A 115,343-nucleotide genomic window follows, 5' to 3' on the forward strand; every position below is an offset into this window, starting at 1 on the left:
AGCCCCAGGCACAGGGCCCGTGCTTCGACATCCAGCGCATCCGCCTGCAGGGCGTGCACCTGATCAGCGAGGTGCGCCAGCGCGAACTGCTCAAGCCCTTCGAACACCAGTGCCTGGACAGCGGGCGCCTCAACGACCTGCTCAAGGCCATCACCCAGCACTACATCGACCGCGGCTACGTCACCTCCCGCGCCTACCTGCCGCAGCAGGACCTGGCCGACGGCGAACTGGACGTCATCGTCGTCGAAGGCCGCCTGGAGGGCGTGGAAGGCTCGGCGATCGCCAGCGACCGCGAACTGGCCCTGGCCTCCCCGGCGCAGACCGGCGAGCCGCTGAACCTGCGGGAACTGGAGCAACTGGTGGAGCAGATCAACCGCCTGCCCTCGCGCCCCGCCGAACTGGAACTGGTGCCCGGCAGCGAAGTGGGCGGCAGCCGCGTCCAGCTCAAGGGCGAGCCCGGCAAGCCCTGGCGGGTCGGCTTCAACCGCCACAACGACGGCCAGCGCAGCACCGGCGAACAGCAGTGGGGCGCCAGCCTGGAATGGGACAGCCCCCTGGGCCTGGCCGACCAGCTCAGCCTGCGCGCCGGCGGCGACGCCGTCAGCGACCGCTGGCGCCACTCCGCCAACCAGAGCTTCGCCTACAGCCTGCCGTATGGCTGGTGGAGCTTCAGCTACGCCTACAGCCAGAGCTACTACCGCACGCGCACCCCGGGCCAGGGATTCGCCTTCGTCTCCGATGGCGAAAGCAAGACCCACCAGCTGCGCGCCGACCGCGTCCTGCACCGCGACAGCGTCAGCAAGACCGGCCTCAGCCTTGGCCTTGCCCACCTGGAAACCCGCAACTACATCGAGAACGCCCTGCTGGACAGCTCCAGCCCGCGCATCACCGAAACCCAGCTGGGCTTCAACCACGGCCGCCGGCTCGGCAGCGCCTTCGTCAACCTCGACCTCGGCTGGCAACAGGGCATCGGCGCCCTGGACGCCAAGAACAGCCGCATCGACGGCAAGAGTGGCACCAACGCCCGCTACGACAAATACAGCCTCACCGCCAGCTACCTGCAGCCCTTCCAGCTGCTCGGGGAAAACCTCAGTTTCGACAGCCTCATCAACTACCAGCGCAGCGAAGACGAACTCAACAGCCCCCAGCGCATCAGCATCGGCGGCCTCAGCTCGGTGCGCGGCTTCAAGGACCAATCCCTGTCCGGCAACAGCGGCGGCTACTGGCGCAACCAACTGCGCTGGACCCGCCCCGTGGGCTGGGCACCCTTGCAGCCCTTCGTGCGCCAGTACGGCCTCGCCTTCGCCTACGACCTGGGCCAGATCCAGGGCGACCGCAACAACGCCCGCAGCCATGGCCGCCTGAGCGGCAACGCCCTCGAATTCAGCGCCCGCGGCCCGAACCTGGCCGTCTCGCTCACCTTCGCGCGGTCCCTCGAACGCCCTGACGTCATCGAACGCCAGGAGCACCCGATCTACGCCCGCATCGACCTGTTCTACTGATTTCGCGTCACCCGGAGCCCCACCTCATGGACGTTCGCAGCCCCTTCTTCCAGAACATCGCCACCGTGCTCATCGGCGTCATGTTCCTCAACCCCATCGTCAGCACCGCCGCCGACCTCGCCGTGGACGCCGCCGCCGGCGGCAACACCAGTATTGGCGCCGCCGCCAACGGCGTACCCGTGGTCAACATCGCCACGCCCAACGGCAACGGCCTGTCGCACAACAAATTCAGCGACTACAACGTCGGCGAACAGGGGCTCATCCTCAACAACGCCACCAACAAACTGCAAAGCACCCAGCTGGGCGGCTACATCCTCGGCAACCCCAACCTCAACGGGCGCGCCGCCGGCGTCATCCTCAACGAAGTCACCGGCACCAACCCCAGCCAGCTCAAGGGCTACACCGAAGTGGCCGGGCAGGGCGCCCACGTCATCGTCGCCAACCCCCACGGCATCACCTGCGACGGCTGCGGCTTCATCAACACCCCCCGCGCCACCCTCAGCACCGGCGCCCCCGTGGTCGAGAACGGCGCCCTCAAGCGCTACGACGTCGACGGCGGACAGATCCGCATCGAAGGGCAGGGGCTCAACGCCAGCAACGTCGACCAGTTCGAACTGATCACCCGCAGCGCCCAGATCAACGCCGAACTGCACGCCCGGCAACTGGCCATGGTCACCGGCCGCAACGACGTCGACGCCGCCACCCTCGCCGCCACCGCCAAGGCCGACGACGGCACCGACAAACCCCAGCTGGCCATCGACAGCAGCGCCCTGGGCGGCATGTACGCCGGCGCCATCCGCCTCGTCGGCACCGAACAGGGCGTCGGCGTCAAACTGGCCGGCGACATGGCCGCCAGCGGCGGCGACATCCAGATCGACGCCAACGGCAAGCTCACCCTCGCGCGCACCGCCGCCAGCGGCAACCTCACCGCCAACGCCACCGACATCGAACTCACCCGCAGCACCTACGCCAGCGGCAACGCCCGCCTCACCACCGGCACCCTCGACAACCAGGAACGCCTCGCCGCCGGCGGCGACCTGCGCCTCAACGCCACCCACATCGACAACCCCGGCCGCCTCGAAGCCGGCGTACGCAGCGACGGCAGCGCCAACACCGCCCACCCCGACAGCGTCCTCGACATCCAAGGCGGCACCCTGCGCAACCGTGGCACCGTAAACGCCCAGGGCAGCCTCACCACCAACCTCGCCACCCTCGACAACCAGAGCGCCGAACTGGTCGCCAGCGGCAGCGCCCGGATCAAGGCCAGCACCCTCGACAACCGCCAGGGCGGCCAACTCATCGGCCGGCAGGACCTGACCCTCGACGGCCAGACGCTGGACAACCGCGGTGGCACCGTCGCGTCCAACAAAGCCCTCACCGTCACCGCCCGCGACCGCCTCGACAACAGCCAGGACGGCCTCATCCTCTCCAAGGCCGACGGCCTCACCCTCGACACCGCCGTCCTGGACAACCAGAGCGGCACCGTCCAGGCCGACAGCGGCGAACTCAAGGCCACCGCCAGCACCCTCGACAACCGCAACGGCAAACTCCTCACCGGCCAGGGCGCCCTGACCGTCGACGCCCAGGACCTGCGCAACCAGCAAGGGCGCCTCATCGCCCAGAACGGCACCCTCACCGCCCGCAGCGACACCCTCGACAACACAGCCGGCCGCCTCCAGGGCGACAGCCTCGACCTCACCACCCGCACCCGCCTCGACAACAGCCAAGGCCACATCACCGCCACCCAGGGCAACCTCAGCCTCACCCACGGCGAACTGCTCAACGACAACGGCCAGATCCAGGCCAAGCACAGCCTCACGGTTAACGCCGACAGCCTGCGCAACCACAGCGGCAGCCTCGGCGCCGACACCATCGACCTCACCCTCGGCGGCCTGCTCGACAACAGCGGCGGCCTGGTGGAAGCCGCGCAGACCCTCAGCCTCGACCTCAACGACGCCCGCAACGCCAACGGCAAACTGCGCGCCCTGGGCAGCAGCGGCGAAAGCGTCTTCCGCCTCGGCGGCCGCTTCGACAACGACAACGGCCTGGTGGAGATCGGCAACGCCGCCTTCCGCCTCAGCAGCACCCAGCTCAGCAACCAGGGCGGCACCCTGCGCCACGTCGGCAACCAGGGCTTCGGCCTCAACCTGGCCGACGTCGGCCAGGCCGGCGGCCGCTTCCTCACCAACGGCACCCTCAGCCTCGACGTAGCCGACTGGACCAACAGCAGCCTGCTGCAGGCCCAGCGCATCGACCTCAAGGTTGGCCGCTTCACCCAGACGGCCACCGGGCAACTGGTGTCCATCGACGACATCACCGCCAGCGGCACCGACTGGACCAACGACGGCCTGATCGAAACCCAGGGCAAGCTCCAACTCGCCCTCAGCGGCCGCTACCAGGGCAACGGCAGCCTCAAGAGCCAGAGCGACATGACCGTCAGCGCCGCCAGCGCCGAACTGGGCAGCGGCGCCCAACTGCGCAGCGGCGGCAACGGCGACTTCCGCCTGGGCGGCGCACTCACCAGCGCCGGCCAGCTCAGCGCCGCCGGGGACCTGCTGCTCAAGGCCGGCAGCGTGGACAACCGCGGCACCCTCGGCGCGGCCAAGGCCCTGCGCATCGAGAGCGACAGCCTGCGCAACGAGCGCGGCCTGGTGTTCAGCGGCGCGGACATGGTGCTGCGCACCGGCAGCCTGACCAACCTGCTGGGGGACCTCTACAGCCTGGGGAGCCTGAGTGTTGCGAGGGATGATGCCGGGGCCCAGCTGACCCGCCTGGAGAACGTCTCCGGCTCCCTGGAAAGCTCGGGCGACATGAGCCTGCGGGCCGCCGTGCTGAGCAACCGCAAAGAGACCTTCGTCGAGGGACGTGAGCTCACCTACGGCTACATCAGCGTGGTCTGCTACGACTGCGGCGGTGACCACCACAACGTCGACTACGTGGCCACCGAACGCTTCAAGACCATCGTCGCCAGCGATTCCGCCGCCGGCCGGATCAACTCGGGCGGCAATCTGGACATCCAGGGCGGTGCGGTCAGCAACCTGTACAGCAGCCTCAGCGCCACCGGCAACGTCGCCATCGTGGCCACCAGCCTGGACAACACCGGCGCGGCCAGCGGCACCATCGAGCGCACGCGCCGCTTCAACACCGGGCGCGTCACGGACGGTACCGACGAGCGTTTCCGCGGGAACTACATCGACCCCTACAACGCCCGTCCGATGCCCAAGGAGATGCCCGGCGCGCTGTATGCCTGGAACCTGGTGAGCGATATCGAAACCCGCACGCCGACCGGCTCCGCTGCGCCGGCCATCATCCAGGCGGGCGGCAACGTGAGCATCCAGGCGACCCAGCCGCTCACCAACGATGCCGTCATCACCGGCCAGGCCCCCCAGGCCGGCGCGAGCCGCAGCCTGGACAGCCAGGTTTCCGATTCCAGCCAGCCGTTGGTGGTCCGGCTGAATGCCCAACTGGCACCCGACGCCCAGCAGCAGGCCATCAACCCCGTCGCCTTGCCCGGGTTCAGCCTGCCCCAGGGGCAGAACGGGTTGTTCCGGGTCAACACCGACCCCGGCCACCCCTACCTGATCGAAACCAACCCGGTATTCGCCAGCCTGTCGGGCTTCATCAATTCCAGCTACCTGCTGGACCGCCTGGGCTTCAAGCCGGACGAGACCCAGCGTCGTCTGGGGGACGGCCTGTATGAGCAGCGCCTGCTCCGGGAGGCAGTCATCGCCCGTACCGGCAAGCGCTTCCTGGATGGGCTGGCCTCCGACGAGGCCCAGTTCAAGTATCTGATGGACAACGCCCTCGCCAGCAAGGAGCGCCTCAACCTCGCCCCGGGCATCGCCCTGAGCGCGGAGCAGGTCGCCGCGCTGACCCACGACATCGTGTGGATGGAGGAGCAGGAGGTCAGTGGGCAGAAGGTGCTGGTACCGGTGCTCTACCTGGCCCAGGCCAAGGACCGCCTGGCCCCGAGCGGGGCGCTGATCCAGGGCCGCGACGTGGCGCTGATCAGCGGGACCACCCTCACCAACAGCGGTACCCTGCGGGCCAGCAACAACCTCCAGGCCTCGGCCCTCAACGTCAGCAACAGCGGCCTGATGCAGGCCGGCGAGCGCCTGTCCCTGCTCGCCACCGACAGCATCCGCAATGCCCGTGGCGGCCTCATCAACGGCAAGGACGTCAGCGCCATCGCCCTCACCGGCGACATCACCAACGAGCGCACCATCAGCCAGGAGTCCCGCAGCGGCAGGAACTTCAGCCAGCTCACCAGCGTGGTGGACAAGGCGGCCGGCTTCGAGGCCGGCAACAGCCTGAGCCTCACCGCCGGGAAGGACATCCAGAACATCGGCGGCAGCCTCAAGGCCGGCGGCAACGCCACCCTGAAGGCCGGCAACGACCTGGTCATCGCCTCTGCTGCCGAGGAAAACGGCAGCATGCGCCAGGACAAGCGCCATTTCTGGAGCACCACCAGCACCACCCAGCATGGGAGTGATGTGCAGGTGGGGGGGGATCTGAAGGCCAGCGCCGGGCAGGACCTTGCGGTGATTGCCAGCACCGTCAAGGCGGGGGGCGATGTCAGCCTGGAGGCCGAGCGCGACATCACCATCGCCGCGGCAGCCGACGAGACCAGCAGCGAGTACCGCTACAAGCGCAGTGGCAAGAAGGTCAACAAGCAGGACAGCACCGTCCGCCAGCAGGCGGCGGTGATCGAGGCGGGTGGCGACCTCGATATCGAGGCGGGCGGCAACCTGCTGCTCAGCGCCAGCAAACTCAAGGCCGGTGAAGAGGCTTACCTGTATGCCGGCGAACAGTTGGCCCTGACTGCCGGACAGGACAGCGACTACCACCTGTACGACATGAAGAAGAAGGGAGCCTTCGGCGCCAAGAAGAGCCAGCGCGACGAAGTGACCAATGTCCGTAATGTCGGCACCACCATCACAACAGGGGGTGACCTCTCTCTGGTCAGTGAGGGCGACCAGCTCTATCAGCGTGCTCGCCTCGAAAGTGGCGGCAACCTGACCCTGGACAGCGGTGGCGCCATCACCTTCGAAGCGGTGAAGGATCTTCACCAGGAGAGTCACGAGAAGAGCAAGAGCAGCTTCGTCTGGAACTCCATGAGCGGCAAAGGCAACACCGATGAAACGGTGCTGCAGAGCCAGCTCATTGCCCAGGGTGAGATCGCCATCAAGGCTGTCGATGGACTGAAGATCGATATCAAGGAGATCAATCAGCAGAGCGTCAGCCAGACCGTCGATGCAATGGTGGCTGCCGATCCACAGCTGGCCTGGCTGAAAGACGTTGAACAGCGGGGTGATGTTGACTGGCGTCGTGTGAAAGAGATTCACGACTCATTCAAATACAGCCATTCGGGGCTGGGTGGTGGTGCGGCGATCATCATCGCGATCATCGTTGCCTACTTCACGGCTGGGGCAGCAAGCGGCTTGGTCGCCAGTGGTGCATCGACTGTCGGTGCATCCACAGCCGCTACTACCGCCGGAAGTGGCATATGGGCCGCCGGGACAGGGGCATCACTGTCTGGCATAGGCTGGGCCAATGCCGCTGTAACTGCCGGGTTGACCGGGATGGCGAGCAATGCGGCCGTCAGCACTATCAACAACAGGGGTAATCTCGGTGCGGTGTTCAAGGACGTTACCTCCAATGACGCCATGCGCGGGTATGTGGTTGCCGGCGTCACCGCCGGGCTGACCACGGGAGTTTTCGACGGCTGGACCAACACCGAAACAGGTACCTCCACTGCATTGCCGAACTCGGGCGCGGTTACAACTGCAGGTGGCCTTAATACTTGGGGCGGAGTGGGACGTTTCACCGGCAACCAACTCCTGCAGAACGGGACCTCCACACTGGTTGACCGCGCCCTGGGAGGGGATTCGAAGTTCAGTGATGCCCTGCGTACCAGCCTGGCCAATGCTTTTGCTGCCGCAGGCTTCAACTGGGTGGGGGACAAGACCAACGTTTACGAGTGGGACTGGAAAAACGGCAGCCTGCCCAAGATAGGCCTGCACGCTCTCATGGGGGGGCTCGCAGCCGAAGCTGCAGGTGGAGACTTCAAGACCGGTGCCTTGGCGGCCGGCTTGAACGAAGCCATCGTAGACAAGCTCGCCGACGTCTATGGCCATATGGACTTGGAAGAGAAAAGGCGCTTGCTTGTTATGAACTCGCAAGTACTGGGTGTATTGACCGCAGCCGCGCAGGGGGGGGATGAAAAGAGCCTGCAGACTGGGGCCTGGGTGGCAGGGAATGCGACTCAGTACAACTATCTAACTGATCACGAGATGCAGTCTCTGGCCAAAGAGCTGAGGGAGTGCGAGCCGCAGGGTACATGCAGAAAGATCGTTGAAGACTATTTCTCCCGGCATGAAATCAATGAGGCGGCATTGAGCGAGGCTTGTAGCGGTACTACAACTTCTGCTTGTCAGCAAAAAGCACGGGAGATAACTGATGCAATATTCAAGTGGCAAGAGTTAGGCTATTACTCTGATTTATCCGGGCAGCAGCTAGATATTCTGGCCGCATTTCATCAGCTTAATTTGGCTGCTGGGCCTACAGCTAGGCAGGGTATAGCTCTTCCTTCAGTCAAAGCTTTTGTAGATGCGCTTGGCTTGGATATTAATAGTCCAGTTGGTGAGGCTGTAGTTGAGACGTTCTCAAGTATGGTTGCTGGGGATATTAGTTTAGGTCGAGCGCCTAAAACTAGTATTGATAGGGGGGTGGTTGGTGAAAAAGCAACTACATCTAAGACGTGGACTGTTGACCCGGCAATGCAAGCGGCAGATAAAGCATCTGGAGTTTTGGTTAATGGGCAATACATTAAAAATCCAAGTGCCAAGAATATTGGCGATTTACTGACCGACTCAGGGCGAGTGGGGGGTAAAACTACAAATGGTCAATTCATGTATGTGATCGATCAGAAAGGTAATCTAATATTGGGTACGCGCTCTGGTCAGAAGATGCCTCATCCAACACTTGTCGGAGGGGAGAATCCTCAGGTCTTGGGGGCTGGCATTGTTGAGATAAGGGCCGGTAAGATCTACTCAGTTGATAACGCGTCAGGCCACTTTAAGCCAGGAGCCGGGTCGCTGGAGGCCGCAAAGAAAATCTTTGGAAATATTCCGGAAAAATACTTCAGTAAAGATTTTCAGGGGTACAAACCTTATGCGGAATGATCTGATTGGTTCTTGGGGGATTTATTCGTGGTTTCCCGAGCTGGGCGATGATTTTGTGGCCCCTGACTCTCTGGGTGTGGCTAAGTCCATTAAGCTGTATGGGAAACTGTTTAATTGCTTAGGTGTTTGTAATGGGTATTTAATATTGGGATATAGGGATTGTGAGATTTCTGTAAGGCCTGATCTCTATGTTGCTGTACAGTCTCCCTGCTTTGAGTTTTTAGATGAGGTGAAGGTTGTGGCGACTGGGAAGAGCGGTGTGGTTATTGATATTGAGTGGCACCATAAAAAGGGTGAGCCAATCTTCTATCTCGAATTTTGTGGTAGAAAATCATCTAGACAGTATTTCACGCCTGAACTTGTTTTCGCTAAATAAGGGGTGGGTGTGGTTTGAGCAATTAATTCAATTCTCTGCTTGCAAGGATTTTAGGCTGCATTCGCAGTGTTTCAATTTTTAGAAGTAGGGGTGGACTACGTTTTCTCTCTTCTTAAGTCGTGTCCTTTTATCTATTACTTCTATTGCTCCGAATCGGTTTATTTTTGAGTACTTCGGCTTCCAGGTTCGGTTGAAGCTCTTTATAGCGCTACAAAGTCAGATGCACCGCCCGTGAAGTTGTAGCCATTCTTTCTTGGCGCTCCTGTTGGGCAGCGTGCACGCGTGCAGACCAGATGCGACATGTCATGCATACGGAGGTTTTCCAAAAATAATTAATGGAAAAATCAACGAGTTTTTATGCGTGTCATAGCTGCCTGATGGCGTCTAAAGATCCAGTGATATGCACAAGCTGTGGAGTTTTAGTCAAGAAGTTGGATCTTTCAGGAGCGATGGTGATCCCGCCTGTTTGGGGAGTTGTGGTAATCAATGGCATTAATCAGGAAGAGCTGGATGCTGTGAACCGTGTGATAGACGAGGTGACGAATCGCTTCTATCAGAATTTCTCTACTTTTGAAGTGGATGGCGCTCTAGTAATAGAGTGCAACGAGATTGCTGCCGCTAAGCTGATACCTAGATTGGAAGATGAACTGCGTGGGTGTAGGCCAGATATCGTAATTTGTTTTGAGGGTAAGCCGGAGTAGGTGGTCAATTTTAGTGCCTGCCGTTTTTTAAAATAGGGTCAAGATTTTTTCTTGTCTACGAGGTGTTAGGTTAAATTCTGCTCAAGTAGATTTCTATGCCTAAGTTGGTTGTGGGGATTGGAAGTATTCGTATGGTGGCCGGATCATTTAGAGTCTTCTGTTAAAGTATGGGGTTGGAGGCTTGTTTTTCACTGGTAGACTATTAAGGGATAAATATGGCGGCAGGCGGTTCTGTTGTGGTAACTGGGTGGCTGATAATAATTGATTTTAAGCTGTATCTTGTTCAGGTTGATCAGGCCGAGCAGGTTGAAAATTGCGAGAGCTCTCAGAGAATAGAAGTGTCTGAGCCAGAAATAATTTTTTCGGTATTGGAGCGGATTTTGCCATTGGGAGGAGGTAATAGCTTTATATTTCACCGAGCTAGAGTTTGTGGCGTTATGACAAGTGGCGTGCAGAGAGTAGTCAAAGTGATTTCAATGTCGGTGGAAGAGAGAGGGGGTGGCTTTGTTTCAATCGCTATTGGGGGCAGCGCAGAGCGGCATAGGGCCAAGTATCAGGAATTTATTAGTAAGAGAGGGATAAAATCTAGCGATTGGCTCGATTACTATTAGGATTCAGCAGTGGTTTACTGAGTTAATGGTCTAGTCATTTTTATTCTTCTTGTTTTGAGTTTTTCCTGCTCTTCTGCTAGCTATGTGGTAACGCGGTTGCATGCTGTGTGAGGCTTTTTGTTTTTTGGATTGCAAGGGCTTTGGCAGGCTGTAGATTATATTTTTCTGGTTGGCTTGTTGTTGTGTTGGCTTAAGGGGTTGTGTGTCTGTTTTTATCTATTCGAGGTTGAGAAGAAGTGAAAAGGTCTCCGAATTTGTATGACTGTCACAGTTGTCTTATGGAGTCTACGGACCCAGTAAGATGTACCCATTGTGGGGTTTTGATACAGGAGATTGATATTTCAAAAGCGATGTTCATACCGCCCGTTTGGGGGTATTTAGTGGTGGAGGGCTGTGATCAGGAGGATCGTGAGGTTGTTAGGAAAGTAACCGATGAGGTGGCAAGTGCCTTTTTTCAGAGTTTCTATATTTGTGAAGTGGCGGATGGCTTGCGAATAAAATGTGATAATTTTTCTGCTTCTCTACTAATTTCTAAGCTTGAGGAAGAGTTGCCTAGTCGTAAGCCAAGTCTCTTGATTTATTTTGAGGGCAAGTCTGAGTAGATGGTTTTGTGGTAGGGGCTTAAGGCTGAATTCAATGGGTATAAAGAATATGAAGCGTACTTTTCTTATCGCAGCCGTCGCTCTGATGGCTGCCTGTTCCAATCAAGGCCCGATGACTGCTCCGGTTGCTTCCAATGACACACCCTCTGCCGCTATTCAGGCGTTCCGTGAAATCTGTCTGAAGACTGCGCCCGACTTTTCCCGGGCAGCGGTGGCCGCCAAGGCGGTGGGCGTTGAGGTGGGCGATATGGGCTTCATGATGGCGGGCTTCAATGCGGACAAGAGCCTGGGCGTTCAGATCCAGGCAGGGAAAGAATGTGTCGTGACCACGCCTTCGCAGCGGGACGAGAGCCTTACCCGGCAATTGCTGGACGCGGCTCGTGATTTGTCCAGTACGCCGGTTGCGCAAACCTCGCCTGCGAAGATCACGCTGGATGGCCAGGTTTTCATCCTTGCCCATGACCGGGCGGGCGGTGAGGCGTATGTGCTGTTGAAGGCTGAAGACTGACCGCGAGCCATAAAAAAGCCCCGCATGTGCGCGGGGCGTGAAAGGTCCGGTTGGACTCAGAACCAGTCGGCTTGCATGCCCAGGCAGGTGTCGTCGCGGGCTTCGAGGATGGCCAGGGCGTGGTGGACGCCGGGCACTTCCCAGGTGAGGAAGAAGCGGGCGGCCTGCAGTTTGCCTTTGTAGAACTCGGTGTCGGCGGGGTTGCCGTTGGCCAGGCCTTGCTGCGCGCGGATGGCCTGTTCCAGCCAGCGCCAGCCGATGACGGCGTGGCCGAAGCTGTTGAGGTAGAGCGCGGAGTTGGCCAGGGCCTGGGCGACCTTGCCCTGCATCAGGTCGCCGAGCAGGGCGAGGGTGACGCTGGAGAGGCGGGCGAGCAGTTGCTCCAGCGGCTGGCGCAGGGCGTCCAGTTCGCTGTGGGCGGCGGCGCGCTGGCAGGTCTCGTTCATCAGGCGGTTGAGCTGCTTGAGGCCGGCGCCGTTGTTCTGCGCCAGCTTGCGCCCCAGCAGGTCGAGGGACTGGATGCCGTGGGTGCCTTCGTGGATGGGGTTGAGGCGGTTGTCGCGGTAGTACTGCTCCACCGGGTATTCGCGGGTGTAGCCGTGGCCGCCGAGGACCTGGATGGCCAGTTCGTTGGCCTTGAGGCAGAACTCGGAGGGCCAGGACTTGACGATGGGGGTGAGCAGGTCGAGCAGTTCGTGGGCCTGCTGGCGGGCGCTGTCGTCGGTGAGGGTCTGGGTGTCATCGAACAGGCGCGCGGCATACAGGCCGAGGTCGAAGGCGCCTTCGACGTAGGCTTTCTGGGTGAGCAGCAGGCGGCGCACGTCGGTGTGCTGGATGATCGGGATCTGCGGGCTGCTCGGGTCCTTGCCGTCGGCATGGCGGCCCTGGGGCCGGTTGCGGGCGTAGTCCAGTGAGTACAGGTAGCCGGCGTAGCCGAGCATGATGGCGCCCATGCCGACGCCGATGCGGGCCTCGTTCATCATCTGGAACATGTAGGACAGGCCGTGGTGGGGCTTGCCCACCAGGTAGCCGACGCATTCGCCGTTGTCGCCGAAGTTGAGCGCGGTGGAGGTGGTGCCGCGCCAGCCCATCTTGTGGAACAGGCCGGCGAGGATGACGTCGTTGCGCTTGCCGAGGCTGCCGTCGTCGTTGACCAGGAACTTGGGAACGATGAACAGGCTGATGCCTTTCACGCCGGGCGGGGCGTCCGGCAGCTTGGCCAGGACCATGTGCACGATGTTCTCGGAGATCGGCTGGTCGCCGCCGGAGATGAAGATCTTGTTGCCCTTGAGGCGGTAGGTGCCGTCGGCCTGGGGTTCGGCGCGGGTGCGGATGTCTGACAGGGAGGAGCCGGCGTGGGGCTCGGTGAGCGCCATGGTGCCGAAGTAGCGGCCTTCGATCATGGGGGCGAGGAAGCGGGCCTTCTGCTCTTCGCTGCCGAAGCTTTCGATCAGGTTGCTGGCGCCCATGGTGAGCATGGCGTAGGACGCGGTGCCGGCGTTGGCGGACTGGAAGTGGGCGAAGCAGGCCTGGGACAGAAGGTTGGGCAGCTGCATGCCGCCCACCTCGAAGTCGCGGGTGGCGTTGAGGAAGCCGGCTTCGATGAAGGCTTCCAGCGCGGGCTTGACCTCGGGGATCAACTGGGCGGCACCGTCGACGTACTGCGGTTCGTGCTCGTCGTTCTTGCGGTTGTGCGGGGCGAAGAGCTCTTCGGCGATGCCGCGCGCGGTGGCGAGGGCGGCGTCGAAGGTCTCGCGGTTGTGATCGGCGAAGCGCGGGCGCTGGGTCAGGGCTTCGGCATCGAGCACTTCATAGAGTTCGAAGGCCAGGTTGCGGGAGCTGAGCAGGGTCTCGGACATGGTCGGTCTCCGGTGGAATGCCCGGAGTCTAGATTGGTGAATGAAGGCCGCCTAGCAACATCCATGAGGGTGATGCAGCGGCCAAACCCGGCCTGGGTCGCGGCTGGTAAACTGCGCGCCTCGCGAGGAAACCATGCCATGAACTACCGTCACGCCTTCCACGCCGGCAACCACGCCGATGTGCTCAAACACCTGGCCCTGGCCCGGATGATCGCCCTGCTGTCGCGCAAGGACGCTCCCTTCGCCTACCTGGACAGCCATGCCGGGGTCGGCCTCTATGACCTGGCCGGCGACCAGGCCAGCCGCACTGGCGAATGGGAGGAGGGCATCGGCCGGCTGTGGGGCCGCGACGATCTGCCGGCTCCGCTGGCGGACTACCTGGGCACCGTGGCCGCGCTGAACCCGTCGGGTACGCTGCGCTACTACCCGGGCTCGCCGGAGGTGGCGCGCCGGCTGATGCGCCCCCACGACCGCCTGGTGCTGAACGAGATGCACCCGGAAGACGGGCAGGCGCTGAAGGAGAACATGGCCGGTGATCGCCGGGTGACGGTGCGCCTCGGTGATGGCTGGCACCTGCCGCGGGCGCTGCTGCCGGCGGCGGAGAAGCGCGCGCTGATGCTGATCGATCCGCCGTTCGAACAGGCCGATGACCTGGAGCGCTGCGTGACGGCGCTGAAGGAGGCGATTGGCCGGATGCGCCAGACGGTGGTGGCGATCTGGTACCCGATCAAGGACGAACGCCAGCTGAAGCGCTTCTACCAGGGGCTGTCGGCGTCCGGCGCGCCCAAGCTGCTGCGGGCGGAACTGATGGTGCACCCGACGGACAACAGCATCGGCCTGAACGGTTCGGGGCTGGCCATCGCCAACCCGCCGTGGGGCCTGGAGGAGGAGCTGCGCGAGGTGCTGCCCTGGCTGGCCGATGAACTGGTCCAGAGCCAGGGCGACTGGCGGTTGGACTGGCTGATCGCCGAGGGCTAGCAGACTTCCGCAGCGCCGATGGCGTTGCCGCTGCGGCGCTCAGGGGGCGATCAGCACTCGGGGTCAGGCCGGCAGGCAGACGCCGGTGCCGCCCAGCCCGCAGTAGCCGTTGGGGTTCTTGGCCAGGTACTGCTGGTGGTAGGCCTCGGCGTAGTAGAAGGCCGGTGCTTCGGCGATCTCGGTGGTGATGGCGCCGAAGCCGGCCTTGTCCAGTTCGGCCTGGAAGCGCGCTTCGCTGGCACGGGCGGCCTGGAGTTGGGCGTCGCTGGTGCAGTAGATCGCGGAGCGGTACTGGGTGCCGATGTCGTTGCCCTGGCGCATGCCCTGGGTGGGGTTGTGGGCTTCCCAGAACACGGCGAGCAGCCGTTCGTAGCTGATCACGCGCGGGTCGAACACCACCAGTACCACTTCGGTGTGCCCGGTGAGGCCGGAGCAGACTTCGTCATAGGTGGGGTTGGGGGTATGGCCTCCGGCGTAGCCGACGGCGGTGCTCCAGACCCCTTCCTGTTGCCAGAAGCGCCGCTCGGCGCCCCAGAAGCAGCCGAGGCCGAACACGGCCTGTTCCAGCCCGGCGGGGAAGGGCGCTTGCAGCGGGTGGCCGTTGACGTAATGAGCTTCGGGCACCGGCATCGGGGTCTCACGGCCGGGCAGCGCCTGGGTGGCGGTGGGCAGTTCGATCTTGTGGGCGAGGATCTGTGAGCGCAGGACCATGGCGTTCTCCTGAGGATGGGGCTGGTCGATAGACCCGCTTCGGGGCCTGATGTTACAGCGGCGTCAGTGAGCCGTGCGGCAGGGGTAGCGGTGCAGGCTCTCGATGAGCTGGGCGCCGGGAATGGGCTTGTCGAACAGGTAGCCCTGGCCGACATCGCAGCGCTGGCGGCGCAGGAAGCCCAGCTGCGCGGCGGTTTCGATGCCTTCAGCGACGACCTTGAGCTTGAGCTTGTGGGCCATGGCGATCACGGCGGCGGTGATTTCCATGTCGTCGGAGTTGTCGGGGATGTCGTTGATGAAGCTGCGATCGATCTTGATGACGTCGATGGGGAACTTCTTCAGGTAGCTCAGGGAGGAGTAACCGGTGCCGAAGTCGTCCATCGCCAGGGTGAGCCCGAGTGCCTTGAGGCGGTTGAGCTGCAGGCGGGTGTCGTCGGTGGCCTCCAGCAGCAGGCCTTCGGTCAGCTCCAGTTCCAGCAGCGCGGGGGGCAGTTCCTCTTCCTGGAGGATGGCGGCGATGGAGCCCACCAGGTCGGGGTCGCTGAACTGCTTGGGCGAGAGGTTGATGGCGACCTGCACCTGGCCGAGGCCGGCGGCGCTGAGGCGGCGGCTCATGCGGCAGGCTTCGCGGATCACCCATTTGCCGATGGGGATGATCATCCCGGTCTCTTCGGCGACGCTGATGAACTGGTCCGGGCGGATCATGCCGCGCTCGGGATGCTGCCAGCGCAGCAGCGCTTCCATGCCGAGCAATTGGCCGCTGCGCAGGCACAACTTGGGCTGGTAGAAGACTTCCAGCTCGTTCTGCGCCAGGGCGCGGCGCAGGTTGTTCTCGACGAAGAGCTTGTAGCTGGCCTCGGCGTTGAGGGTCTCGGTGAACAGCTGCAGCTGGTGCTTGCCGTTGGCCTTGGCCTTGTGCAGGGCAAGGCCGGCGTGCTTCATCAGGGTCTGCGGGTCACGCCCGTGCTGGGGGGCGCAGGCGAGGCCAAGGGAGCCGGTGACGCTGATCAGCTGGTTGTCGACGAACAGGGGTTTGTCCAGGGTGCGGAGGATCTGGCCGGCGGTCTTCTGGCCGGTCTCCAGGTCGGCACCGTCGAGCAGCACGGCGAATTCGTTGCTGGCGAAGCGGGCGAGGATGTCGCCGGGGCTCAGGGTGTTGCGCAGGCGCCGGGCGAGGCTGACCAGGAGCTTGTCGCCGGTCTGGTGGCCGAGGCTGTCGTTGATCCGCTTGAAGTTGTCGATGTCCACCAGCAGCAGGCAGAGGGGCGATTCCTGTTCGTGGCGGAAGCGCTCTTCGAGGCTGCGGATGAAGTAGGGGCGGTTGCCGAGGCCGGTGAGGTTGTCGGTGTAGGCCAGCTTCTCGATGCGCTGCTGGGCCAGCTTGTTGTGGGTGATGTCTTCGTAGATGCCGATGTAGTGCGTCAGCTCGCCGTTCTCGCCGAACACCTTGGAGATGGACAACTGGCCCCAGTAGGGCTCGAGGTTCTTGCGGCGGCTGCGGAACTCGCCCTGCCAGCTGTTGCAGGTGCTGAGGCTGGAACGGGCGTCGAACAGCAGGTCGCTGAGGTTCTCCAGGGCGGGCAGGTCGGAGAGGCGGCGGCCATGGACTTCGTCAGCGCTGTACTGGGTGATGGCGGTGAAGCTGGGGTTGACGTATTCCACCAGACCGTCGCGGTCCACCAGCAGGAAGGCGCTGGCGCTCTGTTCGACCGCGCGCTGGAACAGGTGCAGGGCGGTGGTGGCGTCGAGGCGCTGCTGGTTGACCAGGACCTGGGCGAACTGGTCGGCCAGTTCGCCGGCGAAGGCGATCTCGTCGCTCTGCCAGACGCGGGGTGCGCCGGTGTGTTCCAGGCACAGGACGCCGACCACTTCACCGCCGATGCGCACGCTGGCATCGAGCAGGGCGACGACGCCGGAGGGCTTGAGGTATTCCTCCTGCAGCTCGCTGGTACGGGGGTCGCGCTGCGCGCTGTGGGCGTCGATGGCGCGGCCGCTGTGCAGGGCCTCCAGGTAGCGCGGGAAACGGCTGACGTCGATCACCGGCGGCAGTTCGTGGTGCCCCTGGTCGCGCAGGTAGCGGCTGACCGGGCGCAGGGTGGTGTCTTCGAGCATCCACAGGGAGGCGCGGGCGACTTCGTAGGCTTCGCAGGCGGCCTGGGTGATCAGCCGCGCGGCTTCCTGCGCCGGGTCACCCGCGCTGTAGCGGTGGCGGGCCAGGCGGACGATGAGGCTTTGCTGGGCGCGGGAGCGGATGAGGTGTTGCAGGTGGTCTTCCTGGGAGCGCTGGTACAGCTCCAGGGAGCTCTTGAGGCGGGCGTTCTGGGCTTCCAGCTCCTGGATCTGCTGGGCGTGGTCGGATTCCTCGACCGGGGTGTCCACCAGCAGCAGGTAGCCCCGCAGCAGCTGCCGGCCGTGCTGCTGGAAGGCTTCGCCGATCTCCAGCAGCTGGAGCACGCCATCGGGGCCGTGAAGCGGGTAGTGCACCTGGTAGTTGGCGCCGGAGACCAGTTGCTGCTGGATGTCGTCGTGTAGCCGGTAGCGCGACTCGGGGCTCATCAGGCTGGCGTAGGGCGAGCCCACCAGGGCGCAGAGCTCGGTGGCGGGCAGGCCGATGTGGCGTTCGCAACTGGCATCGAGGAAGAGCATCGCCCAACTGGCTTCGTTCAGCCGCTCGAAACGCATGAGGCCAAGCCGCGAAGGGACTGGCAACTGCGTCACAACCTCGGCCACCGTACGGCTGGCGGCATCGGGATGGCTTTTCATCGGGCGGGTGGGTTCCAGTATGCTGGCCGAGTTCGGGCCTCGGCCCACTTCTAAAATTTGGCGTCGGGCAAGGGTGCATCATGCTGATGGGGCTGACAAGACAACTGGGTGGGGCTTTGTTGCTGTGTGGGCTGCTTTTTTCCATTGGGGCGCGCGCGGCGGAGACGCAACCGGCCCTGAGCAGTGAGGAACAGGCGCGCTACCTGTCCGAACTGAAGCGCCTGTACATGACCTCCGATGAGCGCAAGGCGTTGTTCGCACACGCCAATTCGCTGCTCAGCACCTATGCCTTGAGCGCCGGCTACCAGGTTGGCCAGGTGGATCGCCGTGACCTGCGCTATCAGCTCAGCCTGGCGCGCCCGGGGGAGCTGATGCTGCGCGAGGAAACCCGCGCCGCCAATGGCACCGGGGTGGCGGTGCACAACCGCTTGCTGCCGGTGTTCGGCGTCGATCCGAGCATCAGCTACGAGTGCCCGCGTGGCGGCATCAGCTGCACCTTCAATGCCCCGGGCAGCAACGCGCCGCTGCTGACCATCGTGCGGGACGTGAAGGGCGCCGGCGAGCTGGCCAAGGCGCTGAGCTTCCTGATCCGCAACGTCCAGAAGGGTTGAGTTCCGGGGCCTTCCTCGGCCCTTGGCAACCGTTCTTTTCTTCTTCCTTGCCTTGCATCCTGCCGCGCATTTGCGCGGCGGGTCGTTGTTGTCTGCCCCTCTGTTTCGCACTCAAAAAAAACCCCGCCAATCGGCGGGGTTGAGGTACGAGCCTGACGTGCTCGCAATGAAGCAAAGGGTGTTACAGCAGCATGGTGCGGATGTCCGCCAGCACGTCGCCGAGGCGCTTGGTGAAGCGCGCGGCGGCGGCGCCGTTGATCACGCGGTGATCGTAGGACAGCGACAGCGGCAGCATCAGGCGAGGCTGGAAGGCCTTGCCGTCCCACACCGGCTGCATGGTGGCCTTGGAGACGCCGAGGATCGCCACTTCGGGCGCGTTGACGATCGGCGTGAAGCCGGTGCCGCCAATGTGGCCGAGGCTGGAGATGGTGAAGCAGGCGCCTTGCATGTCGTCGGCTGAGAGCTTCTTGGTGCGCGCTTTCTCGGCCAGGGCGGCGGCTTCGGCAGCGAGCTGTAGGAGGCTCTTCTGGTCGACATTGCGGATCACCGGGACCAGCAGGCCGTCCGGGGTGTCCACGGCAAAGCCGATGTGCACGTACTTCTTGCGGATCAGCGCCTTGCCGCTGGGGGCGAGGGAACTGTTGAAGTCCGGCAGTTCCTTGAGCAGGTAGGCGCAGGCCTTGAGCAGCAGCGGCAGGACGGTGAGCTTGACGCCCGCCTTCTCGGCCACGGCTTTCTGGGCGACGCGGAAAGCTTCCAGCTCGGTGATGTCGGCGGAGTCGAACTGGGTGACGTGGGGCACGTTGAGCCAGCTGCGGTGCAGGTTGGCGGCACCGACCTGCATCAGGCGGGTCATGGCCACTTCTTCGATTTCACCGAACTTGCTGAAGTCCACGGTGGGAATCGGCGGGATGCCGGCACCACCGGTGGGCGCGGCGGCAGCAGCTGCCGGGGCGTCCTTGGCCTTCTGCATGACCGACTTCACGTAGGCCTGCACGTCTTCCTTCAGCACGCGGCCGTGGGGGCCGGTGGCCGGAACGGCCGCCAGGTCGACGCCGAACTCGCGGGCCAGCTGGCGAACCGCCGGGCCGGCGTGGACCTTGGCACCGCTGGAGCGGGCCGGTACGCCGGTGGTGTTGGCGGCAGCGGCGGACAGCGAGGCAATCGCCGAGACCTCGGCGGCGGCCACCGGGTGGGCGCCTTCCGGTACGCGGTGCAGCGGTTGCTGCTGGGCGGCCGGCTCGGCAGCCGCGGCGGCGCCTGCGGTTTTGAGCTTGAGGATCAGGTCGCCGGTGCCGACTTCGTCGTCCAGCTTGACGATGACGCTTTCCACAACGCCGGCGGCGGGGGAGGGAATCTCCATGGAGGCCTTGTCGGACTCCAGGGTGATCAGCGACTGGTCGGCCTCGACGGTGTCGCCGGCCTTGACCATGACTTCGATGACCTTGACCTTGCCGCTGGTGCCGATGTCCGGCACGTGGACGTCCTGCACGCTGGCGGCCGAGGCAGCCGGCGCTGCTGCGGGGGCGGCAGCCGGTGCCGGCGCGGCGGCAGGTGCAGCGGCCCAGGCCGGTGCCGGGGCAGCAGCGCCACCCGCGACCTTTAGCTTGATGATCAGGTCGCCGGTGCCGACTTCGTCGTCCAGCTTGACGATGACGCTCTCCACCACGCCGGCGGCGGGGGAGGGGATCTCCATGGAGGCCTTGTCGGACTCCAGGGTGATCAGCGACTGGTCGGCCTCGACGGTGTCACCGGCCTTGACCATGACTTCGATGACCTTGACCTTGCCGCTGGTGCCGATGTCCGGCACGTGGACGTCCTGCACGCTGGAGCCCGAAGCAGCAGGGGTTGCTGCCGGGGCCGGTGCGGCGGCGGGCTTTTCCTCGGCCTTGGCGGCCGTGGCCGCAGCCGGAGCAGGGGCTGCGGCGGCACCTTCGACTTCCAGTTCCAGCAGTTCGTCGCCTTCCTTGAGGCGGTCGCCGAGCTTGACCTTGAGGCTCTTGATCACCCCGGCCTTGGGCGCGGGGATCTCCATGGAGGCCTTGTCGGACTCCAGGGTCAGCAGGCTCTGGTCGGCTTCGATGCGGTCGCCGACCTTGACGAACAGTTCGATCACTTCACCTTCGCCGCTGCCGATGTCGGGTACGCGAATCAACTCACTCATCGCTACGCTCCTTAGCAGTCCAGCGGGTTACGTTTTTCGGGGTCGATGCCGAACTTGGCGATGGCCTCGGCCACTACGCGCGGTTCGATCTCGCCACGGTCTGCCAGGGCTTCCAGGGCGGCCAGCACAACCCAATAGCGGTCCACTTCGAAGAAGTGGCGCAGCTTCTTGCGGCTGTCGCTGCGGCCGAAGCCGTCGGTGCCGAGCACCTTGTATTCCTTGCTCGGGACCCACTGGCGGATCTGGTCGGCGAACAGCTTCATGTAGTCGGTGGAGGCGACGACCGGGCCTTTGCGGCCGGTCAGGCACTGCTCGACGTAGGTCTGCTGCGGCTTCTGCTCCGGGTGCAGGCGGTTGCGACGCTCCACGGCCAGGCCGTCGCGACGCAGTTCGTTGAAGCTGGTGACGCTCCAGACGTCAGCGGCGACGTTGTACTCGTCACGCAGGATCTTCGCGGCTTCGCGGACTTCGCGCAGGATGGTGCCGGAGCCCAGCAGCTGCACGTGGTGCGCGGCTTCCTTCTTGTCCTCTTCGAGGAGGTACATGCCCTTGATGATGCCTTCCTCGGTGCCTTCGGGCAGCGCGGGCTGCTGGTAGGCCTCGTTCATCACGGTGATGTAGTAGAAGACGTTCTGCTGTTCTTCGGTCATCTGGCGGATGCCTTCACGCACGATCACCGCCAGCTCGTAGCCGTAGGTGGGGTCGTAGGTGCGGCAGTTGGGGATGGTGGCCGCCATGATGTGGCTGTGACCGTCCTCGTGCTGCAGGCCTTCGCCGTTGAGGGTGGTCCGGCCGGAGGTGCCGCCGATCAGGAAGCCACGGGCACGGCTGTCGCCGGCCGCCCAGGCCAGGTCGCCGATGCGCTGGAAGCCGAACATCGAATAGAAGATGTAGAACGGCAGCATCGGCTGGTTGTGGTTGCTGTAGGAGGTACCGGCCGCGATGAACGAGGACATGGCGCCCGCCTCGTTGATGCCCTCTTCGAGGATCTGGCCCTTCTTGTCCTCCTTGTAGAACATCACCTGGTCCTTATCGACGGGCTCGTAGAGCTGGCCGACGGAGGAGTAGATGCCCAGCTGGCGGAACATGCCTTCCATACCGAAGGTACGGGCTTCGTCCGGGATGATGGGGACGATGCGCTGGCCGAGTTCCTTGTCCTTGACCAGCTGCGCGAGGATGCGCACGAAGGCCATGGTGGTGGAGATCTCACGGTCGCCGGTGCCGTCGAGGATGGCCTTGAGGGTATCCAGCGGCGGGGTCGGGATGCTGAAGCTGTTGGCGCGGCGCTGGGGCACGTAGCCACCCAGTGCGGCACGGCGCTCATGCAGGTACTTGTGCTCGGCGCTGCCCGGCTCGGGGCGTACGAAGGGCAGTTTTTCCAGGTCTTCGTCGCGGACCGGGATGTCGAAGCGGTCGCGGAACTGGCGCAGGCTGTCCACGTCCACCTTCTTGGTGTTGTGGGCGGTGTTCTGCGCTTCGCCGGCACCGGTGCCATAGCCCTTGATGGTCTTGGCAAGGATGACGGTGGGCTGGCCGGTGTGGTTCACGGCCTGGTGGTAGGCCGCGTAGACCTTGTACGGGTCGTGGCCGCCACGGTTCAGCTTCCAGATCTCGTCGTCGGAAAGGTCCTGGACCATTTCCTTGAGTTCGGGGCTGTTAAAGAAATTCTCGCGGACGTACGCACCGTCCTTCGCCTTGTAGTTCTGGTATTCGCCGTCGACCACTTCGTCCATGCGGCGCTGCAGGGAGCCGTCCTTGTCCTTGGCGAACAGCGGGTCCCAGAAGCGACCCCAGACAACCTTGTTGACGTTCCACTGGGCGCCACGGAACACGCCTTCGAGTTCCTGGATGATCTTGCCGTTGCCGCGAACCGGGCCGTCGAGGCGCTGCAGGTTGCAGTTGATGACGAAGATCAGGTTGTCCAGCTTCTCGCGGCCGGCCAGGGAGATGGCGCCGAGGGATTCGGGCTCGTCGCACTCGCCGTCGCCCATGAAGCACCAGACCTTCTGCTTGCCAGCGGGGATGAAGCCGCGGGCTTCCAGGTACTTCATGAAGCGGGCCTGGTAGATCGCCTGGATGGGGCCGAGGCCCATGGACACGGTGGGGAACTGCCAGAAGTCCGGCATCAGCCACGGGTGCGGGTAGGAGGAGAGGCCCTTGCCGTCGACTTCGCGACGGAAGTTCTGCATCTGTTCTTCGCTCAGGCGGCCTTCCATGAAGGCGCGGGCGTAGATGCCGGGGCTGGCGTGGCCCTGGTAGAAGATCAGGTCGCCGCCGTGCTCCTCGGTGGGAGCCTGGAAGAAGTAGTTGAAGCCGATATCGTAGAGGGTCGCCGAGGAGGCGAAGCTGGAGATGTGGCCGCCCAGGTCCGGGTCTTCGAGGTTGGTACGCATCACCATCGCCAGTGCGTTCCAGCGCACCAGGGAGCGAATGCGGCGCTCCATGAACAGGTCACCCGGCATGCGTGCTTCGTGGGAGACCGGGATGGTGTTGCGGTACGGCGTAGTCGTGGAGTAGGGCAGCTTGGTGCCGCTGCGGGCGGCCAGCTCACCCATGCGGGTCAGCAGGTAGTGCGCGCGGTCTTCACCTTCTTTGTCGAGTACGGACTCCAGGGCGTCCAGCCATTCCTGGGTTTCGACGGTATCGAGGTCTTGCATGGCTTGCTCCAGGGCGGAAAGGCTTCCAGAATCGGATGCCTATGTTCACTGCCGGCCTTTTGGGCAGGCAGAAGCTAATTCTTGGATTAACCGGGGGGTCGAACCGGCCTTGTGTAGTTTTACTACAAATCGACGGCGGATTCAGCTCTCTGGGCACAATCTTTCGTAGTAAAACTACAGATCCACGATGCGAGGCCTCTGGAACCGAGGCCCGGCGCGCGCCGATCACAGGATAGACCATGAGCCTGCCCCCGCTTGTCGCCCTGCCCCACCTGCTGCAACCCCTTGCCGAGCGCGCCCGCACCAGCTTTCTTGCCGGGCTCGAGCACCTCCCCGAGTCACTGCGCGCGACCTTCGAGCGGTGGCCCGAGGCACGCTGGGAGGCGTTTCGCCGGGTCTGTGCAGCCAGTGACTTCGTGGCTGAACAGGTGCGTCGCGATCCGGCCCTGCTGGTGCAGTTGGTGGAGTCGGGCGGGCTTGAATGTACACTCGAATCAGGCGAATTGTGTACAAAAATCGATGCGCTCCTTGTCGATTGCGCAGACGATGAGGCGCTAGGCCGCTGCCTGCGGCGTTTTCGCAACCAGCAGCAGGTGCGCATCATCTGGCGCGACCTGACTCGCCAGGCCGATCTCGCCGAAACCTGCCGCGACCTCTCCGACCTCGCCGACGCCTGTATCGATCGCGCCTACCACTGGCTCTACCCGCGCCACTGCGCCCAGTTCGGTACGCCCATGGGCCGACGGTCGGGGCAGCCGCAGCACATGGTCATCCTGGGCATGGGCAAGCTGGGGGCGCATGAGCTGAACCTGTCCTCCGACATCGACCTGATCTTCGGCTACCCGGAGGGCGGCGAGACGGAAGGCGCGCGCCGTGCGCTGGACAACCAGGAGTTCTTCATCCGCCTCGGGCAGCGCCTGATCAAGGCGTTGGACGCCATCACCGTCGATGGGTTCGTGTTCCGTGTCGACATGCGCCTGCGCCCCTACGGTTCCTCCGGCGCGCTGGTGCTCAGCTTCAATGCGCTGGAGCAGTACTACCAGGACCAGGGGCGGGACTGGGAGCGCTACGCGATGATCAAGGCCCGTGTGGTGGGGGGCGACCCTGTTGCGGGGGCGCAACTGCTGGAAATGCTGCGGCCGTTCGTCTACCGCCGCTACCTGGACTTCTCCGCCATCGAGGCGCTGCGCTCGATGAAGCAGCTGATCCAGCAGGAAGTCCGCCGCAAGGGCATGACCGAGAACGTCAAGCTCGGCTCGGGTGGCATCCGCGAGGTGGAGTTCATCGCCCAGGCTTTCCAGCTCATCCATGGCGGGCGCGACCTCAGCCTGCAGCAGCGTCCGCTGCTGAAGGTCCTGGCCACACTCGCGGGCCAGGGCTACCTGCCCGGCAAGGTGGTCGATGAGTTGCGCGAAGGCTATGCCTTCCTGCGCTACACCGAGCACGCCCTGCAGGCCATCGCTGACCGCCAGACCCAGATGCTGCCGGACGACGAGCTGGACCGCGCACGCGTTGCCTTCATCATGGGCTTCGACGACTGGGCGGCATTCCATGAGCGCCTGATGTACTGGCGGGGCCGGGTGGAGTGGCATTTCCAGCAGGTGATTGCCGATCCCGATGAGGACGAGGCTGGCGGTGTCGGTGAAGCCTGCATCGGTGCCGAATGGCTGCCGCTCTGGGAAGAGGCTCTGGACCCTGAAAGCGCCGAGCGCCAACTGGAGGAGGCGGGCTTTCGCGATGCCCCGGCTGCCTTCAAGCGCCTCACCGACCTGCGCAACGGCCCCCAACTGCGTGCCATGCAGCGCCTGGGGCGCGAGCGGATGGATGCCTTCATTCCCCGGCTGCTGGCAATGACCGTCGAGCATGCCACCCCCGACCTGGTGCTGGAGCGAGTACTGCCGCTGGTGGAAAAGGTCGCGCGCCGCTCTGCCTACCTGGTCCTCTTGACCGAGAACCCGGGCGCCCTGGAACGCCTGATCACCCTCTGCGCCGCCAGCCCCTGGATCGCCGAGCAGATCGCCCGCTACCCGCTGCTGCTGGACGAACTGCTGAACGAAGGGCGTCTCTATCACCCGCCGCTGGCACCCGAACTGGCGGCCGAGCTGCGTGAGCGCCTGACGCGGATTCCGGAAGACGACCTGGAGCAGCAGATGGAAGCGCTGCGGCACTTCAAGCTGGCCCACAGCCTGCGGGTCGCAGCTTCGGAAATCGCCGGCACGTTGCCCTTGATGAAGGTGAGCGACTACCTGACCTGGCTGGCTGAGGCGATCCTCGACCAGGTGCTGGCCCTGGCCTGGCGCCACACCGTGGCGCGCCACGGCACGGCGCGCCGGGCCGATGGCTCGGCCTGCGACCCGGACTTCATCATCGTTGGCTACGGCAAGGTCGGCGGGCTCGAGTTCGGTCACGGCTCCGACCTGGACCTGGTGTTCATCCACGACGGCGATCCCCAGGCCGAGACCGACGGTGCCAAGCCCATCGACGGCGCGCAGTTCTTCACCCGCCTGGGGCAGCGCATCATCCACCTGCTGACCACCCAGACCACCTCCGGCGACCTGTACGAAGTGGACATGCGCCTGCGTCCCTCCGGCGCGGCAGGGCTGCTGGTGAGTTCACTGGGCGCCTTCCAGCGCTACCAGGAGAGCGAGGCCTGGACCTGGGAGCACCAGGCCCTGGTTCGGGCGCGGGTGCTGGTGGGCTGCCCGCGCGTGGCGTCGGCCTTCGAAGCGGTCCGCCTGGCGGTGCTCGGGCGCGAGCGCGACATCGACACCCTGCGCCGCGAAGTGAGCGAGATGCGCGCCAAGATGCGCGACAGCCTGGGCAGTCGCTCGACCGCTGCCGGCACCGGCGAGAACGCCTTCGAAGCCGCATCGCCGTTCGATCTGAAGCAGGACGCCGGCGGTATCGTCGATATCGAATTTATGGTGCAATATGCGGCCCTCGCCTGGTCGCGACGGCATCCAGAGCTGGTTCGCTACACCGACAACATCCGCATTCTGGATGGTCTCGGCGCGGTGGGACTGCTGACCGCCGAGACCGTCAGCCTGCTGCAGGAGGCCTACAAGGCCTATCGTTCCGCAGCGCATCGCCTGGCCCTGCAGAAGCAGCCCGGCGTGGTGAGTGGGGACCAGTTCCAGGCGGAACGCCACGGCGTGATGCGGATCTGGCGCGAGTTGGGCTTGAGCTAACTGCCTGCCCACTCGCCGTGCTGAATCAATCGAACTCTTGAGGAGCTGGCAATATGTCGATGGCCGACCGTGATGGCGTGATCTGGTATGACGGTGAACTGGTGCCGTGGCGCGATGCGACCACCCACGTCCTGACCCACACCCTGCACTACGGCATGGGCGTGTTCGAAGGCGTACGCGCCTACAACACCCCGGACGGCACCGCCATCTTCCGCCTGCAGGCCCACACCGACCGCCTGTTCGACTCCGCCCACATCTTCAACATGCAGATCCCCTTCACCAAGGAGGAGATCAATGAAGCCCAGCGCGCCGCCGTCCGCGAGAACGGCCTGGAAAGCGCCTACCTGCGCCCCATGGTGTTCTTCGGCAGCGAAGGCATGGGCCTGCGCGCCTCTGGCCTGAAGGTGCACGTCATCGTCGCCGCCTGGCACTGGGGCGCCTACATGGGCGAAGCCGCGCTGGAAGCGGGTATCAAGGTGCGCACCAGCTCCTACACCCGTCACCACGTCAACATCGCAATGACCCGCGCCAAGGCCAACGGCAACTACATCAACTCCATGCTGGCCCTGCAGGAAGCCATCTCCGGTGGCGCCGACGAGGCCATGCTGCTGGACCCGGAAGGCTACGTGGCCGAGGGCTCGGGCGAGAACATCTTCCTGGTCAAGGACGGCGTGGTGTACACCCCGGAAGTGACCTCCTGCCTCAACGGCATCACCCGCAACACCGTCCTGACCCTGGCCGGCGAGCTGGGCATCAAGGTGGTCGAGAAGCGCATCACCCGCGACGAGGTGTATATCGCCGACGAGGCCTTCTTCACCGGTACCGCCGCCGAAGTGACCCCGATCCGTGAAGTCGATGGCCGCCAGATCGGTGCCGGCCGTCGCGGCCCGGTGACCGAGAAACTGCAGAAGGCCTACTTCGACCTGGTGACCGGCAAGACTGCCGCCCACGGTGAATGGCGCACCCTGGTCAAGTAATCCGACTGAGCTGCATACCGCAAGCCGCAGGCTGCAAGTGGGCGACCGCTTGGAGCTTGCGGCTTGTCGCTTGAGGCGTGAAGCTGCCCGCTTATGAAAATTCTGATCGTAGGCCCCTCGTGGGTCGGTGACATGGTGATGGCCCAGACGCTCTTCCAGTGTCTGAAGGCGCGCCCTGTTGACTGCGAGATCGACGTTCTGGCCCCCGAGTGGAGCCGCCCCATCCTCGAGCGCATGCCGGAAGTCCGCCAGGCGCTGAGCTTCCCGCTCGGGCATGGCGTGCTCGAACTCGCCACCCGCCGGCGCATCGGCAAAACCCTGGCTGGCCAGTACGACCAGGCCATCCTGCTGCCCAACTCGCTGAAGTCGGCTTTGGTGCCGTTCTTCGCCGGGATACCCAAGCGCACGGGCTGGAAGGGCGAGATGCGCTACGGCCTGCTCAATGACATCCGTACGCTGGACAAGGCCCGTTACCCGCTGATGATCGAGCGCTTCATGGCGCTGGCATTCGAGCCCGGTGCCGAGCTGCCCCAGCCGTATCCACGCCCGTCCCTGCGCATCGAGGCGCAGAGCCGCGACGCCGCCCTCGGCCGCTTCGGCCTGGGACTGGATCGTCCGGTCCTGGCCCTGTGCCCCGGTGCCGAGTTCGGTGAGGCCAAGCGCTGGCCGGCCGAGCACTATGCCAAGGTGGCGGAAGTGAAGATCCGCGCCGGTTGGCAGGTGTGGCTGTTCGGCTCGAAGAATGACCACCCCGGCGGCGAAGACATCCGCATGCGCCTCATTCCCGGCCTGCGGGAAGAGGTGGTCAACCTGGCCGGGCAGACCAGCCTGGCCGAAGCCATCGACCTGCTTTCCTGTGCCGAGGCGGTGGTCTCCAACGACTCCGGCCTGATGCACGTCGCCGCCGCCCTGAACCGCCCGCTGGTGGCCGTGTACGGCTCCACCTCGCCGCAGTTCACGCCGCCTTTGGCCGAGCACGTCGAAATTGTTCGCCAGGGGCTGGAGTGCAGCCCCTGCTTCGAGCGCACTTGCCGCTTCGGGCACTACAACTGCCTGCGCCAGCTCAAGCCGCGCCCGGTCATCGAAGCCCTCGAGCGCCTGGTGGCGGACCCGATCGAGGTCGCCGGATGAGGGTTCTGCTGGTCAAGACCTCTTCCCTTGGCGATGTGATCCACACGCTGCCGGCCATCACCGATGCGGCACGTGCCATCCCCGGCATCCAGTTCGACTGGGTGGTGGAGGAAGGCTTCGCCGAGATTCCCGCCTGGCACCCGGCGGTGGCCCAGGTCATTCCGGTGGCGATCCGCCGCTGGCGCAAGAACCTGTTCCAGACCCTGCGCAGTGGTGAGTGGGGGCGCTTCAAGCGGCGCCTGCGGGAGACCCGCTACGACCTGGTGATCGACGCCCAGGGGCTGTTCAAGAGCGCCTGGCTGACCCGCTACGCCAAGGCCCCGGTGGCCGGGCTCGATCGCGAGTCCGCCCGTGAGCCCATCGCCGCGCGTTTCTACGACCAGCCCCATGCCGTCGCCTGGGGGCAACACGCCGTCGAGCGGGTGCGCCAGTTGTTCGCCAAGGCACTGGACTACCCGCTGCCACAGAGCACCGGTGACTACGGCCTGAATCGCGCGCAACTGGCCGATGCGCCGGGCGCCACGCCTTACCTGCTGTTCCTCCACGGCACCACCTGGGACACCAAGCACTGGCCCGAAGCCTACTGGCGCGAGCTGGCCGAGCGGGTCTGCGAGCATGGCTGGAACCTGTGCCTGCCGTGGGGCAATGCCGCAGAGAAGGCCAGGGCCGAGCGCCTCGCCGAAGGCCTGGATGGCGCCGCCGTACTGCCGCGCCTGTCCCTGGCCGGCATGGCCAAGGTGCTCGCCGGCGCGCGTGCCTGTGTGGCCGTGGACACCGGGCTGGGGCATCTGGCCGCTGCCCTGGATGTGCCGACCCTGTCGCTCTATGGCCCGACCAACCCGGGCTTCACCGGTGCCTACGGGCGTTCGCAGGTCCACCTGGGCAGCGACTTCCCCTGTGCGCCCTGCCTGAAGAAGCAGTGCGCCTACCAGCCGAGCGAAGAGGAGCGCCGTCGCTTCGACCTCAAGCGCGAGCAGCCTCTGTGCTTCACCCGGCTGAACCCGCAGCGGGTGGCCACCCAGCTGGAGGCCCTGCTGCTGACCGAGGACTCCCACTGATGCAACTGGCCTTCGTGCTCTACAAGTACTTCCCCTTCGGCGGCCTGCAGCGCGACTTCATGCGCATCGCCCAGGAATGCCAGCGCCGTGGCCACGCCATCCGCGTCTACACCATGATCTGGGAAGGCGACGTGCCGGACGGCTTTGACGTGCGGGTCGCGCCGGTGAAGGCGCTGTTCAACCACAAGCGCAACGAGAAATTCACCGCCTGGGTCGAGGCCGACCTGGCGCGCCAGCCGGTGGAGCGGGTGATCGGCTTCAACAAGATGCCCGGGCTGGACGTCTACTACGCCGCCGACCCCTGCTTCGAGGACAAGGCGCAGACCCTGCGCAACGGCCTGTACCGTCGCTGGGGGCGCTACAAGCACTTCTCCGACTACGAGCGCGCCGTGTTCGCCCCCGAGTCGAAGACCGACGTGCTGATGATTTCCGAAGTGCAGCAGCCGCTGTTCGTGAAGCACTACGCCACCCCGGCGTCGCGCTTCCACCTGCTGCCACCGGGCATTGCCAGTGACCGTCGTGCTCCGGCCAACGCGGCGGACATTCGGGCCGAGTTCCGCCGGGAGTTCAAGCTGTCCGACGACGACCGGCTGCTGGTGCAGATCGGCTCCGGGTTCAAGACCAAGGGGCTGGACCGCTCCCTCAAGGCGCTGGCGTCCCTGCCGCGGGAGCTGCGCAAGCGCACCCGGCTGATCGTCATCGGCCAGGACGACCCCAAGCCGTTCCTGCTGCAGGTGAAGGCCCTGGGCATTTCCGACCAGGTGGACATCCTCAAGGGGCGTAGCGACATCCCGCGCTTCCTGCTGGGTGCCGACCTGCTTATCCACCCTGCCTACAACGAGAACACCGGCACGGTGCTGCTGGAGGCGCTGGTGGCCGGCCTGCCGGTACTGGTCACCGACGTCTGTGGCTATGCCCACTACATCGATGAGGCCGAGGCCGGCCGTGTGGTGCCCAGTCCCTTCGAGCAGGACACCCTCAATCGCATGCTCGCCGAGATGCTCACCGACGACGCGGCGCGCCAGCGTTGGTCGGCCAATGGCCTGGCCTTCGCCGATCATGCCGACCTGTACAGCATGCCCCAGCGGGCGGCCGACCTGATTCTCCAGGAGCGTCCATGAAGCTGGAACTGAGGGCGCCTTTCGAACAGCTGTGGCGCGGGCGTGACGCCTTCGAAGCGGTAGAGGCCCTGCAGGGCCAGGTCTATCGCGAGCTGGATGGCCGCCGCACGCTGCGTACCGAGGTCGACGGGCGGGGCTACTTCGTCAAGATCCATCGCGGCATCGGCTGGGGCGAAATCCTCAAGAACCTGGTGACCGCCAAGCTGCCGGTGCTCGGCGCCGGCCAGGAGTGGCGGGCGATCCATCGCCTGCAGGAGGTGGGCGTGCCGACCATGACCGCCGTTGCTTTCGGCGAGCGCGGCGACAACCCGGCCCAGCAGCACTCCTTCATCATCACCGAGGAACTGGCGCCGACCGTCAGCCTTGAGGACTTCTCCCTCGACTGGCCGCGCAACCCGCCGCCCCTGGCGCTCAAGCGCGCGCTGATCGACGAGGTGGCGCGAATGGTGCGTGAGATGCACCGCGCGGGCGTCAACCACCGCGACTGCTACATCTGCCACTTCCTGCTGCACACCGACCGGCCGGTGACCCCGAGCGACTTCCGCCTGTCGGTCATCGACCTGCACCGCGCCCAGGTCCGTCCGAGCCTGCCGCGCCGCTGGCGCGACAAGGACCTGGCTGCGCTCTATTTCTCGGCCCTGGATATCGGGCTGACCCGACATGACTGGCTTCGCTTCCTGCGGGTCTATTTCGACCGGCCATTGAGCGAGGTCTTGCGCCAGGAGCGGCCCCTGCTGGCCCACCTGGCTCGCAAGGCGGCGAAGCTCTATGCGCGCAAGCAGCGCTATGGAGATGCACTCTGATGGCGGCTTGGACACTGGCCCCCGATTACGCCGCGCTGGCGGAGGACTTTGGCAGCCTGGATCGCGTCTTTGCCCTGGAGGCGGAGCGCATCACCAGCGATCCGCTGTCCGAAGTTGTACGCCTGGAGCGTAACGGCATCCGTTATTACGTGAAGCGTTACTGGGGGGCGGGCAAGGGCCTGCGTCGCTACCTCGGGCGGCCCCGGGTCAAGGCGGAGTGGCAGAACCTGCGCTGGTTCGCCAAGTGGGGCATACCCACCGCGCCCATCGTCGCCTACGGCATGGAGCGCCGGGGTGGTGCTTTTCTGCGGGGTGCGCTGATCACTCGGGAGCTGCTGGACACCGAGGACTTGGCGCACTTGGCGCTCACCGATGATCCGCGTCTGCTCGACCGGCGCTGGGTGGATGGCATCAGCCGGCAACTGGCCAAGGCGACCCGGACCCTCCACGATCACGCGTTTGCGCACAACGACCTGAAATGGCGAAACCTGCTGGTGGACCCGGCCGGGAAGCTGTTCTTCATCGATTGCCCCACGGGAGCCTTCTGGTGGGGGCGCTTCCTGGAGCGACGGATCGTCAAGGATCTCGCCTGCCTCGACAAGGTGGCCAAGTACAAGCTGTCCCGCGTTCAGCGGATGCGCTTCTACCTGCAATACCGTGGGCTCGCGCGCCTGGATCACAGCGGCAAGGCTCAGGTCCGCCGTGTGCTGGGTTACTTCGAGGGGCGCGAATGAACGACTTCGTGGCCCCTGACGACCTGGCCTGCCTGCAGGCCCACGGCCTGGCCGACTTCGATGCCTTGTGGGCGCTCAAGCTCGAAGCCGTGGACCTTCCCAATACCGAGCGCGGCGGCTGGAGCAGCGTGTTCCGTCTGGAGCTGGGTGAGCGGGCGTACTACCTCAAGCGCCAATCCAACCACCTGACCCGCAGCCTGATGCACCCCTTCGGCGAGCCGACGTTTGCCCGGGAGTTCCGCAATATCCGCCGTTATACCGAGCTGGGGATTCCGGCTTTGCAAGCGGCGTTCTTTGGCGAGCGCCGTCGTCCGGGCGAGCGCCGCGCCATCCTGGTGACTCGCGCCCTGGATGGTTGGCTGGAACTCAACCACTGGCTCGACCAATGGCCTGCGGTCGAAGCCGGCCAGCGCGAGGCCCTGCTGGATGCCTGCGGCCGCTTGGCGCGCCAGCTGCACGGAGCCGGGCAGATGCACGGCTGCTTCTACCCCAAACACATCTTTCTGCGCCCGGGTGCTGCAGGCTACGAGGCGTGCCTGATCGACCTGGAGAAGACGCGTCCGCTGCTGTTCGGTCGTCGCGATCGGGTCAAGGACCTGGAGCCCCTGTTGCGCCGTGCGCGTATCTGGAGCACCGCTGATATCCGGCACTTCCTGGTTGCCTACCTGGGGCGCAGCGCCGATGTCGAGCATTGGGAACAGCTCCTGATGCGGCGCCAGCGGGACAAGGAGAGCCGCGCATGAGGCTCGTTGAGCTGGCTGGTATGGGGCGTTCCCCTGCCTTGCCCCTGCAGCTTGAGCTGAACGGCGAACGGCTGCAGTTGGAGACTCTGCTGCGTGTGTTGCCGGGCCAGCGCTATGTAGGTGCTGCGATGTGGAAAGGGCGCCGGGTGCTGGCCAAGTTGCTGGTGGGGGGCAAGGCAGCCCGTCACTTCGAGCGCGAGCGCCAGGGCGCCGAGCTGATGGCGCGCCAGGGCCTGCCGACTCCGGCCCTGCTGGAAAGCGGGCTGGTGCCCGGGCAGGGTGGCTGGCTGTTTTTCGAGTTCCTCGAGGGCGCCAGCAGCCTGTGGGACGAGTGGCGCCGGGTCGAAGGCGAGCCGTTGCTCTCCGACGGCCAGCAGCGCGTCGTGGGTGAAGCCCTGGAGCTGGTCGCCCACTTGCATGCTCGCGGCCTGGTGCAAGAGGACCTGCACCTGGACAACATCCTCCGGCATGACGGGCAGCTCAAGCTGATCGATGGCGGCGGCGTGCGTGCCGTCTGCGAGGGCGAACCCTTGCCCCGCGAGCAGGTGCTCGCCAATCTCGGGGTGTTCTTCGCCCAGTTGCCCGCCACCCTTGCGCCTTACCTGGAAGAGCTGCTGGTGCATTACCTGCTGGCCAACGGCGAGCACGCTTTGCCGCTGGAAATGCTGGAGAAGGAGATCGCCCGGGTCCGCCGCTGGCGCCTGCGTGACTTCCTCGAGAAGGTCGGCCGCGAATGCAGCCTGTTCAGCGTCCGGCGCTCGCTGTTCGGCCTGCGTGCCATTCGTCGGGATGCCGAGGCGCGCGTGGCGCCGCTGCTGGCTGCGCCGGATGCCGCCATCGCCGCCGGTCATCGCTTCAAGGACGGCGGCGCGGCAACGGTGGCACGGGTGGAGCAAGGCGGCGAGACGCTGCTGGTCAAGCGCTACAACATCAAGAACCTTCTGCACTGGCTAAAACGCTTCTGGCGGCCGTCCCGTGCCTGGCACAGCTGGCGCGAGGGTCATCGCCTGGCTTTCCTCGGCATCGCCACGCCGCGTCCGCTGGCGGTGGTGGAACACCGTTGGCTGGGCCTGCGCGGACGCGCGTACCTGATTACCGAATATCTGCCGGGTCAAGATATAATCGCCCGTTTTCGAGACGCCCAGGCGGACGGTGCGAACCAGGGGCTGCCGCCGGAAACCGAGCTGGAAGCCCTGGATCGCCTGTTTGCCGCGCTGATCCGCGAGCGCATCAGCCACGGCGACCTGAAGGGGCACAACCTGTTCTGGCAGGACGGGCACTGGTCTTTGATCGACCTGGATGCGGTCCGGCAACATGGCAGCGAGCGCGGCTTCGCCAGGGCCTATGCCCGGGATCGCGAGCGCTTCCTGCGCAACTGGCCGGCGGATTCGGCGCTGTACCGCCACCTGGATGAACGTTTACCCAAGGCCAGCTTGAAGCCCGAGGCTTGAAGCTGGGAATGAGCCCCGAGGGGCTGTGTACTGGACAACTTGCCGGGCGTCACGACGCCCGGCCGCTTTGATAGAGGCTTAACACTGTGGCACTGACGATCCTCGGCCTTTCCGGCGCCCTCAGCCATGATCCTTCCGCCGCGCTCTACATCGACGGCAAGCTGATCGCGGCCGCCGAAGAAGAACGCTTCGTGCGCGACAAGCACGCGAAGAATCGCATGCCCTACGAGTCGGCCAAGTTCTGCCTGGAGCAGGCGGGCATCAAGCCGTCCGAAGTGGATGTGGTGGCCATCCCCTTCGCCCCCATCAGCCTCTTCGGCAAGGCCCGTTGGCAATACGCCAAGCGCTACTGGTACGCACCGGATCGCGCCCTGGACGCGATCCTCATGGGCAACCGCCGCTACAAGCGCTACCGCAACAAGATCGTCTGGTGCCTGGAGCAACTGGGCTTCGACGCCAAGAAAGTGAAGATCGAGCCGGTGGAGCACCACTTGGCCCACGCTTCCAGTGCCTATCATTGCTCCGGCTTCAAGGAGAAGACCGCGATCCTCGGGATCGACGGCAAGGGCGAGTACGCCACCACCTTCTTCGGCTGGGGCGAGAACGGCAAGATCCACAAGATCAAGGAGTTCTTCGACCCGGACTCCCTCGGCGGCCTCTATGGCGCGATCACCGAGTACCTCGGCTTCGAGATGCTCGACGGTGAGTTCAAGGTCATGGGTATGGCGCCCTATGGTGACGCCGCCAAGTACGATTTCTCCCGCCTGGCCAAGTTCGAGAATGGCGAGCTGGTGATCAACACCGACTACGCCAACGTTATCGGCTTCCGCCGCTACAAGGAAAACGGCAAGGGCTACTACTTCTCGCCCAAGCTGATCGAATGGCTTGGACCGAAGCGCCAGGGCGACATCGCCGACGACCCCTACATCCACTACGCCGCCAGCATGCAGGCGCTGTTCGAGAAGCTGGCGCTGGAGATGATGGACTACTACCTGGGCGACATCATCCGTGACACCGGCAAGATCGCTTTCGCCGGCGGCTGCGCGCTCAACGTCAAGCTGAACCAGAAGATCATCGCCCGCCCGGAGGTGAAGGAGCTGTTCGTGCAGCCGGCCTCCGGCGACGCTGGCACCGCCGTGGGCGCTGCGGCCTATGTCTCCCACAAGCGCGGCGTGCCGGTGGAGAAGATGGAGCACGTCTACCTCGGCCCGTCCTACTCCAACGAGGAGGTCATCGCCGCCTGCGCCAAGCACCCGAACAAGCCGGTGTTCAAACGTATCGAGAACACCCCGGAGCGCATCGCCCGCATCATGGTCGACGGCAACCCAGTGGCCTGGTTCCAGGGACGCATGGAGTTCGGCCCGCGTGCCCTGGGCGGTCGTTCCATCATCGGTTGCCCGAGCGTTCCGGGCGTTGCCGATCGCATCAACGAACAGATCAAGTTCCGCGAGCGCTGGAGGCCCTTCTGCCCGTCGATGCTCGATACCGTTGCCCCGAAGATGCTCAAGGTGGACCACCCGAGCCCCTTCATGACCTTCACCTTCGAGGTCAACGAGGAGTGGAAGGAGCGTGTCTCAGAGGTGGTGCACGAGGACGGCACCTCTCGGGCCCAGGTGCTGGAGCGTCGGCATAACCCGCGCTGGTACGACCTGATGCTCGAGCTGGAGAAGCTGACCGGCAACGGCGTGTCGCTGAACACCTCCTTGAACCGTCGCGGCGAGCCGATGATCTGCTCGCCGACCGATGCCTTGAACATGTTCTACGGGTCGGACCTGCAGTACCTGATCATGGAAGACATCCTCGTGGTCAAGGAAGGCGCCGAGTGGTATGAGCAGCTCTGAACCGCGCGTCCTGCAGTTCTGCCACGGCTATGACGGGCCCTTTCTGGATTGCGCCCGTCAGTACGCCGTGCTGTTCGAGGGCACCCCTTACAAGGTGACGACCGTCTACCTCACGGGCGAGCCGAGTGAGGCCGTGGTGCTGGGATCGGCTTCTGATGAAGTGATCTTCCTCGGCCAGAGCAGTCGTGACGTGAGGGGGCTCAAGCTCGGCGCGATCCGTGCGATCCGTAAGATCGTGGCAGCTCGCGATTTCCGTTTCTGCATTGCCCACCGTTTCAAGCCGATCTACATCGCCTTGCTGGGTACATCGCTGCCTGTGATCGGCGTGCACCATGCCTTCGGTGACTACCAGCGGTTGTCGCGCCGGGTGTTCGCCAACTTCTTCCGCAAGCGCCTGGCGTTGCTGGGGGTGTCCAACGCGGTGCGTGACGACATGCGCCGTTGCCTGCCCGACTGGCCTGCTGAGCGGATCGAGACCCTCTACAACCGGATCGATATCGCGGCGGTCCAGGCTGGGCTCAAATCTCGCGAAGAGGCGCGCGAGGCGCTGGGCCTGCCCCAGGATGCCTGGGTGGTCGGTAATGTCGGCCGCCTGCACCCGGACAAGGACCAGGCCACGCTGATCCGTGGATTCGCCGAAGCGTTACCGCAACTGCCAACTGGCAGCCTGCTGGCCATCATGGGCAGTGGACGGCTTGAGGCTTCCCTGAAAGCGCTGGCCGAGCAATTGGGCGTTACTGCACGGGTACGCTTCCTTGGGCAGGTCCCGGAGGGGCGGCGTTATTTCCGTGCGTTCGACCTGTTCGTGCTCTCGTCCGATCAGGAGCCCTTCGGCATGGTGCTGCTGGAGGCGATGGCGGCGGAAGTCCCCGTAGTTTCCAGCGACAACGGAGGGGCTTGCGAGGTTGTTCAAGGCGCTGGGCGATTATTCAACTATCCGAACTCATCTATGTTGTCTGCCGTTCTCATTGAATCCGCTCAGAGTCCTTGCAGTGCTATACCTGCTTGCCTTGAGCATGTGTTTTCTGACTCTGCAGCGAAAAGACGCTTCTGGGAGTTACCAATGGTATCGCGCTGGAGTGAGGCAGAATGAGCGCCTGTCAGCGTCGTCTCGTGTATCTCCTGTACGGCGGGCAGGCGGAGTACCGGTGGGAGGCGAAGTACAGTCTGCTTTCACTGCTGCGGCAGACTCCGCGAGAAGAGTTTCCTCAGATCCTCGTGTACACCGATAGGCCTGAGGATTTCCATGGCTGGCCCGTCGATCTGGAAGTGCTTGATGACAACCGGCTCAAGCAATGGCGTGGTAGCCAGGGTTATATGCACCGGTTGAAAGCAGCAGTGATGCACGATGCTTTCAACCTCCCAGGCGCCAGTATCTTCATCGATACCGATACTTTTTTTGTGGGCTCTGCGAGCAGATTGTTCGAGCGCCTGGAAAAGGCCGATTGGTTGGTGGATGAAGTCGAGGCGCGTTGGGATGACTGGCGGGGCGAGCGTCTCCATGACGCCGCAGCCGAAGTGCTGGAGCGTGAATACCAGATCAAGGGCGATATGCCGCTGATCAACTCTGGCGTATTGGCTCTCAGAAACGAGCCGGATGCTTGTATGGATCTGGCGATCCGTCTGATTGACGAGATCTACCCGCTGGCACCTGATGTCCATGTTGTCGAGCAGTTCGCTGTCGGGTGTGCCGCATACTTAAGAAGGCTGGGTGCGCCCGCGAATGCCCAGGGAATTGTCAACCACTACTATGGCGACAAGCTTTTCTGGCGCCTGATGATCGCTGAGTTCTTCTCGATTCACGGGGAAGAGTTTTCCGAGCGTCTAGTTGCTGTTTCCGCCGAATTGCCTTCGCAACGGCCCAAGCCTTCATTGCTGAAACGGCTCATGTTCCGCCTGCTTGCAATTGGGCTGGATAAACAAGCTCGCAAGGGCGCGCGTGCGGCTTTTTTTGCGTTGCAAGTGCCCGGTGATCGATATTCCCGGTCGTGTGCGCCTGCCTACGCTCTTGATTGCCTGAACGCTCTCAAATCTGAGGAGGGTGAGCAGGATTTGCCGCCAAGTTGGCGGAAACTCCTTACGGCTTCCCAGGCGCAACGATTGGGCGATCTGCTCGAACAGGCGAGAAAGTTGTGTTGAGATAACACACCCGGGTTTGCCTTGTTCCTCTATCTAAGTGGAATTGTGCCTGGCGTTTCGCACATGAATGCAGGGTGTGTCTGGTTCTCGCGCGTTGGTGTGTTGAATGGGGCGCCCATAGAGGATTGGTTCTCTTTTAGTTGAGGTTTGGAAGCGTGGCCGTGTCCCCGAGCATTTGCTTTGTCATCCCCTATTTCGGGCGCTGGCCATTCTGGATGCCGTTGTTTCTGGAAAGCTGCCGGCTCAATTCCGACATTGATTGGCTGCTCTTCAGTGATTGTGGTGAGCCCGAGCATCTGCCGCCGAATGTCCGTATCGAGCCTATTGACTACGCAAGCTACTGCGCATGGGTGTCTCAGCGCCTCGGCATTCCATTCGCGCCGGCAAATCCGTACAAGCTCTGTGATCTCAAGCCGGCCCTCGGCTACATCCATGAGGACAGGCTGCGGGGCTACGATTTTTGGGCCTTCGGTGATCTTGATGTTCTTTACGGGCGCTTGCGCGAATACTTCACCCCCGAGCGACTGGCGCGCTATGACCTTTATTCCACTCACGCTCGTCGCGTTTCGGGCCATTTATGCCTGCTGCGCAACACCGCAGCGATGCGTGAAGTTTTCATGCAAATGCCGGAATGGCAGAGGCGACTGAGTGACCAGTTGCATCATGCGCTCGACGAGGGGGCATACAGCCGCCTATTCCTGTGGCGCAAGAACTTCCCCGAACCGCTTTTCAACTTGGTCGGTCGATTCAATCCATTGCGTCGACGCAGTGAATTCACCGAGGCGTTCAGTACACCTAATGGGTGCATTCCATGGATTGATGGCAGTTTCCGTTTTCCTCAGCGCTGGTTCTGGCAAAGCGGTAGCTTGACCAACGACATGGATGGTGACCGCCAATTCCCCTATTTCCATTTCGCTATTTGGAAGCGGGATGCATGGAATACTCAGTCGGAACCCGCCTTGCAGGCGACGCAAGCGCTTGCTGAAACGCACGCCTGGGTGATCGACGAAAAAGGATTCGCAGAGTGGAAATGAACAAAGGACGCCGCATCAAGGTCCTGCAGTTGCACCCTGACTACAACATCAAGGCGCATGACTTTGCAGATCTGGGGGAACAGATTTTCCGGGCCTTGCCGTCGGAGCGATTCGAAACTGTCAACGCCTTTCTGCGGGGGCGCCCGGCTGCTGGACAGCCTGCGAGTCGAGCCGAACGCTCGGTTTACTTCGGCTTTTCCGACAGCCAGCTCAAAGGCATGCGAATTCGCGCCATGTGGCGTCTTTACCAGTACTGCCGAAGCGAGCGCTTCGATGTGGTGATCTGTAATCGTTTCAAACCAGTGAACATGATGCTGATGCTCAACCGCTGGTTGAAGATTCCGCTTTGCATCGGTATCGCACATGGTTTTGGAGAGTATGACCGCGCTTACAGGCGGCGCCAGACCGCTCGGCTGGTCAGCGCATCCTGGCGCTTCGTCGGGGTTTCTCCAGCTGTGCGGCAGTATCTATTGGAGTGTCGCTGTGGTTTTACTGAGCGCAACACGGTTGCGATCACCAATGCCATCGATATTGTCCAGGCGGAAGCGCTGCAACTGCCTCGTGAGGTTGCGCGTGAGAAGCTGGGGCTTCCCATGCATGCACGTTTGGTGGGGGCGCTGGGGCGTCTGGTTCCGGTAAAGGGGCACATATATCTGGTGCAGGCGTTCTCGCAAGTTGCGGGACAATTTCCTGATGCCCACCTGGCAATCATCGGCGCCGGGCGAGAGCATGATCGTCTGCAACAGGAGATCGAACGTCTGGGGTTGGCGGGACGAGTTCACTTGCTCGGATTCCGCGATAACGCCTTGCGCTATGTCCGTGCGTTCGACATCTGGGCAATGCCTTCATTGGCTGAAGGATTGGGCCTAGCGCTGCTCGAGGGCATGAGTGGGCGTCTGCCGGTTATCGCGAGCGATGTACCCGCCATGCTGCCATTGATCCAGGGGGCCGGCGGCTTGGCTGTGCCGCCGGCCAATGTGCCTGCCTTGAAAGAGGCATTGTCCCAATACCTCGCGCTAAGCGATGTCCAACTCGCAGAGAAAGGCGAAAACGCTTATCGCTATCTGCAGGAGCAGCACGACATAGATGTTTTTCGCCAGCAGTATCTGGAACTGATTGAAACGGCTTTGGAAGAGGTAGCGAAATGACCCAGCAACAGCCTTTGGTGACTGTCATCGTCGCGTCCTATAACCATGCGCCTTACATCGAACAGTGCATCTTGAGTGTCGTCCAGCAGACCTATCCGAACATTGAGCTGCTGGTTATCGACGATGGCTCCACTGACGACAGTGTTGTGCGTATCCAGCGCTTGCAACAGCAATACGGATTTGATTTCCGTGTGCAGCAGAACAAGGGGTTGACCCATACTCTTAACGAAGCTGTGGCACGAGCCCAGGGAAGCCTGATTGCCCCGTTCGGCTCGGACGACATCATGGTTCCCGAGCGTATCGCCAAGCAAGTCGCTTACATGCAGGACAAACCGGAGGTCGGGATCTGTGCCGGGAACATCGAGCTGATCGATTCGGCTGGCCAGCTGTTTCCAGAGTCACGTCAACGTCGTGACACTGCGTTCCGCCGGCTGGATTTCGATGATGTATTCATGGAACGCAAACCTTACCCTCCGGCGCCTACGCTGCTTTTCCGCAAGGAAGCGCTGGAGCTCGTCGGGGGGTTCGATCCGCAGATACGCTTGGAAGACCTGCTGATTGAACTCAAGATCACCCATGCGGGGTATTTTATCGATTGCCTTGGCGAGGTATTGGCGCAGTACCGGAAACACGGCAGCAACTCATCCAAGAACACGCCGTTCATGGTGGACAGTATCTTGCGCACCTATGCCTTGTTCAGCGCCCATCCCCAATATGAGTTCGTCAGAACGCGCTTCCTCAGCTCGATGTTCCTGAAGTGCTCCAATCGTGATCGTCAGTATGCTCGCCAACTGCTCCGCCAGATTCCGTTCCGCTCCTGGAACAAGAAAACCTGGCGTGGATTGGGTCGACTGCTTTTCTCTCCCTTGGAGAAGCAGTGACCGGCAGCTTCATGCTGACTGATCGTTTGCCAGAACTGCCTTGGCGTAATGCCCTGCGTGCTGGGCATAGCCCTCAGCCAGTGCGTCGTTGAATTGCTCGAACAGCCAAGACCGGTCCTTGTCGTAGCGGCGCATATGTTTGAGGTTGCGTAGCCTTAGGCGCAGGCTCAGTGGCCGACGGCCAATTTTCATGTCGGCAAGATCAATCAAGCCGAGTTCGGAGCTTGGCAGCAGCAGTACGTTGCCCAGGTGAATGGAGCGGAAGTAAACGCCCTTCTCATGCAATAGGCCCAGCAGTTGGCCGAACTGCTTGACCAAAGGCTGTTGCTGCGAAGGCCCGGATTGCCCCAGGGCGTGTCTCAGGGTTTCACCGGGGAGGGGGCGATAGCGCACGGCTGTGCGATTGACAGGATCTTCGAGGCGATAGACCTCAACGATCTCCGGTGTGGCGAAGCCGAGTCTTTGCAGGCGCTTGGCGTTGTCGGCGAAACGCTGAGCGTAGGGTTTCAGTGTTTCGCTGGATAGCATGCGGCGTTTGCGAAATAGCTTGAGGAAGCTGCCGTCGCTCAGTCGCAGAACCTTCGGGCCCAGCCCGTCCTGCTCCAGAACGGTCGAGTCGTGACTTAGCGCCTGCAGCTGCTCGTTGGAAAGAAAGAGCATCAGGTTGATTTCTCCTCTTGGCGTCCAATGCTCAGTGTGGCGACCCATGCCAAGGGGATCCACGTCAGCAGCCAGTGCTCTTTGGGGCGTGGCAGGATGCCCCCTCCCTCGGTCAGTCCTGCCCCCAGCCCGTAGAGCACCAGTGCCCCTGCGATGATGAAACAGACGTCACTGCGGCGTCGCCAGCAAATCCAAAGTGCGCTGGCGTGCATGAACAGCCAGCACAGCCCCCCCACAAAGCCGGTATAGAAGAGTACTCCCAGGAAAAAGCTGTGGGGCTCGCGTAAGGCGTAACCAAGCGCTGGCGTGAAAAATGAATGAGAAGCGTCAAATCCGTGTCCAATCATTGGATGAAGCCAGATTTGCTCAAGTGCCAAGTGCCAGATATCAAGGCGATAGGAGGTGCCGCGACTCAAAAGGCTTTCCGGGTAAAGCAACAGCAGGCAAGAAACGATGCCTACGCTGATGGCTGAGAGCAGCAATGCGCGCTTGTCCCAGCAACACGCCACCATCCACATACAGGCAAGTGCGGTGGCAACCAGCGGCGTTCGAGAGCCTGTTGCGAGCAGAGCTATGAACAAAAGAGCTAGTGCGGGAAGTGCAAAAAGGCTGTTTTTGGGGGAGGCGGTCATTGCCCAGCCGAGCCATAGGATGCAGAAGAAGCCAAACAGGTGCGAGCTGAGTAGGGGGTTATCCAGTGCACCACTCCCGATCAGGCGGGCCCCTTCGGAATAGTTATGAGCGAAGTCGAACAGCGAATAGCCCGTAATTGGGATCATCACTAGGGCTGCTAGATAAATAGCAGCGAGGAGCCGAGAACAGTTGTTCCGCGCCATCAAGGCGCAGGCGACAAACAGCATGATTATGTACAGCGGCCTCTTTAAGAGGGTATTCACTGACTCATCTGTGTCCGACCAGGCGATGCTGAGCAATGCCCAGGCGGAGAATGCTATGAAGGCAAGCGTGACGGGAGTCCGAAGCACACGCAGCGCCTGGGCAGGCTGCAACAGGAAGGCAATAAGCGCAGGGGCGGCCATGAGCGCGTAGAAGAGCTTGTGGTACTGGTTGCGCTCACCCAACCAGGCAAGACCGGTCAGCAGGCAGAACAGACCGGCTGGTAGTACCCAGTCGCTGATGAAGTTGAACGCATTGCGCTGCCAGGCGCGTGAAGCGAGAGACATTGAACCCGCATCCCTGATGTCGAATCGAGGCGCGATTCTACGGGATACAGCCGGATATTTCGCGTGTCTGGCGGGGCCGAGGGGCTGTGATAGCATATGCGCCCGCTCTGCCCATGGCGCACTTCCATGACCGACAACTCTGCAGACTCGCGATCGACCTCGAGCCTGAAGATCTATTTCCGGCTGCTCTCCTACGTAAAGCCCTACATCGGCCTCTTCCTCATCAGCATCGTCGGGTTCCTGATCTTCGCCTCGACCCAGCCCATGTTCGGCTATGTGCTGAAGTACTTCGTCGACGGGCTGAACAACCCCGAGGCCAGCTTCTTCGCTGGCGTGCCCTTCGTGCAGGACCACCCCTGGCTGGCGCGCCTGCAACTGCTGCAGGCCGTGCCGCTGCTGATCGTGTTCATCGCGCTCTGGCAGGGGATCGGCTCTTACCTGGGCAACTACTTCCTGGCCAAGGTTTCGCTCGGCCTGGTCCATGACCTGCGCCTGGCACTGTTCAACAACCTGCTGGTGTTGCCGAACCGCTACTTCGACAACCACAACTCGGGGCACCTCATCTCCCGCATCACCTTCAACGTCACCATGGTGACCGGCGCCGCTACCGACGCCATCAAGGTGGTGATCCGCGAAGGCATGACGGTGGTCTTCCTGTTCGCCTCCCTGCTCTGGATGAACTGGCAGCTGACGCTCGTGATGGTGGCCATCCTGCCGTTGATCGCCTTCATGGTGAGCAGCGCCAGCCGCAAGTTCCGCAAGCAGAGCAAGAAGATCCAGGTCGCCATGGGGGATGTCACCCACGTCGCCTCCGAGACCATCCAGGGCTACCGGGTGGTTCGCAGCTTCGGCGGCGAGTCCTACGAGTCGAGCCGCTTCCTCGACGCCAGCACCAGCAACACCGACCGCCAGCTGAAGATGACCAAGACCTCGGCGGTCTACACCCCCATGCTGCAGCTGGTGATCTACAGCGCCATGGCTGTGCTGATGTTCCTCGTCCTCTATATGCGTGGTGATTCCTCGGCCGGTGACCTGGTGGCCTACATCACCCTGGCCGGCCTGTTGCCCAAGCCGATCCGCCAGCTGTCCGAAGTCAGCTCCACCATCCAGCGCGGTGTCGCCGGTGCCGAGAGCATCTTCGAGCAGCTCGACGAAGAGCCCGAGATCGACCGCGGCACCGTCGAGCGCGAGCGCGTCGAAGGCCGCCTGGAGGTCCGCCACCTGAACTTCCAGTACCCGGGCAGCGAGAAGCCCGTCCTGGACGACATCTCCTTCGTCGCCGAACCCGGCCAGATGGTGGCCCTGGTGGGGCGCTCCGGCAGCGGCAAGTCGACCCTGGCGAACCTCATCCCGCGCTTCTACCACCACGAGAACGGCGAGGTCCTGCTGGATGGCGTCGAGATCGAGGACTACCGCCTGCGCAACCTGCGTCGGCACATCGCCTTGGTCACCCAGCACGTCACCCTGTTCAACGACACGGTGACCAACAACATCGCCTACGGCGACCTCGCCGGCGCCCCGCTGGAAGACGTCAAGGCCGCCGCCGAAGCCGCCTTCGCCGCCGAGTTCATCGAGAAGATGCCCCAGGGCTACGACACCCTGGTGGGCGAGAACGGCGTGCTGCTGTCCGGCGGTCAACGCCAGCGCCTGGCCATTGCCCGCGCCCTGCTGAAGAACGCCCCGCTGCTGATCCTCGACGAGGCCACCTCCGCCCTGGACACCGAGTCCGAGCGGCACATCCAGGCCGCGCTGGACGAAGTGATGAAGGGCCGCACCACCCTGGTGATCGCCCACCGCCTCTCCACCATCGAGAAGGCCGACCTGATCCTGGTGATGGACCAGGGCCGCATCGTCGAGCGCGGCACCCACCGCGAGCTGCTGTCCCTCAACGGCTACTACGCCCGCCTGCACGCCAAGCAGTTCGAGGACGACGGCAAGGACGCGGTGGAGCAGGACGCCTGATGCTCAGCTACCTGCGCGCCTGGCGTGAGCGGGGCTGGGAGCCCATCGACGCCGCCACCTATGCCCGTGCCTGGCATGAGTTCGGCGGCAGCGTCGCCACCCACCCCGAGGTGGTCGAGCGCCTGGCCGGCCTGGCCGGCATCCCCGTGCGCTACCTGGGTTGGAGCCAGGGCGGCCGTCTGGTCGCTGCGCTGCCCACCTGGGGCCGACACCTGGCGCTGTCCAAGGACGTGCTCAAGCAACAGGGCAAGCGCGGCCTGTTCGACCTGGGCAACGCCGAAATCATCCTGCCCATCGCCGAGCAGGCCGGCGTAGCCCTGCGTCATCGGGCCCGCTATGTCTCGGCCCTCAACCTCGGCGGCATCACCGGCCTGCGCGAGCAGCCCGAGGGCCTGGCCCTGGCCCGCGAGCCGGAGGACTACAGCAAGAAGTTCCGCTACAACCAGCGCCGCGAGCAACGCCTGCTGGAAGAGGCGGGCGGCGTGATCCGCCCCATGCTGGAGCTGGAACCGGCGGAGCAGGCGGCCATCTATGCCGACCTCTTCCACCGCCGTTGGGGCTTCGACGCCACCGGCAAGGCGCACCTGGCCGAGGTGTTCGGCCTGATGCGCGAGTTCATGACCGGCTCGCTGATCTACCTGGAGGACCGCCCCGTGGCCATCCAGGTGCTCTACCGGGTCGAGGCCCCGCGCTGGGTCAGCCTCGAATACATCAACGGCGGCGTCGACCCTCAGGAGCGCGCTTTCAGCCCCGGCAGCGTCCTCAGCTTCGTCAACACCCAGGCCGCCTGGGCCGAGGCCCGCGCCCTGGACAAGCCGCTGCGCTACTCCTTCGGGCGTGCCGACCGCGAATACAAGGACCGCTGGTGTCATCGCGTGCCCGTCTACCAGGTGTGAACCCATGAGCGGACGCAAGCAGCAACTGCTGAAACGCCACCGCCGGCAGAAGCGCATCGCGCTGCTGGTGGCCCTCGTCCTGCTGGTAGCACTGGGCATCGGCGTGGCCTGGTGGCTAGTGCCGCTGGCCCTGGTGCTGGGCTGGATCGCCCATGAGGCCTGGTTCGCCGACCACCTTTTCTACGCCCCGAGCGATGACTACCGCTACGCCTTCCCGGCTGGTACGCCCGAGTGGCCGCTCGACCTGGCCACCGGCCGTGTCCACCTGCCCGAGGGCGCAGGCGCTGCAGACACGCTGATCCTGCGGGTGCGCCTGCGCGCGTCCTGGCTGGGCCGCTGGCTGGACCCGGCGGTCTGCGTGGCGGACGACCGCCAGGACTTCGAGCGCGGCGTCGATGGCTGGCGCTACCTCAACCTGACCGGCCAGCACGACGCGCTGCAGGCCGGCACCCTCGTCATTCGTGGGCGCTTCTGCCAGGTTGCCGCCGAAGCCACTCTTTACGCCCTCGCCCAGCCGGACTTCCGCCAACAGCGGGTGATGGTCATCGCCCCCCACGCCGACGACGCCGAACTGGCCGCATTCGGGCTGTACAGCCAGGCCGCCGAGGCCAGCATCGTCACCCTCACCCAGGGCGAGATCGAAGCCGAGCACTACCAGCGGCTCGACCTGGATGCCGCCGATGCCGCCCGCCTCAAAGGGCGCCTGCGCAGCTGGGACAGCCTGGCCATCCCGCTCTGGGGCGGTGTCCCGCAATCCCGCTGTGTGCAGCTCGGCTACTACTGCCTGCAGCTCCCGGCCATGGCCCAGGCACCCGACCAGGGCTTCGGCTCGAAGGTTTCCAGGGATGCCGACGTCCGCACCGTGCGCCAGCACAACCCCATCGAGCTGCCAGGCGACGCCGACGGCGTGCCCAGCTGGACCAATCTGGTGGCTGACCTGGCGCGCCTGCTGGAGCATTTCCGCCCCGAGGTGGTGGTCACGCCCCATCCCGAGCTGGACCCTCACAGCGACCACGTCGCCGCGACCCAGGCATTGCTCGCGGCCATCCAGCAAGCCGACTGGCAGCCCGCCAGCCTGCTGCTCTACGCCAACCACCTGCACGACAACGACCGCTGGCCCATGGGCCCCGCCGGCCAGGGCATCGCGCTGCCGCCGGCCATCGAGCCGCTTCCGGCCGACCCGCTGTGGAGCCTCTGCCTGGATGCCGCGCAACAGCGTGACAAGGCCCAGGCCCTGGCCATGCAGCATGACCTGCAGGGGCCGCTGCCCACCAAGAAACGCCTGCGCCGGCTGATCCAGCGCTGCCTCGCAGGCCGCCGCTGGCCAGCCACCGGCGAGGACGAATTCTTCCGCAAGGCCGTGCGTCGCCACGAGCTGTTCTGGGTCCGCCGGCTTTCCGATTGACGGGCGCCTTCGCCGGGGTGGATCGACTGCTATGGTATGATCCGCGCCGTTTTTCCATGCCCTGGAGTCTTCATGAAGCTCACCATGCCCCGTTTCGATCTGGCCCCCGTTCTGGTGGTGGGCGATGTCATGCTCGACCGTTACTGGCATGGCGGCACCTCGCGCATCTCCCCCGAGGCGCCGGTTCCGGTGGTGCGTGTGGACCAGATCGAAGACCGTCCGGGCGGCGCCGCCAACGTGGCGCTGAACATCGCCGCCCTGGGTGCACCGGCGGCCCTGGTCGGCGTCACCGGTGAGGACGAAGCCGCCGAGAGCCTGCTCGCCAGCCTCGGCGCCGCCGGCGTGGATGCCCGCTTCCAGCGCATCGCCGGGCAGCCCACCATCGTCAAGCTGCGGGTCATGAGCCGCCACCAGCAACTGCTGCGCATGGACTTCGAAGAGCCCTTCGACACCGATGCCGAGGCCCTGGCCGCCGAGGTCGAACGCCTGCTCACCGGCGTCAAGGTGCTGGTGCTGTCCGACTATGGCAAGGGCGCCCTGAAGAACCACCAGGCGCTGATCCAGGCAGCCCGGCGCAAGGGCATTCCGGTGCTGGCCGACCCCAAGGGCAAGGACTTCGGCATCTACCGGGGCGCCAGCCTGATCACCCCCAACCTCAATGAATTCGAGACCATCGTCGGCCGCTGCGCCGACGAGGCCGAGCTGGTCGCCAAGGGCGCCCGGCTCATGCAGGAGCTGGACCTCGGCGCCTTGCTGGTGACCCGTGGCGAGCACGGCATGACCCTGCTGCGCCCCGGCCACCCGGCCCTGCACCTGCCGGCCCGTGCCCGCGAAGTGTTCGACGTCACCGGCGCCGGCGACACCGTCATCTCCACCCTGGCCGCCAGCCTGGCGGCCGGTGAAGACCTGCCCCAGGCCGTCGCCCTGGCCAACCTGGCCGCCGGCATCGTGGTCGGCAAGCTGGGTACCGCCGCCATCAGCGCTCCCGAGCTGCGCCGCGCGGTGCAGCGCGAGCAGGGCTCCGAGCGCGGCGTGCTGAGCCTGGAGCAACTGCTGCTGGCCATCGAAGATGCCCGCGCCCACGGCGAGAAGATCGTCTTCACCAACGGCTGTTTCGACATCCTCCACGCCGGCCACGTGACCTACCTGGAGCAGGCCCGCGCCCAGGGCGACCGCCTGGTGGTGGCGATCAACGACGACGCCTCCGTCAGCCGCCTCAAGGGCCCCGGTCGGCCGATCAACTCGGTGGACCGGCGCATGGCCGTGCTCGCCGGTCTCGGCGCCGTGGACTGGGTAGTGAGCTTCAGCGAAGACACCCCCGAGCGCCTGCTGGGCGAGGTCAAGCCGGACATCCTGGTCAAGGGTGGCGACTACGGCGTCGAGCAGGTGGTCGGCGCCGACCTGGTCCGTGCGTACGGCGGTGAAGTACGGGTGCTCGGCCTGGTGGAGAACAGCTCCACCACCGCCATCGTCGAGAAGATCCGCAGCCGCTGAACGGGGTTCCCACTGGCCGAGGCGCCACAGCGGCGCGTCGGCCCGGTCATAGGCGCCCCTGGCGGCGCGCGCGCATCATCCCGGCATCCTCACCCCGCGTGGAGCGATGCCATGAGTACCGATGTGCAGGGCCGTGCCCTGTCCGTGCTGAACCGCGTGGCCCAGGCCGACTGGCCGGACCGGTTCAAGCTGCGCAAACCCTTCGAACGCCTCCTGTACACCGGCAGCCGTGCCGGCTTCCGGATGGCGGCCAAGCCCGCCAAATCTGCCAAGGCCCCGCGCCCGGCGGACCCGGACGGCCTCTTCGACCTGTCCCTCAGCGACGAGCAGCAGATGCTCGTGGAAATGCTCGGCGCCTTCGCCAGCGAGGTCCTGCGCCCGGCTGCGGAAGCAGCGGATGCCCAGGGCTGCGTCTCCGCCGAGCTGATCAACCAGGCCCTGGAGCTGGGCCTGGCCCACTACGGCGTCAGCGAAGCGCTGGGCGGCATGGCCGGCGAGCGCACCGTCGTCACCAACGCCCTGATCGCCGAAGCCCTCGGCGGGGGCGACCTGTCCCTGGCGGCCTCGCTGCTGGTGCCGCTGTCGGTGGCCAACTGCATCCGCCGCTGGGCCTCCCAGGAGCAGCAGGCCCGCTGGCTGCCCGCCTTCGTCGGGGCTGCGCGCCCGCCGGCCATGGCCATCGCCGTCAGCGAACCGGGGCTGCTGGTCGACCCGCTGCGCCTGGCCACCCGGGCCAAGCGCAAGGGGCGTCACTACCAGCTCGATGGCGAGAAATGCCTCGTGCTCGAAGGCCTCAACGCCAGTGCCATCCTGGTCGCCGCCCAGACGGCCGACGGCCCGGCACTGTTCCGTGTGGATGTCGGTGCCAAGGGCCTGAACCTGCGCCCCGAACCGGCCATGGGCCTCAAGGCCTGCGCCACCGCCCGACTGAGCCTGAAGGGCGTGCGGGTGCCGGTGGAGGACCGCCTGGCCGGCAGTGCCTTCGATCTGGAGCGCTTCCTCGCCTACACCACCCTGGCCTGGTGTGCCCTCGCCGTGGGCACCGCCCAGGCCGCGCTGGACTACGTGGTGACCTACTGCAACGAGCGCGTCGCCTTCGGCGAACCCATCAGCCATCGCCAGGGCGTGGCCTTCATGGTGGCCGACATCGGCATCGAGCTGGATGCCATGCGCCTGATGGTCTGGCGGGCCTGCGCCCGTGCCGAGCGCGGCGAGGACTTCCGTCGCGAGGCCTACCTGGCGCGCCTGCTGTGCGCCGAGAAGGCCATGAAGATCGGCACCGACGCCGTGCAACTGCTCGGTGGCCACGGCTTCACCAAGGAACACCCGGCCGAGCGCTGGTACCGCGACCTGTGTGCCGTGGCCGTCATGGCCGGCGGCCTGCACTTGTGAGAACCGTTTTCTACCGATTGCGCGTCTAGCTCGAACGGTCGAAATCCGGTCCTGAGGACTTTGTGATGAACCTGGAAACCCCGAAGAAATTCCGCGGCCTGGCCAACCAGGCCCACCAGGTGGCGGCGAACTACTTCCGCCCCATCTCCCGCAAGTACGACAAGGCCGAGCACGCCTACCCCAAGGAGCTGGACCTGCTGGCCGCCCTGCTGGACGGCATGAACGCCGGCTCCCCCGATGCCGTCGGCGCCACCTCCGCCAGCAAGCGCGGCAGTGGCCAGGCGGAGGAGGGCGTGCGCAACGGTGGCAACCTCTCGGCCCTGCTGGGTGTCATCGAGCTGTGCTGGGGCGACGTCGGCCTGCTGCTGGGCATGCCCCGCCAGGGCCTGGGCAACGCCGCCATCGCCGCCGTGGCCAACGAGGAGCAGCTCAAGCGCTTCGGCAGCACCTGGGCGGCCATGGCCATCACCGAACCGGGCTGCGGCTCGGACTCCGCCGCCATCCGCACCACGGCGGTGAAGGACGGTGATCACTATGTGCTCAACGGCGAGAAGATCTACGTCACCTCCGGCGAGCGTGCCGATGCGGTGGTGGTCTGGGCCACCCTGGACAGGAGCCTCGGCCGCGCCGCGATCAAGTCCTTCGTGGTGGAGAAGGGCACCCCGGGCATGACCGTCACCCGCCTGGAGAAGAAGCTCGGCATCAAGGCCTCCGACACCGCCTCCATCAGCTTCAACGACTGCCGCGTCCCGGCGGCCAACCTGCTGGGCAACCCCGAGATCGACGTGCAGAAGGGCTTTGCCGGGGTGATGGAGACCTTCGACAACACCCGACCCCTGGTGGCCGGCATGGCCATCGGCGTCGCCAAGGCCGCGCTGGACAGGACCCGCGAGCTGCTGAAGAAGGCCGGCTGCCGCTTCGACTACCGCAAGCCGCTGCTCAGCGTGAGCCACGCCGAAGCCACCCTCTATCGCCTGGAGGCCGAGTGGGAAGCGGCGCGGCTGCTGACCCTTAAGGCCGCCTGGATGGCCGACAACAAGCTGCCCAACTCCAAGGAAGCGTCCATCGCCAAGGCCAAGGCCGGGCGCGTCGCCAACGAGGTCACCCTCAAGTGCGTCGAGCTGTGTGGCGCGCTGGGCTACGGGGAAGACGAACTGCTGGAGAAATGGGCGCGGGACTCGAAGATCCTCGACATCTTCGAAGGCACCCAGCAGATCCAGTTGCTGATCGTGGCCCGGCGCCTGCTGGGCAAGAGCTCCAGCGAGCTGAAGTAGGCCGCGAGTGCGGCTGGCGGGCTCAGCCCGCCAGTCGCCGCCGGCTCATCGGCGCGGTGCCGACCCGTGCCAGCCAGTCCTTCCAGCGCACCCGCTCGTCCCGCACCAGCCAGCCGTCCTGCTCTGCAAACCCTTCCGACAGCCACAGCCCCCGGGTGCTGGCCGGCTTCAGTTCGCCGTCCAGCAGGGTGAACAGCTCGCCGGTGGGCTGGCCGTCCTGGCAGGGCAGCAGGTAGATGTCCGGCCGGCGGCGCTCCAGGCTGGCCACCAGGGCTTCGCCCTGCAGCACTTCATCGACGTGGAACAGGCTCGGCTGGCGCGCCTCGCGGGGCAGCTCCAGGGCCAGGTCGTAGACCAGCTGCAGGGAAGCGGTGGGCAGGTGCACGTAGGCGTGGGGGCGCTCCAGCAGCGTCAGGCTGCCGCTCTGCACCGGCCGTGCCGCGCCGGACAGCGGGCTGAGGCGGAAGTAGGCGTGCTCCAGGTAATGCAGGGCCTTGGGGTAGGGCGTCGGCAGCCAGGTGTCGGCGAAGCGGCCGGCGAGCCAGCCGTCCGGCGTCTCGATCAGGCATTCCTCGGCCACTTCCTGGATGGCGGTCAGCAGCGGCAGGTTCAGTTCATGGGCCGGCACATAGCCGGAAATCAGCTTGAGCACGGTGTCGCCCCGGTCCTGGCGGCGCTGGCGCACCACCACCCAGTAGGTCTGGCCGTGCAGGGTCAGGGTCAGGCGCACCGAAACCCCGAGGTTGGCCAGTTGCACCGAGAAGTGCTGGTTGTCGTCGATCACCAGGGGCTGGCGACGCCGTTCGAGCATCTGCGCGAAGTTCATCGGCAGGCCGAGGCTGCGGTAGGCCAGCCCGTCCGGGCTGGCGTCCACCTGCAGGGGCAGGGTCTTGAAGAGGGTCGGGTCCTTGCGTGCCAGGGTGCGCGGCATGGCGGCTCCTCCTTGCGTCGGGGTCGGCCGCGGGCGCGGCGTCAGGCTGGCCCACCCAGTACCGCGGCGGCCGTCGCGACATTATGGGACAGGTGCAGCGGATTGATGGTTCCGATGATGGCGCTGGTCACCCCCGGGTGACCGAAGATCAGCTCGAAGCTGGCCCGCACCGGGTCCACCCCGGGTGCCAGGCAGGCATGGCCGCTGGCCAGGCCCTTCTTCACCAGCAGGCCTTTGGCGTGTTGGGCAGCATAGTCCAGCACCGGGCGCTCGCCCTGCTCGTTGAGGTTGTAGGTGACCATCGCGCAGTCGCCGCGCTCCAGCGCCAGCAGGCCGCCGTCCACCGTCTTGCCGGAGAGGCCGAAGGCGCGGATCTTGCCGGCCTGCTTCAGCTCGGCGAGGGTCTCGTAGACGCCGCTGTCCCGTAGCACCGCCACGTCGTTGCCGTCGGAATGCACCAGCACCAGGTCGATCACGTCGGTCTCCAGGCGCTGGAGGCTGCGCTCCACGGAGCGGCGGGTGTGGGCCGGGCTGAAGTCGAAGTGCGACTGGCCGGCTTCGAACTCCTCGCCCACCTTGCTGACGATCACCCAGTCCTGGCGCTGGCCACGCAGCAGCGGGCCGAGGCGCTCCTCGCTGCGGCCGTAGGCCGGCGCGGTGTCGATCAGGTTGATGCCCAGGTCACGGGCCAGTGCCAGCAACTGGCGGGCTTCCGTATCGTCGGGGATGGTGAAGCCGGAGGGGTACTTCACGCCCTGGTCGCGGCCCAGCTTGACGGTGCCGAGCCCCAGGGGGGAGACCCGCAGGCCGGTGTCGCCGAGGGGGCGGTGCAGGTGGTGCAGGCTGTTCATCCCAGCAGTTCCTCCCAGGCCGGTTGGGCCACCGGCGGGCGGGGCAGGGTGGGCAGCGGTGCGTGCTGGCCGGGGCGGATGCCGTCGCGGTCCAGGCTGGCCAGCACGCGGTCGGTGAAGTCCGGCGCCAGGGCCAGCTTGGTCGGCCAGCCCACCAGCAGGTTGCCCTGCTCGGCGAGGAAGGCGTTGTCCGGGCGCACCAGGCCGGATTGCGCCGGCTCCGCGCGCTCCACCCGCAGGGTCGCCCACTGGGTGCCGGTGTAGTCGATCCACGGCAGCAACTGCTGCATCTCCTGTTCGGCAGCGGCGATCTGCTCGGCCTCGTTGCGGGCCACGCCATCGGCTTCCGCCAGGTCGCCGCCCAGGTACCAGACCCACTGGCCATCGGCCGCCGGGTGGCTGGTGACGGTGACCCGCGGCTTCGGCCCGCCGCCCAGGCAGTGGGCATACAGCGGCTTCAGCCCCGGCCCCTTGGCCATGACCATGTGCAGCGGGCGGCGCTGCATGGCCGGCTGCTGGATGCCCAGCGCCTGCAGCAGCGCCTCGTTGCCGGCACCAGCACTGAGCACGATGCGCTGGGCGCGGATCTCGCGGCCGTCCACGCGCAGGCCCACCAGGGCCTCGCCGTCGCGCAGCGGCTCCACCTGGTGACCGGCCAGCAGGCTGTCGCCGGCCAGCCCGGCCAGGCGGGCGATCACGCTGGGCACGTCCAGCACCAGCTCGGCCAGGCGGTAGACCTTGCCCTTGAATTTCGGGTGTTGCAGCGCCGGGGGCAGATCGCTGCCGCTGACCGGGTCGACCCGGCCGCGCATGGCCTTGCTGGCGAAGAAGCTGGTGACGTTGCCGAACAGGCTGCCCGGCGACCACAGGTAGTGGGCGTCGGAGAGCAGGCGCACGCCGGAGAGGTCCAGCTCGCCGCTGCCGGCCACGGCTTCGCGCCAGCGGCGCGGCATGTCGGAGATGGCTTCGGAGGCGCCGGTGAGGGCGCCGTGCAGGGCGTACTTGGTGCCGCCATGGATGATGCCCTGGGACTTCACGCTCTGGGCGCCGCCCAGACTGGCGGATTCCACCAGCAGCGTGGCGTAGCCCAGCTGGCGCAGGCGGGCGTTGAGCCAGAGGCCGGCGATGCCGCCGCCGAGGATGAGGATGTCGGTGCTGAGGGGTTCGGCCATGGGAGACGACGCCTGGGAAAAAACAGGGGCGCAGTATAGCGCCCCTGTCGCGTGTGCCGTGCGTGGCCGTTCGCCGCTGGATCAGTGCCCCGTGCTGCTGGAGAACAGCTGGATCACCACCACCCCCGAGACGATCATCCCCATGCCCACCACGGCCGGCAGGTCGAGCTTCTGCTGGTAGATCACCAGCGCGGCGATGCTCACCAGGACGATGCCGAGCCCGGCCCAGATGGCGTAGGCGATGCCCACCGGGATGCTCTTCACCACCATCGTCAGCATCCAGAAGGCGATGGCGTAGCCGCCGATGACCAGCACCAGCGGCAGGGGTTTGTTGAAGCCGTCGATGGCCTTCATCGAGGTGGTGGCGACCACTTCGGCGGCGATGGCGATGGCAAGGTAGATATAGCCGGTCATGGTCGGGGCCCTCCTGTCAGGTGGGCGGATTCTAGAGTTTTCCATGATGGGATAAAGTCATTACCCATCTGAATCAGAGATAGGTTGAGCCGCCATGCACTGGAACCTCGAACAGATCCGCGTCTTCGTCGCCGTGGCCGAGGGGCGCTCGTTTTCCTCCGTCGCACGGGACCTGCGCCGCGCCCAGTCCGCCGTCAGCACCGCCATTGCCCTGCTGGAAGAGGACCTGGGGGTGGCGCTGTTCGACCGCAGCAGCGGGCGCCAGCCCAGGTTGACGCTGGAAGGGGCGGCCCTGCTGGAGGAGGCCCGCGAAGTGCTGCGCCAGTGCCAGCGCCTGGAGGGCCGCGCCCAGGGGCTGTACCGTGGCGAGGAAGCGCGCCTGCGCCTGGCCCAGGACGAGGCCATGCCCTACCAGCCGGTGCTGGCCAGCCTGGAGGCACTGGGGGCGGCCTTCCCGCTGCTGGAGGTGCAGCTGGCCAGCAGCGCCCAGGGCGACGTGGCGCGCAAGCTGCTGGAGCGCCGCGCCGACCTCGGCCTGCTGTTCCACCACGAACACATGCCCGACGCCCTGGAGCGCCAGCGCCTCGGCACCATCGAGATGGTCACCGTCTGTGGCGCGACTCATGCCCTGGCCGCCAGCGGCTACGCCGACCGCCGCGAGCTGGTGCGCCACCGGCAGATCCTCATGGCCCCGCAGGACAGCCACTACCCCGGCGGCGAGCAGCTCGGGCCGCAGGTGTGGCGCGCCGACAGCTTCTACGTCATGGCCGAGCTGGTGATGCGCGGGCTGGGCTGGGCCTGGCTGCCCCGGCACGTGGCGCAGTACCCGGCCTATCAGGGCCACCTGGTGGAGCTGCGCAGCGACTGGACGCCGCCCTCGCTGGTGGTGGAACTGGTCTGCCGGCGCGATGAAGCCCTCGGTCCCGCCGCGCTGTGGCTGGCCGACCAACTGGCGGAGCACCTGCAGGCCCTGGGTTGAGGCCCAGCCGCTGGCGCCCGAAAACGCTTCGGTTGGCGGACCGCTCAGTTATCATCCGCCCCCTGTCCGCATCACTGGCCTCACCATGAATCGCACCCTCTACACTCTGCTGTTCCATCTCGGCCTGCCCCTGGTGGCCCTGCGCCTGGCCTGGCGCGCCTGGCGGGCGCCGGCCTATGCCCGGCGCATCGGCGAGCGTTTCGCCCTCGGCCTGCCGCCGCTCAAGCCGGGGGGCATCTGGGTGCACGCCGTGTCGGTGGGGGAGAGCATCGCCGCCGCGCCCATGGTGCGTGAGCTGATGGCGCGCCACCCGGACCTGCCCATCACCCTCACCTGCATGACCCCCACCGGCTCCGAGCGCATCCAGGCGCTGTTCGGTGACCGCGTGCAGCACTGCTACCTGCCCTACGACCTGCCCTGGGCCGCGTCGCGCTTCCTCAACCGGGTGCGGCCGAAGCTGGCGGTGATCATGGAAACCGAACTCTGGCCCAACCACATCCACCAGTGCGCGCGGCGCCGGATCCCGGTGGTGCTGGCCAACGCACGGCTGTCGGCCCGCTCCGCCCGGGGCTATGCGCGTTTCGCCAAGCTCACCGCGCCGATGCTGGCCGAGCTGGACTGGATCGCCGTGCAGACCGAGGCCGAAGCCGAGCGCTTCCGCCAACTGGGTGCGCGTCCGGAATGCGTGGGGGTGACCGGCTCGATCAAGTACGACCTCACCATCGACCCGGCCCTGCCGGCCCGTGCCGCCGAGCTGCGCGCCGCCTGGGGCGCCAGCGGGCGACCGGTGTGGATCGCCGCCAGCACCCATGCCGGCGAGGACGAGATCATCCTCGCGGCCCATCGCGCCGTGCTGGCCCGGCGTCCGGATGCCCTGCTGATCCTGGTGCCGCGCCACCCGGAGCGCTTCACCTCGGTGTACGAGCTGAGCCGCCAGTCCGGCTTCGCCAGCCAGCGCCGCTCCAGCGGCGAGTCGGTGGCGGCGCAGACCCAGGTGCTGGTGGGCGACACCATGGGTGAGCTGCTGTTCCTCTACGCCCTGGCCGACAGCGCCTTCGTCGGTGGCAGCCTGGTGCCCAACGGCGGGCACAACCTGCTGGAGCCGGCGGCCCTGGGCAAGCCGGTGCTGTCCGGCCCGCACCTGTTCAACTTCCTCGAAATCGCCGCGCAACTGCGCGATGCCGGCGCCCTGCTGGAGGTGGACGGCGCCGAGGCCCTGGCCCGCGACGTCGAAGGGCTCTGGGCCGACGCCGCACGCGCCGCTGCCATGCGCGATGCCGGGCTCGGCGTGCTGCGGGCGAACCAGGGCGCGCTGGAGCGCCTGTTGGCTGGCCTGGCTGCCCGAATCAAGAAGTGAGGAGCGTCGCCGAGGCGGCGCGGGATCAGAAAGTCGGCGGGGTCACGATCCACAGCACCAGGGCATCCCGCTCGCCGGGGTTGCCGTAGCGGTGCGGCTCCTGGCTGGAGAAGGCGAAGCTGTCGCCTTCGTTCAGCAGGAAGTGGCGTTCGCCGACCCACAGCTCGAACTGCCCGCTCAGTACGTAGCCGGCTTCCTCGCCTTCGTGGCTGTAGCTCTCCTCGCTGTAGGTGCCGGGCGGAAAGCGCGAATGGAGGACCTCCAGCGAACGGCTGGGCTGCGGGCTGAGCAGCTCGTCGGTGATGCCGTCCTCGTAATGCAGGCTCATGCGGGCGTTGCGCCGCACCACGTAGCCCCGGTCGGCCTCGGCCACGGGGGCTTCGCTGCCGAAGAACCACTGGATGGTCACCCCCAGGCTGCGGGCGATGTTGAACAGCGCCGGGATCGAGGGGTAGGCGAGGTTGCGTTCCAGCTGGCTGATGTAGCCGGCGGTGAGCGAACTCTGCTCGGCCAGCTCGCTCAGGGTCATGCCGCGGCGCTTGCGCAGGCCGCGGATGCGGGTGCCGAGGAACTGGCTTTCAGGCGGTACGGCCTGGGGCGAGGGCGGCAGTGGGCTCATGGTCTGGCTGTCCTTGTAGGCCGGCGGCCCGGTGTGTCGGGCGCGGCATTGTAAGGCAGGTTCGACCCTTGCCGCGCGCCCCGGTTTCAGAGCGTCCAGGCTGCCTGCAGCCCCTCGAAGATCGCCTCTTCCGCCGTGCGGGCCGCCAGGCAATCGCCAATGCGCTGGAACGGCACCCGGCCTTCCAGGGCGCTGCCCAGCTCATCGAACGGCGCATGGCCCTGGCACAGCACCAGGGTGTCCACCTGCTCGAACAGCATCGGCTCGCCGCTGGCGCTGTGCAGCATGTACACCGTGTCGTCGTCGCAGCCATACAGACGCGCGTAGGGGGTGACCGGGATGCCCAGGCGATGCAGCTCGCCGGCCATCTGGTCGCGCACGTACAGCGGCAGGCTCTCGCCGCAGTGGGTGCCGTTCACCGCCAGCCGCACCGTATGCCCCTGGCGCACCAGGTGCTCGGCGATGCCGGGGCCGATCCAGTCGCAGCGCCAGTCGGCCACCAGCACCGAGCGACCGACCTTCACCTCGCCGCGCAGCACCTGCCAGGCATCCACCACCTGCAGGTCGCCGCCGCGTTCGAACGCCGGCCAGTAGGGGCGGGCGCCGGTGGCGAGGATGACCCGGTCCGGGCGCTCCCGCTCCACCAGGGCCAGGTCCACCCGGGTGTTGCGCTGCACCTGCACGCCGGCCAGCTCCAGCTCGCGCTGCAGGTTGGTGGCCGCGCCGCCGAATTCGCTGCGCCGGGGCAGCAGTTGGGCCAGCAGCACCTGCCCGCCGAGCTGGGCGCCGGCTTCGTAGAGGGTGACCTGGTGGCCACGGCGGGCCGCCACGGCGGCCGCCTTCATGCCGGCCGGGCCGCCGCCGACCACCATCACCCGCTGCGGGCGATCGGTGGGGACGAGGCGCCCGAACTGCTGCTCGCGGCCGGTTTCCGGGTGCTGGATGCAGGAGATGGGGTAGCCCTTGTGGAAGTGGCCGATGCACGCCTGGTTGCAGGCGATGCAGGCGCGCACGTCGTCCACCCGGCCGCTGGCGGTCTTCTCCGGCATCTGCGGGTCGCAGATCAGCGCCCGGGTCATGCCGCACACGTCCGCCTGGCCGCTGGCGATGATCTGCTCCGCTTCCTGGGGCTGGTTGATGCGCCCGGTGACGAACAGCGGGATGCCCAGCCGGGCCTTGAAATGCCCGGCGGTTTCGGCCAGGTAGGCCGGCGCCACCGCCATCGGCGGCACGATGTGCACGGCGCCGCCGAAGGACGCGGAGGTGCCGGCCACCAGGTGCACGTAGTCCAGCTGCGGCTGCAGGGCGAGCACGGCGCTGAGGGATTCGTCCTCGGTCAGCCCCTGGGGATCGCGCTCGTCGGCGGAGATGCGCAGGCCGACGATGAAGTCTTCGCCGCCGGCTTCACGCACCGCCTCGAGCACCTCGCGGAGGAAGCGCAGGCGGGCGTCGAGGTCGCCGTTGTAGCCGTCCTCGCGCAGGTTGACCCGGGGGTTGAGGAACTGCGCCGGCAGGTAGCCGTGGCTGGCCACCACCTCCACACCATCCAGCCCGGCCTCGCGCAGGCGCCGGGTGGCGGCGCCGTAGCCGGTGACGATCTCGTCGATCATGGCCTGGTCGAGGGCCCGGGGCATGACCCGGAAGCGCTCGTTGGGCGTGACGGACGGCGCGTAGGCCACCGCCAGCAGGCCGTTGGCGGTCTCCATGATCTCCCGCCCGGGGTGGAACAGCTGCGACAGCACCAGCGTGCCGTGGGCGTGGCAGGCCTCGGCCAGTTCGCGGTAGCCCTCGATGCAGGAGTCGTCCGTGGCCATCAGCACGTGGGAGGTGTAGCGCGCGCTGTCGTGGACGCCGGCCACCTGCAGCACGATCAGCCCCACGCCCCCTTCGGCGCGGGCGCGCTGGTAGGCGATGAGGGTGTCGTTGACGCGGTTGTCGGTGGGCATGCTGGTGTCGTGCCCGCTGGACATGATGCGGTTCTTCAGGCGCTTGCCGCGCAGGTGCAGGGGCTCGAACAGGTGGGGGAAGGCAGACATGGGGGCCTCGGCGAGGTCGTTTCTTATAAATTCATTACTTGTTTGTTTTCAGTAAAAAATCAACTTGTTTTTTTAATGACATGGCCCTAGCGTGAAAGTCCCCCTCGACGGGGCATCCCTGAACAACAACAAGACTGGGAGCACGTTCATGCGAAACCACACCTCATCTCCGTTCCACCGGCGCAGCGCGCCGTTCCTGCCCCGCCTGCTCACCTGCCTGGCCCTGCTGCTGCCCGCCCTGGGTGCCCAGGCGGCGCCCGACATGGTGGTGGTCGGCTACGGTGGCGACGGTCAGAAGGCCCAGGACGAAGCCTTCTTCAAACCCTTCGCGGCCGAGGATGGCCACCGGCTGATCCAGACTGAATACAACGGCGAGATGGCGCGCATCCGGGTGATGGCCGAGACCGGCCACGTGGACTGGGACCTGGTGCAGATCGAGGGGCCCGACCTGGTGCGCGGCTGCGAGAGCGGCCTGTTCGAGACGCTGGACTGGTCGCGCCTTGGGGGCCGCGAGGCACTGATCGACCAGGCCGCCCAGGACTGCGGCTCGGCCGCGATGGTGTGGGGCGTGGCCCTGAGCTACGACGCCGACCGCCTGAAGACGGCGCCCACCTCCTGGGCGGATTTCTGGGACCTGGAGAAATTCCCCGGCAAGCGCGGCCTGCGCAAGCGCGCCGTGTACAACCTGGAATTCGCCCTGCTGGCCGACGGCGTGCCGGTCGGCGAGGTGTACAAGGTGCTGGCAACGCCGGCCGGGGTGGACCGCGCCTTCGCCAAGCTCGACCAGATCAAGCCGCAGATCCAGTGGTGGGAGGCCGGTGCCCAGCCCACCCAGTGGCTGGCGGCAGGCGATGTGGTGATGACCTCCTCCTACTCCGGACGCGTGGCCGCCGCGCACCAGGGCGGGCGCAACTTCGCCCTGGTGCTGCCCGGCAGCCTCTACGGCATGGACTACTGGGCGGTGATCAAGGGCTCCCGGCACCTGCCCCAGGCCGAACGGCTGGTCGCCTACATGAACCGCAAGGCGCCGCAGCTGGACTACATCGGTCGCATCCCCTACGGCCCGACCAACCGTGAGGCCGCCGCCGCGCTGGACGCCGAGCAGGCGCGCTGGATTCCGGCCACGCCCCAGGCCCTGGCGGACGCCCTGCCCATGGACGTGGAGTTTTGGGTCGACCACGGCGAGGTGCTGGAGGAGCGCTTCAACGCCTGGGCGGTGCGCTGATAGGGTGCCGCTACCCGGCCCGCCCTCGCGGTGGGCCACTCCACCTTCCACCGACCCCGGAGCCTTCCATGACGCCGCTGCACGCCCCGCTGCCCCCTTCGTCCTGCTCCCCCGAGGAGCGTACCCTGCGCCAGGAGCTGGCCGCCTGCTACCGGCTGGTGGCGCACTTCCGCATGACCGACCTGATCTTCACCCACATCTCGGTGCGCCTGCCGGGGCCCGAGCACCACTTCCTGATCAACCCCTACGGGCTGATGTTCGACGAGATCCGCGCCAGCGACCTGGTGAAGATCGACCTGCAGGGCCGCCCGGTGGAGCCGACCCGCCACAAGGTCAACCCGGCGGGCTTCGTCATCCACAGCGCCATCCATGCCGCCCGCGAGGACGCCCGCTGCGTGCTGCACACCCACACCCGCGCCGGGTGCGCGGTGGCCGCCCAGCCGGCGGGGCTGCTGCCGGTGAACCAGATCTCCATGGAGTTCTATGGCCGCGTGGCCTACCACGGCTACGAGGGCGTGGCGCTGAACCTCGACGAGCAGAAGCGCCTGGTGGCCGACCTCGGCGACAAGCCGGTGATGATCCTGCGCAACCACGGCCTGCTGACGGTGGGGGAGACGGTGGCCCAGGCCTTCCTGCGCATGTACTACCTGGAGAAGGCCTGCGACATCCAGCTGGCCGCCCAGGCCGGCGGCGAGCTGCTGCTGCCGTCCCACGAGGTCTGCGAACACACCCAGCGCCAGTTCAACGAACCCGCGCGCCCGCTGGCGGACGGCGAGTTGAGCGACCCGGATGCCAACGAGCTGGCCTGGCAGGCGCTGCTGCGCCTGCTGGACCGGGTGGCACCGGACTACCGCGACTGAGCCGCCCCGCCCGCCGTGCGACGGGCGGGGCCGCCGGTCAGCGCAGCTCGGCCAGCAGGCCGCTCAGGTAGCGCTGACCTTCGTCATCCAGCGCCTGCAGGGGCAGGCGCGGGACGCCCACGTCCAGCCCGGTCAGGCGCAGGCCGGCCTTCACGGTGGTGGGCAGGCCCCGGCGGGTGATGTAGTCCAGCAGCGCCAGCTGGCGATAGAACGACTCCCGCGCCTCGTCCAGGCGCCCCTCGCGCACCGCCTCGTAGAGCGCCAGGTTGTGCCGGGGGATGAGGTTGGGCGCGGCGGTGCACCAGCCTTTCGCCCCGGCCACCAGAGCCTCCAGCGCCAGCGGGTTGCAGCCGTTGTAGAAAGCCACCTGGCCGTCGGAAAGCAGGTGCAGCCGGTGCATGCGCTGGATGTCGCCGGTGCTCTCCTTGACCATCGTGACGTTCTCCACCTCCCGGACGATCCGCAGGATCAGCTCCACCGGCAGGTCCGTGCCGCTGGTGCCCGGGTTGTTGTAGAGCATCACCGGGACGCCGATGGCCTCGCCCACCGCACGGTAGTGGGCGAGGATCTCCGCCTCGCTGAGCTTCCAGTAGGACACCGGCAGCACCATCACCGCGCTGGCGCCCAGCTGCTCGGCCAGGCGGGCGCGGCGCACGGTGCGCGCGGTGGTCAGGTCGGACACGCTGACGATGCTCGGCACGCGGCCGGCGATGGTGCTCAGGCTGAACTCCGCCACCGCGTCCCATTCCGGGTCGCTGAGGTAGGCGCCTTCGCCGGTGCTGCCCAGGGGCGCGATGGCGTGCACGCCGCCGTCCAGCAGGCGTTCGATGGAGTGGCCGAGGGCCGGCAGGTCGAGGGCGCCGTCCGCGCCGAAGGGGGTGATGGTGTAGCCGATGATGCCGTGGAGGATGGAAGAGGACATGGGTGCACCTGGGGCAATGAACGAAAGGTCTTGTGTGGTGGCGCGCGGTCAGCTCAGGCAGTCGCCGTGCTGACGCAGGCTGCGCCGTGCGTAGTAGCTGAAGGCCGCGCCGTGGCGCTTGGGCGTGGAGATCCAGTCATGAGCCTCACGGCCGAGGGCCGGCGGGATGGGGCGGATCTCGCCGGCGGACATGGCCAGCAGCTGCATCTTCGCGGCACGCTCGAACAGCAGCGCCAGCACGCAGGCTTCCTCGATGCTGGCACCGGTCACCAGCAGGCCGTGGTGGGAGAGCAGGATGGCGCGCTTGTCGCCCAGGGCGGCGGAGATGATCTCGCCCTCTTCGTTGCCCACCGGCACCCCCGGCCACTCCTTGAGGAAGGCGCAGTCGTCGTACAGCGGGCAGAGGTCCATGTGCGAGACCGCCAGCGGCACTTCCAGCATCGACAGGGCGGCGGCGTGCAGCGGGTGGGTGTGGATGATGCAGTTCACGTCCGGGCGGGCGCGGTACACCCAGCTGTGGAAACGGTTGGCCGGGTTGGCCATGCCCTGGCCCTGGAGCACCTTGAGGTCCTCGTCGACCCGCAGCAGGTTGCTGGCGGAAATCTCGTCGAAGCCCAGCCCCAGTTGCTGGGTGTAGTAGGTGCCGGGCTCCTCGGCACGGCAGGTGATCTGTCCGGCCAGGCCGGAATCATGGCCGCCCTCGAAGAGGATTCGGCAGGTCAGGGCCAGTTTTTGCCGGGCCGTCCACGTATTATCCAGCAGGCTGGTCTGCATCTGCCGTTCGGCATGCTGGATCAGTTGGTCTTTGGGGAGGTGCATGGTAGTTGCCATGTGAGCATCCTTAGCCGGGTGACGCGAGTGGGGCTCGCGGTCATGTCGAAGCGAATGACACAAATAAAGCTAAATGACACAAAGTGTCATTGGCAAGAGAAAAGTTTCCCGCACCGACGCCAAAGGGGCGTTCTGCATGTCCATGCGATTGAAATTGTTGAGAAAAAAACTGGGGATGACCCTGGAAACGCTGGCCGAGAAGACCGGCATGACCAAGAGCTACCTGTCCAAGGTGGAGCGGGGCCTGAGCACGCCCTCCATCGCCACCGCGCTGAAGCTGTCGAAGGCGCTCAGCGTGCCGGTGGAGGAGCTGTTCGCCGAGGAGGGGGCCGCCAGCGAGGGCTACAGCCTGGTGCGCCACGACGAGCGACAGCCACTGGCGCGGGACGACGAGGGCCCGGCCTACGCCTCCCTCGCCCGGCAGATCGGCGACCGCGCGCTGCTGCCGTTCATCGTCCACCCCCCCCGGGACTTCAGCCATTCGACCTTCAAGGAGCACCTGGGCGAGGAGTTCATCTTCGTCCACCGGGGGCGGGTGGAGGTCGACTTCCTGTCCGAGCGCCTGACCCTGGAAACCGGCGACGCGCTGCACTTCAACGCCCAGAAGCCGCACCGCCTGCGCTCCCTGGGCGAGGAGCAGGCCGAGTTGCTGGTGGTGGTGCACAGCGAGGAGTGAGGCCGCTTCCCGGCCCCGTGCGGTTGAACGAACAGGAGCGTGGTGATGAATACGGAAGTGCGGTTTTCCCGGCTGGAGCCGGAGCAGCGCAAGGCCCTGCTGGTGGACGCCACCCTGGTCTGCCTCAAGCGCTACGGTTTCCAGGGCGCCTCCGTGCGCAAGATCTGCGCCGAGGCGGGTGTCTCCGTCGGCCTCATCAACCACCACTACGAGGGCAAGGACGCGCTGGTGGCCGAGGCCTACCTGGCGGTCAGCGAGCGGGTCATGGGCCTGCTGCGTTGCGCCGTGGAGTCCGCCCCGGGGCCTGCCCGGCGGCGCCTCTCGGCCTTCTTCCAGGCCTCGTTCTCGGCCGAGATGCTCGACCCCCAGCTGCTCGACGCCTGGCTGGTGTTCTGGGGCGCGGTGACCCACATCGAATCCATCCGCCGGGTCCATGACCAGTCCTACGGCAACTACCGCAGCCTGCTGGCCGACGCCCTCGCCCTGCTGGCGGACGAGGAGGGCTGGCCCGCCTTCGACGCCGGCCTCGCGGCCATCAGCCTCAGCGCGCTGCTGGACGGGCTGTGGCTGGAGTCCGGCCTCAACCCCGCCACCTTCACCCCCGAGCAGGGCGTGGTGATCTGCGAAGCCTGGGTCGATGGCCTGCAGGCCGGCGCGTATCAGCGTTTCCAGGAGGATACGTCCGCTTATTGATCGTTTGTTCAGCAGTGGCTAGGCTGCTGCTTTCACCCGAGCCTCCGCCCGGGTGTCACCGTCCGACAACCAGAACAAGAAACGCCCCGGCACGCCGGAGGTGAAAGGTGATGGCGATGGTTCCCCGCGTATTGGTCGTCGATGACGATCCGGTGATTCGTGAGCTGCTGCAGAGCTACCTGGGCGATGAGGGCTACGAGGTGTTCTGCGCGGCCGATGCCGAGCAGGCCGAAGCCGTGCTGGCCAAGACCTCCCACCTCGGCCAGCCCGTGGAGCTGGTGCTGCTGGACGTCCGCCTGCCCGGCAAGGACGGCCTGACCCTGACCCGCGAGCTGCGGGTGCGCTCCGAGATCGGGATCATCCTGATCACCGGGCGCAACGACGAGATCGACCGCATCGTCGGCCTCGAATGCGGCGCCGACGACTACGTGATCAAGCCCCTCAACCCCCGCGAGCTGGTGTCCCGGGCGAAGAACCTGGTGCGCCGCGTCCGCCATGCCCAGGCCGAGCCCGGCCCCGTGCGCCAGGTGCTCAAGCAGTTCGGCGACTGGCTGCTGGACACCGACCGGCGCCGCATCATCGATTCCACCGGCCATGAAACGCTGCTCACCCAGGGCGAGTTCCAGTTGCTCAGCACCTTCCTGCGCAACAGCGGCCACACCCTCAGCCGTGACCAGTTGATGGACCAGATCCGCAACCGCGAATGGCTGCCCAACGACCGCTCCATCGACGTGCTGGTCGGGCGCCTGCGCCGCAAGTTGCGCGACGACCCCGCCGACCCGCAGCTGATCATCACCATCCACGGCGCCGGCTACCTGTTCACCGCCACCCCCAGCGAGGCCTGAACATGCGCTGGCTGGCACTCCTGGCCTGGGGCTGGTGCAGCCTCGGGCTGGCGGCCGGGACCATGCGCTATTGCGACTACCCGGTGTACCCGCCCGTGTCCTGGAGCGATGGCCAGGCCGTGCGCGGCCTGGCGCCCCAGGTGGTGAAACGGGTGCTCCAGGAGCTGGGCTACGAGATGCAGGTAGTGGTGCTCGGCAACTGGAAACGCTGCCTGATGGATGCCGCCAGCGGCCGCGTCGACCTGGTGCTGGCCTATCGCACCGGGGAGCGCCAGCAATACCTGGCGTTCGCCGAGGCACCGGTGCTGCGGGAGGAGGTCGCGCTCTTCTACAACCGCCACAAGCCCCTGGCGGTGAAGCACCTGGCCGACCTCGCCGGTTACCGCGGCGGGCTGCTGTTCGGGGAAAGCTACGGTACCGAGTTCGACCGCTTCGTCACCCGCCAGGGGCGCATCGAATACGTCTCGGACAGCCGGCAGAACTTCGGCAAGCTGATCCGCCAGCGCATCGACTTCATCCCCTACGAGCGGCGCACCGGGCGGCTGTTCGTGGCGGGCATGCCGGGCGGCGAGGCCATCGTCGACGCGCCCGAACCCCTGGCGGTGGACTCCCTGCGGCTGGCCGTGTCGCGGCGCTCACCGCTCCTGGCGCGGCTCGACGACATCGACCGCATCCTGCTGGCGCTGCAGGCCGACGGCAGCCTGCAGCGCTGGCTGGAAGAGAGCGAGCGCGACTACCGCACCCAGGGGCGTCCCCTGGAGACGCCATGAAGGCCCTGCACGCCCCCGGACCGCTGGCCCGGCGCCTGCTGCAGCGGGTCCTCGGCTTCAGCTTGTGCGTCACCCTGCTGGCCGGCGCGGTGCAGCTGGGCCTGGAGTACCGGCGCGAGATGCAGGCCATCGAACAGCGCCTGGAGCTGATCCGCAGCGGTTACCTGGCCAGCTTCGAGCGCAGCCTCTGGGACCTCGACCAGGCCCAGTTGCGGGTGCAGCTGCACGGCCTGGTGGACTTCCCAGACGTCGCCTGGGCGAGCCTCGCCAGCGAAGACTTCACCCTGGTCCAGGGCGACATCCAGGTGCCCGGCCCGGTGCGGGTCGAGCATTTCCCCCTCGGCTACCAGCCGCCCGACGGCGAGCGGCGCGCCCTCGGTGAACTGACCCTGGCCATCGACCTCGGGGCCGTTCATCGGCGCCTCTGGCAGAGCGGGCTGGACGGCCTGCTGTGGATGGGCGCCTTCCTCTGCGGCCTGGCGGTGGCCCTGAGCCTGCTGTTCCACAGCCTGGTGACGCGGCACCTGGAGCGCATGGCCGGCTTTGCCCAGCGCATGGCCGAAGGCGACCTGCAGCAGCCGCTGCACCTGGACAAGCGCGCCCGGCCCCGGCCGGACGAGCTCGACACCGTGGCCCAGGCCCTGGACACCATGCGCCAGGCCCTGGGGCGCGAGCGCAGCGAGCTGCAGCGCCAGGTCGAACGGCGTACCGCCAGCCTGCAGCGGGCCAAGGAGGAGGCCGAGGCCGCGAACGAGGCGAAGATGCGCTTCCTGGCGACCATGAGCCACGAGATCCGCACCCCGCTCAACGGCATCCTCGGCATGGCCGAACTGCTGCGCGACGCCGACCTGGGCACGCTGGAGCGCAAGCGCCTGCACGCCCTGCACAAGGCCGGGGAAGGCCTGCTGGCAGTGCTCGACGAAGTCCTGCTGTTCGCCCGCCTGGAAGACGGGGTGAGCCTGCCGGAAGCCGTCGAGTTCGACCTGGGCGAACTGCTGGACGAGGTGCTGACGCTGCTGGAGCCCCGCGCCGAGGACAACGGCACCGTGCTCTCGCTGCGCCTGGACCCGTCGGTGAACCGCCGCTGCCGAGGGGCCGAGCAGTTCCTCCGCCAGGTGCTGAGCAACCTGGTGGCCAACGCCGTGAAGTTCACCGCCGACGGCGACGTGCGGGTGGAAGTGACCGCCACCCCGGCCCAGGGCGCGGCTCAGCGCGTGCGCTTCGTGGTCAGCGACAACGGCATCGGCATCCCCGAGGCGGCCCAGGCGCGGATCTTCGAGCGCTTCGTCCAGGCCAGCGACGCCGTCACCCGCCGCTACGGCGGCAGCGGCCTGGGGCTGGCCATCAGCAAGCGGCTGGTGGACGCCATGGGCGGGCAGATCGGCCTGCACAGCCGGGAAGGCGAGGGCAGCCGTTTCTGGTTCGACATCGAACTGCAACCGGCGGCGCTCCCGGCTGCCCGGTCGGTGGGCAACGTACCTAAGGGGCGTGCCCTGCAGGTCCTGCTGGTGGAAGACGTGGCGCTGAACCGCGACGTGGCCCTGGGGCTGCTGGAACGGGACTGCCACCACGTGCAGGCCGTGGACGATGCCCAGCCCGCGCTGGACGCCTGCCGCCAGCAGGCGTTCGACTTGATCCTGCTGGACATGCACCTGCCGGGCATGGACGGCATCGAGCTGTGCCGGGCGATCCGCCAGCAGGCGGACGGGCTCAACCGGGCGACGACCATCCTCGCCTTCACCGCCAGCGTCGAACCGGCCAGCGTCCGCCGCTACTTCGAGGCGGGCATGCAGGGTGTGCTGGCCAAGCCCCTGCGCCTGGACGCCCTGCGTCGTGCACTGGCCATGCCCGGCAGCCCGCCGCCGGACGAGGCAGACGACGGAACCGCGCTCGACACCCGGCTGCTGGCCACCCACCGCGAACTGCTGGGGGAGAACCGCCTCGCCGCGCTGGTCGGCGCCCTGCGCCAACTGCTGGCCGAGCAGATGCCGCTGCTGCACGAAGCCATCCGCGCCGACGACCGGGACGAAGTCGCCGGCCTGGCCCACCGCCTTGCCGGCAGTTGCCGGTCGCTGGGCTGGCGTGGCCTCGGGAACTGCCTGGCGGCCCTGGAAGCCGCCGCCCTGGCGGGCGAGGCGCTGCAGGGCTGGAGCGAGCGCCTGGACCGGGAGCGGGCGGCGGCCGAGGCGCAGATGCAACAGCCCGCCTGAAGGACACTTATAAAAACTACCTGCGTTGTCATCGCGGCGTTAAAAACAGGCTCGTGCGCGAGTCCGATCAAAATGCTCATTTACCGCACGTAAACTGCGCTTTTTCGCCTGTTTTTGCCTTGCGCTGACTGCCTCGCCTACGTTTTTAAAAGCGCCCTGAAGCGAGACAGCTTCATTACAGCTTTTTACAACTTCGATCCCGGCGATCAACGGCGCCTTACATCTCCTTCGAATAATCCAGCGGTATCCGTGCTCGAGCCACGGCCTCTGATCGATTGGAGATAACAACAATGACCCAACGTAGAGTTCCGCTCACCCGCACCCGCCGCTCCCCGGAGGTGCGCCATGTCTGAGACCCATCACGCCGGCAGCGGCGAGAAAATCCAGCTCACCCGGGCGCTCAAGAGTCGGCACATCTTCATGCTCTCGCTCGGTGGGGTGATCGGCACCGGCCTGTTCATGGGCTCGGGCGTCACCATCGGCTCCGGCGGCCCGGTGGGCGCCATCCTCGCCTACCTGGTCGCCGGCCTGCTGATGTACCTGGTGATGGTCTGCCTCGGCGAGCTGTCGGTGCAGATGCCGGTCTCCGGCTCGTTCCAGGCCCACGCCACGCGCTTCATCGGCCCGGCCACCGGCTTCATGATCGGCTGGGTCTACTGGATGAGCTGGGCCTCCACGGTGGGCCTGGAGTTCACCGCCGCCGGGATGCTGATGACGCGCTGGTTCCCGGATGTCCCCATCTGGGTCTGGTCAGGGTTGTTCGTGGTGGTGCTGTTCTCCCTCAACGCCCTGGCGACCCGGGCCTTCGGCGAGGCCGAGTACTGGTTCTCCGGCATCAAGGTGGCGGCCATCCTGGTGTTCATCCTGGTGGGGCTGCTGGCGGTGTTCGGCGCCATTCCCCTCGAAGGCCAGTCAGCGGCGCCGGGCCTGGCCAACCTGGTGGGGGATGGCCTGTTCCCCAACGGGCTGGCCGCCGTGTTCGCGGTGATGATGACGGTGGTCTACGCCTTTCAGGGCTGCGAGATCATGGGCGTCGCCGCCGGCGAGACCGACCAGCCGGAGAAGAGCATCCCCCAGGCCGTGCGCAACGTGGTCTTCCGCGTGCTGATCTTCTACGTGCTGGCCATCGGCGTGCTGGCCGCCATCGTCCCCTGGCGTGAGGCGGGGCTGATGGAGAGCCCGTTCGTTCAGGTGTTCGACAAGGTGGGCATTCCCTATGCCGCCGACCTGATGAACTTCGTGATCCTCACGGCGATCCTTTCCGTGGGCAACTCCGGGCTCTATGCCTCCACCCGCATCCTCTGGGCCATGTCCAAGACCGGCATGGCGCCGCGCCAGCTGTCGAAACTGAGCGCCCGGGGCGTGCCGCTGTACGCGCTGCTTATCACCCTGTGCTTCGCCCTGCTGTCGCTGCTGACCAGCATCGTCGCCGCCGACACCCTGTTCATGGTGCTGATGGCGGTGAGCGGCATGGCCGGCACCGTGACCTGGATCGTCATCGCCTACGCCCAGTACCGCTTCCGCCGCGAGCACATGGCCAAGGGCGGCACCCGGGCCGACCTGAAGTACTCGGCGCCGTTGTTCCCGCTGGTGCCGTTGGCCTGCATCGCCATCTGCTGCTCGTTGTTCGTCTTCCTCGCCCTGGACCCCACCCAGCGGCCGTCGCTGTACTGGGGCTTCGGCTTCATCGCTGTGTGCTACGGCGCCTACTTCCTGATCCGCCGCAGGCGTGGCGGTGATGTGGGGGAGGAGATCGTCCCCAGCATCGGTTGAACCCCGTGTCACGACCAAGGCCCCGCACTGCGGGGCCTTTTTCATGGCGTAGGGATCTTTGTTCGAAGTTGTAACGCTGCCGGATGCCGACGCCGTACGCGCGCCCTTCGGGGCCAGGGCTGGCGCGTTCCGGCGGCTTTGCACGCTTCGTTACAGGCGGCTTCCGGGGTGGATTGTGGTCTTGTTGAACGACTGTTTAGCATGAGGCCACGCATTCGCCTCCGCACAATCAACGACAAGAACGAGGGCCGCATGACTCAGCCATCCCCGCTCAGCCGGGTCCAGGGCGGTATCGCCTGGATCACCCTGAACCGACCTGCACAGCGCAACGCGCTGGACATCCCCACGCTCAAGCACCTGCTGGCCCAGCTGGACGCCCATGAGGCCGACCCGGCGGTGCGCGTCATCGTGCTCACCGGTGAAGGCCGCAGCTTCTGCGCCGGTGCCGACCTTGCCGAATGGGCCGAGGCCGAAGCCCGGGGCGAGCTGGAAACCTACGGCTGGACCGAAACCGCCCACGCTCTGATGCGCCGCCTGCATGGCCTGGGCAAGCCGACCATCGCCGCCGTCAACGGCACCGCCGTGGGCGCGGGGATGGACCTGGCGCTGTGCTGCGACTTCCGCATCGCTGGCGCCTCCGCGCGCTTCAAGGCCGGCTACACCGGCATGGCCTACTGCCCGGACGCCGGCGCCAGCTGGCACCTGCCGCGCCTGATCGGCAGCGAAGCGGCCAAGCGCCTGCTGTTCCTCGACGAGCTGTGGGATGCCGAGCGTGCGCTGAGCGCCGGCCTGGTCGGCGAGGTGGTTGCCGATGAACACCTGCTGGCACAGGTCGGCGAATTCGCCGCGCGCCTGGCCGCCGGCCCGACCTTCGCCTTTGCCCAGACCAAGCGCCTGATGCGCGACGGCGCCAGCCGCACCCTGGCCCAGCAGCTGGAGGCCGAGCAGGCCGCCGGGCTGCTCTGCGGCCGCAGTGACGATGCCGCCGAGGCGCTGCGCGCCGTGGCCGAGAAACGTTCCCCCCAATTCAACGGCCGCTGACGGCTGCAGGTGATGCCATGGATTTTCAACTGACCCAGGAACAGGACATGCTCGTCGAGGCGGTCAAGGCCTTCGTCGAGAAAGAGCTGCTGCCCCACGAAGAAGCAGTGGACCGCGCCGACGCCGTATCCCCGGAGCTGGCCGCGCAGATTCGCGGCAAAGCCATCGCCGCTGGTTTCTACGCCTTCAACATGCCCGAGGACGTCGGCGGCGGTGGCCTGGACTACCTGTCCCAGGCGCTGGTCGAGCGCGAGCTGTCCAAGGTGTCCTGGGCGCTGCACGTGTTCGTTGCGCGGCCGTCGAAGATCCTCATGGCCTGCACCGGCGCGCAGATCGGCGACTACCTGCTGCCGTGCGTGCAGGGCGAGAAGATCGACTGCTTCGCCCTCACCGAGCCGGGCGCCGGTTCCGACGCCAACGCCATCAAGACCCGCGCCGTGCGTGACGGCGACGACTTCATCATCAACGGCGCCAAGCACTTCATCAGCCACGCCGGGCATGCCGATTTCGCCATCGTCTTCGCGGTGACCGACACCTTCGAGCGCAACGGCAAGAAGCGCAACGCCGTGACCGCCTTCCTGGTGGACAAGGGCACCGCCGGCATGACCGTGCGCCGGGGGCCGAAGTGCGTGAGCAACAAGGGCTACCACACCTACGAGATCTTCTTCGACGACTGCCGCGTGCCGGCCTCCAAGGTCCTCGGCGAAGTGGACAAGGGCTGGGAAGTGGCCAACGCCTGGCTCACCGCTGGCCGCGTGATGGTGGCTGCCAACTGCGTCGGCCAGGCCCAGCGCGCGCTGGACCTGGCGCTGCAGTGGTCCGCCGACCGCAAGCAGTTCGGCCAGCCCATCGGCAGCTACCAGGGCATCTCGTTCAAGCTCGCCGACATGGCCACGCAGATCCGCGCCGCCGAGCTGATGACCCTGCACACCGCCTGGAAGATGGACTGCGGCACCATGAGCGACGGCGAGGCCGGCATGGCCAAGCTGTTCGCCAGTGAAGTGCTGGGCAAGGTGGCCGACGAGACGGTGCAGATCTTCGGCGGCATGGGCCTGATGGACGAAGGGCCGGTGGAGCGCATCTGGCGCAACGCGCGCATCGAGCGCATCTGGGAAGGCACCTCGGAGATCCAGCGCCACATCATTTCCCGCGAACTGCTGCGTCCGCTGCTGCGCTGAGGCCCGTGCCATGAAACGCGAAAACCTCCAGCGACTGCTGGCGCCCCGTCACCTCGCCTTCATCGGTGGCCGCAGCATGGCGCGCGCGCTCAAGCGCTGCGCCGAAGGCGGCTTCCCGGGTGCGATGTGGCTGGTCAACCCGCAACACGACGAACTCGAAGGCGTGCCCTGCGTGCGCACCATCGCCGAATTGCCCGAAGGGCCGGACGCAGTGTTCGTCGCCACCAATCGCGAGCTGACCCTGCAGGCCGTCGCCGAGCTGGCCGCCAAGGAGGCCGGTGGTGTCATCTGCTACGCCTCCGGCTTCGCCGAGACCGGCGCCGAAGGCGAAGCCCTGCAGCGCCGCCTGCTCGCCAGCGCCGGTGACATGGCCCTGCTCGGCCCCAACTGCTACGGCCTGCTCGACTACCTGCACGGCGCCGCGCTGTGGCCGGTGGCCCACGGCGGGCAGCGGGTGGAGAAGGGCGTGGCGGTGCTCACCCAGAGCGGCAACTTCGCCTACAACCTGTCCATGAGCGACCGCTCGCTGCCCATCGCCTACATGGCCTCGGTGGGCAACCAGGCGCAGCTGGGCGTGGCCGAACTGATGGACGTGCTGCTGGACGAGCCGCGCGTGACCGCCATCGGCCTGCACCTGGAAGGGCTGAGGAACGTTCCCGGCTTTGCCCGCGCGGCCTACAAGGCGTTGCAGAAAGGCATCCCGGTGATCGCGCTGAAGACCGGCGTGTCGCAGATCGGCGCCGAACTGGCGCTCAGCCACACCAGCTCCCTGGCCGGCTCCGACGCCCTGTACGACTCGCTGTTCGAGCGCCTCGGGGTGATCCGCGTCAGCGGCCCGGTGAGCTTCATCGAAACCCTCAAGGCGGCCGCCTGCGGCAACCTGCCGGGCGGTCCGCGCCTGGCGGCGCTGGCCTGCTCCGGTGGCGACGCCGGGCTGATCGCCGACTACGCCGAACGCAACGGCCTGGCCCTGCCCAAGCTGGTCGACGCCCAGCGCGCCGAGCTGGCCCAGGTGCTGCCGGACTACGCCAACATCGCCAACCCGTTGGACTTCACCACGGCCATCTGGGGCGACGGCCCGGCGCTGGAACGCATGCTCGACAGCGCCCTGCAGACCGACGCCGATGCCGCACTGCTGGTGCTGGACTACCCCGGCGAGGAGACCGGCGAGCGCCCGCAGTGCGACCTGCTGCTGGCGCTTTACTGCGCGGCGCTGGAGCGCCACGGCAAGGTGGGCTTCATCGCCTCTGCGTTGCCGGAGCTGCTGCCCAGGCAGGCCCGTGAACAGCTGCATGCCCACGGCGTCGCCGCGCTGCAAGGCGTGGAAGACGCCCTCGCCGCCTGGGGGCGCATCGCCCATTACCGCCAGCGCCGCGACGCGCTGCTGGCCCGTGGCGAAGCGGCGCTGGTGCCGCTCTGCCCACAGGCGCTGGAAGGCGAAGGCCGCTTGCTGGACGAGTGGCAATCCAAACAGGCGCTGAAGGCCTTCGGCCTGCCGCTGCCGCGCGCGGCGTTGAGCACCCCGATGCAAGCCCGCGAAGCGGCCGCCGATGTCGGTTTCCCATTGGCGCTGAAAGTGGTCAGCGCGCAGCTGCCGCACAAGACCGAAGCCGGCGGCGTGGCGCTCAACCTGCGCAATGAGGCAGCGCTGGAAGCCGCGCTGTTCGACATGCGCGCGAACATCGCCCGCCACGCGCCCGGCGTGCCCTTCGAGCAGGTGCTGCTGGAGCGCATGGCCAACCCGCCGTTGGCCGAGCTGATCGTCGGCATCAAGCGCGAGAACGGCTTCGGCCTGGCGCTGGTGCTGGGGGCCGGCGGCATCCTCGTCGAGCTGCTCAAGGACAGCCGCAGCCTGCTGCTGCCCACCACCGATGCGGCGATCCGCGATGCCTTGCTCAGCCTGCGCAGTGCGCCGCTGCTCACCGGCTTCCGTGGCCGCCCGGCGGTGGACCTGGGGGCGCTGGTGGAGGCCATCCGCGCCGTCGCCGACTACGCCTGCGAACACGTGGACAGCCTGCTGGAACTGGACGTGAACCCGCTGCTGGCGGACGCCGAAGGCGCCGTGGCGGTGGATGCACTGATCCGCTTCGCCGAATGACCGTCACGCTTCAGCCCTTGGGGAGACCACCCATGCAACAGACCACACCTCTCACCGGCGGCCAGGCCCTGGTCCGCCTGCTGGCCAACTACGGGGTCGACACCGTGTTCGGCATTCCCGGTGTACACACCCTGGAGCTGTACCGGGGCCTGCCCGGCAGCGGCATCCGCCACGTGCTGACCCGCCACGAGCAGGGCGCCGGCTTCATGGCCGACGGCTATGCGCGGGTCAGCGGCAAGCCGGGCGTGGCCTTCATCATCACCGGGCCGGGGGTGACCAACGCCGCCACCGCCATCGGCCAGGCCTACGCCGACTCCATCCCGCTGCTGGTGATCTCCAGCGTCAACCACACCGCCAGCCTCGGCAAAGGCTGGGGCTGCCTGCACGAGACCCAGGACCAGCGCGCGATGACCGCGCCGATCACTGCGTTTTCCGCCGTCGCCCTGAGTGCCGAGGATTTGCCCGAGCTGATCGCCCGCGCCTACGCCGTGTTCGACAGCGAGCGCCCGCGCCCGGTGCACATCTCTGTGCCGCTGGACGTGCTCGCCAACCCGGTCGCCCGCGACTGGACCCATGAGGTGGTGCGCCGTGCCGGCCGTGGCCAGCCCTGCGCCATCGCGCTGCGGCAGGCTGTGGATAAACTCCAGGCCGCCCGGCGCCCGATGATCATCGCCGGCGGCGGTGCGCTGCAGGCCGCCGATGCCCTGGCCGCGCTGAGCGAGCGCCTGGCCGCGCCGCTGTTCACCAGCGTCGCCGGCAAGGGCCTGCTGGCGCCGGAAGCGCCGCTCGCCGCGGGCGCCACCCTGTGCACCCAGGCCGGTTGGGACATGATCGCCGAGGCCGATGTGGTGCTGGCCATCGGCACCGAGATGGCCGATACCGATTACTGGCGCGAGCGCCTGCCGCTGACCGGCGAGGTGATCCGCGTCGACATCGATTCGCGTAAGTTCAACGACTTCTACCCCAGCGCCGTGGCGCTGCTGGGGGACGCGAAGGCCACCGCCGAGGCGTTGCTCGCCGCGCTGCCGGCTGCCGCGCGGGATGCGGCCAGCGCCCGTGAGCGCATCGGCCGGCTGCGTGAGCAACTGGAGGCCAGTCACGCCCCGCTGCAGCGCATCCACCTGGCGATCCTCGAACGCATCGCCCAGGCGCTGCCGGACACCGCCTTCATCGCCAGCGACATGACCCAGCTGGCCTACAGCGGCAACTACCTGTTCCCCAGCCGGGCGCCGCGCAGCTGGCTGCACCCCACCGGCTACGGCACCCTCGGCTACGGCGTGCCGGCCGGCATCGGCGCCAAGTTCGGCGCGCCGGAGCGCCCCGGCCTGGTGCTGGTGGGCGACGGCGGCTTCCTCTACACCGCCCAGGAGCTGGCCACCGCCACCGAGGAGCTGGACAGCCCGCTGGTGGTGCTGCTGTGGAACAACGATGCGCTGGGGCAGATCCGCGACGACATGCTCGATCTGGACATCGAGCCCATCGGCGTGCTGCCACGCAACCCGGATTTCGCCCTGCTCGGCCGCGCCTACGGCTGCGAAGTACGCCAGCCGCAGAGCCTGGATGCGCTGGAGCAGGACCTGCGCGAGGGCTTCCGCCATCCAGGGGTGACCCTGATCGAGCTGAAACACGCCTGCGCCCAACAGGCCCGCTGACCCAAGGAGCTGCCCATGCGCTACTCGAACTTCACCCAACGCATCGCCGGCGACGGTGCCGCCGCCTGGGACATCCACTACCGCGCCCTGGCGCGTATGGAGCAGGGCGACGACATCCTGCTGCTGTCGGTGGGCGATCCGGACTTCGACACGCCGGTGCCCATCGTGCAGTCGGCCATCGACAGCCTGCTGGCCGGCAACACCCATTACGCCGACGTGCGCGGCAAGCGTTCGCTGCGCGAAGCCATCGCCCGTCGTCACAGCCAGCGCAGCGGCCAGGCCGTCACCGGCGATGAGGTGGTAGTGCTGGCCGGCGCCCAGTGCGCGCTCTACGCCGTGGCGCAATGCGTGCTCAACCCCGGTGATGAAGTGATCGTCGCCGAGCCGATGTACGTCACCTACGAGGCGGTGTTCGGGGCCTGTGGCGCCACCGTCGTGCCGGTCCCGGTGCGCTCCGAGCACGGCTTCCGCGTGCAGGCCGAGGACGTGGCCGCGCGGATCACCCCGCGTACCCGCGCCCTGGCGATCAACAGCCCGCACAACCCCTCCGGCGCCAGCCTGCCGCGCACCACCTGGGAAGCACTCGCCAAGCTGTGCGTGCAGCACGACCTGTGGATGATCTCCGACGAGGTCTACAGCGAGCTGTTGTTCGAGGGCGAGCACGTCAGCCCCGCCAGCCTGCCGGGCATGGCCGAGCGCACGGCGACCCTCAACAGCCTGTCGAAGTCCCACGCCATGACCGGCTGGCGCGTGGGCTGGGTAGTGGGCCCGCGCGCGCTCTGCGGGCACCTGGAGAACCTGGCCCTGTGCATGCTCTACGGCTCGCCGGACTTCATCCAGGACGCCGCCTGCACCGCGCTGGAGGCCCGCTTGCCGGATCTGGAGGCCATGCGCGAGGCCTACCGCCAGCGCCGCGACCTGGTGCTCGATTGCCTGGCCGACTGCCCCGGCGTGCGCGCCCTGCGGCCGGACGGGGGCATGTTCGTGATGGTGGACATCCGCGCCACCGGGCTCTCCGCCCAGGCCTTTGCCGACCGGCTGCTGGACGGCCACGGGGTCTCGGTGCTGGCCGGCGAGGCCTTCGGCCCCAGTGCGGCCGGGCACATCCGCCTGGGCCTGGTGCTGGGCGCCGAGCCCCTGCGCGAGGCCTGCCGCCGCATCGCACGGTGCGCGGCCGAGGTGCTTGAGCAGGGCGCGTCCTCTTCCAATGACCCGGCGCGACGGGAGTTCGCATGAATGTATTGATCGTCCACGCCCACAACGAACCGCGCTCCTTCTGCACCGCGCTGTGCCGGCTCGCCGAGCAGACGCTGCGGGAGCAGGGGCACGCGGTGAAGGTGTCGGACCTTTATGGGATGAACTGGAACCCGGTGGCCAGCGAGGCGGACTTCCTCGAACGGTGCAACCCGGACTACCTGGTGTACGCCCTGGAGCAGCGCGAGGCGGTGACGGCCCAGACCCTGGCCGCCGACATCCGCGAGGAGCTGAACAAGCTGCTGTGGGCGGACCTGGTGATCTTCAACTTCCCGGTCTACTGGTTCTCCGTGCCGGCCATCCTCAAGGGCTGGTTCGACCGGGTGCTGGTCTCCGGCATCTGCTACGGCGGCAAGCGCTTCTACGACCAGGGCGGGCTGGCGGGCAAGCGCGCCTTGCTGACCCTGACCCTGGGCGGGCGCGACCACATGTTCGGCCCGGGGGCGATCCACGGCCCGCTGGAGGACATGCTGCGACCGGTCTTGCGCGGCACGCTGGCCTACACCGGCATGACGGTGCTGCCGCCTTTCGTCGCCTGGCACGTGCCCTATGTGAGCGACGACGTGCGGGCCGGCTACCTGCAGGCGTACCAGGCGCGGCTCGCCGGGATCGAGCAGGACACACCGCTGGCCTTCCCCCGTCTCGACCAGTTCGATTCGCGGCTGTACCCGTTGCCCGCAGAGGGTTGAGCGGCCCAGGAACGAAAAAGCCCGGCATGTGCCGGGCTTTTTCATGGGGCCTGTCAGTTGGCCTTGTTGCGCAGGCTGGCTTCCGCCGCCTTGGCCAGGTCCGGGGGCAGGAAGTCCTTGTCCGGGTCGTAGTCCGCCTTGAGGAAGCCGGCCAGGGCTTCCAGGTCGGCCGGGCTGAGGGTGCCGGCGGCCTGCTTCAGGCGCAGGTTGTCGAGGATGTAGTCGTAGCGGGCGTTGTTGTAGTCGCGCACCGAGCTGTACAGCTGGCGCTGGGCGTCCAGCACGTCGACGATGTTGCGGGTGCCGACCTGGTAGCCGATTTCGGTGGCTTCCAGGGCGCTCTGGTTGGAGATGATCGACTGCTTGCGGGCCTTGACCTGCTCGACGTCGGTATTCACTGCGCGGTGGTAGTTGCGGGTGTTCTGCACCACCTGGCGGCGCAGGCTTTCGCGCTGCTGCTCGGTCTGGCTCAGGCGCTGGTAGGACTCGCGCACCTGGGAGCTGGTCAGGCCGCCGCTGTAGATCGGGATGTTCAGCTGCAGGCCGATGGTGCGCTGCTCGACATCGCTGCCGTAGCGCACGGGGCTGTTGCCGCTGTTGGTGAAGCCGAGGCTGTCGTTGTCACCCTTCTGGTACTGGGCGACGGCATCCAGGGTCGGGGCGTGGCCAGACTTGCGCTGGCGCAGGGTTTCCTCGGCGGCGTCCACGGCGTGGTTGCTGGCCTGCAGGTTGAGGTTCTGCTGGGCGGCGGTGTCGACCCAGGCCTTGGCGTCGTTCGGGCTGGGCACCACCACCGGCAGGGTGTGCTGGATGCCTTCGATGGCGCCGTATTCACGGTTGGTCAGGGTGGTCAGCGCCTGGAAGGCGTCTTCCACGTTGCGCTCGGCGATCATCCGGTTGGCGCGGGCGGTGTCGTAGCCGGCCTGGGCCTCGAGCACGTCGGTCTTGTCCGAGAGGCCCACGTCAAAGCGCTCGTTGGCCTGGTCGAGCTGGCGCTTGAAGGCAGCTTCCTCGGCCTTGGTGGAGGCGAGGTTGTCCTGGGCGCGGAGCACGGCGAAGTAGCCTTCGGCGGTCTGCAGGATCAGGTTCTGCTGGGTCGCGGAGAACTCCAGGGAGGCCTGCTCGGTGCTGGCCTCGGCGGCCTTGAGCTGGAACCAGCGGTCAGCGCGGAAGATCGGCTGGCTGAGGCTGGCCTGGTAGACGATGCCGCTGCGCGAGCTGGTGGCCGAGGGCTGGTCCAGCTTGGTGCGGGTGTCGTTGGCGCTGGCGCCGCCATTGATCTGCGGCAGCAGGCCGGCACGTGCCTGGGGCACGGCCTCGCGCTGGGCTTCGAAGTTGGCGCGGGCGGCGGCGAGGTCGGCGTTGTTGTCGACCGCATCCTTGTACACGGTTACAAGGTCCGTCTTGGCTGACAGCGGGGCGTTGGCTGCCCAGGCGGTTCCGGCGAATGCGGAGGCCACGGCAACAGCCAGTGAGAGTCTGCGCAGCATGATCAATCCTGGATTCAGTGGGGTCGGGCAAGGCTACGGGTGCCGTGGTACGCGGTCAAGACAACCGCCAGGCGGGCTGAGTGTAGTTTGCCGGACGTTATGTTGCCTGCCCGGAACAATACTGTTTTCAGCGGATTTCCTGACGCGCGGGTCATTTATTTACCGGTGCGGGCTTGGTTTGTGGCGGCGGGCTTGATTAGACTGCGCGAGTTCTTGTCGGGGTGCCTCGAATCGGAGGCTGAGATCGGAAAGTTCCGGATCCCGTTGAACCTGATCAGGTTAAGGCCTGCGTAGGGAACAAGATGTGCCTCTCCCGCCTTGCACTCCGGAGAGGTCCCTCTCGGCACCGGCCCCGGTGCACTCTGCCTTTCAGGTTCGCTCCGACATCACCCAGGAGCCTGCCGATGACCGCAAAACAACAACGAAACCTGAGCGAGAGCGCCCAGGTCGATCAGCAATCCGTCCAGCCGTTTCCCCGTTCCCACAAGGTCTATGTTCAGGGCTCGCGCCCCGATATCCGCGTGCCCATGCGCGAGATCGCCCTGGACGTGACCCCCACCGCCTTCGGTGGCGAGATCAACGCGCCGGTGACCGTCTACGACACCTCCGGCCCCTACACCGACCCCGCCGTGCAGATCGACGTGCGCAAGGGCCTGGCAGACATCCGCAGCCCCTGGATCGATGACCGCAACGACACCGAACGCCTGCCGGGCCTGACCTCCGAGTTCGGCCAGCGCCGCCTGGCGGACGCCGAGCTGTCGGCCATGCGCTTCGCCCACGTGCGCAACCCGCGTCGGGCCAAGGCCGGGCACAACGTCACGCAGATGCACTACGCGAAGAAGGGCATCATCACGCCGGAGATGGAGTTCGTCGCCATCCGCGAGAACATGAAGCTGGCCGAGGCCCGCGAGGCCGGCCTGCTGAAGGAGCAGCACCCGGGGCACAGCTTCGGCGCTGCCATTCCGAAGGAGATCACCCCCGAGTTCGTTCGCGAGGAAGTCGCCCGCGGCCGCGCCATCATCCCCGCCAACATCAACCACGTGGAGTTGGAGCCGATGATCATCGGCCGCAACTTCCTGGTGAAGATCAACGGCAACATCGGCAACTCGGCCCTGGGTTCCTCCATCGAGGAAGAGGTGGCCAAGCTGACCTGGGGCATCCGCTGGGGCTCGGATACGGTGATGGACCTGTCCACCGGCAAGCACATCCACGAGACCCGCGAGTGGATCATCCGCAACTCGCCGGTGCCCATCGGCACCGTGCCGATCTACCAGGCCCTGGAGAAGGTCGGCGGCATCGCCGAGGACCTGACCTGGGACCTGTTCCGCGACACCCTGATCGAGCAGGCGGAGCAGGGTGTGGACTACTTCACCATCCACGCCGGCGTGCTGCTGCGCTATGTGCCGCTGACCGCCAAGCGCGTCACCGGCATCGTTTCCCGTGGCGGTTCGATCATGGCCAAGTGGTGCCTGGCGCATCACCAGGAGAATTTCCTCTACACCCACTTCGAGGAAATCTGCGAAATCATGAAGGCCTACGACGTGTCCTTCTCGCTGGGTGACGGCCTGCGCCCCGGCTCCATCGCCGACGCCAACGACGCGGCCCAGTTCGGTGAGCTGGAGACCCTCGGCGAGCTGACCAAGGTGGCCTGGAAGCACGACGTGCAGACCATGATCGAAGGCCCCGGCCACGTGCCCATGCACCTGATCAAGGAGAACATGGACAAGCAGCTGGAATGCTGCGACGAGGCGCCGTTCTACACCCTCGGCCCGCTGACCACCGACATCGCCCCCGGCTACGACCACATCACCAGCGGCATCGGCGCTGCGATGATCGGCTGGTTCGGTTGCGCCATGCTCTGCTACGTCACGCCCAAGGAGCACCTGGGCCTGCCGAACAAGGATGACGTGAAGACCGGGATCATCACCTACAAGATCGCCGCCCACGCCGCCGACCTCGCCAAGGGCCACCCCGGGGCGCAGATCCGCGACAACGCCCTGAGCAAGGCGCGCTTCGAGTTCCGCTGGGAGGACCAGTTCAACCTCGGCCTGGACCCGGACACCGCCCGCGCGTTCCACGACGAGACGCTGCCCAAGGAGTCGGCCAAGGTGGCGCACTTCTGCTCCATGTGCGGGCCGAAGTTCTGCTCCATGAAGATCACCCAGGAAGTGCGCGACTACGCCAAGGAGAACGGGCTGACCGACGAACAGAAGGCCATCCAGGCCGGGTTCGCCGAGCAGTCCGGGCGGTTCCGCGAAGAAGGCTCGGTGATCTACAAGCAGGTCTGACCGAGCCGGGCCCGGCGTGCCCCAGGCATCGCCGGCGCCCCGATCCACCCTCTTTCGCAAGCCGGGCCTGATGCCCGGCTTCGCGGTTTGTGGGCCAATCCTTGCCACCGTCCAACCAGGGCATCCGCCACGTGAACACCTCGCCTCGCTACTCGCCGTCCATTCCGGTCGCTTTCGACCAGCGCGTTCTCGGCACGCGCGACCTGTTTTCCTTCTGGTTCTCCCTGGGCCTCGGCCTGATGGTGCTGCAGACCGGTGCGCTGCTGGCGCCCGGCCTGGGTGGGGGCGATGCGCTGCTGGCGATCCTCCTGGGCACCGGCGTCGGCGTGCTGCTGCTGGGGGCTGCGGCGCTGATCGGCAGCGACACCGGGCTGTCGAGCATGGCGGCGATGAAGCTCAGCCTCGACTCGGCCGGCGCGTCCCTGCCGGCGTTGCTCAACCTTCTGCAACTGGTGGGCTGGGGCGCCTTCGAGATCATCGTCATGCGCGATGCTGCGAGCCTGCTGGCCAGCCGCAGCTTCGGCGAGCAGGGCGCCTGGACCTCGCCGCTGCTCTGGACGCTGGTCTTCGGCGGCCTGGCGACCTTGCTGGCAGTGGCCGGCCCGTTGGCTTTCGTGCGGCGTATCTTGCGGCGCTGGGGCATCTGGCTGCTGCTGGGGGCCTGCCTGTGGCTGACCTGGGACCTGCTGCGCCGTGCGGACCTGGGCGCGATCCTGGCCAAGGCTGGCGACGGTTCGATGGGCTTTGCCCTGGGCTTCGACATCGCCATCGCCATGCCGCTCTCCTGGCTGCCGCTGATCGCCGACTACACGCGCTTCGGGCGGCGGGGCTCGGGAGTGTTCGTCGGTTCGGCCCTGGGCTTCTTCGTCGGCTGCCTGTGGCTGATGAGCCTGGGCGTGGCCTACACCCTGGCGTTCGCCGAGGGCAGCGATGCCAACGCCCTGCTGCTGGCCCTGGCCGGTGCCGGGATGGGCATTCCGCTGTTGCTGGTGCTGCTGGACGAGTCGGAGAAGGCCTTTGCCGACATCCATTCGGCGGCCGTTTCGGCGGGCATCCTGCTGCCGCTGAAGGTGGAGCAGCTGGCGCTGGCCATCGGTGTGCTGTGCACCCTGATCGCGGCCTTTGCGCCGCTGGCGGAGTACCAGAACTTCCTGCTGCTGATCGGCTCGGTGTTCGCGCCGTTGTTCGGCGTGGTGCTGGTGGATCACTTCATCCTGCGCCAGCGCCGTGCGGAGCTGGCGCCGCGCCGTGTGCTGCGCTGGGACACCCTGGTGGCCTGGGGCTGCGGTGTGGCGCTGTACCACCTGCTGGCCGCCCGCTGGCCGGAGCAGGGGGCGACCCTGCCGGCGCTGCTGGCGGCCGGCGTGCTGCAGTGGGGGCTCGGGCGGATCAGCCTCGGCCGGGGAAATACTCCGGCTTGAGGATGCCGTTGAGCTGCGGGTAGGGGATGGTCAGCTCCGGGTGCCCGCTGGCGTAGGGGGCGATGCTGTAGACGTCGTACTTCAGCAGCAGCGCGCCACGGGTCAGGGCCACGTGCTCGGTGCGCTGGAAGGGCCAGGTGCTGGCGAAGTCGGCATCCTGGTCCAGCTTGTTGGCCGCCAGCCAGCGCTGGTGTGCCGTTTCCGCCAGTTTCCAGAAGGCTTCTTCCTGGCCGGGCAGCAGCATGTCGCGCAGGGTCAGCGCCTGCTCGCGCTTGCGGTCGTAGGTGATGAGGCCGCGCCCTGGCATGCCGTGGGCACCGCCGGTGGCCAGGTAGCTGGAGAGCTCGATGATCGTCAGTTGGTCATGCTGCTCGCGTACCTTGGCCTGCAGGTAGCTGGCCCAGCCGGGCTCGGCGCGGGCGAGGAAGTCCCGTTCGTAGGAGGCCAGCGAGGCCGGCAGCGGCGTGCCGGGGGCGTCCTGGGTCATCTGCAGCAGGCGGCGGGTGACCAGGCTTTCCAGTGCCGGTGCGTCGGGGAAGTGCACCACGTCGATGTTCACCAGCGGGCAGCTCTCGCCGTGGCAGCCGGGCTTGAGGTGTTCCCAGGCCTGGCGTTCGACCTTCATGCCCGTGTCGGGCGCAAGGCTCTGGCAGGCGCCGAGCAGGAGGGTGAAGGCGGCGAGCGCCAGTTTTTTGCGCAGGGAGAGGGAATCGGTCATCGGATCGGCTGTCTGCTGGACGGTGCGGTTTTCGACTGTTCCCGGCGCCATGAGTTCGCGGCGCCGGGCAGGAGGGGACGCATGATCCCAGTCCCCGGCCCGCCTGCAAAGAGGCTGCGCAAAGCCGAAACGGCGGAGTAGGATGCGCGGACGCAGAACCACCCGAAAGAGCGAGATGCAATGACAGACACCTTCAAACCCGGCCCTGATGCGATCGACGTGATTGAGCGCGAGGTGTGTTTCCGCGGCTTTTACCGCCTGGACCGCCTGCGCCTGCGTCATCGGCAGTTCTCCGGGCAGATGGGCCCGGAACTCAGCCGCGAGCTGTTCGTGCGCCACGATGCCGTCTGCGTGCTGCCCTACGATCCGCAACGCGACGAGGTGGTGCTCATCGAGCAGTTCCGTGTCGGCGCCATGGAGAAGAGCCAGAACCCCTGGATGCTCGAACTGGTGGCCGGCCTCATCGACAAGGCCGAGGAACCGGAAGAGGTGGCCCGACGCGAAGCCGTCGAAGAGGCTGACCTGACATTGACTTCCCTCTGGCCCATCACCGCCTACTATCCTTCACCCGGTGGCTCCGACGAATTCGTGCATTTGTACGTAGGCCGTTGCACCGCAGAGGGTGCCGGTGGCGTACACGGCCTGGCGGAGGAGGGGGAGGACATCCGTGTCCACGTGCTGTCCTTCGCCGATGCCCTGGCCGCCCTGCGCGAGGGGCGCATCATCAACGCTGCCGCCATCATTGCCCTGCAATGGCTGGCGCTGAACCGCGACGAAGTACGGGGGATGTGGACGTGAACCTGTTGCGCGACCGCTACCGGGTGGACCTGGCCGGGCTGCAAGCCGCCTGTGAGGCCAACTACGCCCGGCTGATGCGGTTGCTGCCCCAGATGCGCGAGGCCCAGGCCTCGCGCCGCGTGGCCCTGAGCCAGGGCGAGCACCTGCTGGGGGTGCTGGCGCTGGACGTGGTGGAGGCATGCCCCTACACCACCACGCTGAAGGTGCGCCAGGAGCTGCCGCTGCCCTGGCTGCCGTCCCCGCAGCTGGAGGTCCGCGTGTACCACGATGCGCGCATGGCCGAGGTGGTTGCCGCCGAGAACGCACGGCGCCTGCGCAGCTTCTACCCCTACCCCAATGTCGACATGCACCAGCCGGACGAGAAGAGCCAGCTGAACCTCTTCCTGGGTGAGTGGCTGTCCCACTGCCTGGCCTGTGGTCACGAAGTCGAACCTGTCGTCTTGTAGGAGACTTCTTTCCGCCCATCTCCCGGGGCGCGCTAACTGTGAACCATTCCCGGTTCTCGGGTTTACCGCGTCACGCTTGTGCCACCATAATTCGTGGCATTCACCCCCAGGAGACTGTCTTGTCCAGCGCGAACCGCCACGCCGCTGCTCCTTCGGTCCTGCTCGTGCAGTTGTCCGACAGCCACCTCTTCGCCGAAGAAGAAGGACGGCTGCTGGGCATGAATACGCACGACAGCCTGAGCCGCGTCATCGACCAGGTGCTGGAGGAACAGCCCGCCATTGACCTGGTGCTGGCCACGGGTGACCTGTCCCAGGACGGCAGTCCCGAGTCCTACGTCCATTTCCGTGATCTCTGTGCCCGCATTCCCGCGCCGTGCCGCTGGTTCCCCGGCAATCACGACGAGGTCCAGGTGATGGAGCAGGTGTGCCGCGACAGCGACCTGCTGCAACCGGTGATCGACTTCCCCGCCTGGCGCGTGGTGCTGCTGGATTCCACCATCGGCGGTGCCGTGCCCGGGCATTTCCCGCCCGCCCAGCTGGCCCTGCTGGAGCAGGCGCTGAGCGAAGCCGGCGATCGCCATGTGCTGGTGAGCTTCCACCACCACCCGGTGCCCATCGGCTGCCGCTGGATGGACCCGATCGGCATCCGCAACCCGGACGCCCTGTTCGAGGTGCTGGCGCGCTTCAGCAATGTGCGCGGCGTGCTCTGGGGCCATGTGCACCAGGAGTTCGACCAGCTGCGCGACGGCGTGCGCCTGCTGGCCTCGCCCTCCACCTGCGTGCAGTTCGCGCCGGGGAGCGAGGAGTTCCAGGTCGGCGGCGAGGCCCCGGGCTATCGCTGGCTCAGGCTGCACGGCGATGGCCGCTTGGAGACCGGCGTGTCGCGGGTCACCGGAATCGATTTCGAAGTGGACTACAGCGTCAAAGGTTATTGACCTTGGCGCCGAGGCACGGCAAGAAGTACGACTGCCAGCCACACACCCCAGGACGCCACGTGCCCACCGCCGCCCCCGCCATCCTCTATATCCACGGCTTCAACAGCTCACCCGACTCCCGCAAGGCCCTCCAGCTCACTGCCCTGATGCAGCGCATGGGGCAGGCCGAGCGGCTGCGCGTGCCGGCCCTGCACCATGACCCGCGCCAGGCCATCGAGCAGCTGGAGGCGGCCCTCGCCGAGCTGGGCCGGCCGGTGCTGGTCGGCAGCTCACTGGGCGGCTACTATGCGACCCACCTTGCGGAGCGGCACGGGCTCAAGGCCATCCTGATCAACCCGGCGGTGAACCCGCACCGGCTGTTCGAGGGCCGCCTCGGGCCGCAGAAGAACTATTACAGCGGCGAGGAATGGGAGCTGACCCAGGCCCATGTGGACGCCCTGGCAGCGCTGGAAGTGGCACCTCCGCAGGACGCCAGCCGCTATCAGGTCTGGCTGCAGACCGCCGACGAAACCCTGGACTACCGCGAAGCCGAGCGCTTCTACCGTGCCTGTGCCCTGCGCATCGAGGCCGGCGGCGACCATGGGTTCCAGCGCTTCCCCGCCCATTTGCCGGCCCTGCTGGCGTATGCCGGTTTCCCCGCCCAGCAGTGGCGGGACATCGATTTTTCCGACCTTTGAACGAAAGGGAATCCATGGCCACTTACAACGCGGATGCCATTGAAGTCCTCTCCGGCCTGGACCCGGTGCGCAAGCGCCCGGGCATGTACACCGACACCAGCCGGCCCAACCACCTGGCCCAGGAAGTCATCGACAACAGCGTCGACGAAGCCCTGGCCGGCCATGCCAAGAGCGTCCAGGTGATCCTCCACGAGGACAACTCCCTGGAAGTGATCGACGACGGCCGCGGCATGCCCGTCGACATCCACCCCGAGGAAGGGGTGCCCGGCGTCGAGCTGATCCTCACCAAGCTCCACGCCGGCGGCAAGTTCAGCAACAAGAACTACCAGTTCTCCGGTGGCCTCCACGGCGTGGGCATCTCGGTGGTGAACGCCCTGTCCACCCGTGTGGAGGTGCGCGTCAAGCGCGAGGGCAACGAATACCGCATGGCCTTCGCCGATGGCTTCAAGGCCAGCGACCTGGAGGTCATCGGCACCGTCGGCAAGCGCAACACCGGCACCAGCGTGCACTTCTGGCCGGACGCCAAGTACTTCGACTCCCACCGCTTCTCCGTCAGCCGGCTGAAGCACGTGCTCAAGGCCAAGGCCGTGCTCTGCCCGGGCCTTCTGGTCACCTTCGAGGACAAGGCCGCCGGCGAGCGCGTCGAATGGCACTACGAGGACGGCCTGCGCTCCTACCTGGTGGACGCCGTCAGCGAATACCTGCGCCTGCCCGACGAGCCGTTCGTCGGCAGCCTGGCCGGTGACAAGGAAGCGGTGGACTGGGCCCTGCTGTGGCTGCCCGAGGGCGGCGAGTCGCTGCAGGAGAGCTACGTCAACCTGATTCCCACGGCCCAGGGCGGGACCCACGTCAACGGCCTGCGCCAGGGCCTGCTGGACGCCATGCGCGAGTTCTGCGAGTTCCGCAACCTGCTGCCACGCGGGGTCAAGCTGGCCCCCGAGGACATCTGGGAGCGCATCGCCTTCGTCCTCTCGATGAAGATGCAGGACCCGCAGTTTTCCGGGCAGACCAAGGAACGCCTGTCTTCCCGCGAGGCGGCCGCCTTCGTCTCCGGCGTCGCCAAGGACGCCTTCAGCCTCTGGCTCAACGCCCACCCCGAGCTGGGCCTGCAACTGGCCGAACTGGCCATCAGCAACGCCGGCCGCCGCCTCAAGGCGGGCAAGAAGGTCGAGCGCAAGAAGATCACCCAGGGCCCGGCGCTGCCCGGCAAGCTGGCCGACTGCGCCGGCCAGGACCCGATGCGCGCCGAGCTGTTCCTGGTGGAAGGTGACTCCGCCGGCGGCTCCGCCAAGCAGGCCCGGGACAAGGAGTTCCAGGCGATCATGCCGCTGCGCGGGAAGATCCTGAACACCTGGGAAGTCGACGGCGGCGAAGTGCTCGCCAGCCAGGAGGTCCACGACATCGCCGTGGCCATCGGCATCGACCCCGGCTCCAGCGACCTGTCCCAGCTGCGCTACGGCAAGGTCTGCATCCTCGCCGACGCCGACTCCGACGGCCTGCACATCGCCACGCTGCTCTGCGCCCTGTTCGTGCGTCACTTCCGCCCGCTGGTGGAGGCCGGCCACGTCTACGTCGCCATGCCACCGCTGTACCGCATCGACCTGGGCAAGGAGGTCCACTACGCCCTCGACGACGCCGAGCGCGACGGCATCCTCGACCGCATGGCGGCCGAGAAGAAGCGCGGCAAGCCCCAGGTCACCCGCTTCAAGGGCCTGGGCGAGATGAACCCGCTGCAGCTGCGCGAAACCACCATGGACCCGAACACCCGGCGCCTGGTGCAGCTGACCCTCGATGACGGCAGCCTGACCCACGAGATGATGGACATGCTGCTGGCCAAGAAACGCGCCAGCGACCGCAAGAGCTGGCTCGAATCCAAGGGCAACCTGGTCGAGGTCCAGGTGTGAGGGCGGGCCTGTACCTCGCCCTGCTGCTGTCCGCCCCGTCGCTATGGGCTGCGGCCCCGGTGGAAGAGCTGCGGCTGGTGGCCGAGTACCCGGTGGCGGGCATGGACGGCGGCAACCTGTCCGGCCTGGCAGTCTGTGGCAAGGCGCTGCAGAGCGTGTCCGACCGGGTGGATGACCGCCTGTTCGTGCTGGAGCCGGTGGACGGCGTCCTGCAGGCGCGTGCGGAGGCCTTCGAGGCACCGCCGCCGCCTCCCAGCGGGCTGCCCTGGGGCGTGCGCACGCGCACCTGGTTCATGAACCTGTTCCGTGGCAACGAACTGGACCTGGAAGGCATCACCTGTGATGCCGCCGGCAACCGCTACCTGCTCAGCGAAGCCCATGCCGCCGTGCTGCAGGTTCGCCCGGAAGGCACCGCCGACTGGCTGCGCCTGCCGGACAGCCTGGTCCGCCAGGCCCGCGCCAGTGGCATGCTGCTGCACTTCAATGCGCTGCTCGAAGGCATTGCCATCGACCCCGCCGGGGAGCGCCTGTGGCTGGCCGCCGAACGCGAGCGCCGTGGGCTGATGGTGGTGCACCGCAAGCAGTCTACCTGGTCGTGCTCCGGGGGCTGCGTGATCTTCAGCGAGGCCGGCGAGGACACCCCGCCGCCGACCCTGGGGCGTGCGGTACCGATGGCCAAGGACTTCGCCGACCTGTCGTTGTACAAGGGCAAGCTGTTCACCCTGGAGCGCCATGCTCACAAGGTCTGTCGCCGCGATCCGGCCAAGGGCCTGGTGGAGCGCTGCTGGTCGTTCGCCGCCGAAGCCCTCACCGAGCCCCGTCGCTACGACGTGGACTGGGGCATGGCCGAGGCGCTGGTGGTCGACGCCGACGGCGCCTGGATCGGCGTCGACAACGGCTCCAGCGTGCGCGCCGACGGCGAGTCGCGCCCGATCGTGTGGCGCTTTGCCAAGCCGACCGGAGGCTGGGAAGCACCATGACCCAGCAGGCGCCGGGCAAGCGTGCGGGCCGGGTGATGCTGGTGCTCGCCTGGGGCACTGCCATGCTCCTGGCCACACACTTCTTCGGCCGCTGGGAAGACGGCAAGCGCAATCCCAACCAGGCGCCCACCTCCACCCGTGGCGATGGCTATGTGGAAGTGCGCCTGGCCAGTGGCAGCCAGGGGCATTACCTCGCCAATGGCCGTATCGATGGGCAGGCCGTGACCTTCCTGCTGGACACCGGCGCCACCGCCGTTGCCGTGCCTGAAGCGCTGGCCCGGCGCCTGGCGCTCAAGCGCGGCGAGCCCATCACCCTGAGTACCGCGAATGGCCGCACCACTGGCCATCGCACCCATCTGGACGAGCTGCAACTGGGCGACATCCACCTTGCCCAGGTGCCCGCCATCATCGCTCCCGGCATGGATGGCGACGAGGTGCTGCTCGGCATGAGCGCCCTCAAGCAACTCGAATTCACACAGCGCGACGGCACCCTGGTGCTGCGCCAACACCTGACACCGTGAGGCACGCATGAGCGAAACCCTCGATCTCTCCCTGGAAGGCGTGGAACGCCGTTCCCTGGCCGAGTTCACCGAGCAGGCCTACCTGAACTACTCCATGTACGTGATCATGGACCGCGCCCTGCCGCACATCGGCGACGGCCTGAAGCCCGTGCAGCGGCGCATCATCTACGCCATGAGCGAGCTGGGCCTGGATGCCGACTCCAAGCACAAGAAGTCCGCCCGTACCGTGGGCGATGTGCTCGGCAAGTACCACCCCCACGGCGACTCCGCCTGCTACGAGGCCATGGTGCTGATGGCCCAGCCCTTCAGCTACCGCTACACGCTGGTAGACGGCCAGGGCAACTGGGGTGCGCCGGACGATCCCAAGTCCTTCGCCGCTATGCGCTACACCGAAGCGCGGCTGTCCCGCTATGCCGAGGTGCTGCTCTCCGAACTGGGCCAGGGCACCGTGGACTGGGGCCCCAACTTCGACGGCACCATGCAGGAGCCCCTGACCCTGCCGGCGCGCCTGCCCAACCTGCTGCTCAACGGCACCACCGGCATCGCCGTGGGCATGGCCACCGACGTGCCGCCGCACAACCTGCGGGAAGTGGCCAGTGCCTGCGTGCACCTGCTGGACGAGCCCTCGGCCACGGTCGAGCAGCTCTGCGAACACGTGCTCGGCCCGGACTTCCCCACCGAGGCGGAGGTCATCACCCCGCGTGCCGACCTGCTGAAGATTTACGAAACGGGCCGTGGTTCGGTGCGCATGCGCGCCGTGTACCGCGTCGAGGACGGTGACATCGTCGTCACCGCGCTGCCCCACCAGGTCTCCGGCGCCAAGGTGCTGGAGCAGATCGCCGCCCAGATGCAGGCCAAGAAGCTGCCCATGGTGGCCGACCTGCGCGACGAGTCGGACCACGAAAACCCCACCCGCATCGTCATCATCCCGCGCTCCAACCGCGTGGACGCCGACGAGCTGATGCAGCACCTGTTCGCCACCACCGACCTGGAGTCCAGCTACCGGGTCAACATGAACGTGATCGGCCTCGACGGGCGTCCCCAGGTCAAGGACCTGCGCACCCTGCTCACCGAGTGGCTGACCTACCGCGTCGGCACCGTGCGCCGCCGCCTGCAGTTCCGCCTGGACAAGGTGGAGAAGCGCCTGCACCTGTTGGATGGCTTGCTGATCGCCTTCCTCAACCTCGACGAGGTGATCCACATCATCCGCACCGAGGACCAGCCCAAGCCGGTGCTGATGGAGCGCTTCCAGCTCAGCGAAGCCCAGGCCGACTACATCCTCGACACCCGCCTGCGCCAACTGGCCCGCCTGGAAGAGATGAAGATCCGTGGCGAGCAGGACGAGCTGCTGAAGGAACAGAAGAAGCTGCTGGCCCTGCTGGGCAGCGACGCCAAGCTGAAGAAGCTGGTGCGCGAGGAGCTGATCAAGGATGCCGAGACCTACGGCGATGCGCGCCGCTCGCCGATCGTCGCCCGCGCCGAGGCCCGCGCCCTGTCGGAAACCGAGCTGATGCCCACCGAGCCGGTCACCGTGGTGCTCTCGGAGAAGGGCTGGGTGCGCTGCGCCAAGGGCCACGACATCGACGCCACCGGGCTTTCCTACAAGGCGGGCGACGGCTTCAAGGCCTCTGCGCCGGGCCGCTCCAACCAGTTCGCGGTGTTCATCGACTCCACCGGCCGCAGCTACTCTCTGGCGGCGCATTCGCTGCCGTCCGCCCGTGGCCAGGGCGAGCCGCTCACCGGCCGCCTGACGCCGCCGCCGGGGGCCACCTTCGAATGCGTGCTGCTGCCGGACGACGACGCGCTCTACGTGATCGCCTCGGACGCGGGCTACGGCTTCGTGGTCAAGGGCGCCGACCTGCAGGCCAAGAACAAGGCCGGCAAGGCGCTGGTCAGCCTGCCGGAGGGTTCGCGAGTGATGGCGCCGCGTCCTCTCGGCAGCCTGGAGGAGGACTGCCTCGCCGCTGTGACCACCGAAGGGCGCCTGTTGCTGTTCAAGGTTGCGGACCTGCCGCAGCTGGCCAAGGGCAAGGGCAACAAGATCATCGGCATCCCCGGCGAGCGCGTTGCCAGCCGCGAGGAATACCTGGCCGACCTGGCCGTGCTGCCCGCCGGCGCCACCCTGGTGTTGCAGGCCGGCAAGCGCACGCTGTCGCTCAAGGCTGACGACCTGGAGCACTACAAGGGCGAGCGCGGACGGCGTGGCAACAAGCTGCCCCGTGGCTTCCAGCGGGTCGATGCACTGCAGGTGGAGCTGCCGGGCTGACCGCCCGGCGGCGCCTTGGCGCCTGCCATTCGACGCGCGAGGCTGGAGTCGTCCGCCGCATTGGCGGATGATAGTGCCCCCTGACGGCCCCGCCATGGCGGGCGCCCCGAGATGAATTCGAACAGGGCCGCCGTGTGTGGCCCGGAAGAGCAGACAGATGAACGTCGTACGACTTCCACTCCTGGCGCTGCTGACCAGCCTCCTGGGGCTGGCGGGTTGCGTCCACACCCCACCCGCACCGCTCTACCAGCTGGAGACCGGCAACTCCGAACTGCCCTCCCAGGCTGCCGGCATGGCCGTGCTGCTGGGCCCGGTGTCCGTGGCGGACTACCTGCAGCGCGAAACCCTCCTGCAACGCCAGCCCGACGGCAGCCTGACCGCCTCCACCGAGGGGCGCTGGGCCGGCAGCCTGGCCGGTGACATCGACCAGCTCCTGCTGCGCCAACTGGCCTGGCGCCTGGACAGCCAGCGCCTGGTGCTGGCCCCTGCCAACCCGGGTTTCACCCCGGATGCCCAGGTGCTGCTGAGCATCAACCGCCTGGACTCCGGCCCCCAGCGCCCGGCGGTGCTGGAAGCCCAGTGGCGGGTGCTGGACAAGGCCGGCCAATTGCGTGACAGCCGCCTTGTGCGCCTGGAGCAGCCCCATGATGGTTCGGCGGGCGATCAGGTTCGCGCCCAGAGCCAGCTGCTGCAGCAACTGGCCGAGCAACTCGCGGGTGCCGTGAAACCCCTGGAGGGCCAGGCCTCCGCGCCCGCTGCCGGGGAGACGCGCAAGCCCAGTCCCGCGCCCGCGCGCAACAGCCGGGAGCCGGCGCAACCGAAGATCCCGATGGCGGCTCCGGTGCGTACCGATGTGGAGGTGTTCCGCTTCTAGCGGTGTGCCGTCCACCTGTGAAAACGCCGCGCATCCCCAGGGAGCGCGGCGTTTTTCATTTCAGCCCGGCGTTCAGGCGTGGTCGCGTTGCGGCGAGCGCAGCAGCAGGTGGCGCAGGGTGAAGCCGGACAGCGCGACAGCCAGGCAGGGCAGCCAGACCCAGCGGGCTTCCGAGGCCAGCACGGCCAGGCCGCGGGCGCTGAAGAAGCCCTTGATGAAGGGCGAGACCTCGATGGGGCGCCAGGGCAGGAAGTAGCGCTCCTGGCTCCATGGCCAGAACCAGGCGACACCCAGACCGCCGTTGGTGAGTGCGTCCAGGGCGCTGTGGCTGAGGGCCGCCAGGCCGACGAACAGGCCCGCCTTCAGGGGGCCGCAGCGCAGTGGGCGATAGAGCGGGGCGGCCAGTGCGGCGCAGAGCGCGGCGAACAGCAGCGAATGGCTGAATCCCCGGTGGCCGAAGGCATCGGCATAGGCGATGCCCAGCTTGAAGGCGAGCACGTCGGCGTCCGGCAGGCAGGCGGCAATCAGGCCGGCCAGCAGCAGGCGCGGGGGAATGACCCGGCTGCCCAGGGCGATGCCCACGGCAAGCACCGGCAGGGGATGAGTGATCAGTGTGGTCATGTTGCCGTTCCGTGGCGCCCGGCTCAGTGCCGGGCTTCGTGCATGCGGGCCAGCTGGCGTTCCAGCAGCGAGGGGTAGGGTTCCAGCAGGCGCTCGACGCAGCAGGCGCCTTCGGGGCTGGCGATGGCGCGCACACGCGCTCGCTGGCGCACCAGCGGGTCGTCGGCGATGGCGCGGTCCACCAGCAGCAGGTTGCGGCTGTGCTGGCTGAGGGCGAGGGCGGCCTGGGTCACGTCGTCCAGCAGCAGGTCGCCTTGGCTCATGCCGGCCAGGCTGTCGCCGAGGGTCAGGCCCAGCTGCAACTGGAGGGTGATGCCGCTGTCGGCCACCTCGATCTGCAGTGCGTGGCCCAGGGCACGCAGCAGCTCGCCGCAGCACAGCGCATGGGTGAGGTGGTCCTCGCCGCTGTCGAGGCTGTGGAACAGCATCAGGCTGCTGCCGTCGTTGAGGGTGTGCAGCTCGCCCTGGTAGAGGGTGGCGGCCTGGTCGAGGCAGTCGCGGTAGCGTTGCAGCAGGTCCAGCAGGCGCGAGCGCGGCAGGCGGCGCAGCTGGTCCTGGGCGCCCAGTTGCACGGCGAGCACGGCGCTGCGCTGGGGCACGCTGGGTTGCACCGGTGCTGGGGGCTCGACGGCCGGCGCACGGGGCGGCTCCTCCACCGGGCGCAGCTCGGCGAAGGGGTCGTCATCGTCCGGGGTGAACAGGCGACTGGGCAGCTCGTCCTCGACGTCGTAGCGGGTGTCGCGCAGGTCGCGGACCTCGAAGCCGTCTTCTTCGTCTTCCAGGCCCGGCTCGGGCTGGAGGTCTTCATCTTCGAGTTCCGGGTAGTCCGGTTCGGGCTCGGGCTCCGGCTCGGGCTTCTCCGGCACCAGGCGGGCCTGCAACTGGCGAGCGAGGTCGCCCAGCTCATCCTGGCGGCCGGCACCGGGGGCGGGGTCGTCCGGGTCACGCAGCCATACCCGCAGTTGCAGCAGCGGCGTGGACAGGTGGCGACCCAGGCGCAGGCTGAGGGACAGCGTCAGGGCCAGCAGGATGAGGCTCAACAGGCCCATGCTCTGCAGGCTGATGGTCATCGGCTGCTGGAACTGCTGCATGTCCAGGCTCAGGCGCAGGTGCCCGGCGATGACTTCCTGGAAGGTGATGGGGGTGGAATACAGCCCGGTGGTTTCGCCCAGCAGGCCCTGCTTGGGCCGCGAGCCGGCCTCGGCGAGGATGCGGTTGTCCACGCTGTAGATGGCGGCGTGGGCCACCAGCGGGTTCTTCACCAGGTTGTTGAGCAGGACGTTGAGGCTGAGGATGTCGTTGGACACCAGCAGCTCGGTGGCGGACGCGGCAGTCTGCGCGGTGAGGCTCTGGCCGAGGGCGTCGGCCTGCTGCTGCATGGCCTGGCGGAACTGCATGCCCATCACCCAGGCGTAGATCACCAGCGCCAGGGCAACCAGGAGCAGGCTGTGGCTGGCGATGCGCAAGGCGATCGGCACACGGCGCTGGCGCAGGGCGTTGAAGATCAGCAGGAAGAAGTTGTCGGGTTTGACGGACGTGGGCCGGTTCACAGAGCTCGGCTCTTCTCGGACGGAATTGGGGCGCAGTATAGCGAGCGCCCCCCGCAGGGCAAAGCGGCCGGCATGCTCGCCGGGCCGGGAAAGTGGGTAGAATGTGCGCCTTTTCCACTGCAGGAGGTGCGCCTTGCGCGAAATAGTCCTGATCAACATCACCGGTGAGGATCGGCCCGGTCTGACCGCGGCGATCACCGGCGTCCTGGCGCAGGGCGGCGTCAACATCCTCGACATCGGCCAGGCCGTCATCCACGACACCCTGTCGTTCGGCATCCTGGTGGAGATCCCCGGGACCGAGCAGGCCTCGTCGGTGCTGAAGGACGTGCTGTTCACCGCCTACAAGCTGGACCAGCAGGTGCGCTTCACGCCGGTGTCGGAAGCCGACTACCAGACCTGGGTCGGCGGCCAGGGCAAGGCCCGCCACATCGTCACCCTGCTGACCCGCAAGGTCACCGCCGAACAGCTGCAGCGTGTCAGCGCCATCACCGCGAAGTACGGCCTGAACATCGACCACATCGACCGCCTGTCCGGGCGCATGCCGCTGGACATGCCCGACAGCCAGGGCAAGGGCTGTATCGAGTTTTCCGTGCGCGGTGAGCCGGCCGACCCGGCAGCGCTACGGGCCGAGTTCCTCAGCGTGGCCCAGGAGCTGAACGTCGACATCGCCTTCCAGCGCGATTCGGTGTTCCGCCGCAACCGCCGCCTGGCGGTGTTCGACATGGACTCGACGCTGATCGAGGCGGAGGTCATCGACGAACTGGCCAAGGCGGCCGGGGTGGGTGATCAGGTGGCCGAGATCACCGAGCGTGCGATGCGTGGCGAGCTGGATTTCCGCGCCAGCTTCAAGGAGCGCCTGGGGCTGCTCAAGGGGCTTTCCGAAGACGTGCTGCAGGAAATCGGTGCCTCCCTGCGCCTGACCGAGGGGGCCGAGACGCTGTTCGCCGAGCTCAAGCGCCTGGGCTACAAGACCGCGATCCTCTCCGGGGGCTTCACCTATTTCGCCAAGCAGCTGCAGGCCAAGCTGGGCATCGACTACGTGTTCGCCAACGAGCTGCAGATCGTCGACGGCAAGCTGACCGGCGTGGCGGTGGAGCCCATCGTCGACGCCCAGCGCAAGGCCGACCTGTTGCGCGAGCTGGCCGAGCGCGAGGGGTTGCGCCTGGAGCAGACCATCGCCGTGGGCGACGGCGCCAACGACCTGCCGATGCTGGGCCTGGCCGGCCTGGGCGTGGCCTTCCGTGCCAAGCCGCTGGTCAAGCAGTCGGCCAAGCAGGCCATCTCCACCCTGGGGCTGGACGGCATCCTCTACCTGCTGGGGTTCCGCGACCGCGACGGCCAGGACTGAGCCTCGCTATCCAGGCATGAAAAAGCCGCCCGAGGGCGGCTTTTTCGTGTGTGGCTGAAGGCTTATTCGTCTCCGGAGGAGAAGTCGTAATCCATCGACTGGCTGGGGCCCTGCAGGTAGTAGCCCTGGATGTAGTTGACCCCAGCCTGCCAGAGGGTGGCCAGCACGCTGGCGCTCTCGACGAAGGGAACGATGGTCAGCTTGGCCTGGGCGTGCAGGCTGGCCAGCAGGGTCTTCAGCGCTTCCTGGTTCTCGGCCTTGCCCAGGTCCTGGGTGAAGGAGCCGTCGACCTTCACGAAGTCGATGTTCAGGTGCTTGAGGGTGTTGAAGGGGTTCAACGCGCAGCCGAACTGGCTCAGCGCCACCTTGCAGTGCAGCTCTGCCAGGCCCTGGGTCAGGGCCTTGGCCTGCTTCAGGTAGGCGATGGCGTCGGGCTCGCTGAACTGGAAGATCAATGCGTCGGAAGGCAGGCGTGCGGCCTTGAGGGCGACGCTCAGCCAGGGCAGCAGGGTCTGGTCCTGCAGGCTGGAGCCGGACAGGTGCACGAACAGGCGGGTGCTGTGACCCTTGGCGCGGTGCTCGGACAGCAGCTTGACCGAGTTGAGGATCACCCAGCGGTCGATCTTCTCGGCCAGGCCGGCTTCCCGCGCGGCGCCGAGGAACTCGGCCGGCGGCACTTCCTCGCCCTGGGGGCTGAGCAGGCGCAGCAGCACTTCGTAGTGCTCGTGGCTGTCGCCACGCAGGCTGATGATGGGCTGGAACAGCAGGCGGAAGCTGTTGGTTTCCAGCGCTTGCTGGACCATGGCCACCAGGTTGCCGCGGCTGGCGGCAGCGGCCAGTTCGCTGGCGGGGTCGTACAGGCGCACGTCGTTGCCGTCGGTGATTTCGTCGGCACACCGGTGGGCGCGGTCGATGACTTCTTCCGCACGCGGCGTGGTCTCGTTGAGGCCGGCGACGCCGATGGACAGGGTCAGCTGGGCAGTGCGGCCGCTGACGTCGAACAGGTGGCCTTCCACCTTCTTGCGCAAGGCCTGGAGGCCATCGCGAGCTTGCTCCGGGCTGAGGCCGGGCTGCAGCACGCTGAAGACGTCGTCGCTGAAGCGGGCGAGCTGGGCGTCGGCCGGGAAGTGGGTGCGCAGCAGGTTGGCCAGGTCGGTCAGCACCAGGTCGCTGCCGCCGATGCCGATGTCCGCCTGCAGGGCGGAGTAGCGGTCGACACGGATGTAGGCGAGGCTCGCGGGCTGCCCGGCGTTGACGGCGCGCTCGGCGGCGGCATCCATCAGCTCGGTGAAGTGGTTGCGGTTGAACAGGCCGGTGACCAGGTCCTGGCTGCTGATCTCGCGCAGCTTCTCTTCCAGTTCGGCGCTGGCGACTTCAGCGCGGATCACCACCTGAATGCAGGGTTCGCCATCGTAGGTGGCGGGGGAGAAGCTCATGCGGGCCTGGAACGCCTGGCCGTCGACCTTGCAGCCGGAGCAGGTGAGCTCGCTGTGGCCTTCGCCGTCTCGGTAGTTCTTGAGGAAGTCCTTGAACGCGGCCTGGTCGTCGCCGGTGATCAGGTCGATCATCGGCATGCCTTCGAGTTCGTCGGCATCTTCATAGCCGAACATCTCGACGTAGGCGCGGTTGGCATAGATGTGCATGCCGTCGTGGACGTAGGTGATGGCGTCCACGGAGCTGTCCAGCAGCAGCTGGCAGCGCTTCTCGGCTTCGCGCAGGCTCACCTCGGCGGCGCGGCGGGCACGACGTTCCTCAAGGTTCGCCAGTTCGCGATTGGCCACCAGCACCAGGCGCTCGTCCTCGCCCTGGGGCACCGCATCCTGGGCGCCGAGGGCCAGGGCTTCGGTGACGAGGTCCGGGTCGTTGTCCTGCACCAGCTGGATGAAGGGGATGTCCTTGGACTGGCGGCGGATCGCACCGAGGGCTTCGCCGGGGGAGAGGTTCTCGCTCTCGGGGGCTGCGATGAGCAGGTCCCAGGTCTGCTGGAGGGCTTCGGCGAGGTCTTCGCTGGACACCAGGCGATGGACACGGGTGGCGCGTCCGGCGTTACGGAAAAGGCTGACCAGGCGCTCGGCTTCGTTCTGCGAGTCTTCCAGGATCAGCAGACGGATGGTTTTCTTCTCGATTGCCATGGCGTGTGCTTAGACCGCGCCGAACGGGCGCTAAATGGCGACAAATGGGAGTGGCTGGGGAATCTACAGCGACTTCCAGAGCGAGTCAAAGTCTTCGTCCCCACCCGATCCGCGCTCTCCCGAAGCTGTGACAGGCTTCCCGTGCTGCTCCGTCGGCTGCTCGAACGGACGGTATTCGAACTGGCTGAAGCTGCCGGTCGAGGTCTGTCGGCTGGTGAGGACGGCACGGCGTTCGTCGCCGTGGATGTTGATCTGCACCTTGTTGCCTTCCTGGAACGGCAGGCGCGGCGTGATCAGGGTCGCCGGGCGGGAGATGGCCGAGATCTCGGGGAGCAGCAGTGCCCGCAGGTACTGGCTGTGCTGGTCGGCCTTGCGCAGCAGCTGCAGGCCGCACGGCTGGGCGTGGGGAGCGATCAGCTCGATGCCCATCTGGGTGCCGCCGCCGCGTACCTGGCGGATCCAGCGCACCACGGCAACGCTCCAGCCCTGGCTGGGGGCGTCCTGCACGCCGAGCAGTTCGCCGGCCTGGAGCTGGCTGGGGACCTCCTTGGGCCAGCTGAGGCAGTAGCCGCCGGGGCTGTGGTTGACGATGGTCAGTTCGAAGGTCGGGTAGTTCTCGCCGCTGGCCGTGGGTTCTGGCTGGGTGCTGGTATCGCCGGGTGTGACCGGCTTGCTGTACTGGATTTCCTCGTAGGGCAGGCCTTCGTCCCAGTTCTGCGGCTGGGCGTCGAAGGCGGTGTTCCAGACGTCGCCTTCGTCCTTGTTGATCGGCTTGAAGACCGCTTGGCCGGCTTCCTTGATCTTCAGGATCGCGCCGAACGGCTGCTTGCCGGAGAGGAAGAAGTGCAGGGCGCTCATGCCGATGCAGAGGGTCAGCGCGCCGCGCCCAGGCGTGCGCTGGAAGGTGCGCTCGGAGATGTCGCCCCAGGCGGAACTGAGGTGCTGCAGGAGGTCGACGCTGATGCCTTCCGGTACCAGCAGGCGCGCTTGGGCGCGGTCTTCGGTAGCGAGGGTCAGGTAGTGCTTGATCGCATCCACCAGCGGCAGCGGGTCGATGCCCAGCAGGCCTGCCATTTCACTGGCCTGGAACAGCGATTTGTAGCGGGGCGGACCGTCGACCTGCGGCGCGACGGCGAACAGGCTGGAGGCCAGTTCGGCGCCTTGCAGGCGCACCAGTGCGCTCCAGGGCTCCAGCACTTCGGCGAGCTTTGCGATGTTGTTCTGGCGCATCTGGTTGCAGCGGGCGCAGCCCAGCAGCAGGGCGACCAGGTAGGTCTGTTCGACGCTCAGGCCTTCGGTGTGGCGGGCCAGGCCGTCGCGCACGACGACGCGGTGAACCTGCCGGCTGCTGGCCAGTTGGTAGAGCTGGTGCAGTTCCAGCCACAGGCCTTCCGGCACCGGGCAGTACAGCTGGCTGGCGCGGATCAGGGCGGAGTTGAGGCTGTGCATGGCGCGCTGCAGGGCGATGGTCAGCAGTTGCTGGCCGTCACGGGCCTGGCGCTGGGCTTCCTGTACGACGATCTGCTTGTAGCCGATGGCCAGGTGGTTCTGCAGGGCCTGGCACAGGTTGGCCACCTTGCGCGGACGTTCGTCGAGGACGATGGCCTGGTTGAGGAAGTGGCGTTCGAGGTGCTGGCAGACGAAGTACACCTCGGGGCGGATCAGTTCCAGCAGGTGCAGGCGGTTGTCGCTGGGGGTGATGAGCTGGTTCAGCTCCACCAGCGCCTGGTAGAGCTGACGAGCAGTCTCGCCGATGTTGGCCTTGGGCAGCAGGGAGATCCAGCGCTTGATATCGCGGGGCGTGGCTTCACAGAGGGACAGGCTCTGCTTGCTCGGAGTCGGAACACGCAATAACAGGTGGGGACTCTGCTTGTCCATGTAACTCGGGTACTCCAACAGCAACGGGCCAGGCGTGTGGGAACGGTCTCTCGCACTCTAGCAGCATCATCGGGTCGCCGCAGCCTAACGAGAGGCCGGTGGCGGTATCGCGCGGACAGGCGTGTCGAGCGGGCTTATGGGACGTTGGACCAGGCCGGGTGGCCGCGCGTTCAACGTCCCAGGGCCTGGCGGTCAGGCTTCCTTCGGCAGTGCCAGGAGCTGGCCCATGCTCACCGCGCTACCGGCGGCCAGGCCTTCGGCCCAGCGGATCTGCTCGGGCCCGAAGAGCACGATGGCGGTGGAGCCGAGCTTGAAGCGACCCAGTTCGGCGCCTTTTTCCAGGCTGATCGGTGCCCGTGCGGCTTCGTCGTAGCGGAAGGTCTTGAGTTCACGCTTGGGCGGTGTCACCAGGCCGGCCCAGACGGTTTCGATGGAGGCGACGATCATCGCACCCACCAGTACCACGGCCATCGGCCCGCGCTCGGTGTCGAACAGGCAGACCACGCGCTCGTTGCGGGCGAACAGCTCCGGCACGTTCTCGGCGGTGCTCTGGTTCACGGAGAACAGGCGCCCCGGCACGTAGACCATTTCGCGGAGGGTGCCGGCCAGCGGGGCGTGCACGCGGTGGTAGTCGCGGGGCGACAGGTAGATGGTGGCGAAGTCACCGCCCATGAAGGGCGCAGCGCGTTCGGCATCGCCGCCCAGCAGCTCCAGCACGCTGAAGCTGTGGCCCTTGGCCTGGAAGATGCGGCCGTGCTCAATCGGGCCGAGCTGGCTGACCGCGCCGTCGGCGGGGCAGAGGATGGCGCCGGGGGTGCTATCCAGCGGGCGGGCGCCGTCCTTGAGTGCGCGGGTGAAGAAGGCGTTGAAATGCTCGTAGGCGGTGAGGTCCTCGACCAGCGCTTCGTTCATGTTCACCTGGTAGCGGCGGGCGAACCAGGCGGTGAAGGCGTTCTTGAACCAGCGGATGCGGCATTCGGCCACGCACCCGGCCAGGCGCGAGAGCAGGTGATGGGGGAGCAGGTACTGGCTGATGATGAACAGGCGTTCTTTCATGGTCTTTCCTTGGGTTCCGGGGCCTCAGGCCTCGACGGGCGTGTCTGGGTGGTTGCCCCACTCCGACCAGGAGCCGGCGTAGCCCTTCACGCGGGGGTAGCCGAGCGCCTTGGCCACCAGGTAGGTGAAGCCGGAGCGGTGGTGGGTCTGGCAGTGGGTGATCACTTCCTTGTCGGGGGTGATGCCCAGCCGGTTGAGGATTTCAGGCATGTCGCGGCGAATACGCAGCGCGCGCGACGGGTCCATGCCGGCGGTCCATTCGAAATTGACCGCGCCGGGGATGTGTCCGCCCTTGGCAGCCAGCACCTTGGTGCCGGCGTACTCGGCGGGGTTGCGGGCATCCCAGATCGCCAGGTCGGCTGCGCCGAGGCGGCTCTGCAGGTACTCGCGGGTGGCGGTCGGGGCGTCGTGAAGCACCAGGGGCAGCGGGCCGCCGGCGGGTGTGGGGGTATCGCTGGATGTGGCGTGGCCGTCGCCGAGCCAGGCATGCAGGCCACCATCGACGTAGTGGTAATGCGGGTGGCCGATCACATCCAGCAACCAGATGAAGCGCCCGGCCCAGCCGCCGCCTTCGTCGTCATAGACCACGTAGACCGCGTCGGGACGATGGCCCAGTTCACCGAACAGTGCCTCGAGGTCAGCCTTGGCCGGCAGCAGGCCGGGGGCAGGTGGCTGGCCCAACTGGGTGCGCTTGGGGTCGACGAAGCGGGCGCCGGGGATGTGGCCCTCGGCATAGCGAGCGGCGCTGGTGAGGTCCACCAGGATCAGCTCAGGGGCATCCAGGCGTGCGGCCAGGTCGGCGGGCTCGATGACCAATGGCAGGCCGGCAAAGGCAGGCATGACGGGCTCCGGTAAGGGCGGAAAGCGGGAGATTGTAGCGGAAAGGTCAGCGCCCGCGACTGGCAAAGCCAAGCAGGGCGCGCTCGATGCATTGCATGGTCTTTCCGAAGGCCTGCAACCCGATGTCGGAGAACGGCTGGCCGCCCTGGTCGGCGACCACCAGCAGCACCACCCGGCCATTGGCCGCCACGGAGCGCAGCAACAGGTGATCGGCCGGGAACAGGGCCTTGAGGTTGCCGGGGATGAAGGCGGAGTACTGCGCCGCGTTCTCCGGGCTCAGGCGCAGCTGACCCGGCTGGGCAAGCAGGCGCTTGAGGACCTGGCTCTGGGCCGGGTCCAGCTGCAGGCCGGCTGCCTCCTTGGGCAGGCCGCCGCTCTGCTGGACCATCAGGCGCGTCTGGGTCTTGTCCACCAGCAGGAGCAGGCTGCGGCGCATGCCGCAGGCGGCAAGCGCATCGCGGGCACAGGCGGTGAGCTGGACGATATTGGCGAAGGTACTCGGCTCTTGCAGCAGCTGGGTGCAGAGGGTGCGCCATTCCTGCAGGGCGGCCGGGGGCGGCGGTGCCGGTTTGGCCGCGTCGGCCGGCCAGCGGCTGGTGCCCCACGGCCAGATGAGGCCTTGCGCCGGATGCCAGAGCTCGGGCGTGGCGTGGTGGCGGGCGCTTTCCACGGCCTGCTGGTGGACGAGCTGCTGCACGTCTGCCAGGGGCAATTGCATGTAGAGCCCTGTCAGTCGCTGCCAGCGCAGGCTGTGGTCGCAGGTCCAGGAGTTGTGGGCCGAGATGGCCAGGCCGTTGGCCAGCAGCACGGTGTTGGCGGGCTGGGTCAGCCAGCGGCGCAGGTCGGTATCGGCATCCAGTAATTGCTGCTGGTGCAGCGGATGCTCGTTGTCGCGCGCAATGTGCAGCGCCTTGACCAGCATGCGCTGCTGGGTATTCAGCAGGCGGTAGCCTTCAGTGATCCACTCCGGCAGTCGCCAATGCTCTGCAAGGGCCTGGCACAGGCGCAGGACGGGAACCCCGAGCAGGTCGCGCTCGACCTTGCGGGCGGGCTCGCCGCGCACCAGTACGCGCTTTTCCCAGGCGCTGAACAGCTCGGGATAGAGCGCCAGCAGCGGCCAGAGCGGCGAGAGGAAGAGCAGGCTGTTCCAGTGGATCTCCTGCCACAGCCTGGCCAGTCGGGCGGCGAACAGGCCGTTGGCCTGCTGGGATGCGTGCTGGCTGATCAACAGGATCTGACGGAGGGGCAGGGGAATGTCGTGTTCGGCAACGGCGGGCAGGCGGTTGAGCAACTCTTCGGAGCGCTTCAGGCCAAGGCGGGTCAGGGCTACCTCGAGGCTTTCCGCCGGGCCGCCCAGTGCTGTCGCCGTGCGGTTCGCCTCGCGCATCAGGCTGAGGGCAAGGGCGGGGCTGTCCTGGATCATGTCGGCGATGTCGCGCAACGAACGGCGGCTGTCCCCCAGGGCCCGACGCACCCGCTCGTGGCTGGCGGCAGGGATCGGCAGGCGAACACTGTCGAGCTGCTTGATCCAGCCTTCGAGGCTTGTGGGGACGGGCTTTGAGGTCTTCATGAGGTTTGTGCCGAACTGGCTTTTCGCCTTAACTGGCTATAGTCTGGCGCATAAGTTCCGATAATTAGAAGGGCTGTATTCGCGGCCCTGTTTTCACCCGGAAACTCCCTTCTCTCTATGGCAAAGATAATCGGCATCATCGTCGTCTTCGCCGCCGTGCTCGGTGGCTACGTTCTTTCACACGGCCAGATCGCCGCGTTGATCCAGCCCTTCGAGGTGTTGATCATCGGCGGTGCGGCGCTGGGGGCGTTCCTCCAGGCCAACCCCGGCAGCACCTTCATGCACGTGCTGAAGAAGTCGCTGAAGATGTTCAGCTCGCGCTTCACCCATGCGTTCTACCTCGAAGTGCTGCGCCTGCTCTACGAAATCCTCAACAAGAGCCGCCGTGAAGGGATGATGGCCATCGAGGCCGACATCGAGGACCCCAACGCGAGCCCGATCTTCAGCAAGTACCCGGCCATCCTCAAGGATGCGGGGATGGTGGCCTACATCAGCGACTACCTGCGCATCATGTCTTCCGGGAACATGGCCCCCCACGAACTGGAAGGCCTGTTCGACATGGAGCTGAACAGCCTGAAGGAAGAGCTGGAGCACCCGGCCCATGCCGTCAACCGGGTTGCCGACGGTCTGCCGGGCTTCGGCATCGTGGCGGCGGTGCTCGGCATCGTGGTGACCATGGCGTTGTTGGGGCAGGTTGCCCAGGCAGAACTCGGTAAGCACGTGGCGGCGGCCCTTGTGGGGACCTTCCTCGGTATTCTCGCGGCGTACGGTTTCTTCGGCCCGCTGGCGGTCAGCCTTGAGCACGACGCGAAGGAAGAACTGAACCTGTATGAGGCGATCAAGGCCACCCTGGTGGCTTCCGCGTCGGGGATGCCGCCGTCCCTGGCCGTCGAATTCGGGCGCAAGGTCCTGTTCCCGGCGCACCGCCCGAGCTTCAGCGAGCTCGAACAGGCCGTCCGCGGCAGCTGATTGAAGACCGAGCATGGACAACAATCAGCCGATCATCGTCAAACGCGTCAAGAAGAGCGCGGCCGGCCACCATGGGGGCGCCTGGAAGATCGCCTTCGCCGACTTCGCCACGGCGATGATGGCGTTCTTCCTGGTGCTCTGGCTGATGTCGTCAGCCACGCCTGAACAGAAGAAGGCGATCTCCGGCTACTTCCAGGACCCGATCGGCTTCACTGAGAGCGCCAGCCCCTACGTCATCGATTTGGGCGGTACCCCGACTCCCGCACCCGACCGCACCCTGAACCCCGAGCTGAAGGACGCCCCCGACGCCCAGGAACAGTCCGTCGACTCCTCCAGCAACGAGCAGATCCAGACCCGCCAGGTCGACCCGACCCAGGCCGAGAACCTGGCCGAGCAGGTTGAGCGCGAGCGCCTCGAGATGCTGCTGCAGGAGCTGCAGAACAAGGTCGAGGAGAACCCCGAACTGCGCAAGTTCAAGGACCAGATCCTCTTCGAGATCACTCAGGACGGCCTGCGCATCCAGATCATGGACGCTGCCAACCGGCCGATGTTCGACCTGGGCAGTGCGCGGCTGCAGCCGTACTTCGAGGACATCCTGTTGATCCTGGCCGAGACCATCAAGGCCGTGCCGAACAAGATCAGCGTCAGCGGCCACACCGACGCCAAGCCGTTCGCCGGCAATGGCGAGTTCGGCAACTGGGAGCTGTCCGCCAACCGTGCCAATGCGGCGCGGCGCACCCTGGTTGCGGGCGGTTACCCGGATGAGCAGGTGGCGCGTGTGGTGGGTTATGCCTCGTCGGCCCTGTTCGACCGCAAGGACCCGCTCAACCCGGTGAACCGTCGCATCGACATCATCGTCCTGACCAAGCGTGCACAGCGCGATATCGAGGGCGAACCCCAGCAAAGCAAAGAGGGCGCGCCCGCCAATGCTCCGGCATCAGCGCCCGGCGCTGCTGCACCCGCCGGTGGGCAGCCGGCTTCAGGGACGGAGCCCATGCAGCCCAAGGAGCTGCAGCAGAAGCTGAACATCTTCGAGGATGGGGTGCTGAAGATGGATTCGCAGAAGCAGCCCTGACCGGGCTCGCTGCTTGAACGAGAAAGGCCACGCGTTGCGTGGCCTTTCTGCATCAGTACTCCGGCTCGGGGAGGCTGGCGATGATGTGCCGGTAGCTGCCCATCCGCTGTGGATGGATGCGGCCTTCCTCCAGTGCCTGGAGCAGGGCGCAGCCCGGCTCGCGGTCGTGCTTGCAGTCGCGGAAGCGGCAATGGCCGAGCAGGTCGCGGAATTCGATGAAGCCGGCTTCCACGTCATCACGGCTGACGTGGCCGAGGCCGAACTCGCGGATGCCGGGGGAGTCGATGAGGTTGCCGCCCCCGGGGAAGTGGAACAGCCGGGCGGTGGTGGTGGTGTGGGTGCCCTTGCCGGTGAGTTCCGACAGCGCGCCGACGCGGGTATCCACGCCGGGCAGCAGGCTGTTCACCAGGGACGATTTACCCACGCCGGACTGGCCGACGAAGACGCTGGTGTGGCCATCCAGGCGCGCACGCAGGTCATCCATGCCGCCTCCGCCATGGGCCGAGACCTCCAGCAACGCGTAGCCCAGTTGCCGATAGGCCTCCAGCAGGCTGTCGAGCATCGCGCCGTTCTGGTCATCCACCAGGTCACACTTGTTCAGCAGCAGCAGCGGCTGGATGCCGGCGTGCTCGGCAGCCACCAGGTAGCGGTCGATCAGGTTGGCGTGGGGCGTGGGCAGCGGCGCGAAGACGATGACGATCAGGTCGACGTTTGCCGCCACCGGCTTGAGCAGGCCACGCATGTCCGGACGGCACAGCTCGCTGGTGCGCGGCAGTTGCGCGACGATCACGCCGCTGCCCTGGTTGCCGGGGCGCCAGACCACGCGGTCGCCGGTTACCAGGGCGGGCAGGTTGGCGCGCAGGTGGCAGCGGACGACCTGGCCGGCGAGCTCGCCTTCCAAGGCTTCGACTTCTACCTGGACGCCGAAGTGGGCGATGACCAATCCGGTCTGCTCGGGGCCGAGGTCGCCGCCTTCCAATTCATCGACCAGGCGCGATTCGCGCTTGGCAGCGCGGGCGGCGCGTTCTTCCTGGATTTTTTCGATGCGCCAGCTTTGACGGCGGCTGAGGTGGCGTTTGGCCATGGGCTTCCGGGTCGGTAGAGTTTCGTGCGGGTTGGGCGCGGCGAGTCTAGCATGGGCGGCTGCTGAACACGGTTGGGAGAGGTGGATGAAGTCGGGGTTGGGCCTGTTCGGTCGGCCGTTGGGGCGTGCGCTCCTGGCACACGGGGCGGCGGTCGTGCTGCTGGCGCTGCTGGTGTATGCGCTCGCCTGGCTGTTGGGGCAGCGCCTGCCTTTATGGGCGCTGGCGCTGCTGGAAGGCGGCTTGGCGGCGGGCATTGGCCAAAGGCTCGGGCTGTCCCGCTGGTGGGTGTGGATCAATCTGGCGTTCCTGCCGGCGCTGTTGCTGGTCCAGTACCTGGCGCTGCCGCCCTGGCTGTTCCTGCTGGGTTTCGTTCTGGTAGCGCTGGTGAACTGGAACAGCGTGTTCGAGCGCGTGCCGCTCTACCTCAGTGGCGACCGGGCTGTTCAGCTGTTGGGCGACTGGCTGGATGGGCAGCCACAGGCACTGCGCTTCGTCGACCTAGGCTGTGGCACCGGCGGCCTGCTGGTACGTTTGGCGCGGCGCTTCCCGGAGCGACACTTCGTCGGCGTGGAGACCGCGCCGCTGCTGTTCCTGCTCGCCTGGCTGCGCTGCCTGCCGCTGCGCAATTGCAGCGTGCACTACCAGAGCCTGTGGCGCATCGACCTGGCGACATTTGACCTGGCCTACTGCTTTCTCTCGCCAGAGCCCATGCCGCGCCTGTGGGAGAAGGCCCTTGGGGAGATGCGCAGCGGCAGCTGGCTGGTCAGCAACACCTTCGAGGTGCCGGGCGTGGCGCCGCGGCATTCCCTGCCCGTGATGGTCGGGCGCCAGACGGCGCTGCTTTTCTGGCCGATGGGGCGTGCGTAATCCGCTAGAATTGCGCTCTGTCCCTAGAGAGCATTTCCGACATGCAGAACCCTCAGAACCTCATCTGGATCGACCTGGAAATGACCGGGCTGGATCCGGACAACGACGTCATCATCGAAATGGCCACCATCGTCACCGACAGCCACCTCAATGTGCTGGCCGAGGGGCCGGTGCTGGCCATTCACCAGAGCGACGAGATCCTGGCCGGCATGGACGAGTGGAACACCCGCCAGCACGGCCAGAGCGGCCTCACCCAGCGGGTTCGCGAGAGCCGCATCAGCACCGCCGAGGCGGAGGCGCAGACCCTGGCCTTCCTCGAACACTGGGTGCCCAAGGGCAAGTCGCCGATCTGCGGCAACAGCATCTGCCAGGATCGCCGCTTCCTCTATCGGCAGATGCCGAGCCTGGAGGCCTACTTCCACTACCGCAACCTCGATGTCTCCACCCTCAAGGAGCTGGCCGCGCGCTGGGCGCCTCACGTTCGCGATGGGGTGAAGAAGAGCAGCAGCCACCTGGCCCTGGACGATATCCGCGACTCCATCGCGGAGCTGCGTCACTACCGCGATCACTTCATCAAGCTGTGATCCCTCAGGCCTCGCTCGCACCGTGGCGGGCGAGGGCCCACCTCACGTGCTCGCGCACCAGCTCGGACGGGTGATCCCGCCGGGCGCGCAGCGCCTCCAGGACCGGTACGGTGCTCGGGGCATTGCCCAGGCCCACGGCCAGGTTGCGCAGCCAGCGCTCGTAGCCGGCCCGGCGTAGCGGGGAGCCTTCCGTACGGCTGAGGAACTCCTCTTCCGTCCAGGCGAACAGGCTGGCCAGTTCGGTGTTGTCCAGGTTGTGCCGCGGCTGGAAGTCGCCCTGGTCGCTGGGGCGGGCGAAGCGGTTCCAGGGGCAGACGATCTGGCAGTCGTCGCAGCCGAACACGCGGTTGCCGATCAGCGGGCGCAACGCTTCCGGGATCGGGCCTTTCAGCTCGATGGTCAGGTAGGAGATGCAGCGGCGCGCGTCCAACTGGTAGGGCGCGACGAAGGCGGCGGTGGGGCAGATGTCCATGCAGGCCGTGCAGCGACCGCAATGCTCGCTGCCGTGGGGCGCGTCCACGGGCAGCGGCAGGTCGACGAACAGTTCGCCGAGAAAGAAGTAGCTGCCGGCCTTGCGGTTGAGCACCAGGGTGTTCTTGCCGATCCAGCCGAGGCCTGCCTGCTCGGCGATGGCTTTCTCCAGCACGGGGGCGCTGTCGACGAAGGCGCGATGACCGAAGGGGCCGATGGCCGCCTGGATGCGGTCGGCCAGTTGCTGCAGGCGCTTGCGGATCAGCTTGTGGTAGTCCCGGCCCAGGGCATAGCGGGAGACGTAGGCCTTTTCGGGCTCGGCCAGCACCTGGGCCATGCGCGTGTCGCCGGGCAGGTAGTCCATGCGCAACGACACCACCCGCAGGGTGCCGGGCACCAGCTCGTCCGGGTGCGAGCGTTTGCTGCCGTGGGCGGCCATGTAGTCCATCTCGCCGTGGTGGCCTGCCTCCAGCCAGCGTTGCAGGTGCGCCTCGTGCTCGCCGAGGTCGACATCGCTGATGCCCACTTGCTGGAAGCCGAGCTCGCGCCCCCATGTCTTGATGGCGTCGGCCAGTTCGTCGAGTTGCTGCGGGGAAAGGGGCATCGGGAGAGAGGGAAACAGTGGCGAGGTGCGTATAATTCTGCCAGACCCCTGCCTGAACTACCGAATCGCATGTCCGATCCTGTCGATGATCTGCCGCTGTCGCTTTATTCCGCCGAGCAGGTGCGCGCACTCGATGCCCGCCTGATCGCCGCGGGTACCCCCGGCTTCGAACTGATGCAGCGGGCTGCCCATGCCGCCTGGCGGGCCCTGCGTCGCCGTTGGCCAGAGGCTGGCGAAGTGACGGTGCTGGCCGGTCGCGGCAACAACGCCGGGGATGGCTACCTGCTGGCGGCCCTGGCGGCTCGCGCAGGTTGGCAGGTGCGCGTCCTGGCGGTTGGGGAGCCCCAAGCGCTGGCGGGTGATGCGGCGCTGGCCCGGGACGAGGCCCAGGCAGCAGGTGTTCCGATCATTGCCTGGCACGCCGAGGAACCCCTGCGCGGCGTGCTGGTGGATGCATTGCTCGGCACCGGCCTCTCCGGACCGGTGCGCGCGCCCTATGAAGCAGCCATCCGCCAGATCAATGGCAGCGGCCTGCCGGTGCTGGCCGTTGATATTCCCTCGGGACTCAGTGCGGACACCGGCCAGGTGCTTGGGGTGGCGGTTGTCGCGACGATGACGGTGACGTTCATCGGCCTCAAGCTCGGCCTGTTTACCGGCCAGGCTCCTGATCATGTGGGGGCGTTGGTTTTCGATGACCTCAAGGCGGATCCGGAAGTGGTCGCCGCTCATCCGGTCCTGGCCCGCAGGCTGGCGCCCGGTGGCCTCCCATCCCTGCTGCCGAGGCCGCGCACGGCTCACAAGGGGCGCTACGGGCAGGTGCTGGTCGTAGGCGGCGAGCGTGGTACCGGCGGCGCAGCGTTGCTGAGTGCCGAGAGTGCTTTGCGCAGTGGGGCGGGGATGGTCTCCCTGGCGACCCGGGGCGAACACCTGGCCGCTGCCCTGGCGCGGGTGCCTGAAGTGATGAGCGTGGCCGTCGAGTCGATGGGTACGCTGCGGCCGCTTGTGGAACGTGCCGATGTGCTGGTGGTGGGGCCGGGGCTCGGGCAGGGGCCCTGGGGGCGGGCCTTGCTGAGCGTTTTGTCGGCCGCTGCACTGCCCCAGGTCTGGGATGCCGACGCACTGAATCTGCTGGCTGCGGGTGCTGTTCAATTGCCGCCCGGTTGCGTGATCACGCCCCATCCCGGCGAGGCGGCACGCCTGCTGGGTGTGGAGGTCGGGCAGGTTCAGGCTGATCGACCCGCCGCTGCCTTGGCGTTGGCCCAGCGTTACGGGGTCGTGGTGGTACTCAAGGGGGCTGGCAGCCTGGTGGCCTCGCCCGATGGCCGCCTGGTGCTCTGTGATCGGGGGCATCCGGCCATGGCCACCGCCGGGCTCGGGGATGTGCTGGCGGGGCTGGTTGGCGCCTTGCTGGCACAGCACCTGTCACCCTTCGAGGCCGCTGCCCTGGCCACCTGGCTACATGCCGTGGCCGGGGAACGCCAGGGGCTCAAAGGACGCGGCCTGGCGGCCAGCGACCTGATACCTACCATTCGTCAGTTGATCGAGGAGTATTCGCCGTGCCTGAGCTGAAGCTGTTCGCCCAGGGAGAAGACGCCATGACCGCCCTTGGGGCCCGGTTGGGGCATGTCAGCGGTGGGCGGGGGGTGATCTACCTTCATGGCGATCTGGGCGCGGGCAAGACGACCCTTTCGCGCGGCTTGCTGCGGGGACTTGGGCACGCCGGTGCGGTCAAGAGCCCGACCTTCACCCTGGTGGAGCCCTATGAGATCGATGGGGTCGCGGTCTATCACTTCGACCTGTACCGCCTGGTCGACCCCGAGGAGCTGGAATTCCTCGGTATCCGCGACTATTTCGAGGGCGATGCGCTGTGCCTGATCGAGTGGCCCGAGCGGGGTCAGGGCGTTTTGCCAAAGGCGGACCTTGACATTACCATTAGCGCCCATGCAGGCGGCCGCTCGCTGCATTTCTCGCCGCATACCGCGCGCGGCGAAGCCTGGTGTGCCGCCTTGGCCACGGGAGAATGAAGACGAGTATGGGGTGGAGTATGCGCTCGCGCGCACTGTTTGCCGGGATCGGTCTGCTGCTGGCAGCCTTTGCCACCAATATCCTGGCTGCCACCGAGGTCCGCAGTGTGCGGCTCTGGCGTGCTCCCGACAACACCCGCCTGGTCTTCGACCTGTCCGGCCCGGTGCAGCACAGCGTGTTCACGCTGACCGCGCCGGATCGCATCGTCATCGACATCAATGGCGCCCAGTTGGGCACTCAGCTGGACAAGCTGTCCATCGCCAATACGCCGATCAAGAGCGTCCGCTCGGCCCAGCGCTCGCCGACCGACCTGCGGGTGGTGATCGACGTGGCGCCCGGCGTCACGCCCAAGAGCTTCACCCTGGCGCCCAACCAGCAATATGGCAATCGCCTGGTGGTCGACCTGTACGACCAGCCCTCTGCCGCCGAAGAGGCCAGCGCCCCGCAGGTAGCGACGGCGCCCAGCACGCCGCAGCCGCCGGTTTCCCCCACTCAGCCGTCCACCGGCAAGCTGCCGCCGGTTTCCGGTGGCAAGCGCGACATCATCGTTGCCATCGACGCCGGTCACGGCGGCGAGGACCCGGGCGCCCTCGGGCCCAAGGGGCAGCACGAGAAGGATGTGACGCTGGCCATCGCCAAGGAGTTGCAGCGCCAGATCAACCAGGAGCGGGGCTTCCGCGCCGAGCTGGTGCGTACCGGCGATTACTTCATTCCGCTGCGCAAGCGCACCGAGATCGCCCGCAAGAAGGGCGCCGACCTGTTCGTCTCGATCCACGCCGACGCGGCGCCGAGCCGCAGCGCGTTTGGTGCTTCGGTCTTCGCCTTGTCCGACCGGGGCGCTACGTCCGAGACAGCCCGCTGGCTGGCGGACAACGAAAACCGTTCCGACCTCATCGGCGGTGTGGGCAGCGTCAGCCTGGATGACAAGGACCGCATGCTGGCTGGCGTGCTGCTGGACTTGTCGATGACGGCCACGCTGTCCTCCAGCCTGAACGTCGGGCACAAGGTGCTGACCAACATCGGGCGCGTCACGCCGTTGCACAAGCGCCGGGTCGAGCAGGCGGGCTTCATGGTGCTTAAGTCCCCTGACATCCCGTCGATCCTGGTGGAGACAGGTTTCATCTCCAACCACCAGGAATCCCAGAAGCTGGCCTCAGCAGGGCATCAGCAGGCGCTGGCGCGCTCCATCCAGAGCGGCATCAAGCAGTTCTTCGTGCAGAACCCGCCGCCGGGAACCTACATTGCCTCCCTGCGTGATGCGGGCAAGATCGCCGCCGGCCCGCGTGAGCACATCGTCACGTCCGGCGAGAGCCTCGCGCTCATCGCCCAGCGCTACCAGGTCAGCCTGGTGGCGTTGCGCAACGCCAACGGTTTGAAGAGTGACACCATCAAGGTTGGCCAGACCCTGAGCATTCCGGCCACCACGGCTCTGGCGGCCCAGCCATGAGCGACATGGCAGAACTGCGCCGCATCCACCTGCTCAGCCCGCGCCTGGCCAACCAGATTGCCGCCGGCGAGGTGGTCGAGCGCCCGGCTTCGGTAATCAAGGAGCTGCTGGAAAACAGCCTGGATGCCGGTGCGCGTCGGATCGATGTGGAGGTCGAACAGGGCGGTGTGAAGCTGCTGCGGGTCCGTGATGACGGTTGCGGCATCCCCTCCGATGACCTTCCCTTGGCCCTGGCGCGCCACGCCACCAGCAAGATCCGCGACCTGGATGACCTGGAGCGGGTCATGAGCCTGGGTTTCCGGGGCGAAGCACTGGCCTCCATCAGCTCCGTGGCACGGCTGACCATGACCTCGCGCACGGCGGATGCCGACCAGGCCTGGCAGGTGGAGACCGAAGGGCGCGACATGGAAGCGCGCGTTCAGCCTGCCGCCCACCCGGTGGGAACCTCGGTGGAGGTGCGCGACCTGTTCTTCAACACGCCGGCGCGGCGCAAGTTCCTGCGGGCCGAGAAGACCGAGTTCGAGCATCTGCAGGAGGTCATCCGGCGCCTCGCCCTGGCACGGTTCGATGTGGCCTTCCACCTTCGCCACAACGGCAAGACGGTATTCGCGCTGCACGAGGCCCGTGACGAAATTTCCCGCGCGCGGCGTGTTGCCAGCGTGTGCGGCTCGGCGTTCCTGGAACAGGCACTGCCCATCCAGGTGGAGCGCAATGGCCTGCACCTGTGGGGGTGGGTGGGGCTGCCTACGTTCTCCCGCAGCCAGGCGGACCTGCAGTATTTCTACGTGAACGGTCGGATGGTGCGGGACAAGCTGGTGGTGCATGCGGTGCGCCAGGCGTATCGCGATGTGCTGTACAACGGTCGCCATCCGACCTTCGTGCTGTTTCTGGAGCTGGACCCTGCTGCGGTGGACGTGAACGTGCACCCCACCAAGCACGAGGTGCGTTTCCGTGAGGGGCGCACCGTCCATGACTTTCTCTACGGAACCTTGCATCGCGCCCTGGGCGAGGTGCGTCCCGAAGACCAGCTCGCCGCGCCTGCGGCGGTCGCGCCCATGGTTCGCCCTACCGGGCTGGAAGCGGGCGA

The 115,343-nt window shown here is 66.6% G+C and carries 90 protein-coding genes and 1 riboswitch (2 of these 91 cut by a window edge); of the genes, 64 read left to right on the top strand and 26 right to left on the bottom strand.

The window, feature by feature from the left end; translation table 11 throughout:
- The 5 genes from RTK35_RS04265 to RTK35_RS04285 form a co-directional block, all read left to right on the top strand.
- Positions 1-1,502, top strand: partial view of a ShlB/FhaC/HecB family hemolysin secretion/activation protein gene (locus tag RTK35_RS04265; RefSeq protein WP_410478628.1) — the 3' portion only. Its footprint begins 202 nt before the window's first position; only the last 1,502 of its 1,704 coding nucleotides appear in the window; its start codon lies off the left edge, out of view; the stop codon is at positions 1,500-1,502.
- 26 nt (positions 1,503-1,528) lie between these two features.
- Positions 1,529-8,686, top strand: coding sequence for a DUF637 domain-containing protein (locus RTK35_RS04270; RefSeq protein ID WP_316907458.1), 7,158 nt, complete (start codon positions 1,529-1,531; stop codon positions 8,684-8,686).
- Positions 8,676-9,062, top strand: a complete 387-nt coding sequence (locus tag RTK35_RS04275; protein WP_316907459.1) for a DUF6960 family protein — start codon at positions 8,676-8,678, stop codon at positions 9,060-9,062. The genes RTK35_RS04270 and RTK35_RS04275 overlap by 11 nt, the downstream gene beginning before the upstream one ends.
- A 335-nt stretch (positions 9,063-9,397) precedes the next feature.
- A complete protein-coding gene (locus tag RTK35_RS04280; RefSeq protein WP_316907460.1) occupies positions 9,398-9,763 on the top strand; it encodes a hypothetical protein in 366 nt (121 codons plus the stop codon).
- A gap of 1,262 nt (positions 9,764-11,025) precedes the next feature.
- A complete protein-coding gene (locus RTK35_RS04285) occupies positions 11,026-11,484 on the top strand; it encodes a hypothetical protein (RefSeq protein WP_316907461.1) in 459 nt (152 codons plus the stop codon).
- A 56-nt stretch (positions 11,485-11,540) separates the two neighbouring features.
- Here RTK35_RS04285 and RTK35_RS04290 read toward each other — a convergent pair whose 3' ends face one another.
- A complete protein-coding gene (locus RTK35_RS04290) occupies positions 11,541-13,343 on the bottom strand; it encodes an acyl-CoA dehydrogenase (protein WP_316907462.1) in 1,803 nt (600 codons plus the stop codon).
- A gap of 138 nt (positions 13,344-13,481) precedes the next feature.
- On the opposite strand from RTK35_RS04290, the gene RTK35_RS04295 reads away from it, so the two are divergent.
- Positions 13,482-14,321, top strand: coding sequence for a 23S rRNA (adenine(2030)-N(6))-methyltransferase RlmJ (locus RTK35_RS04295; protein ID WP_142013793.1), 840 nt, complete (start codon positions 13,482-13,484; stop codon positions 14,319-14,321).
- Positions 14,322-14,384: 63 nt separating this feature from the next.
- Here RTK35_RS04295 and msrA read toward each other — a convergent pair whose 3' ends face one another.
- Positions 14,385-15,032 (bottom strand): peptide-methionine (S)-S-oxide reductase MsrA, encoded by a 648-nt coding sequence (msrA, locus tag RTK35_RS04300; RefSeq protein WP_316907463.1) that lies wholly within the window; start codon positions 15,030-15,032, stop codon positions 14,385-14,387.
- Between the two features lie 63 nt (positions 15,033-15,095).
- On the bottom strand, positions 15,096-17,795 hold the full coding sequence (locus tag RTK35_RS04305) for a putative bifunctional diguanylate cyclase/phosphodiesterase (protein WP_172434831.1): 2,700 nt from the start codon (positions 17,793-17,795) through the stop codon (positions 15,096-15,098).
- A gap of 80 nt (positions 17,796-17,875) precedes the next feature.
- Between RTK35_RS04305 and RTK35_RS04310 the strand changes: the two genes are divergently transcribed.
- Complete coding sequence (locus tag RTK35_RS04310; RefSeq protein WP_316907464.1) at positions 17,876-18,406, top strand: hypothetical protein; 531 nt, start codon at positions 17,876-17,878, stop codon at positions 18,404-18,406.
- Positions 18,407-18,587: 181 nt separating this feature from the next.
- On the opposite strand, the gene aceF is transcribed toward RTK35_RS04310, so the two are convergent.
- Both aceF and aceE read right to left on the bottom strand, forming a co-directional pair.
- Positions 18,588-20,570: a dihydrolipoyllysine-residue acetyltransferase gene (gene aceF / locus RTK35_RS04315; protein WP_316907465.1), complete on the bottom strand. Its 1,983-nt coding sequence runs from the start codon at positions 20,568-20,570 to the stop codon at positions 18,588-18,590.
- Between the two features lie 11 nt (positions 20,571-20,581).
- Positions 20,582-23,227, bottom strand: coding sequence for a pyruvate dehydrogenase (acetyl-transferring), homodimeric type (gene aceE / locus RTK35_RS04320; RefSeq protein ID WP_044400963.1), 2,646 nt, complete (start codon positions 23,225-23,227; stop codon positions 20,582-20,584).
- 239 nt (positions 23,228-23,466) lie between these two features.
- Between aceE and glnE the strand changes: the two genes are divergently transcribed.
- The 15 genes from glnE to RTK35_RS04395 all read left to right on the top strand — a co-directional run bounded on the left by glnE (position 23,467) and on the right by RTK35_RS04395 (position 41,476).
- Entirely contained in the window at positions 23,467-26,415 is a 2,949-nt protein-coding gene (glnE, locus tag RTK35_RS04325) for a bifunctional [glutamate--ammonia ligase]-adenylyl-L-tyrosine phosphorylase/[glutamate--ammonia-ligase] adenylyltransferase (RefSeq protein WP_316907466.1), read from the top strand.
- Positions 26,416-26,468: 53 nt separating this feature from the next.
- Positions 26,469-27,392, top strand: coding sequence for a branched-chain amino acid transaminase (locus tag RTK35_RS04330; RefSeq protein ID WP_044400969.1), 924 nt, complete (start codon positions 26,469-26,471; stop codon positions 27,390-27,392).
- A 93-nt stretch (positions 27,393-27,485) separates the two neighbouring features.
- Positions 27,486-28,523, top strand: a complete 1,038-nt coding sequence (waaF, locus tag RTK35_RS04335; protein WP_316907467.1) for a lipopolysaccharide heptosyltransferase II — start codon at positions 27,486-27,488, stop codon at positions 28,521-28,523.
- On the top strand, positions 28,520-29,581 hold the full coding sequence (waaC, locus tag RTK35_RS04340; RefSeq protein WP_316907468.1) for a lipopolysaccharide heptosyltransferase I: 1,062 nt from the start codon (positions 28,520-28,522) through the stop codon (positions 29,579-29,581). The genes waaF and waaC overlap by 4 nt, the downstream gene beginning before the upstream one ends.
- Complete coding sequence (locus tag RTK35_RS04345; protein ID WP_074970661.1) at positions 29,581-30,702, top strand: glycosyltransferase family 4 protein; 1,122 nt, start codon at positions 29,581-29,583, stop codon at positions 30,700-30,702. Before waaC ends, RTK35_RS04345 begins: the two co-directional genes overlap by 1 nt.
- Positions 30,699-31,505 (top strand): lipopolysaccharide core heptose(I) kinase RfaP, encoded by an 807-nt coding sequence (gene rfaP, locus RTK35_RS04350; protein ID WP_142013806.1) that lies wholly within the window; start codon positions 30,699-30,701, stop codon positions 31,503-31,505. Before RTK35_RS04345 ends, rfaP begins: the two co-directional genes overlap by 4 nt.
- The gene (locus tag RTK35_RS04355; protein WP_316907469.1) at positions 31,505-32,239 is read left to right on the top strand and encodes a lipopolysaccharide kinase InaA family protein; all 735 of its coding nucleotides are present in this window, start codon (positions 31,505-31,507) and stop codon (positions 32,237-32,239) included. The genes rfaP and RTK35_RS04355 overlap by 1 nt, the downstream gene beginning before the upstream one ends.
- Positions 32,236-32,982 carry a lipopolysaccharide kinase InaA family protein gene (locus tag RTK35_RS04360; protein WP_279861642.1) on the top strand — a complete coding sequence of 249 codons (747 nt, stop codon included), beginning with the start codon at positions 32,236-32,238 and terminating at the stop codon, positions 32,980-32,982. Before RTK35_RS04355 ends, RTK35_RS04360 begins: the two co-directional genes overlap by 4 nt.
- Entirely contained in the window at positions 32,979-34,433 is a 1,455-nt protein-coding gene (locus RTK35_RS04365) for a lipopolysaccharide kinase InaA family protein (RefSeq protein WP_316907470.1), read from the top strand. The genes RTK35_RS04360 and RTK35_RS04365 overlap by 4 nt, the downstream gene beginning before the upstream one ends.
- A gap of 86 nt (positions 34,434-34,519) precedes the next feature.
- Positions 34,520-36,274, top strand: coding sequence for a carbamoyltransferase (locus RTK35_RS04370; protein ID WP_316907471.1), 1,755 nt, complete (start codon positions 34,520-34,522; stop codon positions 36,272-36,274).
- Entirely contained in the window at positions 36,261-37,367 is a 1,107-nt protein-coding gene (locus tag RTK35_RS04375; RefSeq protein ID WP_316907472.1) for a glycosyltransferase, read from the top strand. Before RTK35_RS04370 ends, RTK35_RS04375 begins: the two co-directional genes overlap by 14 nt.
- Positions 37,364-38,413 (top strand): hypothetical protein, encoded by a 1,050-nt coding sequence (locus tag RTK35_RS04380; protein ID WP_316907473.1) that lies wholly within the window; start codon positions 37,364-37,366, stop codon positions 38,411-38,413. Before RTK35_RS04375 ends, RTK35_RS04380 begins: the two co-directional genes overlap by 4 nt.
- A gap of 161 nt (positions 38,414-38,574) precedes the next feature.
- Positions 38,575-39,447 carry a DUF6625 family protein gene (locus tag RTK35_RS04385; protein ID WP_316907474.1) on the top strand — a complete coding sequence of 291 codons (873 nt, stop codon included), beginning with the start codon at positions 38,575-38,577 and terminating at the stop codon, positions 39,445-39,447.
- Entirely contained in the window at positions 39,444-40,595 is a 1,152-nt protein-coding gene (locus RTK35_RS04390) for a glycosyltransferase (protein WP_316907627.1), read from the top strand. The genes RTK35_RS04385 and RTK35_RS04390 overlap by 4 nt, the downstream gene beginning before the upstream one ends.
- The gene (locus RTK35_RS04395) at positions 40,592-41,476 is read left to right on the top strand and encodes a glycosyltransferase (protein WP_316907475.1); all 885 of its coding nucleotides are present in this window, start codon (positions 40,592-40,594) and stop codon (positions 41,474-41,476) included. Before RTK35_RS04390 ends, RTK35_RS04395 begins: the two co-directional genes overlap by 4 nt.
- Before the next feature lie 9 nt (positions 41,477-41,485).
- Here the strand turns inward: RTK35_RS04395 and RTK35_RS04400 are convergent, their stop codons facing one another.
- Both RTK35_RS04400 and RTK35_RS04405 read right to left on the bottom strand, forming a co-directional pair.
- Positions 41,486-42,136, bottom strand: coding sequence for a hypothetical protein (locus RTK35_RS04400; RefSeq protein ID WP_279813951.1), 651 nt, complete (start codon positions 42,134-42,136; stop codon positions 41,486-41,488).
- A complete protein-coding gene (locus tag RTK35_RS04405) occupies positions 42,136-43,317 on the bottom strand; it encodes an O-antigen ligase family protein (RefSeq protein WP_316907476.1) in 1,182 nt (393 codons plus the stop codon). Before RTK35_RS04405 ends, RTK35_RS04400 begins: the two co-directional genes overlap by 1 nt.
- Before the next feature lie 126 nt (positions 43,318-43,443).
- Here RTK35_RS04405 and msbA point away from each other — a divergent pair, with 126 nt between their 5' ends.
- The 6 genes from msbA (at position 43,444) to RTK35_RS04435 (ending at position 51,740) form a co-directional block, all read left to right on the top strand.
- Positions 43,444-45,279: a lipid A export permease/ATP-binding protein MsbA gene (msbA, locus tag RTK35_RS04410; protein WP_316907477.1), complete on the top strand. Its 1,836-nt coding sequence runs from the start codon at positions 43,444-43,446 to the stop codon at positions 45,277-45,279.
- Complete coding sequence (locus tag RTK35_RS04415) at positions 45,279-46,175, top strand: GNAT family N-acetyltransferase (protein ID WP_316907478.1); 897 nt, start codon at positions 45,279-45,281, stop codon at positions 46,173-46,175. Before msbA ends, RTK35_RS04415 begins: the two co-directional genes overlap by 1 nt.
- A 4-nt stretch (positions 46,176-46,179) precedes the next feature.
- Positions 46,180-47,580 (top strand): PIG-L deacetylase family protein, encoded by a 1,401-nt coding sequence (locus tag RTK35_RS04420; RefSeq protein ID WP_316907479.1) that lies wholly within the window; start codon positions 46,180-46,182, stop codon positions 47,578-47,580.
- Between the two features lie 72 nt (positions 47,581-47,652).
- Positions 47,653-49,074, top strand: a complete 1,422-nt coding sequence (gene hldE, locus RTK35_RS04425; RefSeq protein ID WP_074970633.1) for a bifunctional D-glycero-beta-D-manno-heptose-7-phosphate kinase/D-glycero-beta-D-manno-heptose 1-phosphate adenylyltransferase HldE — start codon at positions 47,653-47,655, stop codon at positions 49,072-49,074.
- A gap of 111 nt (positions 49,075-49,185) precedes the next feature.
- The gene (locus tag RTK35_RS04430) at positions 49,186-50,466 is read left to right on the top strand and encodes an acyl-CoA dehydrogenase family protein (RefSeq protein WP_316907480.1); all 1,281 of its coding nucleotides are present in this window, start codon (positions 49,186-49,188) and stop codon (positions 50,464-50,466) included.
- A 65-nt stretch (positions 50,467-50,531) separates the two neighbouring features.
- Entirely contained in the window at positions 50,532-51,740 is a 1,209-nt protein-coding gene (locus RTK35_RS04435; protein ID WP_074970629.1) for an acyl-CoA dehydrogenase family protein, read from the top strand.
- A gap of 22 nt (positions 51,741-51,762) precedes the next feature.
- Here RTK35_RS04435 and RTK35_RS04440 read toward each other — a convergent pair whose 3' ends face one another.
- The 4 genes from RTK35_RS04440 to RTK35_RS04455 all read right to left on the bottom strand — a co-directional run bounded on the left by RTK35_RS04440 (position 51,763) and on the right by RTK35_RS04455 (position 55,108).
- Complete coding sequence (locus tag RTK35_RS04440) at positions 51,763-52,671, bottom strand: metal ABC transporter ATPase (RefSeq protein ID WP_316907481.1); 909 nt, start codon at positions 52,669-52,671, stop codon at positions 51,763-51,765.
- Between the two features lie 41 nt (positions 52,672-52,712).
- Positions 52,713-53,522 (bottom strand): aldo/keto reductase, encoded by an 810-nt coding sequence (locus RTK35_RS04445; RefSeq protein WP_316907482.1) that lies wholly within the window; start codon positions 53,520-53,522, stop codon positions 52,713-52,715.
- The gene (locus RTK35_RS04450) at positions 53,519-54,694 is read right to left on the bottom strand and encodes an NAD(P)/FAD-dependent oxidoreductase (RefSeq protein ID WP_316907483.1); all 1,176 of its coding nucleotides are present in this window, start codon (positions 54,692-54,694) and stop codon (positions 53,519-53,521) included. Before RTK35_RS04450 ends, RTK35_RS04445 begins: the two co-directional genes overlap by 4 nt.
- 81 nt (positions 54,695-54,775) lie before the next feature.
- Entirely contained in the window at positions 54,776-55,108 is a 333-nt protein-coding gene (locus tag RTK35_RS04455) for a DMT family transporter (RefSeq protein WP_044401034.1), read from the bottom strand.
- Between the two features lie 94 nt (positions 55,109-55,202).
- Between RTK35_RS04455 and RTK35_RS04460 the strand changes: the two genes are divergently transcribed.
- Both RTK35_RS04460 and waaA read left to right on the top strand, forming a co-directional pair.
- Positions 55,203-56,087 carry a LysR family transcriptional regulator gene (locus RTK35_RS04460; RefSeq protein WP_316907484.1) on the top strand — a complete coding sequence of 295 codons (885 nt, stop codon included), beginning with the start codon at positions 55,203-55,205 and terminating at the stop codon, positions 56,085-56,087.
- A gap of 85 nt (positions 56,088-56,172) precedes the next feature.
- Positions 56,173-57,444 carry a lipid IV(A) 3-deoxy-D-manno-octulosonic acid transferase gene (gene waaA / locus RTK35_RS04465; protein WP_316907485.1) on the top strand — a complete coding sequence of 424 codons (1,272 nt, stop codon included), beginning with the start codon at positions 56,173-56,175 and terminating at the stop codon, positions 57,442-57,444.
- Between the two features lie 25 nt (positions 57,445-57,469).
- Here the strand turns inward: waaA and RTK35_RS04470 are convergent, their stop codons facing one another.
- Positions 57,470-58,063, bottom strand: a complete 594-nt coding sequence (locus RTK35_RS04470) for a cupin domain-containing protein (protein WP_044401043.1) — start codon at positions 58,061-58,063, stop codon at positions 57,470-57,472.
- An 86-nt stretch (positions 58,064-58,149) separates the two neighbouring features.
- The gene (locus RTK35_RS04475) at positions 58,150-60,099 is read right to left on the bottom strand and encodes an FAD-dependent oxidoreductase (protein ID WP_316907486.1); all 1,950 of its coding nucleotides are present in this window, start codon (positions 60,097-60,099) and stop codon (positions 58,150-58,152) included.
- 262 nt (positions 60,100-60,361) lie between these two features.
- Between RTK35_RS04475 and RTK35_RS04480 the strand changes: the two genes are divergently transcribed.
- Together RTK35_RS04480 and RTK35_RS04485 are read left to right on the top strand one after the other, a co-directional pair.
- Positions 60,362-61,324 (top strand): ABC transporter substrate-binding protein, encoded by a 963-nt coding sequence (locus tag RTK35_RS04480; protein ID WP_410478632.1) that lies wholly within the window; start codon positions 60,362-60,364, stop codon positions 61,322-61,324.
- A gap of 68 nt (positions 61,325-61,392) precedes the next feature.
- Complete coding sequence (locus tag RTK35_RS04485; protein WP_044401052.1) at positions 61,393-62,184, top strand: class II aldolase/adducin family protein; 792 nt, start codon at positions 61,393-61,395, stop codon at positions 62,182-62,184.
- Between the two features lie 37 nt (positions 62,185-62,221).
- Here RTK35_RS04485 and RTK35_RS04490 read toward each other — a convergent pair whose 3' ends face one another.
- Positions 62,222-63,106, bottom strand: coding sequence for a dihydrodipicolinate synthase family protein (locus RTK35_RS04490; protein ID WP_316907488.1), 885 nt, complete (start codon positions 63,104-63,106; stop codon positions 62,222-62,224).
- A gap of 48 nt (positions 63,107-63,154) precedes the next feature.
- On the bottom strand, positions 63,155-63,937 hold the full coding sequence (locus RTK35_RS04495; RefSeq protein WP_044401056.1) for an aldolase: 783 nt from the start codon (positions 63,935-63,937) through the stop codon (positions 63,155-63,157).
- 136 nt (positions 63,938-64,073) lie between these two features.
- Between RTK35_RS04495 and RTK35_RS04500 the strand changes: the two genes are divergently transcribed.
- The 12 genes from RTK35_RS04500 to RTK35_RS04555 all read left to right on the top strand — a co-directional run bounded on the left by RTK35_RS04500 (position 64,074) and on the right by RTK35_RS04555 (position 78,816).
- Positions 64,074-64,613 carry a helix-turn-helix domain-containing protein gene (locus tag RTK35_RS04500; protein ID WP_044401059.1) on the top strand — a complete coding sequence of 180 codons (540 nt, stop codon included), beginning with the start codon at positions 64,074-64,076 and terminating at the stop codon, positions 64,611-64,613.
- A gap of 45 nt (positions 64,614-64,658) precedes the next feature.
- Positions 64,659-65,306, top strand: coding sequence for a TetR family transcriptional regulator C-terminal domain-containing protein (locus RTK35_RS04505; protein WP_316907489.1), 648 nt, complete (start codon positions 64,659-64,661; stop codon positions 65,304-65,306).
- A 110-nt stretch (positions 65,307-65,416) separates the two neighbouring features.
- Positions 65,417-66,151 carry a response regulator transcription factor gene (locus RTK35_RS04510; RefSeq protein ID WP_107331359.1) on the top strand — a complete coding sequence of 245 codons (735 nt, stop codon included), beginning with the start codon at positions 65,417-65,419 and terminating at the stop codon, positions 66,149-66,151.
- Between the two features lie 2 nt (positions 66,152-66,153).
- A complete protein-coding gene (locus RTK35_RS04515; RefSeq protein WP_316907490.1) occupies positions 66,154-66,921 on the top strand; it encodes a substrate-binding periplasmic protein in 768 nt (255 codons plus the stop codon).
- Positions 66,918-69,131, top strand: a complete 2,214-nt coding sequence (locus RTK35_RS04520) for an ATP-binding protein (RefSeq protein WP_316907491.1) — start codon at positions 66,918-66,920, stop codon at positions 69,129-69,131. Before RTK35_RS04515 ends, RTK35_RS04520 begins: the two co-directional genes overlap by 4 nt.
- Before the next feature lie 345 nt (positions 69,132-69,476).
- On the top strand, positions 69,477-70,904 hold the full coding sequence (locus tag RTK35_RS04525) for an amino acid permease (RefSeq protein WP_316907492.1): 1,428 nt from the start codon (positions 69,477-69,479) through the stop codon (positions 70,902-70,904).
- Between the two features lie 252 nt (positions 70,905-71,156).
- Positions 71,157-71,945 (top strand): enoyl-CoA hydratase/isomerase family protein, encoded by a 789-nt coding sequence (locus RTK35_RS04530; RefSeq protein WP_316907493.1) that lies wholly within the window; start codon positions 71,157-71,159, stop codon positions 71,943-71,945.
- Between the two features lie 17 nt (positions 71,946-71,962).
- Positions 71,963-73,123, top strand: coding sequence for an acyl-CoA dehydrogenase family protein (locus RTK35_RS04535; RefSeq protein ID WP_316907494.1), 1,161 nt, complete (start codon positions 71,963-71,965; stop codon positions 73,121-73,123).
- 10 nt (positions 73,124-73,133) lie between these two features.
- On the top strand, positions 73,134-75,221 hold the full coding sequence (locus RTK35_RS04540; protein WP_316907495.1) for an acetate--CoA ligase family protein: 2,088 nt from the start codon (positions 73,134-73,136) through the stop codon (positions 75,219-75,221).
- A 32-nt stretch (positions 75,222-75,253) separates the two neighbouring features.
- Positions 75,254-76,873, top strand: a complete 1,620-nt coding sequence (locus RTK35_RS04545; RefSeq protein ID WP_316907496.1) for a 5-guanidino-2-oxopentanoate decarboxylase — start codon at positions 75,254-75,256, stop codon at positions 76,871-76,873.
- 15 nt (positions 76,874-76,888) lie between these two features.
- Positions 76,889-78,109 (top strand): pyridoxal phosphate-dependent aminotransferase, encoded by a 1,221-nt coding sequence (locus tag RTK35_RS04550; protein WP_316907497.1) that lies wholly within the window; start codon positions 76,889-76,891, stop codon positions 78,107-78,109.
- Positions 78,106-78,816, top strand: coding sequence for an NAD(P)H-dependent oxidoreductase (locus tag RTK35_RS04555; RefSeq protein WP_316907498.1), 711 nt, complete (start codon positions 78,106-78,108; stop codon positions 78,814-78,816). Before RTK35_RS04550 ends, RTK35_RS04555 begins: the two co-directional genes overlap by 4 nt.
- Before the next feature lie 53 nt (positions 78,817-78,869).
- Here RTK35_RS04555 and RTK35_RS04560 read toward each other — a convergent pair whose 3' ends face one another.
- The gene (locus RTK35_RS04560; protein WP_044401062.1) at positions 78,870-80,306 is read right to left on the bottom strand and encodes a TolC family outer membrane protein; all 1,437 of its coding nucleotides are present in this window, start codon (positions 80,304-80,306) and stop codon (positions 78,870-78,872) included.
- Between the two features lie 207 nt (positions 80,307-80,513).
- Positions 80,514-80,620, top strand: a riboswitch (TPP riboswitch).
- Positions 80,621-80,710: 90 nt separating this feature from the next.
- On the opposite strand from RTK35_RS04560, the gene thiC reads away from it, so the two are divergent.
- Together thiC and cytX are read left to right on the top strand one after the other, a co-directional pair.
- Complete coding sequence (thiC, locus tag RTK35_RS04565) at positions 80,711-82,594, top strand: phosphomethylpyrimidine synthase ThiC (protein ID WP_107329283.1); 1,884 nt, start codon at positions 80,711-80,713, stop codon at positions 82,592-82,594.
- 131 nt (positions 82,595-82,725) lie between these two features.
- Complete coding sequence (cytX, locus tag RTK35_RS04570) at positions 82,726-84,015, top strand: putative hydroxymethylpyrimidine transporter CytX (protein ID WP_316907628.1); 1,290 nt, start codon at positions 82,726-82,728, stop codon at positions 84,013-84,015.
- On the opposite strand, the gene RTK35_RS04575 is transcribed toward cytX, so the two are convergent.
- The gene (locus RTK35_RS04575) at positions 83,984-84,733 is read right to left on the bottom strand and encodes an RsiV family protein (RefSeq protein ID WP_316907499.1); all 750 of its coding nucleotides are present in this window, start codon (positions 84,731-84,733) and stop codon (positions 83,984-83,986) included. The two genes, cytX and RTK35_RS04575, sit on opposite strands and share 32 nt — an antisense overlap.
- A 180-nt stretch (positions 84,734-84,913) precedes the next feature.
- On the opposite strand from RTK35_RS04575, the gene RTK35_RS04580 reads away from it, so the two are divergent.
- The 9 genes from RTK35_RS04580 (at position 84,914) to RTK35_RS04620 (ending at position 94,134) form a co-directional block, all read left to right on the top strand.
- Positions 84,914-85,531: an NUDIX domain-containing protein gene (locus RTK35_RS04580; RefSeq protein ID WP_044401072.1), complete on the top strand. Its 618-nt coding sequence runs from the start codon at positions 84,914-84,916 to the stop codon at positions 85,529-85,531.
- Positions 85,522-85,977, top strand: coding sequence for a DUF1249 domain-containing protein (locus RTK35_RS04585; protein WP_069560628.1), 456 nt, complete (start codon positions 85,522-85,524; stop codon positions 85,975-85,977). The genes RTK35_RS04580 and RTK35_RS04585 overlap by 10 nt, the downstream gene beginning before the upstream one ends.
- Positions 85,978-86,096: 119 nt before the next feature.
- Positions 86,097-86,912, top strand: coding sequence for a 3',5'-cyclic-AMP phosphodiesterase (gene cpdA, locus RTK35_RS04590; protein ID WP_074970576.1), 816 nt, complete (start codon positions 86,097-86,099; stop codon positions 86,910-86,912).
- Between the two features lie 59 nt (positions 86,913-86,971).
- On the top strand, positions 86,972-87,589 hold the full coding sequence (locus tag RTK35_RS04595; protein WP_074970574.1) for a YqiA/YcfP family alpha/beta fold hydrolase: 618 nt from the start codon (positions 86,972-86,974) through the stop codon (positions 87,587-87,589).
- Positions 87,590-87,603: 14 nt separating this feature from the next.
- The gene (gene parE, locus RTK35_RS04600; protein ID WP_044401084.1) at positions 87,604-89,493 is read left to right on the top strand and encodes a DNA topoisomerase IV subunit B; all 1,890 of its coding nucleotides are present in this window, start codon (positions 87,604-87,606) and stop codon (positions 89,491-89,493) included.
- Positions 89,490-90,473, top strand: coding sequence for an esterase-like activity of phytase family protein (locus tag RTK35_RS04605; protein WP_316907500.1), 984 nt, complete (start codon positions 89,490-89,492; stop codon positions 90,471-90,473). The genes parE and RTK35_RS04605 overlap by 4 nt, the downstream gene beginning before the upstream one ends.
- The gene (locus tag RTK35_RS04610; protein WP_316907501.1) at positions 90,470-90,994 is read left to right on the top strand and encodes a TIGR02281 family clan AA aspartic protease; all 525 of its coding nucleotides are present in this window, start codon (positions 90,470-90,472) and stop codon (positions 90,992-90,994) included. The genes RTK35_RS04605 and RTK35_RS04610 overlap by 4 nt, the downstream gene beginning before the upstream one ends.
- Positions 90,995-91,001: 7 nt before the next feature.
- Positions 91,002-93,260, top strand: a complete 2,259-nt coding sequence (gene parC, locus RTK35_RS04615) for a DNA topoisomerase IV subunit A (protein WP_074970568.1) — start codon at positions 91,002-91,004, stop codon at positions 93,258-93,260.
- A 157-nt stretch (positions 93,261-93,417) separates the two neighbouring features.
- A complete protein-coding gene (locus RTK35_RS04620) occupies positions 93,418-94,134 on the top strand; it encodes a membrane integrity-associated transporter subunit PqiC (protein ID WP_044401095.1) in 717 nt (238 codons plus the stop codon).
- Positions 94,135-94,206: 72 nt separating this feature from the next.
- Here the strand turns inward: RTK35_RS04620 and RTK35_RS04625 are convergent, their stop codons facing one another.
- Both RTK35_RS04625 and RTK35_RS04630 read right to left on the bottom strand, forming a co-directional pair.
- Complete coding sequence (locus RTK35_RS04625; protein ID WP_316907502.1) at positions 94,207-94,755, bottom strand: metal-dependent hydrolase; 549 nt, start codon at positions 94,753-94,755, stop codon at positions 94,207-94,209.
- 23 nt (positions 94,756-94,778) lie between these two features.
- Positions 94,779-96,305, bottom strand: a complete 1,527-nt coding sequence (locus tag RTK35_RS04630) for an AhpA/YtjB family protein (protein WP_236213401.1) — start codon at positions 96,303-96,305, stop codon at positions 94,779-94,781.
- 133 nt (positions 96,306-96,438) lie between these two features.
- On the opposite strand from RTK35_RS04630, the gene serB reads away from it, so the two are divergent.
- Complete coding sequence (serB, locus tag RTK35_RS04635; protein WP_160480401.1) at positions 96,439-97,653, top strand: phosphoserine phosphatase SerB; 1,215 nt, start codon at positions 96,439-96,441, stop codon at positions 97,651-97,653.
- Between the two features lie 62 nt (positions 97,654-97,715).
- Here the strand turns inward: serB and RTK35_RS04640 are convergent, their stop codons facing one another.
- The 5 genes from RTK35_RS04640 to RTK35_RS04660 form a co-directional block, all read right to left on the bottom strand.
- A complete protein-coding gene (locus RTK35_RS04640; protein WP_279861692.1) occupies positions 97,716-99,785 on the bottom strand; it encodes an EAL domain-containing protein in 2,070 nt (689 codons plus the stop codon).
- A gap of 63 nt (positions 99,786-99,848) precedes the next feature.
- Entirely contained in the window at positions 99,849-101,663 is a 1,815-nt protein-coding gene (locus RTK35_RS04645) for a hypothetical protein (RefSeq protein ID WP_044401111.1), read from the bottom strand.
- 192 nt (positions 101,664-101,855) lie between these two features.
- On the bottom strand, positions 101,856-102,719 hold the full coding sequence (asd, locus tag RTK35_RS04650; RefSeq protein ID WP_074970556.1) for an archaetidylserine decarboxylase: 864 nt from the start codon (positions 102,717-102,719) through the stop codon (positions 101,856-101,858).
- Between the two features lie 24 nt (positions 102,720-102,743).
- Positions 102,744-103,559, bottom strand: a complete 816-nt coding sequence (rhdA, locus tag RTK35_RS04655; RefSeq protein ID WP_316907503.1) for a thiosulfate sulfurtransferase — start codon at positions 103,557-103,559, stop codon at positions 102,744-102,746.
- Positions 103,560-103,605: 46 nt separating this feature from the next.
- Entirely contained in the window at positions 103,606-105,129 is a 1,524-nt protein-coding gene (locus RTK35_RS04660) for an HDOD domain-containing protein (protein WP_316907504.1), read from the bottom strand.
- Between the two features lie 117 nt (positions 105,130-105,246).
- Here RTK35_RS04660 and motA point away from each other — a divergent pair, with 117 nt between their 5' ends.
- Positions 105,247-106,098 (top strand): flagellar motor stator protein MotA, encoded by an 852-nt coding sequence (motA, locus tag RTK35_RS04665; protein WP_301151593.1) that lies wholly within the window; start codon positions 105,247-105,249, stop codon positions 106,096-106,098.
- A 13-nt stretch (positions 106,099-106,111) separates the two neighbouring features.
- Positions 106,112-107,173, top strand: coding sequence for a flagellar motor protein MotB (gene motB / locus RTK35_RS04670; protein ID WP_142013928.1), 1,062 nt, complete (start codon positions 106,112-106,114; stop codon positions 107,171-107,173).
- Between the two features lie 52 nt (positions 107,174-107,225).
- Here motB and rsgA read toward each other — a convergent pair whose 3' ends face one another.
- Positions 107,226-108,257 carry a small ribosomal subunit biogenesis GTPase RsgA gene (gene rsgA, locus RTK35_RS04675; protein WP_044401129.1) on the bottom strand — a complete coding sequence of 344 codons (1,032 nt, stop codon included), beginning with the start codon at positions 108,255-108,257 and terminating at the stop codon, positions 107,226-107,228.
- 85 nt (positions 108,258-108,342) lie between these two features.
- On the opposite strand from rsgA, the gene RTK35_RS04680 reads away from it, so the two are divergent.
- Positions 108,343-109,125: a class I SAM-dependent methyltransferase gene (locus RTK35_RS04680; protein ID WP_172434788.1), complete on the top strand. Its 783-nt coding sequence runs from the start codon at positions 108,343-108,345 to the stop codon at positions 109,123-109,125.
- A gap of 41 nt (positions 109,126-109,166) precedes the next feature.
- Positions 109,167-109,709 (top strand): oligoribonuclease, encoded by a 543-nt coding sequence (gene orn / locus RTK35_RS04685; RefSeq protein WP_044401136.1) that lies wholly within the window; start codon positions 109,167-109,169, stop codon positions 109,707-109,709.
- 4 nt (positions 109,710-109,713) lie between these two features.
- Here the strand turns inward: orn and queG are convergent, their stop codons facing one another.
- Positions 109,714-110,784 (bottom strand): tRNA epoxyqueuosine(34) reductase QueG, encoded by a 1,071-nt coding sequence (queG, locus tag RTK35_RS04690; protein WP_044401139.1) that lies wholly within the window; start codon positions 110,782-110,784, stop codon positions 109,714-109,716.
- A gap of 69 nt (positions 110,785-110,853) precedes the next feature.
- Here queG and RTK35_RS04695 point away from each other — a divergent pair, with 69 nt between their 5' ends.
- The 4 genes in view from RTK35_RS04695 to mutL are tightly spaced (at most 26 nt apart) and all read left to right on the top strand, a layout consistent with a single transcriptional unit that may run on beyond the window.
- On the top strand, positions 110,854-112,353 hold the full coding sequence (locus RTK35_RS04695; protein WP_316907505.1) for an NAD(P)H-hydrate dehydratase: 1,500 nt from the start codon (positions 110,854-110,856) through the stop codon (positions 112,351-112,353).
- A 26-nt stretch (positions 112,354-112,379) separates the two neighbouring features.
- Positions 112,380-112,808, top strand: coding sequence for a tRNA (adenosine(37)-N6)-threonylcarbamoyltransferase complex ATPase subunit type 1 TsaE (gene tsaE / locus RTK35_RS04700; protein ID WP_243899028.1), 429 nt, complete (start codon positions 112,380-112,382; stop codon positions 112,806-112,808).
- A gap of 8 nt (positions 112,809-112,816) precedes the next feature.
- Entirely contained in the window at positions 112,817-114,256 is a 1,440-nt protein-coding gene (locus RTK35_RS04705) for an N-acetylmuramoyl-L-alanine amidase (protein ID WP_182851126.1), read from the top strand.
- A gap of 5 nt (positions 114,257-114,261) precedes the next feature.
- Positions 114,262-115,343, top strand: the 5' portion of a protein-coding gene (mutL, locus tag RTK35_RS04710) for a DNA mismatch repair endonuclease MutL (RefSeq protein ID WP_316907629.1). Its footprint extends 802 nt past the window's final position; 1,082 of the gene's 1,884 nt are visible here — the first part of the coding sequence; it begins with the start codon at positions 114,262-114,264; its stop codon lies off the right edge, out of view.

Source organism: Pseudomonas sp. zfem003, assembly GCF_032621675.1.
Lineage (GTDB): Bacteria > Pseudomonadota > Gammaproteobacteria > Pseudomonadales > Pseudomonadaceae > Metapseudomonas > Metapseudomonas otitidis.

Excerpts from the sequence above, each read along its gene's own strand:
- RTK35_RS04270 (WP_316907458.1), top strand. The coding sequence starts at position 1,529 with ATGGACGTTCGCAGCCCCTTCTTCCAGAACATCGCCACCGTGCTCATC.
- RTK35_RS04275 (WP_316907459.1), top strand. The coding sequence starts at position 8,676 with ATGCGGAATGATCTGATTGGTTCTTGGGGGATTTATTCGTGGTTTCCC.
- RTK35_RS04280 (WP_316907460.1), top strand. The coding sequence starts at position 9,398 with ATGGAAAAATCAACGAGTTTTTATGCGTGTCATAGCTGCCTGATGGCG.
- RTK35_RS04285 (WP_316907461.1), top strand. The coding sequence starts at position 11,026 with ATGAAGCGTACTTTTCTTATCGCAGCCGTCGCTCTGATGGCTGCCTGT.
- RTK35_RS04290 (WP_316907462.1), bottom strand. The coding sequence starts at position 13,343 with ATGTCCGAGACCCTGCTCAGCTCCCGCAACCTGGCCTTCGAACTCTAT.
- RTK35_RS04295 (WP_142013793.1), top strand. The coding sequence starts at position 13,482 with ATGAACTACCGTCACGCCTTCCACGCCGGCAACCACGCCGATGTGCTC.
- msrA (WP_316907463.1), bottom strand. The coding sequence starts at position 15,032 with ATGGTCCTGCGCTCACAGATCCTCGCCCACAAGATCGAACTGCCCACC.
- RTK35_RS04305 (WP_172434831.1), bottom strand. The coding sequence starts at position 17,795 with ATGAAAAGCCATCCCGATGCCGCCAGCCGTACGGTGGCCGAGGTTGTG.
- RTK35_RS04310 (WP_316907464.1), top strand. The coding sequence starts at position 17,876 with ATGCTGATGGGGCTGACAAGACAACTGGGTGGGGCTTTGTTGCTGTGT.
- aceF (WP_316907465.1), bottom strand. The coding sequence starts at position 20,570 with ATGAGTGAGTTGATTCGCGTACCCGACATCGGCAGCGGCGAAGGTGAA.
- aceE (WP_044400963.1), bottom strand. The coding sequence starts at position 23,227 with ATGCAAGACCTCGATACCGTCGAAACCCAGGAATGGCTGGACGCCCTG.
- glnE (WP_316907466.1), top strand. The coding sequence starts at position 23,467 with ATGAGCCTGCCCCCGCTTGTCGCCCTGCCCCACCTGCTGCAACCCCTT.
- RTK35_RS04330 (WP_044400969.1), top strand. The coding sequence starts at position 26,469 with ATGTCGATGGCCGACCGTGATGGCGTGATCTGGTATGACGGTGAACTG.
- waaF (WP_316907467.1), top strand. The coding sequence starts at position 27,486 with ATGAAAATTCTGATCGTAGGCCCCTCGTGGGTCGGTGACATGGTGATG.
- waaC (WP_316907468.1), top strand. The coding sequence starts at position 28,520 with ATGAGGGTTCTGCTGGTCAAGACCTCTTCCCTTGGCGATGTGATCCAC.
- RTK35_RS04345 (WP_074970661.1), top strand. The coding sequence starts at position 29,581 with ATGCAACTGGCCTTCGTGCTCTACAAGTACTTCCCCTTCGGCGGCCTG.
- rfaP (WP_142013806.1), top strand. The coding sequence starts at position 30,699 with ATGAAGCTGGAACTGAGGGCGCCTTTCGAACAGCTGTGGCGCGGGCGT.
- RTK35_RS04355 (WP_316907469.1), top strand. The coding sequence starts at position 31,505 with ATGGCGGCTTGGACACTGGCCCCCGATTACGCCGCGCTGGCGGAGGAC.
- RTK35_RS04360 (WP_279861642.1), top strand. The coding sequence starts at position 32,236 with ATGAACGACTTCGTGGCCCCTGACGACCTGGCCTGCCTGCAGGCCCAC.
- RTK35_RS04365 (WP_316907470.1), top strand. The coding sequence starts at position 32,979 with ATGAGGCTCGTTGAGCTGGCTGGTATGGGGCGTTCCCCTGCCTTGCCC.
- RTK35_RS04375 (WP_316907472.1), top strand. The coding sequence starts at position 36,261 with ATGAGCAGCTCTGAACCGCGCGTCCTGCAGTTCTGCCACGGCTATGAC.
- RTK35_RS04380 (WP_316907473.1), top strand. The coding sequence starts at position 37,364 with ATGAGCGCCTGTCAGCGTCGTCTCGTGTATCTCCTGTACGGCGGGCAG.
- RTK35_RS04390 (WP_316907627.1), top strand. The coding sequence starts at position 39,444 with ATGAACAAAGGACGCCGCATCAAGGTCCTGCAGTTGCACCCTGACTAC.
- RTK35_RS04395 (WP_316907475.1), top strand. The coding sequence starts at position 40,592 with ATGACCCAGCAACAGCCTTTGGTGACTGTCATCGTCGCGTCCTATAAC.
- RTK35_RS04400 (WP_279813951.1), bottom strand. The coding sequence starts at position 42,136 with ATGCTCTTTCTTTCCAACGAGCAGCTGCAGGCGCTAAGTCACGACTCG.
- RTK35_RS04405 (WP_316907476.1), bottom strand. The coding sequence starts at position 43,317 with ATGTCTCTCGCTTCACGCGCCTGGCAGCGCAATGCGTTCAACTTCATC.
- msbA (WP_316907477.1), top strand. The coding sequence starts at position 43,444 with ATGACCGACAACTCTGCAGACTCGCGATCGACCTCGAGCCTGAAGATC.
- RTK35_RS04415 (WP_316907478.1), top strand. The coding sequence starts at position 45,279 with ATGCTCAGCTACCTGCGCGCCTGGCGTGAGCGGGGCTGGGAGCCCATC.
- RTK35_RS04420 (WP_316907479.1), top strand. The coding sequence starts at position 46,180 with ATGAGCGGACGCAAGCAGCAACTGCTGAAACGCCACCGCCGGCAGAAG.
- hldE (WP_074970633.1), top strand. The coding sequence starts at position 47,653 with ATGAAGCTCACCATGCCCCGTTTCGATCTGGCCCCCGTTCTGGTGGTG.
- RTK35_RS04430 (WP_316907480.1), top strand. The coding sequence starts at position 49,186 with ATGAGTACCGATGTGCAGGGCCGTGCCCTGTCCGTGCTGAACCGCGTG.
- RTK35_RS04435 (WP_074970629.1), top strand. The coding sequence starts at position 50,532 with ATGAACCTGGAAACCCCGAAGAAATTCCGCGGCCTGGCCAACCAGGCC.
- RTK35_RS04440 (WP_316907481.1), bottom strand. The coding sequence starts at position 52,671 with ATGCCGCGCACCCTGGCACGCAAGGACCCGACCCTCTTCAAGACCCTG.
- RTK35_RS04445 (WP_316907482.1), bottom strand. The coding sequence starts at position 53,522 with ATGAACAGCCTGCACCACCTGCACCGCCCCCTCGGCGACACCGGCCTG.
- RTK35_RS04450 (WP_316907483.1), bottom strand. The coding sequence starts at position 54,694 with ATGGCCGAACCCCTCAGCACCGACATCCTCATCCTCGGCGGCGGCATC.
- RTK35_RS04455 (WP_044401034.1), bottom strand. The coding sequence starts at position 55,108 with ATGACCGGCTATATCTACCTTGCCATCGCCATCGCCGCCGAAGTGGTC.
- RTK35_RS04460 (WP_316907484.1), top strand. The coding sequence starts at position 55,203 with ATGCACTGGAACCTCGAACAGATCCGCGTCTTCGTCGCCGTGGCCGAG.
- waaA (WP_316907485.1), top strand. The coding sequence starts at position 56,173 with ATGAATCGCACCCTCTACACTCTGCTGTTCCATCTCGGCCTGCCCCTG.
- RTK35_RS04470 (WP_044401043.1), bottom strand. The coding sequence starts at position 58,063 with ATGAGCCCACTGCCGCCCTCGCCCCAGGCCGTACCGCCTGAAAGCCAG.
- RTK35_RS04475 (WP_316907486.1), bottom strand. The coding sequence starts at position 60,099 with ATGTCTGCCTTCCCCCACCTGTTCGAGCCCCTGCACCTGCGCGGCAAG.
- RTK35_RS04480 (WP_410478632.1), top strand. The coding sequence starts at position 60,362 with ATGGTGGTGGTCGGCTACGGTGGCGACGGTCAGAAGGCCCAGGACGAA.
- RTK35_RS04485 (WP_044401052.1), top strand. The coding sequence starts at position 61,393 with ATGACGCCGCTGCACGCCCCGCTGCCCCCTTCGTCCTGCTCCCCCGAG.
- RTK35_RS04490 (WP_316907488.1), bottom strand. The coding sequence starts at position 63,106 with ATGTCCTCTTCCATCCTCCACGGCATCATCGGCTACACCATCACCCCC.
- RTK35_RS04495 (WP_044401056.1), bottom strand. The coding sequence starts at position 63,937 with ATGGCAACTACCATGCACCTCCCCAAAGACCAACTGATCCAGCATGCC.
- RTK35_RS04500 (WP_044401059.1), top strand. The coding sequence starts at position 64,074 with ATGTCCATGCGATTGAAATTGTTGAGAAAAAAACTGGGGATGACCCTG.
- RTK35_RS04505 (WP_316907489.1), top strand. The coding sequence starts at position 64,659 with ATGAATACGGAAGTGCGGTTTTCCCGGCTGGAGCCGGAGCAGCGCAAG.
- RTK35_RS04510 (WP_107331359.1), top strand. The coding sequence starts at position 65,417 with ATGGCGATGGTTCCCCGCGTATTGGTCGTCGATGACGATCCGGTGATT.
- RTK35_RS04515 (WP_316907490.1), top strand. The coding sequence starts at position 66,154 with ATGCGCTGGCTGGCACTCCTGGCCTGGGGCTGGTGCAGCCTCGGGCTG.
- RTK35_RS04520 (WP_316907491.1), top strand. The coding sequence starts at position 66,918 with ATGAAGGCCCTGCACGCCCCCGGACCGCTGGCCCGGCGCCTGCTGCAG.
- RTK35_RS04525 (WP_316907492.1), top strand. The coding sequence starts at position 69,477 with ATGTCTGAGACCCATCACGCCGGCAGCGGCGAGAAAATCCAGCTCACC.
- RTK35_RS04530 (WP_316907493.1), top strand. The coding sequence starts at position 71,157 with ATGACTCAGCCATCCCCGCTCAGCCGGGTCCAGGGCGGTATCGCCTGG.
- RTK35_RS04535 (WP_316907494.1), top strand. The coding sequence starts at position 71,963 with ATGGATTTTCAACTGACCCAGGAACAGGACATGCTCGTCGAGGCGGTC.
- RTK35_RS04540 (WP_316907495.1), top strand. The coding sequence starts at position 73,134 with ATGAAACGCGAAAACCTCCAGCGACTGCTGGCGCCCCGTCACCTCGCC.
- RTK35_RS04545 (WP_316907496.1), top strand. The coding sequence starts at position 75,254 with ATGCAACAGACCACACCTCTCACCGGCGGCCAGGCCCTGGTCCGCCTG.
- RTK35_RS04550 (WP_316907497.1), top strand. The coding sequence starts at position 76,889 with ATGCGCTACTCGAACTTCACCCAACGCATCGCCGGCGACGGTGCCGCC.
- RTK35_RS04555 (WP_316907498.1), top strand. The coding sequence starts at position 78,106 with ATGAATGTATTGATCGTCCACGCCCACAACGAACCGCGCTCCTTCTGC.
- RTK35_RS04560 (WP_044401062.1), bottom strand. The coding sequence starts at position 80,306 with ATGCTGCGCAGACTCTCACTGGCTGTTGCCGTGGCCTCCGCATTCGCC.
- thiC (WP_107329283.1), top strand. The coding sequence starts at position 80,711 with ATGACCGCAAAACAACAACGAAACCTGAGCGAGAGCGCCCAGGTCGAT.
- RTK35_RS04575 (WP_316907499.1), bottom strand. The coding sequence starts at position 84,733 with ATGACCGATTCCCTCTCCCTGCGCAAAAAACTGGCGCTCGCCGCCTTC.
- RTK35_RS04580 (WP_044401072.1), top strand. The coding sequence starts at position 84,914 with ATGACAGACACCTTCAAACCCGGCCCTGATGCGATCGACGTGATTGAG.
- parE (WP_044401084.1), top strand. The coding sequence starts at position 87,604 with ATGGCCACTTACAACGCGGATGCCATTGAAGTCCTCTCCGGCCTGGAC.
- RTK35_RS04610 (WP_316907501.1), top strand. The coding sequence starts at position 90,470 with ATGACCCAGCAGGCGCCGGGCAAGCGTGCGGGCCGGGTGATGCTGGTG.
- parC (WP_074970568.1), top strand. The coding sequence starts at position 91,002 with ATGAGCGAAACCCTCGATCTCTCCCTGGAAGGCGTGGAACGCCGTTCC.
- RTK35_RS04620 (WP_044401095.1), top strand. The coding sequence starts at position 93,418 with ATGAACGTCGTACGACTTCCACTCCTGGCGCTGCTGACCAGCCTCCTG.
- RTK35_RS04625 (WP_316907502.1), bottom strand. The coding sequence starts at position 94,755 with ATGACCACACTGATCACTCATCCCCTGCCGGTGCTTGCCGTGGGCATC.
- RTK35_RS04640 (WP_279861692.1), bottom strand. The coding sequence starts at position 99,785 with ATGGCAATCGAGAAGAAAACCATCCGTCTGCTGATCCTGGAAGACTCG.
- RTK35_RS04645 (WP_044401111.1), bottom strand. The coding sequence starts at position 101,663 with ATGGACAAGCAGAGTCCCCACCTGTTATTGCGTGTTCCGACTCCGAGC.
- asd (WP_074970556.1), bottom strand. The coding sequence starts at position 102,719 with ATGAAAGAACGCCTGTTCATCATCAGCCAGTACCTGCTCCCCCATCAC.
- rhdA (WP_316907503.1), bottom strand. The coding sequence starts at position 103,559 with ATGCCTGCCTTTGCCGGCCTGCCATTGGTCATCGAGCCCGCCGACCTG.
- RTK35_RS04660 (WP_316907504.1), bottom strand. The coding sequence starts at position 105,129 with ATGAAGACCTCAAAGCCCGTCCCCACAAGCCTCGAAGGCTGGATCAAG.
- motA (WP_301151593.1), top strand. The coding sequence starts at position 105,247 with ATGGCAAAGATAATCGGCATCATCGTCGTCTTCGCCGCCGTGCTCGGT.
- motB (WP_142013928.1), top strand. The coding sequence starts at position 106,112 with ATGGACAACAATCAGCCGATCATCGTCAAACGCGTCAAGAAGAGCGCG.
- rsgA (WP_044401129.1), bottom strand. The coding sequence starts at position 108,257 with ATGGCCAAACGCCACCTCAGCCGCCGTCAAAGCTGGCGCATCGAAAAA.
- RTK35_RS04680 (WP_172434788.1), top strand. The coding sequence starts at position 108,343 with ATGAAGTCGGGGTTGGGCCTGTTCGGTCGGCCGTTGGGGCGTGCGCTC.
- orn (WP_044401136.1), top strand. The coding sequence starts at position 109,167 with ATGCAGAACCCTCAGAACCTCATCTGGATCGACCTGGAAATGACCGGG.
- queG (WP_044401139.1), bottom strand. The coding sequence starts at position 110,784 with ATGCCCCTTTCCCCGCAGCAACTCGACGAACTGGCCGACGCCATCAAG.
- RTK35_RS04695 (WP_316907505.1), top strand. The coding sequence starts at position 110,854 with ATGTCCGATCCTGTCGATGATCTGCCGCTGTCGCTTTATTCCGCCGAG.
- tsaE (WP_243899028.1), top strand. The coding sequence starts at position 112,380 with ATGACCGCCCTTGGGGCCCGGTTGGGGCATGTCAGCGGTGGGCGGGGG.
- RTK35_RS04705 (WP_182851126.1), top strand. The coding sequence starts at position 112,817 with ATGGGGTGGAGTATGCGCTCGCGCGCACTGTTTGCCGGGATCGGTCTG.